At 67.6% G+C, this 109980-nt stretch carries 112 protein-coding genes and 1 other RNA gene (2 of these 113 running past the window's edge); 41 read left to right on the forward strand and 72 right to left on the reverse strand.

Going from position 1 to position 109980, the window contains the following annotated elements:
• The 3 genes from olsB to LMJ29_RS05525 all read left to right on the forward strand — a co-directional run.
• Positions 1 to 253: the final stretch of an L-ornithine N(alpha)-acyltransferase gene (olsB, locus tag LMJ29_RS05515; RefSeq protein WP_229604511.1), read on the forward strand. It extends 506 nt beyond the left edge of the window; 253 of the gene's 759 nt are visible here — the last part of the coding sequence; its start codon lies beyond the left edge, outside the window; it ends in the stop codon at positions 251 to 253.
• Positions 253 to 1032 (forward strand): lysophospholipid acyltransferase family protein, encoded by a 780-nt coding sequence (locus LMJ29_RS05520; RefSeq protein ID WP_229604512.1) that lies wholly within the window; start codon positions 253 to 255, stop codon positions 1030 to 1032. The genes olsB and LMJ29_RS05520 overlap by 1 nt, the downstream gene beginning before the upstream one ends.
• Before the next feature lie 77 nt (positions 1033 to 1109).
• Positions 1110 to 3836: a cation-transporting P-type ATPase gene (locus LMJ29_RS05525; RefSeq protein ID WP_229604513.1), complete on the forward strand. Its 2727-nt coding sequence runs from the start codon at positions 1110 to 1112 to the stop codon at positions 3834 to 3836.
• Positions 3837 to 3839: 3 nt separating this feature from the next.
• Here LMJ29_RS05525 and LMJ29_RS05530 read toward each other — a convergent pair whose 3' ends face one another.
• Entirely contained in the window at positions 3840 to 4415 is a 576-nt protein-coding gene (locus LMJ29_RS05530; RefSeq protein WP_229604514.1) for an acyl carrier protein phosphodiesterase, read from the reverse strand.
• Between the two features lie 146 nt (positions 4416 to 4561).
• Here LMJ29_RS05530 and LMJ29_RS05535 point away from each other — a divergent pair, with 146 nt between their 5' ends.
• The gene (locus tag LMJ29_RS05535) at positions 4562 to 4864 is read left to right on the forward strand and encodes an ArsR/SmtB family transcription factor (protein ID WP_229604515.1); all 303 of its coding nucleotides are present in this window, start codon (positions 4562 to 4564) and stop codon (positions 4862 to 4864) included.
• Positions 4865 to 4888: 24 nt separating this feature from the next.
• On the forward strand, positions 4889 to 5953 hold the full coding sequence (locus tag LMJ29_RS05540; protein WP_229604516.1) for an alkene reductase: 1065 nt from the start codon (positions 4889 to 4891) through the stop codon (positions 5951 to 5953).
• 66 nt (positions 5954 to 6019) lie between these two features.
• On the opposite strand, the gene LMJ29_RS05545 is transcribed toward LMJ29_RS05540, so the two are convergent.
• Positions 6020 to 6877 (reverse strand): ATPase, encoded by an 858-nt coding sequence (locus tag LMJ29_RS05545; RefSeq protein ID WP_229604517.1) that lies wholly within the window; start codon positions 6875 to 6877, stop codon positions 6020 to 6022.
• Positions 6878 to 7098: 221 nt separating this feature from the next.
• On the opposite strand from LMJ29_RS05545, the gene LMJ29_RS05550 reads away from it, so the two are divergent.
• Entirely contained in the window at positions 7099 to 7422 is a 324-nt protein-coding gene (locus LMJ29_RS05550) for a hypothetical protein (RefSeq protein ID WP_229604518.1), read from the forward strand.
• Between the two features lie 9 nt (positions 7423 to 7431).
• Here the strand turns inward: LMJ29_RS05550 and LMJ29_RS05555 are convergent, their stop codons facing one another.
• Complete coding sequence (locus LMJ29_RS05555; RefSeq protein WP_229604519.1) at positions 7432 to 8334, reverse strand: LysR family transcriptional regulator ArgP; 903 nt, start codon at positions 8332 to 8334, stop codon at positions 7432 to 7434.
• A 101-nt stretch (positions 8335 to 8435) separates the two neighbouring features.
• On the opposite strand from LMJ29_RS05555, the gene LMJ29_RS05560 reads away from it, so the two are divergent.
• The 3 genes from LMJ29_RS05560 (at position 8436) to LMJ29_RS05570 (ending at position 12017) form a co-directional block, all read left to right on the forward strand.
• Complete coding sequence (locus LMJ29_RS05560) at positions 8436 to 9038, forward strand: LysE/ArgO family amino acid transporter (RefSeq protein ID WP_229604520.1); 603 nt, start codon at positions 8436 to 8438, stop codon at positions 9036 to 9038.
• Positions 9039 to 9217: 179 nt separating this feature from the next.
• Entirely contained in the window at positions 9218 to 9799 is a 582-nt protein-coding gene (locus LMJ29_RS05565) for a superoxide dismutase (protein ID WP_229604521.1), read from the forward strand.
• Positions 9800 to 9971: 172 nt separating this feature from the next.
• Positions 9972 to 12017, forward strand: a complete 2046-nt coding sequence (locus tag LMJ29_RS05570; RefSeq protein ID WP_229604522.1) for a putative bifunctional diguanylate cyclase/phosphodiesterase — start codon at positions 9972 to 9974, stop codon at positions 12015 to 12017.
• Positions 12018 to 12028: 11 nt separating this feature from the next.
• Here the strand turns inward: LMJ29_RS05570 and LMJ29_RS05575 are convergent, their stop codons facing one another.
• Positions 12029 to 12934, reverse strand: coding sequence for an E3 ubiquitin ligase family protein (locus LMJ29_RS05575; protein ID WP_229604523.1), 906 nt, complete (start codon positions 12932 to 12934; stop codon positions 12029 to 12031).
• Positions 12934 to 13506 (reverse strand): LemA family protein, encoded by a 573-nt coding sequence (locus LMJ29_RS05580; protein WP_229604524.1) that lies wholly within the window; start codon positions 13504 to 13506, stop codon positions 12934 to 12936. Before LMJ29_RS05580 ends, LMJ29_RS05575 begins: the two co-directional genes overlap by 1 nt.
• Before the next feature lie 159 nt (positions 13507 to 13665).
• Here LMJ29_RS05580 and LMJ29_RS05585 point away from each other — a divergent pair, with 159 nt between their 5' ends.
• The 4 genes from LMJ29_RS05585 (at position 13666) to LMJ29_RS05600 (ending at position 18859) form a co-directional block, all read left to right on the forward strand.
• The gene (locus LMJ29_RS05585; protein WP_229604525.1) at positions 13666 to 15009 is read left to right on the forward strand and encodes an imelysin family protein; all 1344 of its coding nucleotides are present in this window, start codon (positions 13666 to 13668) and stop codon (positions 15007 to 15009) included.
• A 171-nt stretch (positions 15010 to 15180) separates the two neighbouring features.
• Positions 15181 to 16602 carry a di-heme oxidoreductase family protein gene (locus LMJ29_RS05590; RefSeq protein WP_229604526.1) on the forward strand — a complete coding sequence of 474 codons (1422 nt, stop codon included), beginning with the start codon at positions 15181 to 15183 and terminating at the stop codon, positions 16600 to 16602.
• A gap of 10 nt (positions 16603 to 16612) precedes the next feature.
• Positions 16613 to 17707 carry an imelysin family protein gene (locus LMJ29_RS05595; RefSeq protein WP_229604527.1) on the forward strand — a complete coding sequence of 365 codons (1095 nt, stop codon included), beginning with the start codon at positions 16613 to 16615 and terminating at the stop codon, positions 17705 to 17707.
• A gap of 54 nt (positions 17708 to 17761) precedes the next feature.
• Positions 17762 to 18859 carry a DUF1513 domain-containing protein gene (locus LMJ29_RS05600; RefSeq protein WP_229604528.1) on the forward strand — a complete coding sequence of 366 codons (1098 nt, stop codon included), beginning with the start codon at positions 17762 to 17764 and terminating at the stop codon, positions 18857 to 18859.
• A gap of 143 nt (positions 18860 to 19002) precedes the next feature.
• Here the strand turns inward: LMJ29_RS05600 and LMJ29_RS05605 are convergent, their stop codons facing one another.
• From LMJ29_RS05605 to LMJ29_RS05640, 8 genes are all read right to left on the reverse strand, one after another.
• A complete protein-coding gene (locus LMJ29_RS05605) occupies positions 19003 to 19233 on the reverse strand; it encodes a hypothetical protein (protein WP_229604529.1) in 231 nt (76 codons plus the stop codon).
• 121 nt (positions 19234 to 19354) lie between these two features.
• Complete coding sequence (locus tag LMJ29_RS05610; RefSeq protein ID WP_229604774.1) at positions 19355 to 20818, reverse strand: ArnT family glycosyltransferase; 1464 nt, start codon at positions 20816 to 20818, stop codon at positions 19355 to 19357.
• Positions 20819 to 20882: 64 nt separating this feature from the next.
• A complete protein-coding gene (locus LMJ29_RS05615) occupies positions 20883 to 21155 on the reverse strand; it encodes a lipid-A-disaccharide synthase N-terminal domain-containing protein (protein ID WP_229604530.1) in 273 nt (90 codons plus the stop codon).
• A gap of 1 nt (position 21156) precedes the next feature.
• Positions 21157 to 21939, reverse strand: a complete 783-nt coding sequence (locus tag LMJ29_RS05620; RefSeq protein ID WP_229604531.1) for a glycosyltransferase family 2 protein — start codon at positions 21937 to 21939, stop codon at positions 21157 to 21159.
• Positions 21940 to 21941: 2 nt separating this feature from the next.
• Positions 21942 to 22907, reverse strand: a complete 966-nt coding sequence (locus LMJ29_RS05625; RefSeq protein ID WP_229604532.1) for an NAD-dependent epimerase — start codon at positions 22905 to 22907, stop codon at positions 21942 to 21944.
• Positions 22904 to 24247, reverse strand: a complete 1344-nt coding sequence (locus LMJ29_RS05630; protein ID WP_229604533.1) for a UDP-glucose dehydrogenase family protein — start codon at positions 24245 to 24247, stop codon at positions 22904 to 22906. Before LMJ29_RS05630 ends, LMJ29_RS05625 begins: the two co-directional genes overlap by 4 nt.
• A 253-nt stretch (positions 24248 to 24500) precedes the next feature.
• Positions 24501 to 25778 carry a sensor histidine kinase gene (locus tag LMJ29_RS05635; RefSeq protein ID WP_229604534.1) on the reverse strand — a complete coding sequence of 426 codons (1278 nt, stop codon included), beginning with the start codon at positions 25776 to 25778 and terminating at the stop codon, positions 24501 to 24503.
• Positions 25768 to 26451 carry a response regulator transcription factor gene (locus tag LMJ29_RS05640; RefSeq protein WP_229604535.1) on the reverse strand — a complete coding sequence of 228 codons (684 nt, stop codon included), beginning with the start codon at positions 26449 to 26451 and terminating at the stop codon, positions 25768 to 25770. The genes LMJ29_RS05635 and LMJ29_RS05640 overlap by 11 nt, the downstream gene beginning before the upstream one ends.
• A gap of 169 nt (positions 26452 to 26620) precedes the next feature.
• Here LMJ29_RS05640 and LMJ29_RS05645 point away from each other — a divergent pair, with 169 nt between their 5' ends.
• Both LMJ29_RS05645 and LMJ29_RS05650 read left to right on the forward strand, forming a co-directional pair.
• The gene (locus LMJ29_RS05645) at positions 26621 to 28603 is read left to right on the forward strand and encodes an LTA synthase family protein (protein WP_229604536.1); all 1983 of its coding nucleotides are present in this window, start codon (positions 26621 to 26623) and stop codon (positions 28601 to 28603) included.
• The gene (locus LMJ29_RS05650; protein ID WP_229604537.1) at positions 28600 to 29337 is read left to right on the forward strand and encodes a phosphatase PAP2 family protein; all 738 of its coding nucleotides are present in this window, start codon (positions 28600 to 28602) and stop codon (positions 29335 to 29337) included. The genes LMJ29_RS05645 and LMJ29_RS05650 overlap by 4 nt, the downstream gene beginning before the upstream one ends.
• Before the next feature lie 65 nt (positions 29338 to 29402).
• Here LMJ29_RS05650 and groL read toward each other — a convergent pair whose 3' ends face one another.
• From groL to LMJ29_RS05665, 3 genes are all read right to left on the reverse strand, one after another.
• Positions 29403 to 31043 (reverse strand): chaperonin GroEL, encoded by a 1641-nt coding sequence (groL, locus tag LMJ29_RS05655; protein WP_229604538.1) that lies wholly within the window; start codon positions 31041 to 31043, stop codon positions 29403 to 29405.
• Positions 31044 to 31095: 52 nt separating this feature from the next.
• The gene (locus LMJ29_RS05660; protein WP_229604539.1) at positions 31096 to 31389 is read right to left on the reverse strand and encodes a co-chaperone GroES; all 294 of its coding nucleotides are present in this window, start codon (positions 31387 to 31389) and stop codon (positions 31096 to 31098) included.
• Between the two features lie 193 nt (positions 31390 to 31582).
• Positions 31583 to 32023, reverse strand: coding sequence for an FxsA family protein (locus LMJ29_RS05665; RefSeq protein WP_229604540.1), 441 nt, complete (start codon positions 32021 to 32023; stop codon positions 31583 to 31585).
• 279 nt (positions 32024 to 32302) lie between these two features.
• Here LMJ29_RS05665 and LMJ29_RS05670 point away from each other — a divergent pair, with 279 nt between their 5' ends.
• From LMJ29_RS05670 to LMJ29_RS05680, 3 genes are all read left to right on the forward strand, one after another.
• Complete coding sequence (locus tag LMJ29_RS05670) at positions 32303 to 33061, forward strand: SDR family oxidoreductase (protein ID WP_229604541.1); 759 nt, start codon at positions 32303 to 32305, stop codon at positions 33059 to 33061.
• A gap of 92 nt (positions 33062 to 33153) precedes the next feature.
• Positions 33154 to 33501, forward strand: coding sequence for an MGMT family protein (locus LMJ29_RS05675; protein WP_229604542.1), 348 nt, complete (start codon positions 33154 to 33156; stop codon positions 33499 to 33501).
• Between the two features lie 41 nt (positions 33502 to 33542).
• Positions 33543 to 35096, forward strand: coding sequence for an AmpG family muropeptide MFS transporter (locus LMJ29_RS05680; protein ID WP_229604543.1), 1554 nt, complete (start codon positions 33543 to 33545; stop codon positions 35094 to 35096).
• A gap of 74 nt (positions 35097 to 35170) precedes the next feature.
• On the opposite strand, the gene LMJ29_RS05685 is transcribed toward LMJ29_RS05680, so the two are convergent.
• The gene (locus tag LMJ29_RS05685; RefSeq protein WP_229604544.1) at positions 35171 to 35650 is read right to left on the reverse strand and encodes a YajQ family cyclic di-GMP-binding protein; all 480 of its coding nucleotides are present in this window, start codon (positions 35648 to 35650) and stop codon (positions 35171 to 35173) included.
• Positions 35651 to 35787: 137 nt separating this feature from the next.
• On the opposite strand from LMJ29_RS05685, the gene LMJ29_RS05690 reads away from it, so the two are divergent.
• The 4 genes from LMJ29_RS05690 to LMJ29_RS05705 are packed head-to-tail and all read left to right on the forward strand — an operon-like array spanning position 35788 to position 38507.
• Positions 35788 to 36750 carry a GGDEF domain-containing response regulator gene (locus LMJ29_RS05690; RefSeq protein ID WP_229604545.1) on the forward strand — a complete coding sequence of 321 codons (963 nt, stop codon included), beginning with the start codon at positions 35788 to 35790 and terminating at the stop codon, positions 36748 to 36750.
• Positions 36747 to 37658, forward strand: a complete 912-nt coding sequence (locus LMJ29_RS05695; protein ID WP_229604546.1) for a putative 2-dehydropantoate 2-reductase — start codon at positions 36747 to 36749, stop codon at positions 37656 to 37658. Before LMJ29_RS05690 ends, LMJ29_RS05695 begins: the two co-directional genes overlap by 4 nt.
• A 49-nt stretch (positions 37659 to 37707) precedes the next feature.
• Positions 37708 to 38286, forward strand: coding sequence for a cob(I)yrinic acid a,c-diamide adenosyltransferase (locus LMJ29_RS05700; RefSeq protein WP_229604547.1), 579 nt, complete (start codon positions 37708 to 37710; stop codon positions 38284 to 38286).
• The gene (locus LMJ29_RS05705) at positions 38283 to 38507 is read left to right on the forward strand and encodes a DUF3820 family protein (RefSeq protein WP_229604548.1); all 225 of its coding nucleotides are present in this window, start codon (positions 38283 to 38285) and stop codon (positions 38505 to 38507) included. The genes LMJ29_RS05700 and LMJ29_RS05705 overlap by 4 nt, the downstream gene beginning before the upstream one ends.
• 119 nt (positions 38508 to 38626) lie before the next feature.
• Here the strand turns inward: LMJ29_RS05705 and LMJ29_RS05710 are convergent, their stop codons facing one another.
• From LMJ29_RS05710 to LMJ29_RS05725, 4 genes are all read right to left on the reverse strand, one after another.
• Positions 38627 to 39568, reverse strand: coding sequence for a Nudix family hydrolase (locus LMJ29_RS05710; protein ID WP_229604549.1), 942 nt, complete (start codon positions 39566 to 39568; stop codon positions 38627 to 38629).
• A 50-nt stretch (positions 39569 to 39618) separates the two neighbouring features.
• Positions 39619 to 40836 (reverse strand): bifunctional glutamate N-acetyltransferase/amino-acid acetyltransferase ArgJ, encoded by a 1218-nt coding sequence (gene argJ / locus LMJ29_RS05715; protein WP_229604550.1) that lies wholly within the window; start codon positions 40834 to 40836, stop codon positions 39619 to 39621.
• Between the two features lie 101 nt (positions 40837 to 40937).
• Complete coding sequence (secA, locus tag LMJ29_RS05720; protein ID WP_229604551.1) at positions 40938 to 43685, reverse strand: preprotein translocase subunit SecA; 2748 nt, start codon at positions 43683 to 43685, stop codon at positions 40938 to 40940.
• A gap of 115 nt (positions 43686 to 43800) precedes the next feature.
• A complete protein-coding gene (locus LMJ29_RS05725; protein ID WP_229604552.1) occupies positions 43801 to 44727 on the reverse strand; it encodes a M23 family metallopeptidase in 927 nt (308 codons plus the stop codon).
• 73 nt (positions 44728 to 44800) lie between these two features.
• Between LMJ29_RS05725 and LMJ29_RS05730 the strand changes: the two genes are divergently transcribed.
• Positions 44801 to 45268 (forward strand): DUF721 domain-containing protein, encoded by a 468-nt coding sequence (locus LMJ29_RS05730; RefSeq protein WP_229604553.1) that lies wholly within the window; start codon positions 44801 to 44803, stop codon positions 45266 to 45268.
• A gap of 62 nt (positions 45269 to 45330) precedes the next feature.
• Here LMJ29_RS05730 and lpxC read toward each other — a convergent pair whose 3' ends face one another.
• The 18 genes from lpxC to rsmI form a co-directional block, all read right to left on the reverse strand.
• The gene (gene lpxC / locus LMJ29_RS05735) at positions 45331 to 46242 is read right to left on the reverse strand and encodes a UDP-3-O-acyl-N-acetylglucosamine deacetylase (RefSeq protein ID WP_229604554.1); all 912 of its coding nucleotides are present in this window, start codon (positions 46240 to 46242) and stop codon (positions 45331 to 45333) included.
• Between the two features lie 111 nt (positions 46243 to 46353).
• Positions 46354 to 47520, reverse strand: a complete 1167-nt coding sequence (gene ftsZ / locus LMJ29_RS05740) for a cell division protein FtsZ (RefSeq protein WP_229604555.1) — start codon at positions 47518 to 47520, stop codon at positions 46354 to 46356.
• Between the two features lie 55 nt (positions 47521 to 47575).
• On the reverse strand, positions 47576 to 48823 hold the full coding sequence (ftsA, locus tag LMJ29_RS05745; RefSeq protein WP_229604556.1) for a cell division protein FtsA: 1248 nt from the start codon (positions 48821 to 48823) through the stop codon (positions 47576 to 47578).
• A gap of 21 nt (positions 48824 to 48844) precedes the next feature.
• The gene (locus LMJ29_RS05750; RefSeq protein ID WP_229604557.1) at positions 48845 to 49705 is read right to left on the reverse strand and encodes a cell division protein FtsQ/DivIB; all 861 of its coding nucleotides are present in this window, start codon (positions 49703 to 49705) and stop codon (positions 48845 to 48847) included.
• A 3-nt stretch (positions 49706 to 49708) separates the two neighbouring features.
• Positions 49709 to 50650, reverse strand: coding sequence for a D-alanine--D-alanine ligase (locus tag LMJ29_RS05755; protein ID WP_229604558.1), 942 nt, complete (start codon positions 50648 to 50650; stop codon positions 49709 to 49711).
• The gene (gene murC, locus LMJ29_RS05760; RefSeq protein ID WP_377656476.1) at positions 50647 to 52062 is read right to left on the reverse strand and encodes a UDP-N-acetylmuramate--L-alanine ligase; all 1416 of its coding nucleotides are present in this window, start codon (positions 52060 to 52062) and stop codon (positions 50647 to 50649) included. The genes LMJ29_RS05755 and murC overlap by 4 nt, the downstream gene beginning before the upstream one ends.
• A 25-nt stretch (positions 52063 to 52087) precedes the next feature.
• Positions 52088 to 53158: an undecaprenyldiphospho-muramoylpentapeptide beta-N-acetylglucosaminyltransferase gene (gene murG / locus LMJ29_RS05765; protein WP_229604560.1), complete on the reverse strand. Its 1071-nt coding sequence runs from the start codon at positions 53156 to 53158 to the stop codon at positions 52088 to 52090.
• Positions 53148 to 54362 (reverse strand): putative lipid II flippase FtsW, encoded by a 1215-nt coding sequence (gene ftsW / locus LMJ29_RS05770; RefSeq protein WP_229604561.1) that lies wholly within the window; start codon positions 54360 to 54362, stop codon positions 53148 to 53150. Before ftsW ends, murG begins: the two co-directional genes overlap by 11 nt.
• On the reverse strand, positions 54362 to 55723 hold the full coding sequence (murD, locus tag LMJ29_RS05775) for a UDP-N-acetylmuramoyl-L-alanine--D-glutamate ligase (protein ID WP_229604562.1): 1362 nt from the start codon (positions 55721 to 55723) through the stop codon (positions 54362 to 54364). The genes ftsW and murD overlap by 1 nt, the downstream gene beginning before the upstream one ends.
• 5 nt (positions 55724 to 55728) lie before the next feature.
• A complete protein-coding gene (gene mraY / locus LMJ29_RS05780; RefSeq protein WP_229604563.1) occupies positions 55729 to 56811 on the reverse strand; it encodes a phospho-N-acetylmuramoyl-pentapeptide-transferase in 1083 nt (360 codons plus the stop codon).
• Positions 56812 to 58188 (reverse strand): UDP-N-acetylmuramoyl-tripeptide--D-alanyl-D-alanine ligase, encoded by a 1377-nt coding sequence (locus LMJ29_RS05785; RefSeq protein ID WP_229604564.1) that lies wholly within the window; start codon positions 58186 to 58188, stop codon positions 56812 to 56814.
• Positions 58181 to 59647, reverse strand: a complete 1467-nt coding sequence (locus tag LMJ29_RS05790; RefSeq protein ID WP_229604565.1) for a UDP-N-acetylmuramoyl-L-alanyl-D-glutamate--2,6-diaminopimelate ligase — start codon at positions 59645 to 59647, stop codon at positions 58181 to 58183. The genes LMJ29_RS05785 and LMJ29_RS05790 overlap by 8 nt, the downstream gene beginning before the upstream one ends.
• The gene (locus LMJ29_RS05795; protein WP_229604566.1) at positions 59647 to 61389 is read right to left on the reverse strand and encodes a peptidoglycan D,D-transpeptidase FtsI family protein; all 1743 of its coding nucleotides are present in this window, start codon (positions 61387 to 61389) and stop codon (positions 59647 to 59649) included. Before LMJ29_RS05795 ends, LMJ29_RS05790 begins: the two co-directional genes overlap by 1 nt.
• Entirely contained in the window at positions 61386 to 61655 is a 270-nt protein-coding gene (ftsL, locus tag LMJ29_RS05800; RefSeq protein WP_229604775.1) for a cell division protein FtsL, read from the reverse strand. Before ftsL ends, LMJ29_RS05795 begins: the two co-directional genes overlap by 4 nt.
• Before the next feature lie 23 nt (positions 61656 to 61678).
• On the reverse strand, positions 61679 to 62623 hold the full coding sequence (gene rsmH, locus LMJ29_RS05805; protein WP_229604567.1) for a 16S rRNA (cytosine(1402)-N(4))-methyltransferase RsmH: 945 nt from the start codon (positions 62621 to 62623) through the stop codon (positions 61679 to 61681).
• Position 62624: 1 nt separating this feature from the next.
• Complete coding sequence (mraZ, locus tag LMJ29_RS05810; protein WP_229604568.1) at positions 62625 to 63080, reverse strand: division/cell wall cluster transcriptional repressor MraZ; 456 nt, start codon at positions 63078 to 63080, stop codon at positions 62625 to 62627.
• A 313-nt stretch (positions 63081 to 63393) separates the two neighbouring features.
• Positions 63394 to 63741, reverse strand: an RNA gene (gene rnpB, locus LMJ29_RS05815) — RNase P RNA component class A.
• Positions 63742 to 63781: 40 nt separating this feature from the next.
• Positions 63782 to 64669 (reverse strand): 16S rRNA (cytidine(1402)-2'-O)-methyltransferase, encoded by an 888-nt coding sequence (gene rsmI, locus LMJ29_RS05820; RefSeq protein ID WP_229604569.1) that lies wholly within the window; start codon positions 64667 to 64669, stop codon positions 63782 to 63784.
• Positions 64670 to 64758: 89 nt separating this feature from the next.
• Between rsmI and LMJ29_RS05825 the strand changes: the two genes are divergently transcribed.
• From LMJ29_RS05825 to LMJ29_RS05840, 4 genes are read left to right on the forward strand one after another with little or no spacing between them, the layout of a single operon-like run.
• Positions 64759 to 66567 carry a penicillin-binding protein activator gene (locus LMJ29_RS05825; protein WP_229604570.1) on the forward strand — a complete coding sequence of 603 codons (1809 nt, stop codon included), beginning with the start codon at positions 64759 to 64761 and terminating at the stop codon, positions 66565 to 66567.
• Positions 66564 to 66938, forward strand: a complete 375-nt coding sequence (locus tag LMJ29_RS05830; RefSeq protein ID WP_229604571.1) for a YraN family protein — start codon at positions 66564 to 66566, stop codon at positions 66936 to 66938. Before LMJ29_RS05825 ends, LMJ29_RS05830 begins: the two co-directional genes overlap by 4 nt.
• A gap of 25 nt (positions 66939 to 66963) precedes the next feature.
• The gene (locus LMJ29_RS05835; RefSeq protein WP_229604572.1) at positions 66964 to 67557 is read left to right on the forward strand and encodes a phosphoheptose isomerase; all 594 of its coding nucleotides are present in this window, start codon (positions 66964 to 66966) and stop codon (positions 67555 to 67557) included.
• The gene (locus tag LMJ29_RS05840; protein ID WP_229604573.1) at positions 67554 to 68087 is read left to right on the forward strand and encodes a BON domain-containing protein; all 534 of its coding nucleotides are present in this window, start codon (positions 67554 to 67556) and stop codon (positions 68085 to 68087) included. The genes LMJ29_RS05835 and LMJ29_RS05840 overlap by 4 nt, the downstream gene beginning before the upstream one ends.
• Before the next feature lie 64 nt (positions 68088 to 68151).
• Here LMJ29_RS05840 and LMJ29_RS05845 read toward each other — a convergent pair whose 3' ends face one another.
• The 11 genes from LMJ29_RS05845 to LMJ29_RS05895 form a co-directional block, all read right to left on the reverse strand.
• Positions 68152 to 68544, reverse strand: coding sequence for a ClpXP protease specificity-enhancing factor (locus LMJ29_RS05845; protein WP_229604574.1), 393 nt, complete (start codon positions 68542 to 68544; stop codon positions 68152 to 68154).
• A gap of 12 nt (positions 68545 to 68556) precedes the next feature.
• Entirely contained in the window at positions 68557 to 69174 is a 618-nt protein-coding gene (locus LMJ29_RS05850; protein ID WP_229604575.1) for a glutathione S-transferase N-terminal domain-containing protein, read from the reverse strand.
• Positions 69175 to 69261: 87 nt separating this feature from the next.
• Positions 69262 to 70044: a cytochrome c1 gene (locus LMJ29_RS05855; protein WP_229604576.1), complete on the reverse strand. Its 783-nt coding sequence runs from the start codon at positions 70042 to 70044 to the stop codon at positions 69262 to 69264.
• Complete coding sequence (locus LMJ29_RS05860; protein WP_229604577.1) at positions 70044 to 71255, reverse strand: cytochrome b; 1212 nt, start codon at positions 71253 to 71255, stop codon at positions 70044 to 70046. Before LMJ29_RS05860 ends, LMJ29_RS05855 begins: the two co-directional genes overlap by 1 nt.
• Entirely contained in the window at positions 71255 to 71848 is a 594-nt protein-coding gene (gene petA, locus LMJ29_RS05865) for a ubiquinol-cytochrome c reductase iron-sulfur subunit (protein ID WP_229604578.1), read from the reverse strand. Before petA ends, LMJ29_RS05860 begins: the two co-directional genes overlap by 1 nt.
• A 252-nt stretch (positions 71849 to 72100) precedes the next feature.
• Positions 72101 to 72493 carry a 30S ribosomal protein S9 gene (rpsI, locus tag LMJ29_RS05870; RefSeq protein ID WP_229604579.1) on the reverse strand — a complete coding sequence of 131 codons (393 nt, stop codon included), beginning with the start codon at positions 72491 to 72493 and terminating at the stop codon, positions 72101 to 72103.
• 15 nt (positions 72494 to 72508) lie between these two features.
• Positions 72509 to 72937, reverse strand: coding sequence for a 50S ribosomal protein L13 (gene rplM / locus LMJ29_RS05875; RefSeq protein WP_229604580.1), 429 nt, complete (start codon positions 72935 to 72937; stop codon positions 72509 to 72511).
• Between the two features lie 254 nt (positions 72938 to 73191).
• Positions 73192 to 74013 carry a M48 family metallopeptidase gene (locus LMJ29_RS05880; protein ID WP_229604581.1) on the reverse strand — a complete coding sequence of 274 codons (822 nt, stop codon included), beginning with the start codon at positions 74011 to 74013 and terminating at the stop codon, positions 73192 to 73194.
• A 77-nt stretch (positions 74014 to 74090) separates the two neighbouring features.
• Complete coding sequence (locus LMJ29_RS05885; protein WP_229604582.1) at positions 74091 to 74708, reverse strand: SOS response-associated peptidase family protein; 618 nt, start codon at positions 74706 to 74708, stop codon at positions 74091 to 74093.
• 27 nt (positions 74709 to 74735) lie between these two features.
• Complete coding sequence (locus LMJ29_RS05890; protein ID WP_229604583.1) at positions 74736 to 75008, reverse strand: putative signal transducing protein; 273 nt, start codon at positions 75006 to 75008, stop codon at positions 74736 to 74738.
• Complete coding sequence (locus tag LMJ29_RS05895; RefSeq protein ID WP_229604584.1) at positions 75008 to 75190, reverse strand: CPXCG motif-containing cysteine-rich protein; 183 nt, start codon at positions 75188 to 75190, stop codon at positions 75008 to 75010. The genes LMJ29_RS05890 and LMJ29_RS05895 overlap by 1 nt, the downstream gene beginning before the upstream one ends.
• Before the next feature lie 96 nt (positions 75191 to 75286).
• On the opposite strand from LMJ29_RS05895, the gene LMJ29_RS05900 reads away from it, so the two are divergent.
• The gene (locus LMJ29_RS05900) at positions 75287 to 76447 is read left to right on the forward strand and encodes a 1-acyl-sn-glycerol-3-phosphate acyltransferase (protein ID WP_229604585.1); all 1161 of its coding nucleotides are present in this window, start codon (positions 75287 to 75289) and stop codon (positions 76445 to 76447) included.
• Between the two features lie 51 nt (positions 76448 to 76498).
• Here the strand turns inward: LMJ29_RS05900 and LMJ29_RS05905 are convergent, their stop codons facing one another.
• From LMJ29_RS05905 to LMJ29_RS05925, 5 genes are all read right to left on the reverse strand, one after another.
• Entirely contained in the window at positions 76499 to 76801 is a 303-nt protein-coding gene (locus LMJ29_RS05905; protein ID WP_229604586.1) for a hypothetical protein, read from the reverse strand.
• 239 nt (positions 76802 to 77040) lie between these two features.
• Positions 77041 to 77628 carry a YajG family lipoprotein gene (locus tag LMJ29_RS05910; RefSeq protein ID WP_229604587.1) on the reverse strand — a complete coding sequence of 196 codons (588 nt, stop codon included), beginning with the start codon at positions 77626 to 77628 and terminating at the stop codon, positions 77041 to 77043.
• A gap of 153 nt (positions 77629 to 77781) precedes the next feature.
• On the reverse strand, positions 77782 to 78879 hold the full coding sequence (gene zapE / locus LMJ29_RS05915; RefSeq protein ID WP_229604776.1) for a cell division protein ZapE: 1098 nt from the start codon (positions 78877 to 78879) through the stop codon (positions 77782 to 77784).
• A gap of 180 nt (positions 78880 to 79059) precedes the next feature.
• On the reverse strand, positions 79060 to 80406 hold the full coding sequence (locus LMJ29_RS05920; RefSeq protein ID WP_229604588.1) for a tryptophan--tRNA ligase: 1347 nt from the start codon (positions 80404 to 80406) through the stop codon (positions 79060 to 79062).
• Positions 80407 to 80429: 23 nt separating this feature from the next.
• Positions 80430 to 81065 carry an alpha/beta hydrolase gene (locus LMJ29_RS05925; RefSeq protein ID WP_229604589.1) on the reverse strand — a complete coding sequence of 212 codons (636 nt, stop codon included), beginning with the start codon at positions 81063 to 81065 and terminating at the stop codon, positions 80430 to 80432.
• Between the two features lie 112 nt (positions 81066 to 81177).
• Between LMJ29_RS05925 and LMJ29_RS05930 the strand changes: the two genes are divergently transcribed.
• Positions 81178 to 81603: a YhcB family protein gene (locus LMJ29_RS05930; protein ID WP_229604590.1), complete on the forward strand. Its 426-nt coding sequence runs from the start codon at positions 81178 to 81180 to the stop codon at positions 81601 to 81603.
• 129 nt (positions 81604 to 81732) lie between these two features.
• Here LMJ29_RS05930 and cysN read toward each other — a convergent pair whose 3' ends face one another.
• The 3 genes from cysN to LMJ29_RS05945 all read right to left on the reverse strand — a co-directional run bounded on the left by cysN (position 81733) and on the right by LMJ29_RS05945 (position 85452).
• The gene (cysN, locus tag LMJ29_RS05935; RefSeq protein WP_229604591.1) at positions 81733 to 83634 is read right to left on the reverse strand and encodes a sulfate adenylyltransferase subunit CysN; all 1902 of its coding nucleotides are present in this window, start codon (positions 83632 to 83634) and stop codon (positions 81733 to 81735) included.
• A 12-nt stretch (positions 83635 to 83646) separates the two neighbouring features.
• Positions 83647 to 84564, reverse strand: a complete 918-nt coding sequence (cysD, locus tag LMJ29_RS05940) for a sulfate adenylyltransferase subunit CysD (RefSeq protein ID WP_229604592.1) — start codon at positions 84562 to 84564, stop codon at positions 83647 to 83649.
• A gap of 129 nt (positions 84565 to 84693) precedes the next feature.
• A complete protein-coding gene (locus tag LMJ29_RS05945; RefSeq protein ID WP_229604593.1) occupies positions 84694 to 85452 on the reverse strand; it encodes a Nif3-like dinuclear metal center hexameric protein in 759 nt (252 codons plus the stop codon).
• Positions 85453 to 85557: 105 nt separating this feature from the next.
• Between LMJ29_RS05945 and algW the strand changes: the two genes are divergently transcribed.
• The gene (gene algW, locus LMJ29_RS05950) at positions 85558 to 86703 is read left to right on the forward strand and encodes a Do family serine endopeptidase AlgW (protein ID WP_229604594.1); all 1146 of its coding nucleotides are present in this window, start codon (positions 85558 to 85560) and stop codon (positions 86701 to 86703) included.
• A 60-nt stretch (positions 86704 to 86763) separates the two neighbouring features.
• Here algW and hisC read toward each other — a convergent pair whose 3' ends face one another.
• From hisC to LMJ29_RS06000, 10 genes are all read right to left on the reverse strand, one after another.
• Positions 86764 to 87822, reverse strand: a complete 1059-nt coding sequence (gene hisC / locus LMJ29_RS05955; RefSeq protein WP_229604595.1) for a histidinol-phosphate transaminase — start codon at positions 87820 to 87822, stop codon at positions 86764 to 86766.
• A gap of 117 nt (positions 87823 to 87939) precedes the next feature.
• Positions 87940 to 89247, reverse strand: a complete 1308-nt coding sequence (gene hisD / locus LMJ29_RS05960; protein ID WP_229604596.1) for a histidinol dehydrogenase — start codon at positions 89245 to 89247, stop codon at positions 87940 to 87942.
• 186 nt (positions 89248 to 89433) lie between these two features.
• The gene (gene hisG, locus LMJ29_RS05965) at positions 89434 to 90060 is read right to left on the reverse strand and encodes an ATP phosphoribosyltransferase (RefSeq protein ID WP_229604597.1); all 627 of its coding nucleotides are present in this window, start codon (positions 90058 to 90060) and stop codon (positions 89434 to 89436) included.
• Between the two features lie 9 nt (positions 90061 to 90069).
• Positions 90070 to 91335 carry a UDP-N-acetylglucosamine 1-carboxyvinyltransferase gene (murA, locus tag LMJ29_RS05970; protein WP_229604598.1) on the reverse strand — a complete coding sequence of 422 codons (1266 nt, stop codon included), beginning with the start codon at positions 91333 to 91335 and terminating at the stop codon, positions 90070 to 90072.
• Positions 91336 to 91358: 23 nt separating this feature from the next.
• Complete coding sequence (locus LMJ29_RS05975) at positions 91359 to 91598, reverse strand: BolA family protein (protein ID WP_229604599.1); 240 nt, start codon at positions 91596 to 91598, stop codon at positions 91359 to 91361.
• 102 nt (positions 91599 to 91700) lie between these two features.
• Positions 91701 to 92009 (reverse strand): STAS domain-containing protein, encoded by a 309-nt coding sequence (locus tag LMJ29_RS05980; RefSeq protein WP_229604600.1) that lies wholly within the window; start codon positions 92007 to 92009, stop codon positions 91701 to 91703.
• Positions 92006 to 92650 (reverse strand): MlaC/ttg2D family ABC transporter substrate-binding protein, encoded by a 645-nt coding sequence (locus LMJ29_RS05985; RefSeq protein WP_229604601.1) that lies wholly within the window; start codon positions 92648 to 92650, stop codon positions 92006 to 92008. Before LMJ29_RS05985 ends, LMJ29_RS05980 begins: the two co-directional genes overlap by 4 nt.
• Positions 92651 to 92662: 12 nt before the next feature.
• Entirely contained in the window at positions 92663 to 93136 is a 474-nt protein-coding gene (mlaD, locus tag LMJ29_RS05990) for an outer membrane lipid asymmetry maintenance protein MlaD (protein ID WP_229604602.1), read from the reverse strand.
• Positions 93136 to 93933, reverse strand: coding sequence for a lipid asymmetry maintenance ABC transporter permease subunit MlaE (gene mlaE / locus LMJ29_RS05995; RefSeq protein WP_229604603.1), 798 nt, complete (start codon positions 93931 to 93933; stop codon positions 93136 to 93138). The genes mlaD and mlaE overlap by 1 nt, the downstream gene beginning before the upstream one ends.
• The gene (locus LMJ29_RS06000; protein ID WP_229604604.1) at positions 93933 to 94742 is read right to left on the reverse strand and encodes an ATP-binding cassette domain-containing protein; all 810 of its coding nucleotides are present in this window, start codon (positions 94740 to 94742) and stop codon (positions 93933 to 93935) included. Before LMJ29_RS06000 ends, mlaE begins: the two co-directional genes overlap by 1 nt.
• Positions 94743 to 94944: 202 nt before the next feature.
• Between LMJ29_RS06000 and LMJ29_RS06005 the strand changes: the two genes are divergently transcribed.
• The 10 genes from LMJ29_RS06005 to LMJ29_RS06050 all read left to right on the forward strand — a co-directional run bounded on the left by LMJ29_RS06005 (position 94945) and on the right by LMJ29_RS06050 (position 101973).
• Positions 94945 to 95919 (forward strand): KpsF/GutQ family sugar-phosphate isomerase, encoded by a 975-nt coding sequence (locus tag LMJ29_RS06005; protein ID WP_229604605.1) that lies wholly within the window; start codon positions 94945 to 94947, stop codon positions 95917 to 95919.
• The gene (locus tag LMJ29_RS06010) at positions 95919 to 96443 is read left to right on the forward strand and encodes a KdsC family phosphatase (RefSeq protein WP_229604606.1); all 525 of its coding nucleotides are present in this window, start codon (positions 95919 to 95921) and stop codon (positions 96441 to 96443) included. The genes LMJ29_RS06005 and LMJ29_RS06010 overlap by 1 nt, the downstream gene beginning before the upstream one ends.
• 10 nt (positions 96444 to 96453) lie before the next feature.
• On the forward strand, positions 96454 to 97017 hold the full coding sequence (gene lptC, locus LMJ29_RS06015) for an LPS export ABC transporter periplasmic protein LptC (protein WP_229604607.1): 564 nt from the start codon (positions 96454 to 96456) through the stop codon (positions 97015 to 97017).
• Positions 97004 to 97549, forward strand: a complete 546-nt coding sequence (lptA, locus tag LMJ29_RS06020; RefSeq protein ID WP_229604608.1) for a lipopolysaccharide transport periplasmic protein LptA — start codon at positions 97004 to 97006, stop codon at positions 97547 to 97549. The genes lptC and lptA overlap by 14 nt, the downstream gene beginning before the upstream one ends.
• Positions 97546 to 98271: an LPS export ABC transporter ATP-binding protein gene (gene lptB / locus LMJ29_RS06025; RefSeq protein WP_229604609.1), complete on the forward strand. Its 726-nt coding sequence runs from the start codon at positions 97546 to 97548 to the stop codon at positions 98269 to 98271. The genes lptA and lptB overlap by 4 nt, the downstream gene beginning before the upstream one ends.
• Positions 98272 to 98472: 201 nt before the next feature.
• Positions 98473 to 99960 carry an RNA polymerase factor sigma-54 gene (locus LMJ29_RS06030; protein ID WP_229604610.1) on the forward strand — a complete coding sequence of 496 codons (1488 nt, stop codon included), beginning with the start codon at positions 98473 to 98475 and terminating at the stop codon, positions 99958 to 99960.
• A gap of 72 nt (positions 99961 to 100032) precedes the next feature.
• A complete protein-coding gene (gene hpf / locus LMJ29_RS06035) occupies positions 100033 to 100341 on the forward strand; it encodes a ribosome hibernation-promoting factor, HPF/YfiA family (RefSeq protein ID WP_229604611.1) in 309 nt (102 codons plus the stop codon).
• A gap of 10 nt (positions 100342 to 100351) precedes the next feature.
• Positions 100352 to 100816 carry a PTS IIA-like nitrogen regulatory protein PtsN gene (gene ptsN / locus LMJ29_RS06040; RefSeq protein ID WP_229604612.1) on the forward strand — a complete coding sequence of 155 codons (465 nt, stop codon included), beginning with the start codon at positions 100352 to 100354 and terminating at the stop codon, positions 100814 to 100816.
• 3 nt (positions 100817 to 100819) lie between these two features.
• Positions 100820 to 101677, forward strand: a complete 858-nt coding sequence (rapZ, locus tag LMJ29_RS06045) for an RNase adapter RapZ (protein ID WP_229604613.1) — start codon at positions 100820 to 100822, stop codon at positions 101675 to 101677.
• Between the two features lie 23 nt (positions 101678 to 101700).
• Complete coding sequence (locus LMJ29_RS06050) at positions 101701 to 101973, forward strand: HPr family phosphocarrier protein (RefSeq protein WP_229604614.1); 273 nt, start codon at positions 101701 to 101703, stop codon at positions 101971 to 101973.
• A 183-nt stretch (positions 101974 to 102156) separates the two neighbouring features.
• Here the strand turns inward: LMJ29_RS06050 and pmbA are convergent, their stop codons facing one another.
• Positions 102157 to 103506, reverse strand: a complete 1350-nt coding sequence (gene pmbA / locus LMJ29_RS06055; protein ID WP_229604615.1) for a metalloprotease PmbA — start codon at positions 103504 to 103506, stop codon at positions 102157 to 102159.
• A gap of 93 nt (positions 103507 to 103599) precedes the next feature.
• On the opposite strand from pmbA, the gene yjgA reads away from it, so the two are divergent.
• A complete protein-coding gene (yjgA, locus tag LMJ29_RS06060) occupies positions 103600 to 104121 on the forward strand; it encodes a ribosome biogenesis factor YjgA (protein WP_319942212.1) in 522 nt (173 codons plus the stop codon).
• A 287-nt stretch (positions 104122 to 104408) separates the two neighbouring features.
• Here the strand turns inward: yjgA and tldD are convergent, their stop codons facing one another.
• The 3 genes in view from tldD to LMJ29_RS06075 are tightly spaced (at most 43 nt apart) and all read right to left on the reverse strand, a layout consistent with a single transcriptional unit that may run on beyond the window.
• Positions 104409 to 105848, reverse strand: a complete 1440-nt coding sequence (gene tldD, locus LMJ29_RS06065; RefSeq protein ID WP_229604616.1) for a metalloprotease TldD — start codon at positions 105846 to 105848, stop codon at positions 104409 to 104411.
• Positions 105845 to 106699 carry a carbon-nitrogen hydrolase family protein gene (locus tag LMJ29_RS06070; protein WP_229604617.1) on the reverse strand — a complete coding sequence of 285 codons (855 nt, stop codon included), beginning with the start codon at positions 106697 to 106699 and terminating at the stop codon, positions 105845 to 105847. Before LMJ29_RS06070 ends, tldD begins: the two co-directional genes overlap by 4 nt.
• Positions 106700 to 106742: 43 nt before the next feature.
• Positions 106743 to 109980, reverse strand: the 3' portion of a protein-coding gene (locus tag LMJ29_RS06075; protein WP_229604618.1) for a YhdP family protein. The gene runs 614 nt beyond the window's last position; 3238 of the gene's 3852 nt are visible here — the last part of the coding sequence; its start codon lies beyond the right edge, outside the window; it ends in the stop codon at positions 106743 to 106745.

Here is a 109980-nt window from a genome sequence, read left to right on the forward strand (position 1 = left end):
CCTGCGCGAGCGTCACCTGAGCACCGAGCTGCTGCATGCCGAGCCGCTGCTGCCGCTGCCGACGCTGGCGGTGCCGGACGACAACCTCACCGCCGAGCTGCCGCCGCTGCTCAAGGCCTACATGCGCCTGGGCGCCAAAGTCTGCGGCGAGCCGTGCTGGGACCCGGACTTCCAGGTCGCCGACGTGTTCATCCTGCTCAAGCGCGACGAGCTGTGCCCGCGCTATGCCCGGCACTTCAAGGCGGCCGGCTGATGGCCCGCCTGCGCCTGTACGGACGCCTGTTGCGCCTGTTCGCCGTGCTCGGCGAGGGCGCGCTGTACGCCGCCTGGGTCGGCCTGCGCGAGCGCACGGGCGGCGCGCCGCTGGCCCTGCGCCAGCGCCTGACCTGCCGCTTCATGCGCCGCCTGCAGGGCGCCCTGCCCTTCACCGTGCAGATCCATGGCCGCCTGCCGGAGAGCCCGGTGCTGTGGCTGGCCAACCATGTCTCCTGGGTCGACATCGCCATGCTCGGCGCGCTGCGCCCGCTGTCCTTCCTGGCCAAGGCCGAGGTGCGCGGCTGGCCGCTGGCCGGCTGGCTGGCGCAGCAGGCCGGCACCCTGTTCATCCGCCGCGGCGCCGGCGAGGCCGGCGATCTCGGCGGTCAGCTGGCCGAGCGCCTGCGCCTGGGCAGTCACCTGGTGATCTTCCCCGAAGGCACCAGCTCCGACGGCGGCGACGTGCTGCGCTTCCATCCGCGCCTGCTGGCGGCGGCGGTGGCCAGCGGCGCGGCGCTGCAGCCGGTGGCGATCCGCTACCGGCGCGACGGCGCGCGCGACGAACTGGCGCCCTTCGTCGGCGACGACGAGCTGCCGGCGCACCTGCTGCGCCTGCTGGCCGCCGAACGCGCCGGCGTGGAGATCACCTTGCTGGAACCGATCGCCAGCGATGGCCTGTCGCGCAGCGAACTGGCCAGTCGCGCCCACGCCGCGATTCGCCAGGTGGTGCACGGCCAGCCGACGGTCCGCGCGGCCGGCGAAGCGCTCGCCGCCTGAGAGCCGCCTTCCCCGGCCCCGTGTGCGCCGGCGCCTGCAATAATCAGCAGGTAGACCGGCGCGGGCGGGACCTTCCCATGCAGCCTTCAACACGCACGGACGCCTGGCACAGCCTGGATGCCGACGTCGCCCTGGCGGCGCTCGACAGCCGGCACAGCGGCCTGAGCGGCCATGAGGCGCAGCAGCGCCTCGCCCATCACGGCGCCAACCGCCTGCCGGTCGCGCCGAAGGAAGGTGCGCTGCGCCGTTTCCTGCGCCAGTTCCACAACCTGCTGCTGTACCTGATGCTCGCCGCCGCGCTGGTCACCGCCCTGCTCCAGCACTGGATCGACAGCGGGGTGATCCTGGTCGCGGTGCTGGTCAACGCCGCCCTCGGCTTCGTCCAGGAAGGCAAGGCCGAGCGCGCGCTGGACGCCATCCGCGACCTGCTGTCGCCGCGCGCCCTGGTGCTGCGCGACGGCCGCCGGCAGACCATCGACGCCGGGCGGCTGGTGCCCGGCGACCTGGTGCTGCTCGGCCCCGGCGACAAGGTGCCGGCCGACCTGCGCCTGCTCGCCCACAAGAACCTGCACGCCGACGAGGCGGCGCTGACCGGCGAGTCGGTACCGGTGGCCAAGCACGTCGAGGCGGTGGCGGCCGAAGCGGCGCTCGGCGACCGCCGCTGCATGCTCTACTCCGGCACGCTGATCACCAGCGGCCAGGGCACCGGCCTGGTGGTGGCCACCGGCGCCGCCACCGAGCTGGGCCGCATCGGCGCGCTGCTCGGCCGGGTGCCCCGCCACTCCACGCCGCTGCTGCGGCAGATCGAGCGCTTCAGCCGCTGGCTGGCCGCCGCGATCCTCATTGGCGCCGTGCTGACTTTCGCCCTCGGCACCCTGTGGCGTGCCCAGGACCCCGCCGAGATGTTCCTGCTGGTGGTGGCGCTGACCGCCTCGGCGATCCCCGAGGGACTGCCGGCGATCATGACGGTGATCCTCGCCCTCGGCGTGCAGCGCATGGCCGGCCGCCACGCCATCGTCCGCCACCTGCCGGCGGTGGAGACCCTCGGCGCGGTGACGGTGATCTGCTCCGACAAGACCGGCACCCTGACCCGCGACGAGATGACCGTGCAGCGCATCGCCTGCGCCGGCCGGATCATCGAGGTCAGCGGCGCCGGCTACGCGCCGCTGGGCGGGCTGCAGCGCGGCGGCCATCCGCTGCAGGCGGACGCCGACCTGCGCGAGCTGGGCCGCCTCGCGCTGCTGTGCAACGACGCCGAGCTGCACGAGCACGAACAGCTCTGGCAGCTGCATGGCGACCCCACCGAGGGCGCGCTGGTGACCCTGGCGCTCAAGCTCGGTCTCGATCCCGCTGGCCTGCGCGCCGAACTGCCGCGCAGCGACGCCATCCCCTTCGAGTCCGAGCAGCGCTTCATGGCCACCCTGCACCACGACCACCGCGGCCACGGTCTGATCTGCGTCAAGGGCGCCCCCGAGCGGGTGCTGGAGATGTGCAGCCAGCAGCGCTGGCAGGGCGATGACCGGCCGCTGGAGGCCGACTGGTGGCGGCGCCAGGTCGGCGACATGGCCGCGCGCGGCCTGCGCCTGCTCGCGCTGGCCTGCCGGCCGACCGACGCCGAACAGCGCAGCCTGTGCTTCGCCGACCTCGAACGCGGCCTCACCCTGGTCGGCCTGGTCGGCCTTATCGATCCGCCGCGCGCCGAGGCCATCGCCGCGATAAAGCGCTGCCGCAGCGCCGGCGTGCAGGTGAAGATGATCACCGGCGACCACGCCGACACCGCGTGCACCATCGGTGCCCAGCTCGGCCTGGGCAACGGCCGCGCGGTACTGACCGGCGCGCAGATCGAGCTGCTCGACGATGCCCGCCTGCGCCAGGCGCTGGCCGAGGTGGAGGTGTTCGCGCGCACCAGCCCCGAGCACAAGCTGCGCCTCGTGCAGGCCCTCCAGGCCGGCGGCGAGGTGGTGGCGATGACCGGCGACGGGGTCAACGACGCCCCGGCGCTCAAGCGCGCCGACGTCGGCGTGGCGATGGGCGGCAAGGGCACCGAGGCGGCCAAGGAAGCGGCCGAGATGGTGCTCAGCGACGACAACTTCGCCACCATCGCCAACGCCGTGCACGAGGGCCGCGCGGTCTACGACAACCTGAAGAAGTTCATCCTGTTCATGCTGCCGACCAACGGCGGCGAGGCGCTGGTGGTAATCGCCGCCATCCTGTTCCTGCTGCCGCTGCCGCTCACCCCGGCGCAGGTTCTGTGGATCAACATGGTCACCTCGAGCACCCTCGGCCTTGCGCTGGCCTTCGAGCCGGCCGAGCACGGCCTGATGCGCCGGCCGCCGCGCCCGCCCAGCGAGGCGCTGCTGTCGGGCTTCTTCGTCTGGCGCGTGCTGATGGTTTCGCTGCTGATGATGGCCGGCGCCCTCGGCCTGTTCCTCTGGGAGCTGGAGCGCGGCAACAGCCTGGATGGCGCGCGGACCATGGCGGTCAACGCGGTGGTGATGGGCGAGATGTTCTACCTGGTCAACAGCCGCTCGATCTTCGCCTCGTCGCTGAGCCGCGCCGGCCTGTTCGGCAATCCCGCGGTGCCGCTGGCGATCGCCGCCTGCGCCGGCCTGCAGCTGCTGTTCACCTACGCCCCGCCGCTGCAGGCATTGTTCGGCTCGACCGCTCTGGCGCCCGGCGAATGGGCGCGCGTGCTGCTGGCCGGACTGCTGCTGTTCGCCGTCGCCGAACTGGAGAAGTGGCTGATCCGCCGCCTGCGCCTGCATCCGCACGCCTACGCCGCCCACGCCGCCCACGGCGAGTGAGACTCACGTGCGCGCGGCAGCGGCGAAGGCGATCAGCTCGGGGTAGAAGGCGCGGAAATCCTCCCGCAGCGGCCGGTACAGGCGCTCCAGCTCGGCCAGCCCGCCGTCCAGGACCGAGGGGCGCGACAGGCGCCGCTGCAGGTTGCCGAGCACCCGCTCGAGCACGGCGAACTCGCGGTAGCTGCCCAGCCAGTCGTCCGCCGCCATGCGCGGGGCGATCAACGCCAGGCGGCCGGGCAGCTCGGCCTGCGCCGCCAGCACGCCGTACACCCGTGCGCTGAACAATTCCAGCGGCTCGTCGGCGTAGGCGTCCCAGTCGCAGGCCAGGCAGTGGTCGAAGAACAGGTCGAGAAGGATGCCGGCGTAGCGCCGCCGCTCGGCGGGAAAGCGCGCCACGGCCGCGCGGACCAGCGGATGGCTGTCGGTGAAGGCGTCGATGCGCCGGTGCAGGCGGATGGCCGCCTCGACCTCCGCGGCGAAGCGCCCGTCCAGCGGCCCCTTGACGAAGTCGCCGTACAGGCTGCCGAGCAATTGCGCCGGCCGCGGACCGCCGAGGTGCAGGTGGGCGAGGTAGTTCATCGTTCCAGCTTAACGCTGCGCCGGCCCGCCCGCGACAACGGCGCTTGGCATGAGAGTTCATAAGCTCAGCACGAACGAATATTTGTATTTCGCGAAATACCGATATAAATTTCGCTCCATCGCGATAAACCGTTAAAGCCACTCCCATGTCATTCGATACCGACGAAATCATCAAGGCCCTGGCCCACCCCGTGCGTCGCCAGATTCTCCACTGGCTCAAGGAGCCCGAGCGCTACTTCGCCGACCAGGAACACTCGCTGGAGGTCGGCGTGTGCGCCGGGATGATCGACCGCCGTACCGGCCTGTCGCAGTCCACCGTGTCGGCGCACCTGGCCACCCTGCAGCGCGCCGGTCTGGTGAGCAGCCGCAAGGTCGGCCAGTGGAACTTCTTCAAGCGCAACGAGGAGACCATCCAGGCCTTCCTGCGCCGGCTCGATGACGAACTCTGACTTCATCCCAGCAAGGAAACGATCATGCCGACCCCGTCCGTTCCGAACCTGTTCGACCCCATCCAGGTAGGCGATCTCGAGCTGCCCAACCGCATCGTCATGGCCCCGCTGACCCGTTGCCGCGCCGAACCCGGCCGCGTGCCCGGCGCGCTGATGGCCGAGTACTACGTGCAGCGCGCCAGCGCCGGCCTGATCATCAGCGAGGCCACCTCGGTGACGCCGATGGGCGTCGGCTACCCGGACACCCCCGGCATCTGGTCCGCCGAGCAGGTGCAGGGCTGGAAGAACGTCACCAGCGCGGTGCACGCCGCCGGTGGGCGCATCTTCCTGCAGCTGTGGCACGTCGGGCGCATCTCCGATCCCAGCTACCTGGACGGCGAGCTGCCGGTGGCGCCCAGCGCCGTGCGACCGCAGGGCCATGTCAGCCTGATCCGTCCCAAGCGCGAGTTCGTCACCCCGCGCGCGCTGGAAACCGCGGAAATCGCCGGTGTCGTCGAGGCCTACCGGCAGGGCGCGGCGAACGCCAAGGCCGCCGGCTTCGACGGCGTGGAGATCCACGGCGCCAACGGCTACCTGCTCGACCAGTTCCTGCAGGACAGCACCAACCAGCGCAGCGACCGGTACGGCGGCTCGCTGGAGAACCGCGCACGGCTGCTGCTGGAAGTCACCGACGCGGTGGTTTCGGTGTGGGGCGCCGGTCGCGTCGGCATGCACCTGGCGCCGCGCGCCGATGCCCACGACATGGGCGACTCCAACCGCGCCGAGACCTTCGCCTACGTGGCCCGCGAGCTGGGCAAGCGCGGCATCGCCTTCATCTGCGCCCGCGAGCACGAAGCCGACGACAGCCTCGGCCCGCAGCTCAAGCAGATCTTCGGCGGCGTCTATATCGCCAACGAACGCTTCACCGGCGAGCAGGCCAACCGCTGGCTGGCCGAGGGCAAGGCCGACGCGGTGGCCTTCGGCATCCCCTTCATCGCCAACCCCGACCTGCCGGCGCGCCTGGCCGCCGGCGCGCCGCTGAACCAGGCCGACAGCAATACCTTCTACGCCCCCGGGCCGGTCGGCTACATCGACTACCCGACCCTGTAAGGCCTGCGCCAAGCAAAAGCCCCCGCTGCTCGCGCAGCCGGGGGCTTTTTTGCAGGCGGGGCGAACTCAGCGCGCGTTGAGCTGCTGCTGCAGGTTCTGCACCTGCGCCTGCAGGGTGGTGATGTTGCGGGTCATCTGCGCGCGGAAGGCGTCCATCTCGGCATTGCCGGCATTCGCCGGACGATTGTCCAGCTCGCTGCGCAGCACCAGCAGATCCGATTCGAGGCGGCTGATCGCCTGGTTGGGGTTGCCCTGCTTCTTCAGCGCGGCCACCTCGCCGCCGAGGCTGTCGACGCGACCTTCCAGCTTGCCCGCTTCGCCCTGCGCCGCCTTCAGCGCGGCCTGCTCGCCGGCCAGGCCCTGCACGCGACTTTCCAGACTGGCGACGCCGGTCTGCTGCTCCTTGAGCGCGACCTGCAGCTGCGCGCTGCCGGCCTGCTGGCTCTTCAGCTCGCCGCGCAGCGCCTCGATCTGGCGAGCCTGCTCCTGGTTGCGGTCGTCGGCGGCCTGCTGCTGCTTGCCGAGCTGGGCCAGCTTGCTCTCCAGCTGCTTGATGCGCAGCTTGAGCCCCTCGTTCTCGCTGGTGACGCTGGACTCGGTGGCTACCACCTTGCCGGAGATGTCCTTGAGCCTGCCGGCGGCGTCCTCGCTGATCCGCGCGAAGCTTTCCTGGGTGGCGACCAGTTGCTGCTCCAGACGCACCAGCTGCTGCTGGCTCCACCAGCCCAGGCCGCCCAGGGCCACCAGCAACACGCCGACCAGCAGCCAGGCCAGGCGGCCGCCGCGCGGCGCCGCGGCCTGCGCGGGGGCGGTCCGAGAGCGCGCAGCGGCAACCGGCGGGGTGGGGGCGGCAGCGGCCGGCTTGCGACCGTCGATGGTCAGACTGGGCACATCGTCCAGTTCGTCGAGAGAGTCGTTACGCATACCAACACAACCTGTCTATGAATCCGTCGGGGCGACAATGGCCACAGTATAACGAACCGGCCGCATGAGCTGGCGCGATGCCTCCTCGCGGTGCAGCCCGCACCGCGAGGAGGCCGCCAGGACACCAATCGGCGTCGTATCCGGCACAGCTCAGCCACCCCAAAGCTGGTATGGCCTTTGCTAGTCCTTAGACATTGCCAGACTGCGCCAAGGAGAGACCCATGGAACTGACCAAGCCCGTGCTCGATTGCATGCAGACCCTGCGCCGCCGCCTGCGCGAGGAGCTGGGAGAAAATATCCACTTGAGCCAGACCGATGTGATCAGCGCCCTGCTGGCAGCCTGCGAGCGCAGCGACTCTGTCCAGACCCACCGCCTCGGCGAGCAGCTGGCCCAGCTGTGCGGCGTGCTGCCGAGCGCCGAGCCGGCCCGCAGCCAGCCGGTTTACCGCGGCCAGGTGCCCAATCCGCAGCACACCGAGGTCTCCTCCCCCGTCGCCGACCAGCGCCAGGTGCGCATCTATCGCGGCCAGCGCATCTACGTCTGACCTGCCGTTTCAGGCCGAGCCCGGCGCCACCAGCCAGCGCCGGGCGGTCCGTTCGACGTGGCGGGTGAGGCTGTTCAGCCGCTCGCCACCCAGGCGCCAGCTGTGCCAGTACAGCGGCACGTCGATGCAGCGCCCCGGCAGTACGTCCAGCAGGCGCCCGTCGGCCAGTTGCTGCTCCACCTGCAGCTCGGGAATGAGTCCCCAGCCGACGCCGGCCTCGACCATGCGCGTGAAACCCTCCGACGAGGGACACAGGTGGTGGAGAAAGGCGCCCTCGACGCCCAGCGCCGCCAGGTAGCGGTGCTGCAGGCGGTCGTCCGGGCCGAAGACGATCGCCGGTACCCGCGCCAGACGCTCGCCACTGACCCCGTCGCCCAGATGCCGGGCGAGGAACGCCGGGCTGGCCAGCGCCCGGTAGCGCATGGCGCCCAGCGCCAGGGCGCGCGCGCCGGCCACCGGCCGCGCGCTGGCGCACAGGCAGGCGGCCACCTCGCCGGCGCGCATGCGCTTGAGCCCCACCGCCTGGTCCTCGACCAGCAGATCGAAGAGTACCCCCGACTCGTTGCAGAAGGCGCTGACCGCGCCCGCCCACCAGGTCGCCAGGCTGTCGGCGTTCAGCGCCACGCGCAGGCGCTCCTCCGGGCGCCCCTCCTCGTCCAGCGCCGGCACCAGTTGCTGCAGGTCGCCTTCGAGCAGGCGCACCTGCTGCACGTGGTTGAGCAGGCGCTGGCCCAGCGCCGTGGGCTGCGGCGGCGTACTGCGCACCAGCACCGGCTGGCCGAGGCGCATCTCCAGCAGCTTGATGCGCTGCGATACCGCCGACTGCGACAGGCCCAGACGCTGGGCGGCGCGCTCGAAACCGCCCTGCTCGATCACGGTGGTCAGCGCGGCGAGCAGCTTGTAGTCGAACATATCGATTTACCTAATGCCTGATCAGCAACATTCGTTTCTCTTATACAACTGCGCTGCCTAGAGTCGCCACATCTTCAACCCCCTCCGGCGGAGTCTTCGAGATGTGGCAGAGTTTCAGCAACGGCATGCTGGTATCGGCGGGCCTGATCATCGCCATCGGCGCGCAGAACGCCTTCGTCCTCGCCCAGAGCCTGCGCCGCGAGCACCACCTGACGGTGGCCGCGCTCTGCGTGCTGTGCGATGCCCTGCTGGTGTGCGCCGGGGTGTTCGGTCTGGCCGGCGTGCTGGCGCAGAGCCCGCTGCTGCTCGCCATCGCCCGTTGGGGCGGCGTCGCCTTCCTGCTCTGGTACGCCATCAAGGCGCTGCGCCGGGCCTGCGCGCGGCAGAGCCTCGCCGAACAGGCCGCCGCCCTGCCGCGCTCGCGCCGCGCCGTACTGCTCAGCGCCCTCGCGGTCACCCTGCTCAACCCGCACGTCTACCTGGACACCGTGCTGCTGATCGGCTCGCTCGGCGCCCAGCAGGCCGTGCCCGGCGCCTATGCCCTGGGCGCGGCGAGCGCTTCGCTGCTGTGGTTCGCGACCCTTGCCCTCGGCGCCGCCTGGCTCGCCCCCTGGCTGGCCCGCCCGCTCACCTGGCGGCTGATCGACCTCGGCGTGGCGGCGATGATGCTCGGCGTCGCAGCGCAGCTGCTGCGCCCGCTCTAGGCCGCTTTATCCCCACGGCTGCTGCGTGGATAAGGCCTGGGGCCGGTGCTATGATGCGGCGCTGACCGCGCGCATCAGCGCGGCGCGAAGCCGCCCGTGATGGCTTTGCCAACCGGCACCGTGCGCCGACTTTCCGCACCTTGCGCCTGCATACACCTGATGATGAAAGGGAGATAACCATGGCTTTCGAATTGCCGCCGCTGCCATACGAGAAGAACGCTCTCGAGCCGTACATTTCCGCCGAGACCCTGGAATACCACTACGGCAAGCACCACAACACCTACGTGGTGAACCTGAACAACCTGATCCCGGGTACCGAGTTCGAAGGCAAGACCCTGGAAGAGATCGTCAAGACCTCTTCGGGCGGTATCTTCAACAACGCCGCCCAGGTGTGGAACCACACCTTCTACTGGAACGGCCTGAAGCCCAACGGCGGTGGCCAGCCCACCGGCGCCCTGGCTGACGCCATCAACGCCGCCTTCGGTTCCTTCGACAACTTCAAGGCCGAGTTCACCAAGGTCGCCATCGGCACCTTCGGTTCCGGCTGGGCCTGGCTGGTGAAGAAGGCCGACGGCTCCCTGGCCCTGGCCAGCACCATCGGCGCCGGCTGCCCGATGACCAGCGGCGACACCGCGCTGCTGACCTGCGACGTCTGGGAACACGCCTACTACATCGACTACCGCAACCTGCGTCCGAAGTACGTCGAGGCGTTCTGGAACCTGGTCAACTGGGACTTCGTGGCTGCCAACTTCGCCGCCTGAGTCGCCCGTCCGACCTGAAGAGGCCCGGCTCCGCCGGGCCTCTGTCTTTCTGCCGATCGCTGCCGCGACCGGCATCCCATGGCGACCACGCGCCCTTTGACGCCGGCGCAGCGATTCCCAATACTCTGTCGCGCTCCGCGAGCCGGGAAGTGCCAGACAAGGAATCGTGCACGTGCCGCCAGACCTCAAGAAGAGCCTCTCCTATCGGCTGTCGGGCCAGCTCCTGCTGGCCGCCCTGGCGCTCGGCCTGCTGCTGGCCGCCGGGCAGATCGCGGTCGAGCGGCAGCAGATCCGCCAGGCCATCCACGACGACGGCGAGCGCCTGCTCGCGCTGTTCGAGGCTGCCGTCACCCACGCCGTCAGCCGGCACCGCCGCGACCTGGCCGACGATGTGGCAATGCACCTGCTCAACCATCCCGGCGTTCTGCTCGCCCGCGTGCGCGACGGCCACGCCATCGTCCTCGCCGAGCGTACCCGCGCCGAGACGCCGGGCCACCCGCTGCTCGGCGCGAACCAACGGTTCACCCTGCGCCTGAGCGATCCGGCGCTGCCGCACGAGCCGACCGGCGATCTCGAGCTGATCCTGGGCAGCGCCTACCGCAGCGGCGAGTTCCTCGCCAGCGCCAGCCTGAGCCTCGCCAGCCACCTCGCCGGCGCCCTGCTGCTGGGCCTGACGCTGCTCCTGCTCGGCCAGCGGCTGCTGACCCGGCCGCTGACCCAACTGCTCGAGCACCTCGCGCGGATCGAACCGGAGCGTGCCGGCGAACAGCAACTACCGCGCCTCAAGGGGCACGAGCAGGACGAAATCGGCCGCTGGGTCGAGCGCACCAACCAGTTGCTCGCCGCCATCGCCCGCCAGCAGAGCCAGCGCCGCGAAGCGGAGAACACCCTGCAACGCATGAGCCAGTTCGATCAGCTCACCGGCCTGCCCAATCGTCAGCTGCTGCAGCGCCAGCTGGAGCGCCTGCTGCACGAGGCCAGCCGTCGCCAGGAACGGCTGGCCGTGGTCTGCCTCGGCCTCGACGGCTTCACCGCGCTCAACGAGCGCTACGGCTACCAGATCGGCGACCGCCTGCTGGTCAGCGTCGCCGACCGCCTGCGCCACCTCGACAGCCAGCTGGGCAGCCTGGCGCGCCTGGGCGGCGACCAGTTCGCCCTGGTGCAGATCGCCTTCGAACACAGCTACCAGGCCGCCGACCTGGCTCAGCAGGTGCTCGACGCCCTGGCCCAGCCGCTGCAGATCGAACAACACGCGATCGGCCTGCCCGCCACCGCCGGCATCGCCCTGTTCCCCGACGACGGCGACAGCGGCGAACGCCTGCTGCAACGCGCCGAGCAGACCATGAGCCTGGCCAAGCAGGGCGCCCGCCAGCGCTACCAGTTCTTCATCGCCAGCCTCGACCGCGAGATCCGCCGCCGCCGCCAGCTCGAACAGGACCTGCGCCAGGCCGTGCACAACGAGCAGCTGGAGCTGTACTACCAGCCGCAGGTGGAGAGTCCGGGTCACGTGTGCGTCGGCGTCGAGGCTCTGCTGCGCTGGCGCCACCCGCAGCTGGGCTTCGTGCCGCCCGACCAGTTCATCCCGCTGGCCGAGCAGAACGAGCTGATCCTCGAAATCGGCGACTGGGTGCTGGAGCGCGCCTGTCGACAGCTGCGCGACTGGCACCAGCAGGGCCTCGCCGGACTGCGCATGGCAGTCAATCTGTCCACTTCCCAGCTGCGCAGCGACCGGCTGCCGCGCCAGGTCGCCGGCCTGCTGCAACGCTACGGCCTTCCGGCCTACAGCCTCGAGCTGGAGGTGACCGAGACCGGGCTGATGACCGACGTCGCCGGCGCCGCCCAGCAGCTGCACAGCCTGCGCCGCAGCAAGGTGCTGCTGGCGATCGACGACTTCGGCACCGGCTATTCCTCGCTGAACTACCTGAAGACCCTGCCGCTGCACAAGATCAAGATCGACCGCAGCTTCATCCGCGAGCTGCCGCACAACGAGGACGACGCCACCATCGTGCGCACCATCATCCAGCTGGCCCACAACCTGAACATGCAGGTGCTGGCCGAAGGGGTGGAAAGCGTCGAACAGGAGGCCTACCTGCTCGCCCACGGCTGCCGCGAAAGCCAGGGTTACCTGCATTGCCGGCCGCTGCCGGCGTTCGAGGTCACCCAGTACCTGCTCACCGCCACGCGCCGCCAGCCGACCTCGCTCACGCAGCCGATCTGAAGAAGGGCGGCCTAGCCGAGACCGGCCTGGCGCAACAGCCAGGTCGTCGCCAGCGTGCCCCCCATGCACAGCAGGGCTGCGGCCAGCGCCTGCCAGCGGAACACCCGCACCAGTTCGTCCTCGCCCTTGCACGACAGCAGGAACGGCAGGCTCTCCGCCGGCCGCTGCAGGCGGTGCTGCTCGGGTGCCCGGCTGGCTGCGGTGTGGCGGTCCTCGGCTTCCAGCTGCGCGGCCAGGCGCACCAGGCGCCACTCCTGCTCGTTCAGCTCGCCGCTACCGTCCCGGTCGAAACGCGCCAGCAGGCCCTGGAAGTCCTGCTTCCACTCGCGCACCACCGCCCCCTGCGCCGCGGCCAGGTCAAGCCCCTGGCGACCGCCGCCGCTGCTGCGGAACTCGCCCAGCACGTACAGGGGATCGCCGGCGTGCAGGCGCTCCTCGACGTAGCGGTAGCGCTTGCCCATGCTCAGCAGCCCGGCCAGCAGACCGTCGGGCTGCGCGCGCCGCGGATGGCGCTGATCGCCGTGCCAGACCTGACGGCGCGCCGGACGCACCTCGGCGCCGAGCGGGTTGATCAGGCACTGTCCGGAGCCATCCTCGAAGCCCAGCCAGGCTTCGCTGCTGGCCGACTCGACCACCCGCCAGGACTTCTGCTTGCCGTTCTCGCGGTACTCCTCGATACGGTAGCGCCACCACAGACACGGCGTGCCGGTCAGCGGCGCGCACAGCGGCTCGCCGGGGCCGCCCAGCAGCACGCCGTACAGCTCGACGTAGCCCTGCGCCGCCGAGCGGATCTTCGAGGTCGGCATGTCCTGCAGCAGCCGCGCCTGGCCCAGCCGCCTGAGGCACCACCAGCCGCCACCGACACTCGCCGTCCCGGCCATGCCGAGGGCGACCAGCCAGCCCGGATCGACCGCCATCAGCCGAACAGCTGCTTGAGGTCGACGTCGCTCTTCTCCGCCTCGCTGAACTGCAGCAGCTCCGCGCTCCTGAAGGCGAACAGACGGGCGAGCAGCACGTCGGGGAATTGCTCGATACGCACGTTGTTGAGATTGACCGCCTCGTTGTACAGCTCGCGGCGGTCGGCGATGCCGTTCTCCAGACCGGTGATGCGCGCCTGCAGGTGCTGGAAGCTCTCGTTGGCGCGAAGTTGCGGATAATTCTCGGCGACCGCGAACAGCTGGCCGAGACCGGCACGCAGCCCGCTCTCGGCACGACCGAGGGCGGCAACGTCGCCCTGCTCGCGGGCGCGGGCCACCGCACTGCGCGCGGCGACCACCGCTTCCAGGGTGTTGCGCTCGTGCTGCATGTACTGGCGGCAGGTTTCCACCAGCTTGGGCAGCTCGTCGTGGCGCTGACGCAGCAGCACGTCGATGTTCGACCAGGCCTTGGTGACCCCGTGCTTGAGGCGCACCAGCGCGTTGTAGAGCTGCACGGCGTACCCCGCCAGCAGGACGATGACCACCAGTACAGCGACGCTACCCAGACTCATGCGCGGACTCCCTGTCAAATGGCGGCATTGTAGCGGCAAAACGAGCGGCATGACCGCGCGCGAAGGCACAACAACCACTTGCATAATGCGAATATTTCGCATTATGTTCCGACATCATTTACCGTCAAGCCATCCCTCAGCGTTCCCAAGGATCAATCCATGTCCCGTTTGCCTCTGGCCGCCAGCCTGCTCGCCCTCTCCATCGCGCTCGCCGGATGCGGCGAGGACAAGAAGCCCGAAGCGCCCGCCCAGGCCGCGGCTCCGGCCGCTGCCCCCGCGGCCGCTCCGGCGCCCGCCCAAACCGCCGCCATCGATCCGGCCGCGGCCAAGGCGGTGGTCGGCCACTACGCCGACCTGGCCGCTGCCGTATTCGGTGACGCGCTGAGCGCCGCGCAGAACCTGCAGAAGGCCGTCGACGCCCTGCTCGCCAATCCCAGCGACGCCACCCTGAAGGCCGCCCGCGAAGCCTGGATCGCCGCCCGCGCGCCCTACATGCAGAGCGAGGTGTTCCGCTTCGGCAACCCGGTGGTCGACGACTGGGAAGGCCAGCTCAACGCCTGGCCGCTGGACGAGGGCCTGATCGACTACGTCGCCGCCGACTACCAGCACGCGCTGGGCAACCCGGGCGCCACCGCCAACATCATCGCCAACCCGTCGATCCAGGTCGGCGAGGACAAGCTCGACGCCAGCACCATCAACGGCGAGCTGCTGGCCAGCCTCAACGAGCTGGGCGGTTCGGAAGCCAACGTCGCCACCGGCTACCACGCCATCGAATTCCTGCTCTGGGGCCAGGACCTCAACGGCAGCAACCCGGGCGCCGGCAACCGCCCGGCCAGCGACTACCTGGTCGGCGAAGGCGCCACCGGCGGCCATAACGAGCGCCGCCGCGAATACCTCAAGGCCGCCACCGCGCTGCTGGTCAGCGACCTGCAGTACATGGCCGGCCAGTGGCAGGCCGGGGTGGCCGACAACTATCGCGCCAAGCTGGAGGCCGAGCCGGCCGAGAACGGCCTGCGCAAGATGCTGTTCGGCATGGGCAGCCTGTCGCTGGGTGAACTGGCCGGCGAGCGCATGAAGGTCGCCCTGGAGGCCAACTCCACCGAGGACGAGCAGGACTGCTTCAGCGACAACACCCACCACGCCCACTTCTACGACGCCCTCGGCGTGCGCAACGTCTATCTCGGCGAGTACAAGCGCATCGACGGCAGCCTGCTGAGCGGCCCGAGCCTGTCCAGCCTGGTGGCCAAGGCCGACGCCCAGGCCGACGCCGCGCTCAAGGCCGACCTCGACGCCAGCCAGGCCGCGCTGCAGAAGATGGTCGACAGCGCCGAGAAGGATGGCGTGCACTTCGACCAGCTGATCGCCGCCGACAACACCGCCGGCCAGCAAATCGTCCGCGACGCCATCGCCGGTCTGGTCAAGCAGACCGCCGGCATCGAGCTGGCCGCCACCAAGCTGGGCATCAGCGATCTCAATCCGGATACCGCCGACCACCAGTTCTGAGCCGCCAACGGCGGGTCGCCGCGTGCGCCCCGCCGTCCCTCCTGCGGCCGAGTGCCGCAGCACCGGAAACGCCCGCGCCGCGCGGGCGTCAGCCGGGCAGCAGATGCAAACCACTCTTATTTCCACGGAAACAGACTGTTACACTGCCCCATCCATTCCGGAAGCCCGTCCATGCCCCTATCGCCCGCCCTGCGCCTGCTCGCCCCGCTCGTCCTGGGCCTTGCGCTGAGTGCCTGCGACCAGGGCCCGCGCTTCACCGCCGCCGAACCCGGCGAACAGCTCTCCGCCGGCGCCGCCACGGTCAACCGCAGCGACCGCGCCGCCTTCTCCCAGCCCTCGGCCAACCTGTCGCCGACACGCCGGCTGGACTTCAGCGTCGGCAACAGCTTCTTCCGCAATCCCTGGGTGATCGCCCCGTCGACCACCATCGCCCGTGACGGCCTCGGCCCGCTGTTCAACACCAACGCCTGCCAGAACTGCCACGTCAAGGACGGCCGCGGCCATCCGCCGGACCTCGGCAACGACACCGCGGTATCCGCCCTGGTGCGCCTGTCGATTCCCGCGCAACCCGGCCAGGAGGCGCTGCTCGAGCGCCAGGGGGTGATCGCCGAGCCGGTCTACGGCGGCCAGCTGCAGGACGTCGCCGTGCCGGGCGTGGCGCCCGAGGGCAAGCTGCGGGTCGGCTACAGCAGCGAAGTGGTCACCCTCGAGGACGGCAGCCGCGTCGAGCTGCAGAAGCCCGCGCTGCAGATCAGCCAGCTCGGCTATGGCGAGCTGCATCCGGATACCCGGTTCTCCCTGCGCGTGGCGCCACCGATGATCGGTCTCGGCCTGCTCGAGGCGATTCCCGAAGCGGCGCTGCTCGCCAACGCCGATCCCGACGATCGCGATGGCGACGGCATTTCCGGGCGCGCCAACCAGGTCTGGGACCGCGCCAGCCAGAGCAGCCGTCCCGGTCGCTTCGGCTGGAAGGCCGGCCAACCGTCGCTCAACCAGCAGAACGCCGACGCCTTCTTCAACGACATGGGCCTGACCAGTTCGTTGATCGCCGGCACCAGCTGCACCGGCGGCCAGGCCGACTGCCTGGCCCAGCCCCACGGCGGCGCGCCGGAGGTCAGCGACCACCTGCTCGCCCAGGTGCTGTTCTACACCCGCAACCTCGGTGTGCCGGCGCGGCGCGGCGTCGACACCGCGCAGGTGCTCGCCGGCAAGGGCCTGTTCCATCAGGCCGGCTGCCAGGCCTGCCATACGCCGAAGTTCACCACCGCCAGCGACGCCGCCGAGCCGGAACTGGCCAATCAAGTCATTCGTCCCTACAGCGACCTGCTGCTGCATGACATGGGCGACGGACTGGCGGACAATCGCCGCGAATTCCAGGCCAGCGGCCGCGAATGGCGCACCCCGCCGCTGTGGGGCATCGGCCTCACCCAGACGGTCAACGGTCACACCCGTTTCCTCCACGACGGCCGTGCACGCAACCTGCTGGAGGCCATCGTCTGGCACGGCGGCGAAGCCGAAGGCGCCCGTCGGAAGGTGATGGCCTTCGATGCCGGGCAGCGCACCGCCCTGCTGGCCTTCCTCGAATCCCTCTAAGGAGCTGTTCATGCTGCGCCCCGCCCTGCTGTCCCTGGCCGTGCTGGCCTCCCTCGCCGGCTGCTCGAAGAGCGAACCGCCGAAGCCGAAGGTCGAACCCTTCGCCGCCGCCAGCGCCGCGGCCACCGACGGCGTGCTGCTGCCAGCCTACACCCGCTGGACCGACAGCGACCGCCAGCTGGCCGACAGCGCCCGCGCCTTCTGCGCCGGCGAGCAGGATCTGGCCGCCGCCCGCCAGGCCTATCTCGCCGCCCACACCGCCTGGGCCGCCCTGCAGCCGCTCGCCGTCGGCCCGCTGAGCGAGGGCAACCTGGCCTGGCAGGTGCAGTTCTGGCCGGACAAGAAGAATCTGGTGGCGCGTCAGGTCGGCGCTCTGCTCGACAAGACCCCGCAGCTCAAGCAGGCCGACCTCGAGAAGGCCAGCGTGGTGGTGCAGGGCCTGACCGCCTACGAATACCTGCTGTTCGACGAAGGCATCGACCTCGCCGACCTCGAGCAGAAGCGCCGCTATTGCCCGCTGCTGCTGACCATCGGCAGCCACCAGCAGGCGCTGGCGGCCAAGGTGCTGGCCGCCTGGCTGGGCGACCAGGGCCTGGCCAAGCAGTTGAAGAACTTCCCCAACGGCCGCTACACCGAAGGCCGCGAAGCGGTGGCCGAGCTGCTGCGCGTGCAGGTCGGCGCCATCGACGGCCTGAAGAAGAAGCTCGGCACCCCGCTGTCGCGCGGCAGCAAGGCCCAGCCGCAGCCCTACCAGGCCGAGGCCTGGCGCAGCGGCGCCTCGCTGGCGCTGATCGATGCCAGCCTGGCCAGCGCCGAGGCGCTGTGGCGCGGCGGTGCCGGCCAGAACCAGGGCCAGGGCATGCGCAGCCTGCTCGGCAAGGAGCAGGCCGACCTGGTCACCCGCATCGACGCCGCCTACGCGGAAACCCGCCAGCGCATCGCCGCCTTGGGCCAGCCGCTCACCGCGCTGCTCGCCGACGAGGCCGGGCGCGCTAGCCTCGACGAGCTGTACGACAGCCTCGACCGGCTGCATCGCCTGCACGAGGGCGAGCTGGCCAAGGCGCTGGGCATCCAGCTCGGCTTCAACGCCCACGACGGCGACTAACCCCCTGCTGCTGCCACCGCCGCCCGGCGGTGGTGCCCTTTTCCGGAGAGGCTCATGCTACGACGCACCTTCCTCGGCCTGGGCGGCGCGCTGCTCGCCGCCTCCGCCCTGGGCGGCTGGACCCTCGGCCGCGGCGCAGGTCAGGCGCCGCTGCTGCTCTCGGCGCGCAACGACGCCGACGGCCGCCACTACGCGGTCGGCTACCGCCTCGACGGCAGCCGGCAGTTCGCCGTGGCGGTCGCCGAACGCTGCCACGACGTGGTGCCGCACCCGACGCTGCCGCTGGCGCTGTTCGTCGGCCGCCGGCCGAGCCGCGAGAGCTACCTGATCGATACCCGCGACGGCCGCCTGCTGCAGACCCTCGCCAGCCCGGCGGACCGCCACTTCTACGGCCACGCGGTGTTCCACCGCGGCGGCGAGTGGCTGTACAGCACGGAGAACGACACCCGCGACCCCGGCCGCGGGGTGATCGGCGTCTGGCGCCTGGACGGCGAGCGGCTGCTGCGCAGCGAAGAGCTGTCCAGCCACGGCATCGGCCCGCACCAGCTGCTGTGGATGCCCGACGGCGAGACCCTGGTGGTGGCCAACGGCGGCATCCGCACCGAGGCCGACAGCCGCGAGGCGATGAATCTCGACGCCATGGAACCGAGCCTGGTGCTGCTGCGCCGCGACGGCACGCTGCTCAGCAAGGAGCAGTTGCCGGCCCGGATGAACAGCGTGCGTCACCTCGCCGTGGCCAGCGACGGCACGGTGGTCAGCGGCCAGCAGTACGAGGGCGATCCGCAGGACGCCGTGCCGCTGGTGGCGATCAAGCGTCCCGGCCAGCCGTTCCAGGCCTTCCCGCTCGACGAGGCGCAGCGCCTGGCCATGCACCAGTACACCGCCAGCGTGGCGATCCACAGCGAGTTGCGCCTCCTGGCGATCACCGCGCCGCGCGGCAACCGCCTGTTCATCTGGGATCTGGACAGCGGCGCCGTGCGTCTGGACGAGCCGTTGGCCGACTGCGCCGGCGTCGCCGCCTGCGCCGAAGGCTTCGTGGTCAGCTCCGGACAGAGCCGCTGCCGCCTGTACGACTGCCGCGAGGCAAAGATCCGCATGCAGGCGCTGGAGCTGCCGGCGGCGCTGTGGGACAACCACCTGCGCCTGGTCTGAGGGCCTGCCTCAGGCTTGCTCCCTGCCACAACGACAACGGCCGCCCGGCAGATCTGCCGGGCGGCCGTTTTTCGTTTATCTAGACCTGTTCGCTTGCCCGCCTCTCCAGGCGTGCTCGCTATCCTCGGGCGGCGCGCGAGGCTTCAGCTGCGCATGCCCTGGACCAGTCCGAACAGCACCAGCAGGCTATCCGGCTCGATCTGGTCATGGCCGCGCGTTCCGACCAGCGCGGTGCTCGGCGCCAACGCCTGATGGACCGGCCCGCTGCCACTGCTCACCAGCGTCAGCCCCGGTTGCCACCAGTTGGCCGCCGCCAGTCCGAGGACCCCGACAGCCGCGGCCAGGAACAGGCCGCGCAGGATGGACAATCTCATTTCGGCACTCCTCTCTGACGGCCCGACGACCGTCCAACCACCGTACTCGACTCGACGCCGGGCGACCGACCGATGCGACGAGTGACCGGCCCTGCGCGCCGCCAATCTGCCGAACGGTCCATCAGCGCACCATCGCCAGCCAGGCGAAGCGATACACCTTGGCGGGCAATTCGCCGTGGCAGTTGCCGTTATCCGCCTCGACACCGACCAGATACCAGTCCGCCCACGTGCGCCCGCCCTGCTGGCGCGCCTTTTCCGGCAGGAAACAGCGCGCCAGCTCCCTGGCGGGCACCAGGGCGAACGCCTGCGGATGCAGACGCAACCACTCGACCACCTGCTCCGGCGATTCCTTCGAGTGGAAGCCGAAATGCACGATCGGTTGACGCGCGAACAGCCAGAAACCCTCGCGCCACTGGGGCAGCAGCAGGTCGGCGCCGCCGGTCACCCCGGCCACCTCGCGCATCAACGTTTCATTGGGATTGGCGCCTTCCTTGAGCGGCTCCACCCAGCCGCGGGCGAACAGGACGGCGAACCAGGCCACTGCCAGACCAAGGAACACCTTGCGACCCCGCGGCCGCCGGGCGAACCAGCGGCGCAACAGCCAGGGCACCAGCGGCGCGACCAGCAGCACCATGGCGGGCAGCGCCGGATAGATGTACAGCTTGCGCTTGCCGCTGCTCAGGCTGAAGAACAGCAGGACCAGCACCACCCAGCCCAGCAGCACCAGGACCCGCCCGTCGCGCCTGGCCAGCTGCCGGCGCCAGGCCGGCACCAGCCAGGGCAGGGCCAGGAACATCGGCAGCCAGTACTTGGGGATGACCTGGACGAAGAAGTACCAGAACGGTTCGCGGTGGTGCCAGGCGCTGGCGTAGCGTTCGGCGGTCTGGCGCAGGAGGATGTCCTTCACGTAGGCCAGGCTCTCGGCATCGCCCTGCCCCGCCACCAGCAGCGCCAGCGGCAGCAGCCAGACGGCGATCGCCGCCAGCATCGCCGGCAGCCCCAGCCACCAGGCGCGCGCCTGCCCGGGCATGGCGACCACTCCCGACCAGCCACGGCGCACCGCATGAAAATAGGGGATCAGCAGCAGGATCGGCAGGAAGCCGACCCCCTTGCTGATGACGCCGAAGCCCATGGCGGCACAGGCCAGATAGAACCAGCGCCAGTCCGGACCGAGCAGCAGGTGGCGGAGCATGCCGTAGAAGGCGAGGACGATCCACAGGCAGAGAAAGCCGTCGATCTGCCCGGCGCGCAGCACGCTGTAGGTCTGGTAGCTGGCCAGGAACAGCAGAGCGGCGATCACCCCGATACGGCGATTCCACAGGCGGCTGCCCAGGTCGTACAGGCACACCGTCGCCGTCACGCCGGCCAGCATGGCCGGCAGGAACAGCGCCAGTTTCGGCGAACCGGTGAGCTGTACGCACAGGGCCACCGCCCACATGAACAGCGGCGGCTTGTCCGGATAGATCTCCGCGGCCCGGTGCGGGATGAACCAGGAGCCGTTCTGCAGCATCTCCAGGGCCACGCCGAGGAATCGTTCCTCGTCGACGTTGAACGGCTGGCGCAGCCCCAGGCCTGCGCCGAGCATGGCCAGCGCGAGCAGCACCAGCCAGAGCAGCTCCCTGCGCTGCGGATTCGACGGCGGCACGGGGCTACTCCTCTTGCTCTTTCTGGCGGGCGATCAGTTGCAGATTGCGCAGGTAGACGACGAAGCCGAACGACTGGCCGAGGATGAACACCGGATCCTGGCGGTAGATGGCGTAGGCCAGCAGCAGGGCGCTGCCGATGAGACTCAGGTACCAGAAGCCGACCGGAATGACGCTGCGCTTCTTGTACTCGCTGTACAGCCATTGCAGGGCGAAGCGCCCGGTGAAGGCCAGCTGGCCGGCGAAGCCGACCACCAGCCAAAGCGATTCCCGTCCCATATCAGCCCTCGACCTCGTGCGCCACAAGGTCCAGGCGGGTGCGCTTGATCAGCCACCACACGCCGAACAGGTCGAGGATGCCGACCAGCGCGCGGTCCAGGTTGCCGTAGTTGGACACCCCGGCGCCGCGCGGCCGATGGTTGACCGGCTGGACGATCATCCGTCCGTTGTGGCGCTGGATCAGCGCCGGGATGAAACGGTGCATGTGGTCGAAATAGGGCAGACGCAGGAAAGCCTCGCGCTCGATCAGCTTGATGCCGCAGCCGGTGTCCGGGGTGGCGTCCCTGAGCAGGCGACTGCGCAGGCGGTTGGCGAAGCGCGAGGCCCAGCGCTTGCTGGCGGTGTCGCGGCGGCTGACGCGGTGGCCGGCGACCAGCTTGACCGCGTCGGCACGCCCTTCGCTGCCGCGCACCAGCGCGAGCATGCCGGGGATATCGGCCGGGTCGTTCTGCCCATCGCCGTCGAGCGTGGCCAGCCAGTAGCCGCGCGCGGCCTGGGCCGCGTGGTAGATCGAGGTGCTCTGTCCCAGCGAGCGGGCATGACTGAGGATGCGCAACTGGGTATAGCCGCCGTTCTTCAGGGCGCGCAGGGCGGCGGCGGTGCCGTCGGTGCTGCCATCGTCGACCACGATGACTTCGAAAGCCTCGCCAGCCAGGGCGCTGCGCACTTCTTCGAGCAGCGCCGGCAGGTTGCCGGCTTCGTTCTTGGCGGGGATCAGGACGGAAACGTAGATGCCCTGGGACGCGACGGCGCCGGGCGGATTGGAAGTGCTTTGCTGGGTCATTGTTATACCGCGTAGTAGGACCGATACCAGTCGACGAAGTGATTCACGCCGCTGGCGAGGGAAGTGCTGGGACGAAAGTCGATCAATTCGGCCAACTCGTCGACGTCCGCCCAGGTGCGCAGCACGTCGCCCGGTTGCAGGGGCAGGAAGTGCTTCTGCGCCCGGATGCCGAGGGCGGCCTCGAGACACTCGACGAAATCGAGCAGGCGCACCGGCGCGCCGCGGCCGATGTTGTACACCTGGCTCGGCACCGACGCGGTCGGCGGCAGCGCCTGCAGGCGCTGGATGCCTTCGACGATGTCGTCGATGTAGGTGAAGTCGCGCGACATCTGCCCGTCGTTGTAGACGTCGATCGGCCGGCCCTGGAGGATCGCGGCGGTGAACTTGAACAGCGCCATGTCCGGGCGGCCCCAGGGGCCGTAGACGGTGAAGAAACGCAGGCCGGTGGCACGGATGCCGTACAGGTGCGCGTAGGTGAAGGCCATCAGTTCGTTGGCGCGCTTGCTGGCGGCGTACAGCGAAGCCGGCTGCTCCACCGGGTCGGTGGTGGCGAACGGCAGCTTGTCGTTGAGGCCGTATACCGAGCTGCTCGAGGCGTACAGCAGGTGCTCCACCGGATAGTGCCGGCAGGCCTCGAGGATGTTGAGGAAGCCGCCGAGGTTGGACTCGACGTAGACCTCCGGATGGTCCACCGAATAACGCACCCCGGCCTGCGCGGCCAGATGGATGACGCGCTGGAAGCGCTGCGCCTCGAACAGGCGCAGCAGGCCGTCCTTGTCGACGATATCCAGCCGCTGGAAACGGAAGTTGGCCAGCCCGGCCAGCTGGGCGAGGCGCGCCTCCTTGAGCTCGACGCTGTAGTAGTCGTTGAGGTTGTCGATGCCGACCACCTCATGTCCCTCGGCACACAGGCGGCGGGCGGTATGGAAGCCGATGAAGCCGGCGGCACCGGTAACCAGCAACTTCATGCCCCGCCCTCGAGGCGACGGCCGCGGCCGATGCCGTAGTAGGCGATGCCGGCGGCGGCCAGGGTAGCCGGCTCGAATAGGTTGCGGCCGTCGAACACCACGTGGTCGGCGACCCTGGCCTTGACAAGGGCGATATCCAGGACGCGGAAATCCTGCCACTCGGTGACGATCAGCAGCGCGTCGGCCCCCTCCAGCGCCTCCTCCTTGCTGGCTGTCAGCGTGAGGTCGTCACGCACGCCGAAAATGCGCCGCGCCTCGCCCATCGCCTCGGGATCGAATGCCCGGACTCGCGCACCGGCCTGCCAGAGCGCGGCGAGCAGCTCGCGGCTGGGCGCATCGCGCATGTCGTCGGTGTTGGGCTTGAACGCCAGCCCCCACAGGGCGAAAGTCTTGCCGCGCAGCTCGCCGCCGTAGTGGGCGCTGATCTTCTCGAACAGACGGCGCTTCTGTGCGGTGTTGACCGCGTCGACGGCCTGCAGCAGCTGCGGCTGGTAGTCCACGCCATGGGCGATCTGCTGCAGCGCGTGGAGATCCTTGGGGAAGCACGAGCCGCCGAAGCCACAGCCGGCGTAGATGAAGTCGTAGCCGATGCGCGAATCCGAGCCGATGCCGCGACGCACCATCTCGATGTCGGCGCCCAGGCGATCGGCCAGGTTGGCGATCTCGTTGATGAAGGAAATCTTGGTCGCCAGCATGCAGTTGGCAGCGTACTTGGTCAGCTCGGCGCTGTGGGTGTCCATGACCATGATCTTCTCGCGGTTGCGGCTGAACGGCTGGTACAGCTCGCGCAACACGGCGATCAGCTCGGGACTGTCGCTGCCGACGATGATGCGCTCGGGGCGCATGCAGTCGTCCACCGCGCAGCCTTCCTTGAGGAACTCGGGGTTGGCGGCGACCTGGAAGTCGTCGACCCACGGCTTGCCGGCGGCCGCCTGGCGCAGGTGCGCGGCGATGCGCTCGACGGTGCCCACCGGCGCGGTGGACTTGTTGACGATCAGCTTGGCCTGCTCGCTGTGCGCGGCGATGCTGTCGACCACGGAGAACACCTGGCGCAGGTCGGCGCTGCCGTCTTCCAGAGGCGGCGTCCCGACGGCGATGAAGATCAGCCGGGCGAAGCGCACCGCGCGCTCCGCATCGATGGTGAATTGCAAGCGGCCGGCGGCGAGATTCTTGCCGATCAGCTCGGCCAGTCCGGGTTCGTAGATCGGCGACTGCCCCTGGTTGAGCTGGGCGACGCGCGCCGCGTCGATGTCGACGCAACAGACCGCATGGCCTACCTCCGCAAGACACACCGCCTGGGTCAGACCGACGTAGCCTGTACCGAAAACCGTTACCTGCATGCTCGTCCTACTCCGTTGATAGGCAGCGTTCTGGAAAGCAGCGGTCTGCGGAGGCTTGCGCCGTGCCCGCGGGTCCTTCTGCAGCGTGCGGAAGCGCACGCGGACGGCGTGGCCGACCGCGGCGGAGCGGGAACGGGTGGCAAGCGGGTGTGCTACTGATACACGGCCTTGCCACTAAGGCCCGCTGAGATATCAGTCAAGCACACTACGTATGAAATGATTAACCGGCGGTGAAACAGACGTGAAAAAACCGTCAAGAGGCAGCCGCGAGCGTCACCTCGAAACGGCAACCATGCGGCGCGGCCGGCGACAGACGGATCCGCCAGCCTTCCTGTGCGCAGATCCGTTGCACCAGCGACAAGCCCAGGCCCAGGCCGTCGCCGCGCTCGCGCTCGCCGCGTACGAAGGGCTCGAACACCGAGTCGCGCAGCGCCTCGGGAATGCCCGCGCCGCTATCCTCCACGCTGAAACCGGTAGCGGTCAGGTCGAGACGGATGTAGCCGCTGTCGGTGTAGTGCCAGGCGTTGCGCAGCAGATTGCCCAGCACCGCGCGCAGCAGGGGCGCGTTGTAGGTGAGCGCGGCGTCGGCGGTCTGCCGGTAGTCGAGCTGCAGCCCCTTGAGTTCGATCTGCTCGCGCCACTGCGTCACCAAATCGTCGGCGACCTGGCGCAGGCTGGCCCGCGGCGTACCGCTGCCCTGCCCGCTCTGCGCGCGCGCCAGCTGCAGGAAGGTCTGCACCAGTTCGCGCATCTCGGCGCTGGCGCGGGCGATGCGTTGCACCTGGCGCTGCGCCCGCTCGTCCAGGGCCGGGTTTTCCAGCAGCAGCTCGCAGGAGCTGGCCAGCACCATCAGCGGCGTACGCAGCTCGTGGCTGACGTCGCTGGTGAACAGCTGCTCGCGGTTGAGGGCCTCGCGCAACAGGCTGAGGGTTTCGTCGAAGGCCGCGGCCAACTGGCCGACCTCGTCGGGCACGTAGTCCTGCGCCAGCGGCGGCGCCAGCGCCAGCAGCTGGTCGCGCTGGCGCACCTGACGGGCCAGCCGAATCACCGGCGACATCACCCGCCGCGCCAGCAGCCAGCCGAGCGTGCCGGCCAGCAGGAGACTGCACAGAAAGCCCACCACCACCACCACATACATCACCTGCTCGCGCCGCTCGAAGTCGCTCTGGTCCTGCAGCAGCACGTAGCGGCGACCGTCGACCACGCGCACCATGGCATGGTAGGCGCTGGCGCCACGGAACAGCTCGTGGAAGCCTTCGCCCATCTCGGTCAGATCGGCCGGCAGGGCGAACTCCTCGGGACCGTCGGTGAAGTGGAACAGCTGGTCCGGACGCGGCTGGGCACGCCACTCGTCCATGGTTTCCATCTGCAGCAGGCGGTCGAGGTCGCGCGTGAGCTGCGCCGACAACAGGCGTTCCTCGACCAGATGCACGGTGATCACGGTGCCGACGGCGAAGGTGCCGGCCACCAGCAGGGTGACCAGCACGAAGCCGATGACGATGCGCTGGGCGAGGCTGGGCTTAAACGTCATCGGCGCTCTCGGCCAGGCGATAGCCGACACCATGCACGGTGTGCAGCAGGGCGCGCGGGAACGGCTTGTCGATCACCTGGCGCAGTTGGTGGATGTGGCTGCGCAGGCTGTCGCTGTCCGGGCAGTCGTCGCCCCACAGGGCCTCCTCCAGCACCTCGCGGCGCAGCACGTGCGGACTCTTCTGCATCAGCAGGGCGAGCAGCTTGAGGCCCAGCGGGTTGAGCTTGAGGCGCCGGCCGCCGCGGCTCACTTCCAGGGTATCGAGGTCGTAGTGCAGGTCGGCCACCTGCAATTCGCGCCGCCCGCCCCCGTGGCTGCGGCGCAGCACCGCCTCGACCCGCGCGGCCAGCTCGGACAGCGCGAAGGGCTTGATCAGGTAGTCGTCGGCCCCGGACTGGAAGCCGTTGAGACGGTCGTCGAGCTGATCGCGCGCGGTCAGCATGATCACCGGCACGCTGCTGCGCGCCTCCTGGCGCAGGCGCCGGCACAGGCTGTAGCCGTCCAGGCCCGGCAGCATCACGTCGAGCACCAGCAGGTCGTAGTGACCGGTGGTGGCCAGGTGCAGGCCGGACAGGCCGTCCATGGCGCAGTCGACACTGTAGCCCTTGAGCGTCAGGTAGTCGGCCAGATTGGCCAGGATGTCGCGATTGTCTTCGACCAGCAGGATACGCATGCAAACTCCTCTTTTTTCCATGATGTCATGGTGGGCGTGAGGGAATCGTCAAGAAGGGCAAAGGTACCCAAGCCGGCGGGCATCCGACACTTTTTTCACCGCGCGTTGACGGCTCCGCCACGCCACCGGGCGCAGGCTGCGCGCATCGAACCGCTATGGAACCGCCCCCATGTCATCGTTGCGCTCTGCGCCCCTGCGTTATCTGTCGCTCCTGCTCGGCTGCTGGCTCGGCCTGTTCACGCTGACGCGCAGCGTGCTGCTGATCGGCCACTGGGCGGAGGCCGCGCTGAGCCTGACAGACCTGCCGGGGCTGTACCTGACCGGGCTGGCCTACGATCTGGGCTTTCTCGCCTACGCTGCCGTGCCGCTGGCCGTCTACCTGCTGCTGTGCCCGAGCGGCCTGTGGCGGCGCCCCGGCCACCGGCTGTGGCTGCACGCGCTGCTGGGACTCAGCCTGTTCGCCATGCTGTTCGCCGCCCTGGCCGAATGGCTGTTCTGGGACGAGTTCGGGGTGCGCTTCAACTTCATCGCCGTCGACTATCTGGTCTACTCGGAGGAGGTGCTGCACAACATTCTCGAGTCCTACCCGGTATTTCGCCTGCTGGGCGGGATCGCCGTGCTGGCCATCGGCCTGACCGTCGCCCTGCGTCCGCTGCTGCGCCACGCGCTGGACGCCGAGATGCCGCCGTTGCGCCAGCGTCTGGCGACCCTCGCCCTGCTCGTCGCCTGCAGCGGCCTCGGCTTCGCCCTGCTCGACCAGCAGCATCCCCGCGGCCTCGGCGGCAATGCCTACCGGCAGGAATTGGCCAGCAACGGGCCGTACCAGTTCTTCGCCGCGTTCCGCAACAACGAGCTGGATTACGCGCAGTTCTATCCGACCCTGGACGAGTCGGAAGTGGCCGGCGTACTGCGCGAGGAACTGCAGGCGCCCGGGGTGCGCTTCGAGAACGGCGAGCCGCTGGACATCCGCCGGCGCATCGACAATCCCGGCCCACCCAGCAAGCTGAACGTGGTGCTGGTGACCATCGAGAGCCTGTCGGCCAGATACCTGGGCAGCTTCGGCGACTCCCGCGGCCTGACCCCCAACCTCGACGAGCTGCGCCGGCACAGCCTGTTCTTCAGCAACTTCTACGCCACCGGCACCCGCACCGACCGCGGCCTGGAAGCCATCACCCTGTCGGTGCCGCCGACGCCGGGGCGCTCCATCGTCAAGCGCCTGGGCCGCGAGAGCGGCTTCGCCAGCCTCGGCCGCCAGCTCAACGCCCAGGGCTACGACAGCGTGTTCGTCTACGGCGGCCGCGGCTATTTCGACAACATGAACGCCTTCTTCGGCGGCAACGGCTACCGCATCGTCGACCAGAGCAGCGTGCCGGCGCAGGACATCCACTTCGAGAACGCCTGGGGCATGGCCGACGAGGACCTGTATGCCCAGGCGATGAAGCTGGCCGACGCCGACCACGCCGCCGGCAAGCCCTTCCTGCTGCAGCTGATGACCACCTCCAACCACCGCCCCTACACCTACCCGGATGGGCGCATCGACATCGCCTCCGGCAGCGGCCGCGAAGGCGCGGTGAAGTACACCGACTGGGCGATCGGCGACTTCCTCGCCAAGGCGCGCCAGAAGCCCTGGTTCGACAACACCCTGTTCGTCTTCGTCGCCGACCACTGCGCCGGCAGCGCCGGCATGGAGGATCTGCCGGTGGCCAACTACCACATCCCGCTGTTCGTCTATGCACCGAAGTGGCTGGAGGCACGCGAGGACGGCCAGCTGGCCAGCCAGATCGACCTGGCGCCGACCCTGCTCGGCCTGCTCGACATGGATTACGAGTCGACCTTCTTCGGCCGCGACCTGCTCAAGCCGGCCAGCCAGCCGCCGCGCGTGCTGATCGGCAACTACCAGCATCTGGGGCTGTTCGACGGCAAGGATCTGGCCATCCTCAGCCCGCAACAGCTGATGCGCCGCCACGACGACGCCCTCGGCGCCAGCCGCGAGCACGGCACCGACCGCCAGGATGCCCTGCTGCGCCGCGACATCGCCTACTACCAGGGCGCCAGCTACGCCTACCAGCACGGCCTGCTGACCTGGCATGGCGGCCTGCGCGAGACGCTGGCCGAGCGCTCGCAACGCCGGCGCCAGGAACACAACCTGTGAGTCGGCGTCCGTCGCGGCCGTTGCGCAGCGGCTGGGCCATCGGCCTGCCGCTGGCGCTGATCGCCCTGCTCCTGCTGGTCGAGCCGACCCGCCTGGACTTCGCGCTCTCCGACCTGTTCTACCAGCCGGGCGTGGGCTTCGGCGGCCGGCACAGCTATTGGCTGGAGAAGATCCTGCATGACCGCGCCAAGCAGGGGGTGATCCTGCTCGGCGTGCTGGCCATCGCTGGCCTGGCGGCGAGTTGGCTACAGCCGCGATGGGCGAGCTGGCGCCGGCCCCTGGGCTACCTGGTACTGGCCATGGGGCTGTCCACTGCCGTGGTCAATCCGCTCAAGACGCTCACCGGGGTGCACTGTCCGTGGGACCTGAGCCGCTACGGCGGCGTGGAAACCTACACACCGCTACTTGCCGAGCGCGCCGCGGTGGTGGACAAGCCCGGCCGCTGCTGGCCGGGCGGCCATGCGTCCAGCGGTTTCACCCTGTTCGCCCTGTACTTCGTACTGCGCGATCGCCGGCCGCGCCTGGCGCGCGCCGCGCTGTGCCTCGCCTTGCTGCTGGGCGGCCTGTTCTCGCTGGGACGGGTGATGCAGGGCGCCCACTTCCTGTCGCACAACCTGTGGACGGCGCTGTTCGACTGGCTGATCTGCCTGGGCTGCTACCGGTTGATCCTGTACCGGCCGCCGCAACCGGCGCTCGCCCTCGTCGCGCTGCCGGACCACGAACTCGGCGGCTGAACGCCAGGCATAAAAAAACCCGCGCAGAGCGCGGGTTTTTTGTGTGGTGCAGGAGGCCGGTCGGCTTACATCATGCCGCCCATGCCACCCATGCCGCCCATGTCCGGCATGGCCGGAGCGGCCTTGTCTTCCGGAATGTCGGCGACCATGGCTTCGGTGGTGATCATCAGACCGCCGATGGAGGCAGCTGCCTGCAGAGCGGTACGGGTCACCTTGGCCGGGTCGAGGATACCCATCTCGATCATGTCGCCGTACACGCCGGTGGCGGCGTTGAAGCCGAAGTTGCCGGCACCTTGCTTGACCTTGTCGACCACCACGCTCGGCTCGTCGCCGGCGTTGGCGACGATCTGGCGCAGCGGAGCCTCGACGGCGCGACGCAGCAGGGCGATACCGACGTTCTGGTCTTCGTTGTCGCCCTTCAGCGACTCGATGGCCAGCAGGGCGCGCACCAAGGCCACACCGCCGCCGGGCACCACGCCTTCTTCCACGGCAGCGCGGGTGGCGTGCAGGGCGTCTTCGACGCGGGCCTTCTTCTCTTTCATCTCGACTTCGGTAGCGGCGCCGACCTTGATCACCGCAACACCGCCGGCCAGCTTGGCCAGGCGCTCTTGCAGTTTTTCCTTGTCGTAGTCGGAAGTGGTCTCTTCGACCTGCTTGCGGATCTGCGCCACGCGAGCTTCGATGTCGGCCTGAGCGCCGGCACCGTCGATGATGGTGGTGTTTTCCTTGTTCAGCACCACGCGCTTGGCGTTACCCAGGTGCTCCAGGCCGGCGCCTTCCAGCGACAGGCCGACTTCCTCGGAAATCACGGTACCGCCGGTCAGGATGGCGATGTCCTGCAGCATGGCCTTGCGGCGGTCGCCGAAGCCCGGCGCCTTGACGGCGGCGACCTTGACGATGCCGCGCATGTTGTTGACCACCAGGGTGGCCAGGGCTTCGCCTTCCACGTCTTCGGCGACGATCAGCAGCGGACGGCCGGCCTTGGCGACGGCTTCCAGCACCGGCAGCATTTCGCGGATGTTGGAGATCTTCTTGTCGACCAGCAGCAGCAGCGGGTTTTCCAGCTCGGCCGCCATGGTGTCCGGCTTGTTGATGAAGTACGGGGACAGGTAGCCGCGGTCGAACTGCATGCCTTCGACGACCGACAGTTCGTTCTCCAGGCCCGAACCTTCCTCGACGGTGATCACGCCTTCCTTGCCGACCTTGTCCATGGCTTCGGCAATGATGTTGCCAATGGACTCGTCGGAGTTGGCGGAGATGGTGCCGACCTGGGCGATGGCCTTGGAGTCGGTGCACGGCTTGGCCAGGTCCTTCAGCTGGGCGACGATGGCGATGGTGGCCTTGTCGATGCCGCGCTTGAGGTCCATCGGGTTCATGCCGGCGGCGACGGCCTTCAGGCCTTCGTTGACGATGGCCTGGGCCAGCACGGTGGCGGTGGTGGTGCCGTCACCGGCCTGGTCGTTGGCCTTGGAAGCCACGTCCTTGACCAGCTGGGCGCCCATGTTCTCGAACTTGTCCTTCAGCTCGATTTCCTTGGCCACGGACACGCCGTCCTTGGTGATCAGCGGCGCGCCGAAGCTCTTGTCCAGTACCACGTTGCGGCCTTTCGGGCCCAGGGTGGCTTTGACGGCGTCGGCCAGGATGTTCACACCGACCAGCATCTTCTTGCGAGCGGAGTCACCGAATTTGACTTCTTTAGCAGCCATGTCTTCTTAACCTCGAATGGAATTCAGGAAATGCGCGAAAAGCAGCGGGGAATCAGTCTTCCAGGACGGCGAGGATTTCGCTCTCGCCCATCACCAGCAGGTCTTCGCCGTCGACCTTGATGGTGTTGCTGCCCGAGTAGGGGCCGAACACCACTTTGTCGCCGACCTTGACGGCCAGCGGGCGCACTTCGCCGTTGTCCAGAACGCGACCGGCGCCGACAGCGACTACTTCACCGCGATTCGGCTTCTCGGCAGCGGAACCCGGCAGAACGATGCCGCCTGCGGTCTTGGTTTCTTCTTCGCTGCGACGAATCACGACGCGGTCATGCAGAGGACGAAGCTTCATTGTCGATCTCTCCTAACAGGTTGTTTCCAGCTACCGGCGAGCTTCGCCGGCGGGTTGGTAGATTCCGGCAGTGCCGGGAGCGCTGCGCGAGGCGCACCGCGAAAGTTCGGGCATCGATTGCTTCAAGCAATGCTGCGCTGACCGCTAGATGAGGGCCGGGCAGGCCATTTCAAGGGTCGCTGCAAAAAAATTTTCAGTCGTCGTGGCGCCGCCACTCGCCCTCGATGACGCGCGGACGCGAAGCCTCCGGCTGGTCCGCCTGCGCACCGGCGGAGCGTGCCCGCATCTGGACGCGGCGACGCAGTTGGCGGAGCAGGGCATGGCGGGTGAACGGCAGCAGGCAGAGCAGGCCGATGACGTCGCTGATGAAGCCCGGCAGCAACAGCAGGAAGCCACCGAAGGCGAGCAGCAGGCCCTCGAGCATTTCCTCCTCGGGCATCTCGCCGCGGAGCAGGCGCTCCCGTGCGCGCCAGGCGGTGGCCGGGCCGGCGATGCGCAGCAGGAAGCCGCCGGCCAGCACGCCGGCGACGATCAGCAGGAGGGTGGCCAGCACGCCGATGCTGCTGCCGACCTTGATCAGCACGGCGAGCTCGAGCAGCGGAAAGAGGATGAAGACGAACGGCAAAAAGCGCATCGGCACGGGATTCCTGGGCGGGCACCTGGCCCTGTACGTAGCAGTAGATGGCGGCGCCACGGACGGAATTCAAGTACCAGACGCGCCACCTGTCGTGCGCCGCACTCCGCCACCCCGATCCGACCAAGGTACCGGTTGACCACTCACGCCAGTCATGTTGCACTGCAAAAGCCACTCAAGAGCGATGCCGCGCCGTGGTCCGCCCAGGCGGACAGGTCTCCCGGAATTACCCGGAGGATCTGCGTGGCCATACCAATCATGTCTTGTCGGAATTTGCTCATGCAGCTCACAGAAAAAGTCATCATCGTCACCGGCGGCGGCCAGGGCCTCGGTCGCGCCATCGCCGAAGCCCTCTCTTGCCGCGGCGCAAAATTGGCCCTGGTCGATCTCAACAAGGAAAAGCTGGACGCGGCGGTGAGCGCCTGCCAGGCCAACGGGGTCGAGGCACGCGCCTATCTCTGCAACGTCGCCGACGAAAGCCAGGTCGAGCAGATGGTGCAACAGGTGGCGGCCGACTTCGGCGCCATCCACGGTCTGGTCAACAACGCCGGCATCCTGCGCGACGGCCTGCTGCTCAAGGTCAAGGACGGCGCGATCGAGAAACTCTCCCTGGCCCAGTGGCAGGCGGTGATCGACGTCAACCTGACGGGGGTGTTCCTCTGCACCCGCGAGGTGGCGGCCAAGATGATCGAACTCCAGTGCCAAGGCACCATCGTCAACATTTCCTCGGTATCGCGCGCCGGCAACATGGGGCAGAGCAACTACTCCGCCGCCAAGGCCGGCGTGGCGTCGCTGACCGTGGTGTGGGCCAAGGAGCTGGCGCGCTACGGTATCCGCGTCGGCGCCATCGCTCCCGGCTTCATCGCCACCGAGATGGTCGCCAGCATGAAGCCCGAAGCGCTGGAGAAGATGTCCTCGGCCATCCCGCTCAAGCGCCTCGGCCAGCCGGAGGAGATCGCCCACGCCGCCGCGTGGATCTTCGAGAACGACTACTTCACCGGCCGGGTGATCGAACTGGACGGCGGCATCCGCCTGTAAGTCCGGCGCGGGCCGGTCCGCCGGGGCCGGCCCCCTCCTCGACACGGGCGCGACGGGCTAAGCTCGCCATGTCGCCCTGCCGAAGTCTCGTCATGCCTGCCCTACCCTCCTCAGCCCTTATCGACGAACGCCGTCACGCTCTGTACAGCACGCTGGCCCAGGTGCCGCCCGGAAGGGTGGTCAGCTACGGGCAACTCGGCGAACTGGCCGGTCTCGGCCGCGCGGCACGCTGGGTCGGCCGCTGCCTGAGCCAATTGCCGGAAGGCAGCACGCTGCCATGGCACCGCGTGGTGGCGGCGGGTGGACGCCTGTCCCTGCCGGCCGGCTCGGTCGCCGGCGACGAGCAACGTCGCCGCCTGCAGGAAGAAGGAGTAGTTCTCCTGGCCAATCGCCTGGACATCCGTCGGTACGGCTGGCATCCCGCACCGCAGAGCGGTTAGAGTGGGCCCTTTGCATCAGCAGCGGACCCAGCAGCACCCCCATGCCACGTCGAACCTGGCGCGAAGCCTTCGCCACCTATGCCAGCCCCTCTGCCCTGGCCCTCCTGCTCCTCGGCTTCGCCGCCGGGCTGCCGATGGTGCTGGTGTTCTCCACCCTCTCGGTATGGCTGCGCGAAGCCGGGGTGGCACGTGAAACCATCGGCTATGCCAGCCTGATCGGCCTGGCCTACGCCTTCAAGTGGGTGTGGTCGCCGCTGCTCGACCAGTGGCGCCTGCCGCTGCTCGGCCGCCTGGGCCGGCGCCGCTCATGGCTGGCGCTGTCGCAGCTGCTGGTGGCCCTCGGCCTGGTCGGCATGGCGCTGTTCGACCCGCAGACCCACCTGGCCTGGCTGATCGCCGTGGCCGTGCTGGTGGCCTTCGCCTCGGCCACCCAGGACATCGCCCTCGACGCCTATCGCCTGGAGATCGCCGAGGACACCCACCAGGCCGCCCTGGCCGCCTGCTACACGACCGGCTACCGGGTGGCCATGCTGCTCGCCACCGCCGGTGCGTTGTTCGTCGCCGAGGGCTTCGGCTCGGTCGCCGGTGCCTACCTGTATCCGGCCTGGGCCAGCACCTACCTGTTGTTCGCCCTGCTGATGCTGCCGGGGCTGTTCACCACCCTGTGGATGAAGGAACCGCCGGTGCCGGTGCAGACCCAGCAGGCCGCCGCGCGCTACGGCCTGACCCACCAGCTGGTCTCGGTGCTGGTGCTGATCGTCCTGCTGATCTCGGTGCCGGCGATGTTCACCCAGTTCTATCGCAGCGACGTGCACGGCATGCTGCTGAGCAAGGTGACCCTGCTCGACCTGTTCCGCGAGGACCGCGCCTTCCTGCGCGCCGCCCTGTACACCGTGCTCACCCTGCTGTGCCTGTCGTCGCTCGGCCGCCGCGGCCTGGCGCCGGTGCTGACGCCGATCAGCGACTTCATCCATCGCTACCGCTGGCAGGCGCTGATCCTCCTCGGCCTGATCGCCACCTACCGCATGTCGGACACGGTGATGGGGGTGATGGCCAACGTGTTCTACATCGACCTCGGCTTCACCAAGGACCAGATCGCCAGCGTCAGCAAGCTGTTCGGCCTGGTGATGACGCTGTTCGGCGCCGGCGTCGGCGGCCTGTTGATCGTACGCTTCGGCATCCTGCCGATCCTGTTCCTCGGCGGCCTGGCCTCGGCGGCGACCAACCTGCTGTTCGCCATGCTTTCGGGCATGGGACCGAACCTTCAGATGCTGGTGGTCACCATCTCGGTGGACAACTTCAGCGGCGGCCTGGCTACCGCAGCCTTCGTCGCCTACCTGTCGAGCCTGACCAACCTGCAGTTCTCCGCCACCCAGTACGCGCTGCTCAGCTCGATCATGCTGCTGCTGCCACGGCTGATCGGCGGTTATTCGGGGGTGATGGTCGAGCGGCTCGGCTACGCCGACTTCTTCCTGGTCACCGCCCTGATTGGTATCCCTACCCTGCTGCTGATCGGTCTGCAGTGGGGGCGCGATCGCCAGCAGCCCAACGGCAGCCATGACACGGTCACCAGCGAGCCGCCACCGGGCTCCTGATTCCCGGGCGCCGAAATGCCAAGGGCCAGCCGTTGCGGCTGGCCCTTCTCATATCCAGACAGGAAAACGGCGGATCAATCGCGGAAGTTGTTGAACTGCAGCGGCATGCCCAGCTCCTGACCGCGCAGCATGGCGATGGCCTCCTGCAGGTCGTCGCGCTTCTTGCCGGTGACGCGCACCTGCTCGCCCTGGATCGCCGCCTGGACCTTGAGCTTGCCGTCCTTGATCAGGGCGACGATCTTCTTCGCCAGCTCCTTGTCGATGCCCTCGCGCAGGGTGACCTCCTGCTTGACCACCTTGCCCGACGCGTAGGGGTCCTTGTACTCCAGGCACTGGATGTCGATCTTGCGCTTGACCAGGGCCAGCTTGAGGATTTCGATCATCTGCTCGAGCATGAAGTCGGCTTCGGCGGTCAGGGTGACGGTCTTCTCCTTGAACTCGAAACTGCCCTTGCCGCGCAGGTCGTAGCGGCGGTCCAGCTCCTTGATGGCATTATCGACGGCGTTGGTGACTTCGTGCTTGTCCAGTTCGGACACGATGTCGAACGAGGGCATGGGTACTCTCCGATGAACGGCGCGACGGGATTCACGGATGCCGCGCGCCTGGCTTGCGGTAATGAAGAGCGGTCATTATAACTGAGGCCCGCCTGGTGCCACGTCCGCGCACCACCAATCCCATACGACACCTATCCATGACCGACCCCAACCTCAGCATCCTTGTGGTGGACGATGCCCGGTTTTCCAGCATGCTGATCGGGCGTCTTCTCCAGCAGGCCGGCTACCAGGACATCCGCTACGCCAGCAGCGCCAGCGAAGCCCTCGCCGCCATCGACCAGCGTTCCGCCAACGTGTTGCTGGCCGACTGGATGATGCCGGAAATGGATGGCCTGGAGCTGACCCTGCAGGTGCGCCAGCTCGACGAGGCCGACGAGCACTACACCTACATCATCCTGCTCACCGGCAACGACGGCGACAAGCTGCTGGCCGAGGCCTTCGACCGCGGCGTCGACGACTTCGTCAACAAATCCACCGTCAACGAGCAGCTGGTTCCCCGGGTGCTGGCCGCCGACCGCCTGTGCAGCACCCTGCAGCGCCTGCTGCGCGAGAAGCGCCAGCTGGCGCACAACATCGTCAACCTCGAACAGCGCAACGTCATCGATGCGCTGACCGGCCTGGGCAACCAACGCTACCTGCGCCAGTACCTGGCCACCGCGCTGCGTCAGCTCGAATCGCGCGGCGGGGCGCTGTGCTACCTGCTGATCAGCCTGGACAACATCGCCGGCCTCGACGAGGGCAAGCAGCGCGAGGTGCAGTACAACGTCGCCCGTCGCCTGCAGCAGATGCTGCGCCCGCTGGATGCGGTGGCGCGCCTCGACGATCGACATTTCGCCGTCGTGGCCATGGTCGAGGACCTGCGCGAATGCAGCGCCAGCAGCTTCCGCCGCGTGCATGACGGCCTCAATCTCAAGGCCCTGAAACTCAGCGAGGGCTTCTTCAGCCTGCAGGCGGCGATCGGCATGGTCAGCATCGATGCCAGCGACTGCCCGCTGAAACCCGACGACGTCATCCGGACCGCCGCCCAGCAGCTGGAGGAAGCCCGCCGCAGTGGGCGGATCGCCAGCCAGCGCTTGCAGCGCATGCAGAGCGCCACTTGACCTGGCATGTGCTCGGCGCCGGCAGCCTGGGCGGCCTCTGGGCCGCCCGCCTGGCCCGCGCCGGCCTGCCCGTGTGCCTGCTGCTGCGCGATCAGCGGCGCCTCGCCCAGTACCTGGCCAGCGGCGGCCTGACCCTCGAACAGGACGGTCACACCGAAACCTTCGCCCTGCCTGCGCAAACCCTGGACGATGCCGCCCCGATCCATCGCTTGTTGCTGGCCACCAAGGCCTACGACGCCGTACCCGCCGCGGCGGCCCTGAGTTCGCGTCTGTCGGCGGGCGCCGAGGTGATCCTGCTGCAGAACGGACTGGGCAGCCAGGACGAGGTGGCCGCCTGCCTGCCGCAGGCGCGCTGCATCTTCGCCTCCAGCACCGAGGGCGCCTTCCGCCGCGAGGACTTCCGCGTGGTGTTCGCCGGTGAAGGGCACACCTGGCTCGGCACTGCGCCGCCTTCCCCCGCCCCCGCCTGGCTCGACGAACTGGCGCTGGCCGGGATTCCGGCCAGTTGGACCGGGGATATCCTCGGCCGCCTGTGGCGCAAGCTGGCGCTCAACTGCGCGATCAACCCACTGACCGTGCTGCACTCCTGCCGCAACGGCGGCCTGCAGACGCATGCCGAGGAAGTCGCGGCGCTGTGCGCCGAGCTGGTCGAACTGCTGATCGCCTGCGATCAGGGCGACGCCGCAGTGGACCTTCAGGCAGAGGTGGAGCGGGTGATCGCCGCCACCGCCGCCAACTACTCGTCGATGTACCAGGACGTCGCCGCCGGCCGGCGCACCGAGATCGCCTACCTGCTCGGCCACGCCTGCCGCGAGGCGGCGCGTCACCGTCTGGAACTGCCGCGGCTGCAGGCGCTCGCCCTGCGCTTGCGCGCCCACCTGGCCGCGCGCGGATTGCCCCAGGACTGACGGCCCGCTACCCTGCCCGCTCGGGTTTGCCGCCAACAGGACATCGAACATGGGCTACCGTCTGTCGAAGATCTATACCCGCACCGGCGACGCCGGGGAAACCGGCCTCGCCGACGGCCGCCGGGTGACCAAGGATCATCCGCGCATCGAAGCCATGGGCGAGGTCGACACGCTGAACAGCCAGCTCGGCCTGCTGCTTGCCGAGCTCATCGAGCAGCAGGCGCAGTGGCCCGGCCTGAGCGAGCTCATCGCGGTGCTCGCGCCCTGCCAGCACCGCCTGTTCGACCTGGGCGGCGAGCTGGCGATGCCCGAATACCAGGCTCTGCACCAGCCGGAGGTGGCTCGCCTGGAGCAGGCCATCGACGCCTGGAACGAGGAAGTCGGGCCGCTGAAGAACTTCATCCTGCCCGGCGGTTCGCGCCTGGTGGCCCAGGCCCATGTCTGCCGCAGCTTCGCCCGCAGCGCCGAGCGCCGCTGCCAGCACCTCAACGCCGTCGAGCCGCTGCGCGGCGAATGCCTGGCCTATCTCAACCGCCTGTCCGACCTGCTGTTCGTCGGCGCGCGCCTGATCGCCCGGCGCCAGCAGATCGACGAAATACTCTGGCAGGCGGCGGAGCGCGGCGCGTGAAGGCCGACGATCTGCTGTTGCTGGTCAGCCGGCAGATGCCGTTCGGCAAGTATCAGGGCCGGCTGCTCGCCGACCTGCCCGGCGCCTACCTGGCCTGGTTCGCCCGCGAAGGCTTCCCGCCCGGCGAGCTGGGCCGCCTGCTGGCACTGATGCACGAGATCGACCACAACGGCCTGCGCGGACTGCTCGAGCCGCTGCGCCGACCGGGGCGGCGTCCGTAAGATAGAAAACCCGCGCAGCGGTTTTCTACCGACTCACCTCATCCTCGCGCCGCACGGTGGGCAATCGCTGCGCGAGTTGCCCTATCCCAACCGGCCGACACGGCAACCGGCTCCGCCACTCAAGCCGGCCAGAACGCGCGGATCCCCGCCACGCCCTGGGCACCGGCCTGCCAGCCCCGCGCCTGGTCCTGCGGACCGACGCCACCGAGCAGGAACACGGGCTGGTTGCAGCCGCGGATCAGCTCGGCGGCCGCCGCCCAACCCAGCGGAGCAGCGTCGGGATGGGTCTGGGTCGCCTGCACGGGCGACAGAGTGACGAAGTCCACGCCCATCTGCGCAGCCAGCGCCAGCTCCTCGGCATCGTGGCAGGAGGCCGCCAGCCAGCGCTCGCGCGGGAAGGGACGCCCGTTGGGCGCGTACTTGCGCAGCTGGGCTGCGGTGAGGTGCCAGCCAGCAGCGGGGAAATCGCCCAGCCATTCCAGCGGCCCCTTGAGCATCAGCTGCGCCTTGCCGGCGCACAGTCCCTGGATATCGGTGGCGAGGTCGCGATACTCGGGGCTGTACATGTTCGGCGCCCGCAGCTGCAGCAGGCGGATACCGCCGGCCAGCGCCTGGCGCACCCCGCGCAGCAGTTCGCCGGGCTCCAGATTGTCCGGAGTGATCAGATACTGCGCCGGTAGGCGCGCAGCCGCGACGATCGCCCGGTTGGCTTCGGGAAACTCGTAATGCGGCAGCTCACGGGGCTCTACCCAGGCCAGCGGCTGACCCTCGCGGCCATGCGGCTTGCCGGTGAAGGCGCTGACCTCGTGGACGTCGAGCAGTACGGCGAGATCGGGATAGTCGTGGCGCACCTGGATCAGCGGCCGGGAGGCGGCGATGTCGATGCCCAGCTCCTCGTGGAGCTCGCGCGCCAGCGCGGCTTCCACCGCCTCGCCGGCTTCGACCTTGCCGCCAGGGAACTCCCAGAGGCCGCCCTGGTGCTTGTGTTCGGGACGCCGGGCGATCAACACCCGGCCATCGGCGCCGCGGATCACCGCCGCGGCCACGTGCAGTCGTTTCATCGCAGACAACTCCGAGGGGCGCGCCGCGCATGGCGGCGCGCCCCTCCAGGTCAGGAACGGTACTCGGCGTTGATCCGCACGTATTCGTGGGACAGGTCGGTGGTCCAGATGGTCTCGCTGAACTGGCCGCGGCCCAGCTCGATGCGGATGCCGATCTCTTCCTGCTTCATCACCGCCGCGCCCTGCTCTTCGGTGTAGCTCGCTGCGCGGCCGCCCTTGCTGGCGATGCACACGTCGCCGAGGAATACGTCGATCAGGCTGACGTCGAGGTTGGCCACGCCGGCGTAGCCGACGGCGGCGAGGATGCGCCCCCAGTTGGGGTCGGAAGCGAACAGCGCGGTCTTGATCAGCGGCGAGTGGGCCACGGCGTAGGCGACGTCCAGGCACTCCTGGGCGTTGCCGCCGCCGTTGACCTGCACGGTGACGAACTTGGTGGCGCCTTCGCCGTCGCGGACGATGGCCTGGGCCACTTCCATGAACACCTCGAACACGGCCTGCTTGAGCTGGGCGTACAACTCGCCGCTTTTCTCGGTGATCTCCGGCAGGCTGGCCTGGCCGGTGGCGATCAGCATGCAGCAGTCGTTGGTCGAGGTATCGCCGTCGATGGTGATGCGGTTGAAGGACTTGTTGGCCGCATCGCGTACCAGGTCCTGCAGCACGTCGCGGGCGACTTTAGCGTCGGTGGCGATGTAGCCGAGCATGGTGGCCATGTTCGGGCGGATCATGCCGGCGCCCTTGCTGATGCCGGTGACGGTGACGGTCACGCCATCATGCTGGAACTGCCGGCTGGCACCCTTGGGCAGGGTGTCGGTGGTCATGATGCCTTCGGCGGCCTGCGCCCAATTGTCGACCTTGAGGTCGTCCAGCGCGGCCTGCAGGGCGGTCTCGATCTTCTCCACCGGCAACGGTTCGCCGATCACCCCGGTGGAGAACGGCAGCACGGCGCTCTCGGCCACCCCGGCCAGCTCGGCGAGTCTGGCGCAGGCACGGCGGGCACGCACCAGGCCGTCCGGGCCGGTGCCGGCGTTGGCGTTGCCGGTATTGGTCAGCAGATAACGGACCTCGCCCGCCAGGCGCTCGCGGGTAATCAGCACCGGCGCGGCGCAGAAGGCGTTGGTGGTGGTCACGCCGGCGATGGTCGAGCCTTCGGCGCAGCGCATCACCACCACATCCTTGCGCCCGACACGCTTGATGCCGGCCGAGGCGATGCCGAGTTCGAAACCGGGAACCGGGTGCAGGGTGGGCAGAGGGCCAAGACCGACAGCCATGGGAAACTCCTTGAGCGGCGCACGCGCGCGAATGATGGGATCACTATGGAAAACGCCGCGAGCGGCTGGGCCGGTCGCGGCGTGGGTAAATCAGTTGGCGGTCAGCTTACCTGACCGTGGCAGTGCTTGTATTTCTTGCCGGAACCGCACGGGCAGGGTTCGTTGCGGCCGATCTTCGGCTCCTGGCGCACGGCCACGGCGACCGCAGCCTGGGCGGTCTCGCCCGCCCCGGCTTCATCCTCTTCCAGCGGCTGGTCCAGCGCCGGCGCGGCGGCATGCTGGAACTGCATCTGCGCGGCCAGGGCCTCGGCCTCGCGGCGCAGACGCTCCTCTTCCTCGGCCGGATCCTCGCGACGGACCTGGACGTGGCTCAGCACGCGAATGGCATCGCGCTTGATGCTTTCCAGCAGTTCCTGGAACAGGGCGAAGGACTCGCGCTTGTACTCCTGCTTGGGGTTCTTCTGCGCGTAACCGCGCAGGTGAATGCCGTGGCGCAGGTGATCCATGGTCGACAGATGCTCCTTCCACAGATCGTCGAGCACGCGCAGGAGGATCTGTTTCTCGAAGGTGCGCAGGGCCTCGGCACCGGCCAGCTCTTCCTTCTCCTGGTAGGCCTTGAGCAGCTCGGCGAGGATGCGCGCGCGCAGGGTTTCCTCGTAGAGCTTCTCGTCCTCGTCGAGCCACTGCTGGATGGGCAGCTGGATGCTGAAGTCGGCCTGCAGGGCGGCCTCCAGACCGGCAACGTCCCACTGCTCGGGCAGCGACTGCGGCGGGATGTGCGCATCGACGGCACGCGCCAGCACCTCGGCGCGGAACTCGGCGATGGTCTCGCCGACGTCGTCGGCCGCCAGCAGGCTGTTGCGCATGTGGTAGATCACCTTGCGCTGTTCGTTGGCCACATCGTCGAACTCGAGCAGCTGCTTGCGGATATCGAAGTTGCGGCCCTCGACCTTGCGCTGCGCCTTCTCGATCGCGTTGGTCACCATGCGATGCTCGATGGCCTCGCCGGCCTGCATGCCGAGGGCCTTCATGAAATTCTTCACCCGGTCGGAGGCGAAGATGCGCATCAGGTTGTCTTCCAGCGACAGGTAGAAGCGGCTGGAGCCGGGATCGCCCTGGCGACCGGCCCGGCCACGCAGCTGGTTGTCGATACGGCGGGACTCGTGGCGCTCGGAGGCGACCACGTGCAGACCGCCGGCCTCGATCACCTGCTGGTGGCGCTTCTGCCACTCGGCCTTGATCTGCGCGATCTGCTCGTCGCTGGGGTTCTCCAGCGCGGCGACCTCCACCTCCCAGTTGCCACCGAGCAGAATGTCGGTACCGCGACCGGCCATGTTGGTGGCGATGGTCACCGCGCCGGGACGACCGGCCTGGGCGATGATTTCGGCTTCCTTGTCGTGGTACTTGGCGTTGAGCACCTTGTGCTCCATGCCAGCCTTCTGCAGCAGTTGGGAGAGATACTCGGAGCTTTCGATCGACGCGGTACCGACCAGCACCGGGCGACCTTCGGCCCGGCAGGCCTTGACGTCCTCGATGACCGCCGCGTACTTCTCTTCCTGGGTCAGGTAGACCAGGTCGTTGAAGTCCTTGCGCGCGATCGGCTTGTTGGTCGGGATGACCACCACGTCGAGACCGTAGATCTGGCGGAACTCGAAAGCCTCGGTGTCGGCGGTGCCGGTCATGCCGGCCAGCTTGTTGTACAGACGGAAGTAGTTCTGGAAGGTGGTCGAGGCCAGGGTCTGGCTCTCGGCCTGGATCTGCACGCCCTCCTTGGCCTCGATGGCCTGGTGCAGGCCCTCGGACAGGCGGCGCCCTTGCATGGTGCGGCCGGTGTGCTCGTCGATCAGCACCACCTGGCCGTTCTGCACGATGTACTCGATGTTGCGGTGGAACAGGGTATGCGCACGTAGCGCCGCATAGACATGGGTCAGCAGGCTGAGGTTGTGCGCCGAGTACAGGCTCTCGCCCTCGGCCAGCAGGCCGACCTGGGTGAGCATGTCCTCGATGAACTGGTGGCCCTGCTCGGTGAGTTCGACCTGGCGGGCCTTCTCGTCGATGCTGTAGTGGCCCTCCTGCTCGACCTCGCCCTCTTCCGTCTGCATCTGACGCTTGAGCTGCGGGATCAGCTGGTTCATCTGCAGGTACAGGCGCGAGCTGTCCTCGGCCGGGCCGGAGATGATCAGCGGGGTGCGCGCCTCGTCGATGAGGATGGAGTCCACCTCGTCGACCACGGCGAAGTTCAGCTCGCGCTGGAACTTGTCTTCCACGCTGAAGGCCATGTTGTCGCGCAGGTAGTCGAAACCGAATTCGTTGTTGGTGCCGTAGGTGATGTCGGAGGCGTAGGCGGCGCGCTTCTCCACCGGGTCCTGGAACGGGCTGACCACCCCGACCGACAGGCCGAGGGATTCGTACAGCGGACGCATCCAGTTGGCGTCGCGGCGGGCCAGATAGTCGTTGACCGTGACCACATGGACGCCCTTGCCGGCCAGCGCGTTGAGGTATACCGCCAGGGTGCCCACCAGGGTCTTGCCCTCGCCGGTACGCATCTCGGCGATCTTGCCCTCGTGCAGGGTCATGCCGCCGATCAGCTGCACGTCGAAGTGACGCATGCCCATCACCCGCTTGCCGGCCTCGCGAGCCACCGCGAAGGCTTCCGGCAGCAGCTTGTCGAGACTCTCGCCCTGCGCCAGGCGCGCCTTGAACTCTTCGGTCTTGCCCCGGAGCTGCTCGTCGGTGAGCGCGACCATCTGCTCTTCCAGGGCGTTGATCGCCTGGACAGCCTTGGTCATGCGCTTGACTTCACGCTCGTTCTTGCTTCCAAAGAGTTTCTTCAACAAAGGCGCAAACATATCGGGAGGGTCTTCCATCTGTGGAAATGGAGGGCACCCCCGCGGAGTGCCCAGTGCCGTCGGCACGACAGCGAAGGAGGCATTCTACTCGGAAATGCCTGCGAGGAAAGTCGCCTTAATCACTACTGGGAGTGCGGGCTATGTAGCTGGCCGGATCGATGGGGAGACCGTTCTTCTTGACTTCGAAATGCAGGTGCGGACCGGTGGAGCGGCCGGTGCTGCCGACCAGTGCGATGATTTGACCGCGCTGGACGAGATCGCCGACCTTCACCAGGTTGCGCTGGTTGTGCCCATAGAGCGTGGTGTAACCGTCGGCATGGCCGATCTCGACCGCCCAACCATAGCCGGACTTGCGCCCGGACCAGGTGACCACGCCGGCGGCCACCGCGACTATCTCGGTGCCGGGACGGGCGGCGAAATCGACGCCCTTGTGCATCCGGCCGCCGCCATGGAAAGGATCGCGACGCGGACCGAACGGTGAGGACTGGTAACCGCCGAGCAGCGGGCGACCAGCGATCAGCTGCGCCTCTTCCAGACGCCGCTCGGCGAATGCCTGCTCAAAGGTCTCCAGCTGCTGCTCGCGATTGTCGAGACGCGCCATCAGCGCGTCCAGGCTGCCGAGCACCTCGCCGTCATTGAACGACTCGCCTTCCAGTTGCTCATCGGGGCCACCCTGCCCCACCGGCAGGCTGAAGTCGAACTCGTCCTCGGCGATATTGGCGAGTTCGGCCAGGCGTTCGCCCAGCGCATCCAGGCGCGTCATGCGCGCCTGCAGCTCGGCCAGGTGCACGCCCAGAGCGTCGAGCTGGCGCTGGGCGGCCGCCCGGGCCTCGGTGAGTTCTTCCGGTTGGATACCGGTCGTCTGATCGAGCGCGGACTCGGGAACCAGCGTCAGGCCTTCGGGTCTGATCCATGAACCGAGCACTGCGCCAGCGGCCAGGGTTCCGCCGAGCAACAGGGTGCCCAGCAGCAGCCCCAGACGGGGCGTGAGTGTCAGTGCGCGCGCCGCGCCGTGGCGGCGACTCATGAAGATGATGTGCATGGCCATACCGTAAGAACAAGCGGTGCGGCCAGTTTGCTAAGATGGCCGCTGGTGTTTTTCCAGGCGTCCTGCCATGTCGTTGCGTCCCCTACCCGCCCGCCCCCCCGCAGCATTGCTACGCGAAACCAAGGCGCTCAAGAGCCTGCTGGGCGAAGCGCAACGCCTCGCCCACCTGCAGCAACTGCTGGAAAGCCAGCTTCAACCGGCAGCCCGCCCGCATTGCCGGGTGGCCGCCTGGCGCGATGGCACCTTGCTGCTGATAGTCACCGATGGGCAGTGGGCCACCCACCTTCGCTACCAGCAAAAGCGCTTGCTGCGTCAGCTGCGGAACATCAGGGAGTTCGAGAACTTAGCGAAGATTCTGTTCAAAGTTCAACCAACAGCTGCCGAAAGGCATGTCACCGGTCGAAATCCCACCCTGTCCGGCGTCGCCGCACACACCTTGCGCAGCGCCGCCAGCGGCATCCAGGACCCCCGCCTGCGCGCCGCCCTCGAGCGTCTGGCCAGCCACACGGCCAAGGAAGACGAGCGAGAGCGCTAAAATCGCGGACGAAAAAAAAGGCCACCCGTAGGTGGCCTCGAAAGATAAGGGAGAGATTTGTTTCAGACGGCAGCAGCCGGGCGCATGTAGGAAATCGGCGCAGTGCTGGCGTCTTCGAAGGTCACCACTTCCCAGGCATCCGTCTCGGCGATCAGGGTGCGCAGGAGGCGATTGTTGAGGGCGTGTCCGGACTTGTGGCCGCGAAACTCGCCGATCAGGCTGTTGCCGAGCAGATACAGGTCGCCGATGGCGTCGAGAATCTTGTGCTTGACGAACTCGTCCTCGTAGCGCAGGCCGTCCTCGTTGAGCACGCGGTACTCGTCGACCACGATGGCGTTGTCGACGCTGCCGCCCAGGGCGAGGTTCTGCGAGCGCAGGAACTCGATGTCGCGCATGAAGCCGAAGGTGCGCGCGCGACTGACTTCCTTGACGAACGAAGTGCTGGAGAAGTCGACGCAGGCACGCTGGGTACGACCGCGGAACACCGGGTGGTCGAAGTCGATCTCGAAGCCCACCTTGAAACCGTCGAACGGCAGGAAGGTGGCGCTCTTGCCGCCCTCCTCGACGGTGACCTTGCGCTTGATGCGAATGAACTTCTTCGCCGCATCCTGTTCCTGCAGCCCGGCGGACTGGATCAGGAACACGAAGGGACCGGCGCTGCCATCCATGATCGGCACTTCCGATGCCGACAGCTCGATGTAGGCGTTGTCGATGCCCAGGCCTGCCATGGCCGAAAGCAGGTGCTCAACCGTATCCACCTTGACATCACCCTTGACCAGCGTGGTCGACAGGGTGGTCTCGCCGACGTTCTCGGCCCGGGCCGGGATTTCCACCACCGGATCGAGATCGGTGCGGCAGAACACGATGCCGGTATCCACCGGAGCCGGCTTCAGGGTGAGGTAGACCTTCTCCCCCGAATGCAAGCCGACGCCCGTGGCACGGATCGTGTTCTTCAAAGTGCGTTGTTTGATCATGGCTTTGGCCGTATCTGCGCAAGTTGTGAACTGTTCTCAGCAATGGCGGGCATGATAGCAGAGCCCGCCTTTACTGAACACCAATCACGTCAACACCTCTGATATAGGAAATCAATCAGCCTGGCGACGCAGGAAGGCCGGAATGTCCAGGTACTCGAGGTCTTCCTGGGTGTTGATTTTCACCGCCTGAGCGGCGCCGCCGGCGGATGGCTTGCTGCGCATCACGGTCGGCTGATCGAAGTCGCGGTAGTTGAGCGACGCACTCTGCGGGGCCGGAGCGGCTGCCGGAGCGGTCTCCACCACCTTGACCGGCTTTTCCATGCGCGCACCGAGGCCGGTGGCGACCACAGTGACGTGCAGCTCGTCGCGCATCTCCGGATCGATGACCGCACCGATCTTGACGGTGGCCAGCTCGGAGGTGAACTGCTCGATGATGCTGCCGACTTCGGTGTATTCGCCCAGCGACAGGTCGAGACCGGCGGTGATGTTGACCAGGATGCCGCGCGCGCCCTGCAGGTTGATGTCTTCCAGCAGCGGGTTGCGGATCGCCGCCTCAGCTGCCTCGCGGGCGCGGTTCGGACCACTGGCGTGGCCGGTGCCCATCATCGCCATGCCCATCTCGCTCATCACGGTGCGCACGTCGGCGAAGTCGACGTTCATCAGGCCCGGACGCTGCATGATGTCGGAGATGCCACGCACCGCGCCGGCCAGCACGTCGTCGGCCTTGGCAAAGGCGGACAGCAGGCTGGCGTCCTTGCCGAGGATGGTCAGGAGCTTTTCGTTAGGAATGGTGATCAGCGAGTCGACATGCTCGGACAGGGCACGGATGCCCTCGTCGGCGATCTGCATGCGCTTGCGACCCTCGAAGGGGAACGGGCGGGTGACCACGGCCACGGTGAGGATGCCCATTTCCTTGGCCACTTCGGCGATCACCGGGGCTGCGCCGGTGCCGGTGCCGCCGCCCATGCCGGTGGTGATGAACACCATGTTGGCACCCTGCAGGACCTCGGCGATGCGCTCGCGATCCTCCAGCGCGGCCTGGCGGCCGACGTCCGGATTGGTGCCGGCGCCCAGGCCCTTGGTGACGTTCATGCCCAGCTGCAGGATGCTCTTGGCCTCGACCTTCTTCAGGGCCTGAGCGTCGGTGTTGGCGCAGATGAAGTCGATATCCTCGACTCCGCAGCGCAGCATGTGGTTGACCGCATTGCCACCGCCGCCGCCGACGCCGATGACCTTGATGACTGCATTCGATTGAACGCTATCGACCATTTCGAACATTTTTCCCTCTCCTCTCCCTTATATATTTTCCTCCGACCGCCTGGCATGCCGGCGGTCAGAAGTTGCCCTGCACCCAGCGCTTGAGGCGCTCGAATACGGGCGGCTTGCTCTCTTCGCCACCATTACCACCGGAGCCGGTGAAACCCGGCGTGCCCTGCTTGTTCAGGCCATACAGCAGAAGCCCGACACCTGTCGCATAGGCAGGATTGCGCACGACGTCCTCGAGGCCCTTGACACCTTGCGGCAGGCCCAGACGTACCGGCATATGGAAGATTTCCTCGGCCAGCTCGACGGCACCCTCCATCTTCGCGGTACCGCCAGTGATGACGATCCCGGCCGGAAGCATGTCCTCGTAGCCGCTGCGGCGCAGTTCTCCCTGCACCAGACAGAACAACTCCTCGTAACGCGGCTCGACCACCTCGGCCAGTGCCTGGCGCGACAGCTCGCGCGGCGGGCGGTCGCCGACACTCGGCACCTTGATGGTCTGCCCGGCGCCGGTCAGCTTGGCCAGGGCGCAGGCATAGCGAATCTTGATCTCCTCAGCATACTGAGTCGGGGTACGCAGGGCCATGGCGATGTCGTTGGTAACCTGGTCGCCGGCGATCGGAATGACAGCCGTGTGACGGATCGCACCTTCGGTGAAGATGGCGATGTCGGTGGTGCCGCCGCCGATGTCCACCAGACACACGCCCAACTCCTTCTCGTCGTCGGTCAGCACCGACGCCGACGAGGCCAACTGCTCGAGGATGATGTCGTCCATCTCGAGGTCGCAGCGGCGCACGCACTTCTCGATGTTCTGCGCGGCATTCACCGCGCAGGTGACCACGTGCACCTTGGCCTCCAGGCGCACCCCGGACATGCCCAGCGGCTCGCGCACGCCTTCCTGGTTATCGATCACGTAATCCTGGGCCAGGGTGTGCAGCACCCGCTGGTCCGCCGGAATCGCCACCGCTTGGGCCGCATCCAGTACGCGGTCGATGTCCGCGCGGCTGACCTCGCGGTCGCGGATCGCGACGATGCCGTGGGAGTTCAGGCTACGGATGTGGCTGCCGGCCACGCCGACGAAGGCCGAATGGATCCGGCAGCCGGCCATCTGCTGCGCCTCGTCGATGGCGTGCTGGATGGACTGCACGGTGGATTCGATGTTGACCACCACGCCCTTCTTCATCCCTCGCGAGGGATGGGTACCGATACCGACGATTTCCAGCTGGCCATCGGCCGCCACCTCGCCGACCAGCGCCACCACCTTGGAGGTGCCGATGTCCAGGCCGACGATCATCTTGCCGCTCTGCGCGCTTGCCATGATCCCTTCTATCTCCTCAATTCACTGCCGCTCGCCGGCCTTGTCGCCGGTAGCTGGCGCCGCCGGTGGCTGACGCCACGCCACGGCCATGCCGTTGGGGTAGCGCAGGTCGACGCGCGCGATATTCTCACTGTCCTGCTTCAGGATCTTGTCGTAGACACTGATAAAGCGCCGTAGTTTTTCCACCACATGATCCCGTCCGAGCAGCAGCTCGATGCCCCGCCCCGTGGTGACGAACCAGCTACCGCGCTCGCGCAGTTCCAGGCTGGCCACGGTCAGATCGAGCGGGCGCAGCAGCTGGCTGAGCATCTGGTACTGCTGCATCACCTGCTGCTGGGCGCGCTGCGGCCCCCACAGCCGGGGCAGGTGCTCGTAACCGGCCAGCTTGCCCGGGGCGAAGGCCACGCCCTGGTTGTTGAGCAGCGCCTCGTCACCCCAGCGGGCCACCGGCAGCTGTTCTTCGAGCTGGATCAGCACCTGGTCCGGCCAGACCCGGCGCACCTGGGCCTCGGCGATCCACGGGATGCGCTCCAGCTCGCCGTGCATCGACTCCAGGTCGACGCGGAAGAAACTGGTCTGCACGAAGGGCGCCACCTGCCGGGCCACCTCCTCGCGACTGACGTAGTGCAGATCGCCCTGCACGCTGACCCGCGCGATCGGCTGATCGGCGTAGGGCAGCAGACGCTGGCCCAGCTCGTAGGCGCCATAGCCGAGACCGAGCAGCAGCAGGGGCCAGACGAGCCGCTGCAGCCCCGCCAGCGAAGGACGCGGCAGACGCTTGCTCAGCGGTTCGCGCACCACCATCCGGCTGGCCCCACGGGGAACCGGCTTGCGCAGCGGCCCGATGGGGGCCGGACGCTGGTGACGCAGCAGGGCGATCATGGATCAGCTCCTTGCCTCCAGACTGTCGGCGAGGATCGCCAGCACCAACTGCTGGAAATCCAGGCCGGCAGCCCGGGCGGCCATGGGGACCAGGCTGTGGTCGGTCATCCCCGGGACGGTGTTGACCTCCAGCAGCCAGAATTGCCCGTCGGCGTCCTGCATCACGTCGGCGCGGGCCCAGCCGCTGGTCCCGACCGCTTCGCAGGCGCGGGCGACGAGCGCCTTGAGCTCCGCTTCCTTGTCCGCGTCCAGGCCGCAGGGGATCTGGTAGCGGGTGTCGTCGGCCAGATACTTGGCCTCGTAGTCGTAGAAGGTGTGCGTGGTGCCGAGACGGATCGGCGGCAGCACCTCGCCGCGCAGCATGGCGACGGTGAACTCCGGACCACTGATCCACTGCTCGACCAGCACCTGCGAGTCGTACTCGCGGGCGGCCTGCCAGGCAGCGAGCAACTGCTCGCCGTTCTCCACCCGCGCCATGCCGATGCTCGAACCCTCGTGGGCCGGCTTGACGATCAGCGGGAAACCCAGCTCGGCGGCGGCGCGCTCGCAATCGGCAGCCGAGGCCAGCACCGCGTGGCGGGGAGTCGACAGACCGAGGCTCTGCCACACCTGCTTGGTGCGCAGCTTGTCCATCGCCAGCGCCGAGGCCAGCACGCCGCTACCGGTGTAGGGAATGTCCAGGCATTCCAGCAAGCCCTGCATGCTGCCATCCTCGCCACCGCGGCCGTGGAGGACGATGAAGGCGCGGTCGATTCGCTCGCCGGCCAGGCGCTGCAGCAGGTCGGCGCCGACGTCGATGCCGAAGGCGTCCACCCCGGCGCCCTGCAGCGCTTCGAGCACCGCCCGACCCGACTTCAGCGACACCTCGCGCTCGGCACTCCTGCCGCCGAACAGTACGGCGACGCGGCCGAAGGCCCGGGGATCGAGGTTGGATTGCAGACTCATTTCGACTCACCTTGCACAGCGAACAGCGGATGGTTGATCAGTTGCGGGGCGACGCCGCCGATGTCGCCGGCACCCTGGCAGAGCAGGATGTCGCCGGCACGCAGCAGCGGCTTGAGCAACGGCGCCAGGTCGGCACCGCGCTCGACGTAGATGGGGTCGAGCACGCCGCGCTGGCGGATGCTGTGGCACATCTGCCGGCTGTCGGCACCGGGGATCGGCTCCTCGCCGGCCGGGTAGACCTCCATCAGCAGCAGCACGTTGGCGTCGCCGAGCACCTGGACGAAGTCGTCGTAGAGGTCGCGGGTACGGCTGTAGCGATGCGGCTGATAGAGGATCACCAAGCGGCGCTCCGGCCAGCCACCGCGTACGGCCTTGATCACCGCGGCGACTTCGCGCGGGTGGTGGCCATAGTCGTCGACCAGCATTACGCTGCCGCCCTCGACCGGCAGGTCGCCGTAGACCTGGAAGCGCCGGCCGACGCCCTGGAAGCCGGACAGGCCGGCGATGATGGCGTCGTCGCCGATGCCCTCGTCGGTGGCGATGGCGATGGTGGCCAGGGCGTTGAGTACGTTGTGGTTGCCCGGCATGTTCACCGACACATCCAGCGGCTCGCGCTCCTTGCGCAGCACGGTGAAGTAGGTGCGCATGCCTTCCTGGCGCACGTTGATGGCGCGCAGGTCGGCGTCCTCGGCGAAGCCGTAGGTGACGATCGGCCGGCTGACCTGCGGAAGGATCTCGCGCACCACCGGATCGTCGACGCAGAGCACCGCCAGGCCGTAGAACGGCAGGTTGTGGAGGAACTCGACGAAGGTCTTCTTCAGCTTGTTGAAATCGCCGCCGTAGGTGCTCATGTGGTCGGCGTCGATATTGGTGACCACCGAGACCATCGGCTGCAGGTGCAGGAAACTGGCGTCGCTCTCGTCCGCCTCGGCCACCAGGTAGCGGCTGGCGCCGAGCTGGGCGTTGGTGCCGGCGGCGTTCAGGCGGCCGCCGATGACGAAGGTCGGATCGAGGCCGGCGGCGGCGAACACCGAGGCGATCAGGCTGGTCGTGGTGGTCTTGCCGTGCGTGCCGGCCACCGCGATGCCGTGGCGATAGCGCATCAGCTCGGCGAGCATCTCGGCGCGCGGCACCACCGGGATGCGCCGCTCGAGCGCGCGGGCGACTTCCGGGTTGGCCGGATTGATGGCGCTGGACACCACCAGCACGTCGGCCTGCTCGGCGTTCTCGGCGCGGTGGCCGATGAAGATCTGCGCGCCGAAGCTGGCCAGCCGCTCGGTCACCGGCGAAGCCTTGAGGTCGGAGCCGGACACCTGGTAGCCGAGGTTGAGCAGCACTTCGGCGATACCGCACATGCCCACGCCGCCGATGCCGACGAAGTGGATCCGGCGGATGCGGCGCATGCGGCGCATTTCCGCCGCGTTGACGACGGGCGCCTCAGCCATGGGCCACCTCCAGGCAGATATCCACCACCGAGCGGGTGGCGTCGGGCTTGGCCAGGCGGCGCGCGGTGGCGCCCATGGCCGCGAGTTTTTCGCTGTGCATCAGAACCTCGGTCAGCTGAGCGGCCAGCGCGGCCGCGTCAGTGGCATGTTGCGGCAAAAGCACGGCGGCGCCGGCCTTGGCCAGATATTCGGCATTGCGGGTCTGGTGATCGTCGATCGCGTGCGGCAGCGGCACCAGCATTGACGGCAGGCCGGCGGCAGCCAGCTCGCTGACCGTCAGCGCGCCGGCGCGGCAGATCACCAGATCGGCCCAGGCGTAGGCGCGGGCCATGTCCTTGATGAACGGCTGCACCTCGGCCTCGACGCCGGCCTCGCGATAGCGCTCGCGGGTCACTTCGGCGTGCTGCTTGCCGGCCTGGTGGTAGACCTGCGGGCGCAGCGTGTCTGCGACCTTGGCCAGCGCCGCCGGCAGCAGCTTGTTCAGCGGCTCGGCGCCCAGGCTGCCGCCCAGCACCAGCAGGCGGACCGGCCGATTGCCCAGGGTTTGCCGCGGCGTTTCGAGGAACAGCTCCTCGCGCACCGGGTTGCCGGTGGTGCGGCGCTTGGCACTGGCCGTGAAGGTGTCCGGGAAGGCCTCGCAGACCCGGCGGGCGAACGGCACCAGACCACGGTTGGCGGTGCCGGCCACGGCATTCTGCTCGTGGATGATCAGCGGCGCGCCGGCCAGGCGGGCGGCGACACCGCCGGGACCGGTGACGAAGCCGCCCATGCCCAGCACGCACACCGGTTGCAGCTCGCGCATCACCTTGCGCGCCTGCAGCAGGGCGCGGAACACCTGCAACGGCGCCTTGAGCAGCGACAGCACGCCCTTGCCGCGCACCCCGCTGACCTCGATGCGGTGCAGCGGCAGGCCGGCCTGCGGCACCAGCTCGTTCTCGATCCCGCGCGGGGTGCCCAGCCAGTGCACGCTGTAGCCGCGCGCCTGGAACTCGCGGGCGCAGGCCAGCGCCGGGAACACGTGGCCACCGGTACCGCCTGCCATGATCAGCACGTTACCGGGCATGTCGCAGCTCCTCATCGGCAAAATCTTCTTCGCTAAATTCGATCTCGGCGTTGCCCAGCTGGTTGCGCCGCTCCCAGTCGAGCCGCAGCAGCAGGGCCAGGCTGACGCAGCAGATCACCAGCGAGCTGCCGCCGTAGCTGAGGAACGGCAGGGTCAGCCCCTTGGTCGGCAGCAGGCCGACGTTCACGCCGATGTTGATCAGGAACTGGCCGACCCAGAGGATCGCCAGGCCGTAGGCCACGTAGGCCGAGAAATACTGCTGGGCCTTCTCCGCCTGCAGGCCGAGGTACAGGGCGCGCAGGGTGACCAGCACGAACAGCGCCACGGTGAGCAGCGCGCCGACCATGCCCAGCTCCTCGGCGAGCACGGCGAACACGAAGTCGGTGTGCGCCTCGGGCAGGTAGAACTGCTTCTGCACACTGTTGCCCAGCCCCACGCCCAGCCATTCGCCACGACCGAAAGCGATCAGCGCCTGGCTGAGCTGGTAGCCGGCGCCGAACTGGTCGGCCCAGGGATCGATGAAGTTGGTCAGGCGCTTGAGGCGGTAGGCCTGGCTAGTCATCACCACCACGCCGATCACCAGCACGCCGGCGACCATCGGCAGAAAGCGCCACAGACTGACGCCGCCGAGGAACAGCATGGTGATACCGGCCCCCACCAGCACCACGGTGGCCCCGAAGTCCGGCTCGGAGAGCAGCAGGCCGGCCATCAGGCCGAGCACGATCAGCGGCATGAACAGCCCCTTCCAGCTGCGCTGCACGTCGGCCTGGCGGCGCACCAGGTAGCCGGCGAGATAGATCACGCTGAACAGCTTGGCCAGCTCGGAGGGTTGGACGTTGGCGATGCCAACGCCGATCCAGCGCCGCGCGCCGTTGACTTCGCGACCGATGCCCGGCACCAGCACCGCCACCAGCAGGACGAAAGCGGCGATCAGCAGCTTGCCGCCATGCTTCTGCCAGGTGGCCACCGGCACCAGCAGGGTCAGGCAGCCGGCGCCCAGGCCGAGGACCAAATAAACGAGGTGGCGAATCATGTAGTACAGCGGACTGCCCGACTGCGCCGCCGCCACCTCGGAGGAGGCGGAGGAGACCATCACGAAGCCGAGGCCCAGCAGCGCCAGACAACCCGCCAGCAGCGGGAAGTCCAGATCGACGCCGCGGCGGCTCAGCAACGGTGAGGGCGACAGGCGCAGCAGGGCGAGCATCAGGGCAGCTCCTCCACGGCCTGGACGAACAGGCGGCCGCGCTCTTCGAAGTTCTTGAACATGTCCAGGCTGGCGCAGGCCGGCGACAGCAGCACGGCGTCGCCGGCCTGCGCCAGCTCCGCGCAGCGCTGCACCGCCTCGGCGAGGGTCGCCACGCGCACCAGCGGCACCACCGATTGACCGTCCGCGCCGGTGAGCGCGGCGGCGAGCAGCTCGGCGTCACGGCCAAGCAGCGCCACCGCGCGGCAGTAACGCGCCACGCTGGCACGCAGCGGAGCGAAGTCGGCGCCCTTGCCGTCGCCGCCGGCGATCAGCAGCAGCTTGCCGTCGATCTCCGCGCCCAGACCGTCGATGGCCGCCAGCGCGGCGCCCACGTTGGTCGCCTTGGAGTCGTCGTAATAGGTCACGCCGGCTCGCTCGCGCAGCCACTGGCAGCGGTGCGCCAGACCGGCGAAGTGGCGCAGGGTGTCCAGCATCGGCGCCAGCGGCAGGCCGACGGCATGGCCGAGGGCCAGCGCCGCCAGAGCGTTGGCCTGGTTGTGCGCGCCGCGGATCTTCAGTTCGCGCACCGGCATCAGCTTGCTGAACTGGAAGGCGAGGAACTTCTCGCCGCCCTCCTCGATGATGCCGAAGGTCTTGAAGTCCGGCTTGTCGAGGCCGAAGCTCCAGCACGGTACCTGATCGGCGATCAGCGGCCGCGACAGGGCGTCCTGGCGGTTGATCACCACCTGGCGGGCGCCGCGGAAGATGCGGTGCTTGGCCAGGTGGTAGCTCTGCATGCCACTGTAGCGATCCATGTGGTCGTCGCTGACGTTGAGGCAGGTGGCCACCTCGGCACTGAGCCGCTCGGTACTTTCCAGTTGGAAGCTGGACAGCTCGAGCACGTACAGCTCGACGTCGTCGGCCAGCAGATCGAGCGCCGGCGTGCCGAGGTTGCCGCCCACCGCCACCTTCTTGCCGGCTGCCGCGGCCATCTCGCCGACCAGCGTAGTCACCGTGCTCTTGGCGTTGGAGCCGGTGATGGCGACGAGCGGCGCACGGGCGTGGCGGACGAACAGGTCGATATCGCCGGACAGTTTCACGCCACGCGCCCTGGCTTCCTGCAGCGCCTCGGTAGCCAGCGGCAGACCCGGGCTGACGTACAGCTCGCTGGCACGGCAGAGATAATCGACGTCCAGCGCGCCGCAGCGCACCTCCACCTGCGGGTATTGGGCCTTGAGGGTCGCCAGTTCCGGCGGATTGATGCGCGTGTCGACCACCGCGAACGGCACACCCTCACGGGCCAGAAAGCGCACCAGCGACATACCGCTCTTGCCGAGGCCGACAACGATGCGGAACTGGTCGGAAGCGATCAGTGTCATGTCGATTACCTCAGTTTCAGGGTGGCCAGGCCAACCAGCACCAGCACCACGGTGATGATCCAGAAACGCACGATCACCCGCGGCTCAGGCCAGCCCTTGAGTTCGAAGTGGTGGTGGATCGGCGCCATGCGGAACACCCGGCGGCCGGTGAGCTTGAAGGAGGCGACCTGAATCACCACCGACAGGGTTTCCATGACGAACACGCCGCCCATGATGAACAGCACCAGCTCCTGACGGACGATCACCGCGATGGTGCCCAGCGCCGCACCGAGGGCCAGAGCGCCGACGTCGCCCATGAATACCTGGGCCGGGTAGGTGTTGAACCACAGGAAGCCGAGACCGGCACCGATCAGCGCACCGCAGAACACGATCAGCTCGCCGGAGCCCGGCACATAGGGAATCAGCAGGTATTCGGCGAAGCGCACGTTGCCCGACAGGTAGCAGAAGATGCCGAGGGCACCGCCGACCAGCACGGTGGGCAGGATCGCCAGGCCGTCGAGACCGTCGGTCAGGTTGACCGCGTTGCTCGAGCCGACAATGACGAAATAGGTCAGCACCACGAAGAAGATCCCCAGCGGAATCTCGATGTTCTTCAATAGAGGCAGGAACAGGGTGGTCTCCACCGCGGTGCCGGCAGTCATGTAGAGAAACACCGCTGCGCCGAGGCCGAACACCGACTGCCAGAAGTACTTCCAGCGGCTCGGCAGGCCGCGCGAGTTCTTCTCGATCACCTTGCGGTAGTCGTCCACCCAACCGATGGCACCGAACAGCAGGGTCACCGCCAGTACCACCCAGACGTAGCGGTTGGACAGGTCGGCCCACAGCAGGGTGCTGATGGCGATAGCGGAAAGAATCAGCGCGCCGCCCATCGTCGGCGTGCCTTTTTTCGACAGATGCGACTGCGGACCGTCGTCACGCACCGCTTGGCCGATCTGGCGGGTGCGCAGGGTACGGATCATCCAGGGACCCAGCCACAGCGCCAGGGCCAGGGCGGTGAGCACGCCGAGAATTCCGCGCAGGGTCAGGTACTGAAAGACCGCGAAGCCCTTGTGGAACTGTTGCAGATACTCGGCCAACAGCAGCAGCATTTAGTGTTCTCCAGCACAGGCACAGAACGCAGCCACGACGTTATCCATCGCCGCGCTGCGCGAGCCTTTGATCAACAGGGTGGTTTCCGGAGCCTGTTCGGCAGTCAGAGCGGCGATGAGTTCAGCCTGACTGGCAAAATGCCGCCCGCCGACACCGAAGGCCGCCACGGCATGGGTCATCAGCGGACCGACCGCGTACAGGGCGGTCACCTTGCCGCGGGCGTGTTCGCCCACCTCGCGGTGCCCCTGCTCGGCCCAATCCCCCAACTCGCCCATGTCGCCGAGCACCAGCACGGTGCGTCCGGAAAAGCCCGCCAGTATATCAACCGCAGCCTTCATTGAGACCGGATTGGCGTTGTAGCTGTCGTCGATGACCCGCATTCCAGACGGGGCGAGCAGCGCCTGGACGCGGCCCTTGACCGGTTGCACGGCCTCCAGGCCGCTACGGATCGCCGCCAGCGATACCCCCAGAGCATGCGCGGCGGCGGCGGCGGCCAGCGCGTTGCTGACATTGTGCTCGCCAAGCAGGTTGAGCTGGATGCGCACCTCGCCGGCCGGGCTGCGCAGGGTGAAGGCCGGGCAGCCGCGGGCATCGCGGGCCAGGTCACGAGCGGTGAAGTCGGCATCGGTACGCAGGGCAAAGCTCAGCACCCGCCGCCCGGCGGCGCGCTGCAGCCAGATGGCGAAGGCCGGATCGTCACGGTTGAGGACGGCGGTGCCATCGGCATCCAGCCCCTCGAGAATCTCGCCCTTGGCCTCGACGATCTTTTCCGGACCGCCGAATTCGCCGACATGGGCGGTGCCGGCATTGGTGATGACGGCCACCTGCGGGCGGGTCAAGCCCACGGTATAGGCGATCTCGCCGACATGATTGGCGCCCAGCTCGATCACTGCGCTCAGGTGCTGCGGCACCAGCTCGAGCAGGGTCAACGGTGCGCCCAGATCGTTGTTGAGGTTGCCGCGGGTCGCCAGGACCGCGGCGGCATCGCCGTGATGGTCGGCGCGCAGGATGCTGGCGAGCATCTCCTTGACCGTGGTCTTGCCGCTGGAGCCGGTGACGGCGGCCAGCCGGCCATGGAAAGCGGCGCGGTTGAGCGCCCCGAGCTGGCCAAGGGCCAGCCGGCTGTCGGCCACCACCAGCTGCGGCAGCTCGACTTCCTCGGCCTCGCGCTCGACCAGCGCGGCGGCGGCGCTCTTGGCGGCGACCTGCTCGAGGAAATCGTGACCGTCGAAGCGCTCGCCGGACAGGGCGACGAACAGCTGCCCCGGCTGGATGTTGCGACTATCGATACTCACGCCGTCGAAGAAGGCGTCGGCACCCGCCAGCCGCCCTTTCAAGGGCCCCAGAATAGTGCTCAGCATCCATGCTTCAAGCATGCTGCACCTCGCGCTCGGCCAGCGCAGCGGCGGCCTGGTCGATATCGGAGAAAGGATGGCGGACGCCGGCGATCTCCTGGTAGTCCTCGTGCCCCTTGCCGGCCAGCAGGATGACGTCGTCGGCCGCCGCGCTGGCGATCAGCCGGCGAATCGCCTCGCCGCGCCCGGAAACGAAGGTCACCCGCTCGGGCTCGCGGAATCCGGCGCGGATGTCGGCGATGATCTGCTCGGTGGGCTCGCTGCGCGGATTGTCGTCGGTCACCCAGACGCCATCGGCCAGACCTTCGACCGCCGCCGCCATCAGCGGGCGCTTGCCGCGATCGCGATCGCCGCCGCAGCCGAACAGGCACAGCAGACGGCCGCGCGCATGTGGGCGCAGGGCCTCGAGCACCTTTTCCAGAGCGTCCGGGGTGTGCGCGTAGTCGACCACCACCAGCGGCTGGGCGCCGCCGCCCAGGCGCTGCATGCGACCGACCGGTCCCTGCAGCTGCGGCAGGACTCGGAGGATCTCGTCCAACGGGTGGTTGAGCCCCATCAACGCGCCGACTACCGCCAGCAAGTTGCTCAGGTTGAAACGACCGAGCAGGGGGCTGACCAGCAGGCCATCGCCCTGCGCGGTGACCAGGCGGGCACGCACGCCCTCCTCGCTGAATTGCGCCTCGGCACAGTACAAAGTGGCGGCCGGGTCGATCTGGCTGTAGCTGATCAACCGCGACGGCGCCTCGCGCCCGGCCAATTCGCGACCGAACAGATCGTCGAGATTGATCACCCGGGTGCACAATCCCGGCCAGGCGAACAGACGCGCCTTGGCCTCGCCATAGGTGTGCATGTCGCCGTGGTAGTCGAGATGGTCGCGCGACAGGTTGGTGAACACCGCCACGTCGAAGTCCAGCGCTTCGACCCGCCCCTGATCGAGGCCGTGGGAGGACACCTCCATGGCCACCGCCTTGGCGCCGGCCTGCTTGAGGCGCGCCAGTTCGGCCTGTACGGCGAGCGGATCGGGGGTGGTATGGCGACCGCACTGCAGATCGTCGTGAAAACCGACGCCGAGGGTACCGATCAGGCCGCAGCGCTGGCCGAGCAGGTCGAGCGCCTGCGCCAGCAACTGGCTGACGCTGGTCTTGCCGTTGGTGCCGGTGACGCCGACCAGCTCGAGGCTGCGGCTGGGGTCGCCGTAGAAGCGCCCGGCGATGGCCGACAATTGGGCGCTCAGGCCGCGGACCGGCACCAGCACGGTATTCTCCGCCGCCGGCAGCTCGCCGGCGCCTTCGGCCTCATAGGCCACGGCCGCGGCGCCACGGGCGATGGCATCGGCCATGTAGGCCCGGCCGTCACTGACGTGACCGGGAATGGCCAGAAACAGGTCGCCCGGGCGCAGCGCCCGGCTGTCCAGGCTCAGCTCGCGAATAAGCGCGTCGCGCGAGGCCTGGGGAAATATCTTCAGCAGACTCATCGGCATCAGCCGCGTCCTCCATTGCCGGACAATCCGCTCAGCTGCGGCTGCTCAGGCAGCGGCGGCGGAGGGAGGTTGTCCGGAGCTACGTTCATCAAGCGCAGGGTGCCGGACATCACCTTGCTGAAAACCGGGGCGGACACCAGGCCGCCGAAATACCCTTCCCCGCCCGGCTCGTCGATCACCACGACCGCGGCGTAGCGGGGGCTGCTGGTCGGCGCGAAGCCGGCGAACAGCGAGCGGTAGGCGTTCTGCTGGTAGCCCTTGCTGCCCACGCTGTTCTTGCGCGCGGTGCCGCTCTTGCCGGCGACGTGGTAGCCGGGCACCTGCGCGCGATGGGCGCCACCGGGCGCCTCGACCACCTGCTGGAGCATGCCCTGCATGGTCTTGGCCACTTCCTCGGGAATGACCTGGTTGACGGTCGCCGGACGATCGACCCGGGCCAGACTCAGCGGCACCATGCGGCCATTGTTGGCAATCGCCGCGTAGGCATGCACCAGCTGCAGCGCGGTAACCGACAGGCCGTAGCCATAGGACAGGGTGGCGGTTTCCGCCTGGGGCCACTTGCGATGGTTGGGCAGATTGCCGACCTGCTCACCGGGGAAACCGAGGCCGGTATCCTGGCCCAGACCGACCCGCTGCATCATGTGGTAGATCGACTCGCCACCGATGTCGAAGGCGACCTTGCTGATGCCCACGTTGCTGGAACGGATCAGGATGCCGGCCAGATCGAGCACCGGACCGCCGCCGCGCGACACATCGCGAATGGTGAAGCGGCCGATGCGCAGGCTGTGGGGCCAGACCTCCACGGTATCGCTGGGCTTCCAGCGTCCGCTCTCCAGCGCCGCCATCATCGAAATCGGCTTCATCGTCGAGCCCGGCTCGAAGACGTCGATCATCGCGCGATTGCGCATCGCCGCCGGCTCCAGGTTGCGCCGGTTGTTCGGGTTGTAGGTCGGCTGGTTGGCCATGGCCAGCACCTCGCCGGTCTGCACGTCGAGGATCACCAGGCTGCCGGCCTTGGCCTTGTTCTCCACCAGCGCATTGCGCAGTTCGCGGTGCGCAAGGTATTGCAGGCGCAGGTCGATGGATAACGCCAGTTCCTTGCCCGGCTTGGCGTTGCGGGCCACACCGACGTCCTTGATCAGCCGGCCGCGGCGATCCTTGAGTACCTGGCGGCTACCCGGCACACCGGCCAGCCACTGGTCGAAGGCCAGCTCGATCCCCTCGCGACCGCGATCGTCGATATCGGTGAAGCCGAGCAGGTGAGCGGTGACCTCGCCGGCGGGATAGAAGCGGCGAAATTCCTCGAGGCTGTAGATCCCGGGAATCTTGTGCGCCAGCACGGCATCGCCCTGCTCCGGGGTCAGGCCGCGCTTGAGGTAGAGGAATTCGCGGTCGGCGTTCTGCAGCAGGCGCTTGCCCAGCGCCTCGGGATTCTCGCCGAGCGCCTCGGCGAGCGTCGGCCATTGCTCGCGCGCGGTCATCAGCTCCTTGGGGTTGCCCCACAAGGTGATGACCGGCGTACTGACCGCCAGCGGTTCGCCGTTGCGGTCGGTGATCAGCCCGCGGTGCGCCGGAATTGGCATGTGGCGCACGCTGCGCGCGTCGCCGTGGGCCTTGAGGAAGTCGTGGTCGAACACGTGCAGGTCGACGATGCGCCAGCTGATCACTGCGACCATGGCCAGCAGGACGGCCATCACCAGGCGGAAACGCCAGGGGTAGAGGGCACCGTCGAGGCTGATCATGGCGCCACCATCCGCACTTCGCCGGGCTCTGGCACGCGCATACGCAGTTGCTCGCTGGCCAGCATCTCGATGCGGCTGTGCGCCGTCCAGGTGCTCTGCTCGAGGATCAGCCGGCCCCATTCGGCCTGGACCTTGTCGCGCACGCTCAGCTCGCCGTACAGCTGATTGAGCAGCTGGCGGTTCCAGTGCGCGCTCCAGGCCACGGCCACCGCCGAACACAGCGCGAGGCCGAACAGCACCAGCATCAGCAGGCTGCCGCTGGGCATGCCGGAAACGCGGCCCTGGCGGATCACCGCAGCTTCTCCGCCACACGCATCACCGCGCTGCGCGAGCGCGGGTTGGCCTTGACCTCGGCGGCCGAGGCGTACTGCGGCTTGCCCAGCAGCTTGAGGCGCGGTTCGAACTTCGCCACCTGGATCGGCAGATCGCGCGGCAGGTGATCGGCTTCGCCCTTCACCTGGCGGCGCATGAACTGCTTGACGATGCGGTCCTCCAGCGAATGGAAGCTGATCACCGCCAGGCGGCCGCCGACGGCGAGGGCCTCGAGGGCGGCGTCGAGGCCCCGCTCGAGGTCGCCCAGTTCGTTATTGATGTGGATACGCAGTCCCTGGAAGGCGCGGGTGGCCGGATGCTTGCCCTTCTCCCAGGCCGGATTGGCGGCGGCGATCACCTCGGCCAGGTCGGCCGTGCGGGTGAACGGCCGCTCGCTGCGGCGCTGCACGATGGCACGCGCCATGCGCCGGGAGAAACGTTCCTCGCCGTACTCGAAGAACACCCGGGCGATCTCCTCCTCGTCGGCCGAGGCGATCCACTCGGCAGCGCTGAGGCCTGCTCCGGGATTCATGCGCATATCCAGCGGACCGTCGTTCATGAAGCTGAAACCGCGCTCCGGGTCGTCCAACTGCGGCGAGGAGACCCCCAGATCGAGGAGGATGCCGTCGATCCGGCCCTGTAGGCCGCGTGCGACGACTTCATCGCCAAGTTCGGCGAAACTGCGCTGGACGATCTGGAAACGGGAGTCGGCGGCGGCCAGCTCGAGGCCGCTGGCGATCGCCAGCGGATCCTTGTCGAAGCCGAGCAGGCGGCCTTGCTCGGCCAGCGCCGCCAACACTTCGCGGCTGTGCCCGCCGCGACCGAAGGTACCGTCCAGGTAGCAGCCATCCGCGCGCACCGCGAGTGCCGCGACGGCCTCGTGGAGCATGACGGTTACGTGGCTGAAGGTGGCTGCATTCATATCAGAGCGTCAGGTTGCGTAATTCTTCCGGCAGGCTGCCGGGTTCCTTGATCGCCAGGAGGTCTTCGGCGCTGCGTGCCTCCCAAGCGTCCTCGTCCCACAACTGGAACTTGTTGAGCTGCCCGACCAGCACCGCGCGCTTGTCCAGGCGGGCGTAATCGCGCAAGCGTGGCGGCACCAGGAAACGGCCGGCACTGTCCAGCTCCAGATCCACCGCATTGCCGATCAGCAAGCGTTGCAAGCGGCGGTTTTCCTCACGCAACGAAGGCAGATCGCGCAGCTTGGCTTCGATCACTTCCCATTCGGCGAGGGGATAAACATTCAGGCAGGGATCCACAACATCAATGGTCACAACGAGCTGGCCAGCGCCGCGCGCCAAAAACTCGTCGCGATACCTGCTCGGCATCGTCAGACGACCCTTGGCGTCAAGAGTTATGGCATTGGCTCCGCGAAACACGGCTGCACGTCCTCGTTGTGGTCAGCCTTCCCTGACTGATGGAAAATCCACTTTGTCCCACTTTCCCCCACCCTTACACACTATAGAAACGCCCTCTCCAGGCCGTCAAGGCGACCCCAACGGGAAAAACCCTTGCTAGACCGCAACTTAGCGAAAAAGCTGACCAGTGGATAAAGGTGGGGAGAAAAGACAGTAGCTAAAGGAGGGATAATTCAAGGCGCACTGCCATGAACTTTAAGCTCTTCATGAAGTGCAATAGCTTTTCGATATTATAAATAGGCGGGAAATCGCGATTTAATGCAGAAGAAATAAGGGGGAGAGCCGGCCTGTAAGCCGGGTTTTGTCGAGGACAGTCATTCCTCTAGGACCGCCATCGCTGACGGCCTCAAGCAACCTACCCGGATCCAGCGCGGGCCACGCCAATGGATCCCTATTTGGTCTTGCTCCGAGTGGGGTTTACCTAGCCACGAACTGTTGCCAGTCGTGCGGTGCGCTCTTACCGCACCTTTTCACCCTTACCGGCGCTTGCGCGCTTAGGCGGTTATTTTCTGTGGCACTTTCCGTAGGCTCACGCCTCCCAGGCGTTACCTGGCACTCTGCCCTATGGAGCCCGGACTTTCCTCCCCCTTCTGACGAAGGCAGCGACTGTCCGGCCGGCTCTCCGGCGCGCAGGGTACTCACTGCGCCGGCGGATAACAAGCTCAATCGGCGCCCTTCTGTCGTTGCAGCGCTTCCTGGTAGAGCAGGTTCTTGCGCACGCCGGTGATTTCCGCCGCCAGCGCCGCCGCCCGCTTGAGCGGCAGCTCGGCGAGCAGCAGGTCGAGCACGCGCAGCGCCTCGGCGCTCAGCGCATCCTCGCCTTCCGGCGCCTGCCAGCCCTCGACCAGCAGCACGCACTCGCCGCGCTGCTGATTGGCGTCCGCTGCCACCCAGTCGTGCAGCTCGTCCAGCGGCGCACCCTTGATAGTCTCGAAGGTCTTGCTCAGCTCGCGCGCCAGCACCGCCGATCGGGCGCCGCCGAACAACTCGCGCAGGTCGGCCAGACACTCCAGGAGACGATGCGGCGCCTCGTAGAAGAGCAGCGTGCGCGGCTCCTCGCACAGCACCTGCAGGCGCTGGCGGCGCGCCGTGCTGCGTGCAGGCAGGAAACCTTCGAAGACGAAACGATCGGACGGCAGGCCGGAGGCCGACAGCGCGGCGATCAGCGCGCAGGCGCCGGGCACCGGCACCACCCGTACCCCGGCGGCGCGCGCATTGCGCACCAGGTGATAGCCGGGATCGGAGATCAGCGGTGTGCCGGCATCGGAGATCAACGCCAGATCGTCGCCCGCCAAGAGGCGCTGGACCAGGCGCCCACCCTGCTCGCGCTCGTTGTGCTCGTGACAGGCCACCAGCGGCGTAGCGATGCCGAAGTGCTGCAGCAGGCGGGCGCTGTGCCGGGTATCCTCGGCGGCGATCTGCGCAACCTCGCGCAGCACGCGCAGCGCCCGGGCGCTGATGTCCTCCAGATTACCGATCGGCGTCGCCACTACATAAAGAGTACCCGGAGCCTTCACTTCGCCATCCCGTTGCCAGCCAAAGTAGACCATTGTACCGGTTTCGCCGCGGCAGAATCGCACCCATGGCGGGGCTTGGGTACAATTGCCGTCTTTAAAGCCTGCGAATCGGAATTTCTCACATGATCGCCAGCCTGCGCCCCCTTTCCGTCCTCTGCCTGGCCAGCCTGCTGTGCGCCTGCGCCGGCCAGAAAACCGCCTCCGACCTCGGCGATCTGCCGGGCAAGCCCCAAGCCAGTGTCGAGCAACTGCTGCAGCAGGCCCAGAAGGGCGATGCGGAGGACGCCAACCTCCTGCGTCTGTCCGCCGCCGATCTGGCGCTCGGTCAGGGCAATCTGGCCCAGACCCAGCAGATCCTCGATATGCTCAAGCTGGAAGAGTTGCCGCCCGCGCAGCAGATCTTCGCCAGCACCCTGAGCGCCGAGCTGGCGATCGCCCGCCACAAGCCCAAGGCCGCCCTCGACGCCCTGCAGCACCCGAGCTTCGCACGACTGGGCGAGCTGCCGGTTCAGCAGCAGGTGCGCAGCCAGCTGGCTCGCGCCAACGCCCTGCAGGCCGATGAGCAGCTGCTGGCCGCCACCCGCGAACGGGTGTTCATCGCTCCGCTGCTCAAGGAGCAGGCCGCACAGCAGAACCACGAAGCGATCTGGACCCTGGTCGCCAGCCTGCCGGGCAACCAGCTGGAAACCGCCCCGGGTGCCGGCGACGACCTGTCCGGCTGGCTGGAACTGGGTCGCCTGGCGCGCAGCAATGCCACTCCCGCCCAGCAGGTGGCCGAGATCGCCGACTGGCAGGCCAAGCATCCACAGCATCCGGCCGCCCGCCAGCTGCCGCAACCGCTGGTGCAACTGCAGGAACTCGCCGCCCGCCCGCTCACCCGCGTGGCGCTGCTGCTGCCGCAGCAGGGCCAGCTCGCCAGCGTGGCCCAGGCCCTGCGCGACGGATTCCTCGCCGCCCACTATCAAAGCAACAGCCCGATGCACATCAGCGTGCACGACAGCAGCAACCTGACCGACCTCGACGGCTTCTACCGCCAGGCACAAGCCGACGGCGTGCAGCTGGTGGTCGGGCCACTGGAGAAGCCGCTGGTCAACCAGCTCAACAGCCGCGCCCAGCTGCCGATCGCCACCCTGGCGCTCAACTACAGCGAAAGCGCCGGCGAAGGTCCGGCCCAACTGTTCCAGTTCGGCCTGGCGGCCGAGGACGAGGCCCGCGCCGTCGCCGAGCGCGCCTGGAAGGACGGCATGCGCCGCGCCGTGGCCCTGGTGCCCAGCGGCGCCTGGGGCGACCGCGTGCTGAGCGCCTTCCGCGCCGACTGGCAGGCCCGCGGCGGCAGCCTGATCGCCGCCGAACACGTCGACCAGCCAGTGCGCCTGGCTCAACAAATCGCCGACCTGCTCAAGCTGCGCGACAGCGAGGCACGCGCCAAGCACCTGCGCGACACCCTCGGCAGCGAGGTCGAAGCCCAGCCGGCGCGCCGCCAGGACGTCGACTTCGTGTTCCTCGCCGCCACCCCGGCGCAGGCCCGGCAGATCAAGCCGACCCTCGCCTTCCAGTACGCCGGCGACCTGCCCGTGTACGCCACCTCTCACCTCTACAGCGGCAGCAACGATCCGGCGCAGGACCTCGACCTCGACGGCATCCGCTTCTGCGAAACCCCCTGGTTGCTCGGCACCCCGGACCCACTGCGCGACCAGGTGATCGGCCAGTGGCCGGCGGCCGCCGGCAGCCTGGGCCGCCTGTACGCCATGGGCGCCGACGCCTACCGGCTGGCGCCGCGCCTCGGCCAACTGCAGACCGTACCGAGCAGCCAGCTCGACGGCCTGTCGGGGAGCCTGCAGCTGGCCCCCGGCCAACGCATCAGCCGCAGCCTGCCGTGGGCCGAGTACCGCGGCGGCCAGCTCTACCGCCTGGAAGCCTCCAGCCGGTGAGCGACAGCTCGCGCCGGGACACCGGCCAGGCCGCCGAAGGTTGGGCGCTGACCCATCTGGAGGAGCACGGCCTGCGCCTGCTCACGCGCAACTGGCGCTGCCGGCTCGGCGAGCTGGATCTGGTCATGCTCGACGACGATACCGTAGTATTCGTCGAAGTGCGTTACCGCCGCCACAGCGCCTGGGGCGGCGCCGAAGCCAGTGTCGATGCGCGCAAGCGCGCCCGGCTCAGCGCCGCCGCCCAGGTCTTTCTGCAACAGCAGCAGCGCTGGGCACGCCACCCCTGCCGGTTCGACGTGGTGGCGATCGGCCCTGCCGAACGCCGTTCGTCCCCGCAACTGAACTGGATCCGCGGCGCGTTCGATGCCTGAACCGCCGCCCAACCAAAGGTCACCGATGGACATGCAATCCCGAATCCGCCAGCTCTTCCAGGACAGCATCGAAACCAAGCGCCAGGCCATGGAAGTGCTCATCCCGCACATCGAGCAGGCCAGCCAGGTGATGGTCCACGCCCTGCTCAGCGAGGGCAAGATTCTCTCCTGCGGCAACGGCGGCTCGGCTGGCGACGCCCAGCACTTCTCCTCCGAGCTGCTCAACCGCTTCGAGCGCGAACGCCCGAGCCTGCCGGCCGTGGCGCTGACCACCGACAGCTCGACCATCACCTCGATCGCCAACGATTACAGCTACAACGAGGTGTTCTCCAAGCAGATCCGCGCCCTCGGCCAGCCCGGCGACGTGCTGCTGGCGATCTCCACCAGCGGCAACTCCGGCAACGTGATCCAGGCCATCCAGGCTGCCCACGATCGCGAAATGACCGTGGTCGCCCTGACCGGCCGCGACGGCGGCGGCATGGCCTCGCTGCTGCTCCCGGAGGACGTCGAGATCCGCGTGCCCTCGCGGGTCACCGCGCGCATCCAGGAAGTCCACCTGCTCGCCATCCATTGCCTGTGCGATCTGATCGACCGCCAACTGTTCGGAAGTGAAGAATGAAACATACCCCCCTGTTCCTCGCCGCCCTCGGTCTTAGCCTGCTGCTGGCCGGCTGCGGCGCACGCAGCCTCGGCAACAAGATCGACGACCAGTTCATCCCCGGCGACGTCGCCAGCGAAATCCGCCGCAGCCACGCCGACCTCAACGACACCACCTCGCATATCGTGGTGACCAGCTACAACGGCGTGGTGCTGCTCGCCGGGCAGACCCCGCGCGCGGAGCTGAAAACCCTCGCCGAGCAGGCCGCCCGCCGCGTGCAGAACGTCAAGCAGGTACACAACCACCTGCAGGTGCTGCCGCCCTCCTCGGGGTTGGCCCGCAGCAGCGACGCCACGCTGACCACCCAGATCAAGGCCGCCATGCTCGCCGACAACACGGTGCCCGGTTCGAAGATCAAGGTGGTCACCGAGAACGGCATGGTTTACCTGCTGGGTCTGGTCACCCATGCCGAAGCCAACCGCGCCACCGCCGTGGTCCAAGGCATCGGCGGCGTACAGGGGATCGTGCGCCTGTTCGAATATACCGACTGAGGCGCCTACCGCCCCGCATAAAAAAAGGCGATCCGAGGATCGCCTTTTTTGTGCCCGCAACGAGCTACTTGACCACCTTGAGGCTCGGCCGCCCACTGGGACGCGGCGGTTCGTCATCCGACGGTCCCTCGCTCGCCTCACCGCTGGGCTCTTCCCGGTCGAAGGCCATGCCCTGGCCGTTCTCACGGGCATAGATCGCCAGCACCGCGCCCACCGGCACGTACAGGCTCTGGGCCACGCCGCCGAAACGGCCCTCGAAGGTCAGCACCTCGTTGCCCATCTGCAGGTAGCGGACCGCGCTGGGCGAGATGTTCAGAACGATCTGGCCGTCCTTGGCATAGCCGGCCGGCACACGGGCCCCGGGATACTCGGCCGCCACCAGAATGTGCGGGGTGCAGTTATTGTCGACGATCCACTCGTAGAGGGCCCGCAACAGATAGGGACGATTCGAATTCATCTGATGACTCCTTCAGCGCATGGCGCGCTCGGTGGCGCTCAGGCTGGCCTGGAAACTGTCGCGCGCGAACAGCCGCTGCATATAGTCCAGCAAGGGTTTGGCCTGGCGCGGCAATTCGATATCGAGCTGCGGCAGACGCCAGAGAATCGGCAGCAGGCAACAATCGACCATGCTGAACTCCTCGCTGAGGAAGAACGGCTTGCCGGCGAACAACGCCGCCACGCCACTCAGGCTTTCGCGCAGCTCCTTGCGCGCCTGCTGCCGCACCGATTCGGCAGCGCGCGGATCGAGGATGCGATCGACTCGCGCACACCAGTCGCGCTGGATGCGGTGCATCAACAGGCGGCTGTTGGCCCGCGCCAGCGGATAGACCGGCAGCAACGGCGGGTGCGGGTAACGCTCGTCCAGATATTCCATCACCACGGACGACTCGTACAGAGCCAGATCGCGGTCGACCAGGGTGGGCAGGCTGGCATAGGGATTGGCCTCGGCCAACGGCGCGGGACACTGGCCGGCGGCAACCTCGATGATCTCGACCCCCACGGCCTTCTCGGCGAGGACAATGCGCACGCGGTGCGAATAGTGATCGGCGGGATCGGAATAGCAGGTCAGGCGATTGACCGCAGCCATAGGCCCCTCCAGACAAGACACTTTACGGACGGCAGAAACACATGCGCGCCCCGGAGGGCGCGCATGCTGGAGAACGGAAAGGACGAATCAGTGCACGTCTTTCCAGTACTCACGCTTCAGCAGATAGGCGAACACGAAGAAGAACGCCAGGAACAGCAGCACGTAGGTACCGACGCGCTGGCTCTCCAGCTTGACCGGGTTGGCCGAGTAGGTCAGGAAGCTGACCAGGTTCTTGACCTTCTCGTCGAACTCCGCCTCGCTCAGCTTGCCAGTCTTCGGCACGATGGTCAGCTGGTCGCAGCCTTCCTCGGTCACCGGAGCACCGGTCAGCGGATCGAACACCTTCTTGCCATGCTCGACCACCTGCACCTGCTTGCAACCGATGACCTGACGGCCCTGCAGGCTGGCCAGCACGTTGGGCATACCAACGTTCGGGAACACCTTGTTGTTCACGCCCCACGGACGCGTCGGATCTTCGTAGAAGGTACGCAGATAGGTATACAGCCAGTCGCTGCCACGCACGCGGGCGACCAGGGTCAGGTCCGGCGGCGCGGCACCGAACCACACCTTGGCATCCTGCGGCTGCATGCCGATCTTCATATGATCGCCGATCTTGGCGCCGGTGAAGACCAGATTCTCCATCATCACTTCGGCAGGGATACCCAGGTCGGTAGCCACGCGCTCGTAACGCTGGAACTGGGCGCTATGGCAACCCATGCAGTAGTTGGCGAAAGTACGCGCGCCATCCTGCAGGGCGGCCTTGTCGGTCAGGTCGACGTCGACCTTGTCCAGGTGCACATTCTCACCACCGCTCGCGAAGGCAAAGGCTGGCAGTACAGCAAAAATCAGTGCGGCTATTTGCTTTTTCATCAGCCAGTCACCCTTTCCGGAACCGGTTTGGTCTTCTCCATCCGGGTATAGAACGGCATCAGGATGAAGAAGGCGAAGTACAGAATGGTGCATACGCGGGACAGCGTGGTACCCAGCGGGCTCGGAGCCTGGGCGCCGTAGTAGCCGAGGATCACGAAGGACACCGCGAAGATCACCAGCCACAGTTTGCTCATCCAGCCCTTGTAGCGGATCGAGCGTACCGGGCTACGATCCAGCCACGGCAGGACGAACAGGATGGCGATGGCCGCACCCATGGCGATCACACCGAGCAGCTTGTCCGGAACCGCGCGCAGGATGGCGTAGAACGGAGTGAAGTACCACACCGGGGCGATGTGCGCCGGGGTCTTGAACGGGTTCGCCATCTCGAAGTTGGGCTTCTCGAGGAAGTAACCGCCCATCTCCGGGAAGAAGAAGATCACGGTGCAGAACACGAACAGGAACACCACCACGCCGACGATGTCCTTGACGGTGTAGTAGGGGTGGAAGGGGATGCCGTCCAGCGGAATGCCGTTCTCGTCCTTCTTCTTCTTGATGTCCACGCCGTCCGGGTTGTTCGAACCGACTTCGTGCAGCGCGATGATGTGCAGCACGACCAGACCGAGCAGGACGATCGGCAGGGCGATCACGTGCAGGGCGAAGAAGCGGTTCAGGGTGATGCCGGAGATCAGGAAGTCACCACGAATCCACTGGGTCAGGTCGGCACCGATCACCGGGATGGCACCGAACAGGGAGATGATCACCTGGGCACCCCAGTATGACATCTGACCCCACGGCAGCAGGTAGCCCATGAAGGCCTCGGCCATCAGCGCCAGGTAGATCAGCATGCCGAAGATCCACACCAGCTCGCGCGGCTTCTGGTAGGAGCCGTACATCAGACCGCGGAACATGTGCAGATAGACCACCACGAAGAACGCCGAGGCGCCGGTGGAGTGCATGTAGCGAAGGATCCAGCCGTATTCCACATCACGCATGATGTATTCGACGGAGGCGAAGGCGCCTTCGGCGGACGGCTCGAAGCTCATGGTCAGCCAGATACCGGTGAGGATCTGGTTGACCAGTACCAGCAGTGCCAGGGAGCCGAAGAAATACCAGAAGTTGAAGTTCTTCGGAGCGTAGTACTTGCTCAGATGCTCTTCCCACATCTGGGTGGCGGGGAAGCGGGCATCAACCCATTCCATGAATTTGCTCATCAGGCTTTCTCCTGGTCCACACCGATGATGATGACGTCATCGGACTCGTAGGAGTGCGGCGGCACCGGCAGGTTCAGCGGCGCCGGCTGCGCCTTGTACACGCGACCGGCCAGGTCGTAGCGGGAACCGTGGCAGGGGCAGAAGTAGCCACCCACCCAGTCGGCGCCCAGGTCGGCCGGCGCGAGTTCGGGACGGAAGGACGGCGAGCAGCCCAGGTGGGTGCACAGGCCTTCGAGGATCAGCAGGCCGGGCTTGATCGACCGGACCTTGGGATCCACGTAGCTCGGCTGCTCGGAAGCCTTCGAGTCCGGATCGGCCACGGAACCGTCGAGCTTGGCCAGGTTGGCCAGGATCTCGTCAGTGCGGCGCACGATGAACACCGGCTTGCCGCGCCATTCGGCAACGATTTGCTGCCCCGGCTCGATCTTGCTCACGTTCACCTTCACCGGAGCACCGGCCGCCTTGGCCTTGGCACTGGGGAACCATGACCCCACGAACGGGACCGCAGCACCGACAGCTCCAGCCGCCCCCACCACCGAGGTGGCAGCGACGAGGAACCGACGCCGGCCCACATTCACGCCGTCATTACTCATTCAGTCGTCTCCCATCAGCTTTCTGTGACCTGCTGGGGCAGGCACACTCTAGTTAAAACCAGCTGCGCAAAAAATCCGCCAGATGGTAAAGAAAAGCCCCTGTGCTGACAAGGTAATAACTGGCAACAAATACCGGCAAACCCTTGCGGCACAAGACTTTTCGGACTGCGACAGACTGTCGCAGACATTTTCACGGCATAAAAAAACGCCCAGATCCCGAAGGAATCTGGGCGTTTCGCGTAAGCGTCGAAATTAACGCTTGGAGTACTGCGGACGCTTGCGCGCCTTGCGCAGACCGATCTTCTTACGCTCGACTTCACGGGCGTCACGAGTGACGTAGCCGGCCTTGCGCAGCGGGCTGCGCAGGGTCTCGTCGTACTCGATCAGGGCGCGGGTGATGCCGTGACGGATCGCACCGGCCTGGCCGCTGACACCACCACCGGCAACGGTGACGTAGATGTCGAACTTCTCGACGTTCTCGGTCAGTTCGAGCGGCTGGCGGACCACCATGCGCGCGGTTTCGCGGCCGAAGAACTGCTCCAGGCTGCGATTGTTGATGGAGATCTTGCCAGTACCCGGACGCAGGAATACACGCGCGGTAGCGGTCTTGCGACGGCCGGTGCCGTAGTTTTGAGTCGCCGACATATTGAGCCTATTCCGTTAAATCTTCAGTTCTTGGGGCTGCTGAGCGGTGTGCGGGTGGTTGGCACCGGCATACACTTTCAGCTTGCGATACATGTCGCGACCCAGCGGGTTCTTCGGCAGCATGCCTTTGACTGCGGTCTCGATCACGCGCTCGGGCGCCTTGGCGATCAGCTTCTCGAAGTTGATCGACTTGATGCCACCCGGGAAACCGGAGTGATGGTAGTACATCTTGTCGGAGCTCTTGGCACCGGTGACACGCACCTGCTCGGCGTTGATCACGACGATGTAGTCGCCGGTATCGACGTGCGGGGTGTACTCGGGCTTGTGCTTGCCACGCAGGCGGCTGGCGATTTCAGTGGCCAGACGACCCAGGGTCTGGCCAGCAGCGTCGACGACGTACCAGTCGCGCTTAACGGTTTCCGGTTTCGCAGAGAAAGTTTTCATTCGTTATAGCCTCAGAGGCCACCCAAAAAAATTGAGCGGCGAATCTTACTGGACAGTTCTTGCCTCTTTCAAGGCAACGGCAGCCTCTGCAGACACTTAATCGGGGGGGCTCGGGTCAGTGCGTCTGCTTCGGCAAAACCGGCGGGTTAGGCATTCCCACCGAGCGGACGGGCTAGGCATCCCCCGTCACGAAAGCTGGCGAATTTTACCGACTTGCGCAAAAAACACAAGCCGCAATCGCAGCCTTTCCGCCCTCAGCGCTGCCCCCGCGCCTGTTCGTAGAGCGGCATGACCCGCGGGATGGCCGCCTTGAGGTTGCCGAGACGGGTGGAAGACGAGGGGTGGGTGCTCATGAACTCCGGCGGTGCCCCATTGCCGGCCTTATCCATCTTGTTCCACAGGGTGATCGCCGCGTTGGGGTCGTAGCCGGCGCGAGCCGCCAGCTCGAGGCCGATCAGATCGGCTTCGTTCTCGTTGCCGCGACTGTTGGGCAGGGTCATGCCGTACTGCACGGCGGTGTCCGCCAATTGGCCGCCGACCTGACCGAGACCGAGCAACGCCACCGCGCCCTGCTTGGCCAGCTCGGCACCGTAGGCCTTGGACATGGCTTCGCGACTGTGTTCGCGCAAGGCGTGGGCGATCTCGTGGCCCAGCACCGCCGCCAGCTCGTCGTCGCTCAGATCGAGATTTTTGACCAGGCCGCTGTAGACGATGATCTTGCCACCCGGCCCGACGTTGGCGTTCAACTCGTCGCTGGCGATCACGTTGGTTTCCCAGTTCCAGTTCGCTGCGTCGGCGCGGAACACCGGCGTCTGCGCGATCAGCCGGCGGGCGACGTTGTTCACCCGCTGCGCCAGAGCGCTGTTGCGGTCCAGCTTGCCGGCATCCGCCGCCTTGCTCAGGGTCTGCTGGTAGGACTGGGCGTACATCTGGTTCAGCTCTTGACTGGAGAGCATGGTGAACATGTACTGCTGGCGGTTGACCCCGACCGCCCCGCCACTGGTGGTATTCACCGCCTGACAACCGGCGAGCAGCAGGACAGCGGCCACGCCGGCCAGGCGAAATACGGACATCATGGATGGTCGCTCCCGAAAGCATTAGGCCATCATCGTAGGCCCCGACCTCGAATCAGACAACCCGCCGCCAGCCGAGTTCAGGCCGGGGTCAGGCACTGCGGCCCCTCCTCCCCGGGCCGATTGCCCAGCCCGGCGAGCAGGCGCTCGCGCAGCGGCAGGGCGGGCGCCGCCAACAACGCCTGCAACTGCTCGACGGGGGCCTGCGGATCCAGCCACAGCGCCTCGGCCGCGGCGTCGAGCAACAGCGGCCGGCGCTGCGCACCCGCCGCCACCGTAACCACGGCAGCGCTCAGATAGGTCCGCTCGCCCACCGGATAGCTTTCCCACAGCGCAGCGAGCCCCAACTGGGGCTGCTCGGCAACACTCATCCAGTAGGGACGCCGGCGCGGACCGCGCCACTCGTAGAAGCCGTTGGCCGGCAGCACACCGCGGCGCCGGGCGAACGCCTCGCGAAACAGCGGCTGCACGGCCAGGGTTTCCGCCCGTGCTTGCGCCGGGGCACGCGACAGATCGGCGAGCCAGGCCGGGGTCAGCCCCCAGTGCACCAGACCGGCCTCCCGCCCCTGCCCGCTCGCACGCACCAGCAGCACCTGCTGCCCCGGCGCGATATTCCAGCGCGGCTCGTGCCTCGGCGGAAATCCGGGCAGCGCAGCGAGCGCGGGCGACCAGCGAAACAAGGCGAAACGTCCACACATGGGCAGGGCTACCAGGAAGGAAAATATTCAGCAGAGCAGCACGTCCGGCTGGCTGCCGGGGTCGCCGGCCCGGGGATCCGCCGGCAGCGGCCGGGCGGCATTGTACGCGGCAATCAGCTGCCTGGCCCGCACGGCGTCCTCGTCGGCCACCAGGATGGCGAGCAGCCCCGCCAGCGGCAGCTCGCCCTGCGCGCCGAGCAGATGCTGACCGAGCAGGTGCGCACGAATGCCCTCGCTGGCCAGCATGCTCACCAGCAACTCGCCCTCGCCCAGCAGCAGCGGTTCATGGACACGTTGCATCAGTCGTCCTCGCGGCGCACTTCCAGCGCCCAGTCGACGCCATCGGTGCGCAGATCGAAGAGGATCGGCCGGCAACACACCGGACAGTCCTCGATGTACTGCTGATCGCCGGCGGACAGATCGAGCGTCGCCTCGGCCGGCTCGCCGCACCAGGGACAAATGTAGGACTCGAATTCCAGCACCTCGCCTCCGGTTACTTCTTGTTTATAATTGCCGCCCCTACCGGGCGGGGCACTGCCAGCCCCCGCGCCACCCGATTCCCAGCCCAAGAGACCTCCATGGCCGAGTTCGAAGCCATCCGCCCCTATGCCGACGCGGAAGTCCAGCCCGTCCTTCAGCGCCTGCTCGCCGACGACGCCTTCCTCGCCACGCTCACCCGCTATCGCTTCCCGCGCCTGACCGGCCCGCTCGGCTGGCTGCTCAAGCCGGTCATCGCGCACTACCTGCGCCGGGAGATCACGGGTGTCGACAGTGTGGCCAAGCTGCAGGACAAGATCGAACCCTACGTCGACCGCAGCATCGAGCGCGCCAGCGACGGCATCAGCTACTCGGGTCTCGAGCATCTACACAAAGGACGTGCCTACCTGTTCCTCGCCAATCATCGCGACATCGTGATGGACCCGGCCTTCACCAACTATGCGCTATACCACGCCGGCATGCCCACGCCGCGCATCGCCATCGGCGACAACCTGCTGCAGAAACCCTTCGTCAGCGACCTCATGCGCCTGAACAAGAGCTTCATCGTGCATCGGTCGCTGACCGGCCGGCGCGAGAAGCTGGCGGCCTACCAGACGCTGTCCGCCTACATCAATCACTCGATCCGTCAGGACGGCGAATCGATCTGGATCGCCCAGGCCGAGGGCCGCGCCAAGGACGGCGACGACCGCACCGACTCGGCCATCCTCAAGATGTTCCACATGAGCCGCAAGGACGAAGAATTCGCCACGGTGCTGCGCGAGCTGCATCTGGTGCCGGTGTCGATCAGCTACGAATACGATCCCTGCGACCTGGCCAAGGCTCGCGAACTGTACATCCGCGCCACCACCGGCAGTTACACCAAGGCGCCAGGCGAGGACGACGCCAGCATCGCGCTGGGCATCACCGGCTACAAGGGACGCGTGCACATCGGCTTCACCCCGGAAGTGGCCACCCCGGACGCCGATCCCAAGCAGCTGGCCCTGAGCATCGACCACGCGATCCTCGGCAGCTACCGGCTGTTCCCGGTGCACTACCTGGCCTACGCGATGTGGGAGGAGCGCGATGCGCAGCTGGCGGTGCCGAAGGCCGGCGAGCTGTTCGGCGCAGAGGAGCTGGCGCGCGCCGAAGCCGAGTGGCAACGCCGCCTGGCCGCCTGCCCGGCGGAGCAACGCCCCTACCTGGTCATGCAGTACGCCACCCCGGTGCGCAACCAGTACCGCAGCCGCGCGGGCCTGCTGTAAGGGTGAAAGGAGACGTCCGGCGACAGCGGAAAGTCCGCGTCTGCCGGGCGATCAGAGCGGCGCGACCGCCTGCAGGGTGGTACTCAACCAGGACAGCAGCAGCGCCGCCAGCAGGCTGAGGCTGCCGAAGAGGTAGAAGAAGCGGTTGAGGCGCTCGACTTGGGGGTCGCTGCCCAGTTCCTCGTCCAGCGTGCTCAGCTCGCCGTCCAGCAGCAGACGCGCAGCCGCCCGCCGCTCACGGCGCCGGGTCGCCAGCAGCAGCCAACCGCCGGCCAATGCCAGGAACAACGCCAGGCCGTTGACCACCTGCGACGGATAGCTCTGATACCACGACCACAACAGCTGCAACGACATCAATGACCTCCCGGCAGGATAGGGAAAGCGGCAGGCCTGCTGCCGGGCACAGCCGACGCTGACACGGGCGCACGACGAAAATCGCCGCACCCCAGGCACTTTCCATAAGAAGAATAGGCCGCAGTCTACAGGCGCGCCCCGCCCGCCTTCATCGCCTTTCCGACCAACGCGGCGCCTGCAGGCAGAAAAAAGGCGGTGGTCATGCCACCGCCTTTTCCCCATGCCGACAACGCTCGACCTTACTGGTTGTTGAGCACCTGGCCGATGGTCGGATCCTTGAACACGCGGGTCAGCGCATCGCTGAGCACGTCGCTGACCAGCTTGGTATTGGTCTGCTGGTTGGGCGCCATGCCGAAGCGCTGATTGAGGGTCGCCGCGTAGCGGCCGCTGTAGCGGCGCGCGCTGTTCTGCACGTCGGCGCGGATGGCGGCGCTGATGTTGGCCTCGGTGACATAGCTGCCGTCCTTGGGCGACTGGTACTTCATGTCGGTCACGGTCAGGGTCAGCTGCGGCGCGTTGTAGGCGTTGGGCGTCGGGGTGAAGCCGAGCAGGCGCACCGCCGCCTCGGCCTGGCCCTGCAGCTTGGGTAGCAGATCCTGGCTGCTCACGCTGATCGCACTGGTCTCCGGATACAGGCCGCCGCGGGTGCCGAGCACAGGCGAGGGACGGCCGTCGACCACGCGCACCATCACCGGCTGGCCCTGGCCGACCGGATTGAGCTGGGCGGTGACGATGGGTTGCAGGCTCAGGTTTTGCGGGCTGTGGGCACAACCGGCGAGGGTCAGGCTGGCGGCGGCGAACAGGCCAAACAGCAGACGGGGCAGCATGTGGGGGTTTCTCCGGGGAGTGGACGGGCAATGCGCGGCAGTATACCCAGCCGCTCAATCCGCCGCGACAGGCGGTCTATCATTGCGACAAGTCCCGGCTCCTCCGGGTTCCCCGCAAACGACAAGGGCGCCCGCGGCGCCCTTGTCTGCAAATCACGGCTTGTGTGGCCGAGTGAGAAACTCGTGGGACTGCATCTCCAGCAGCCGGCTCAGGGTGCGCTGGAATTCGAACTCCAGGCGGCCGCCGGTGTACAGATCCTTCAGCTCGACCTCCGCGGAGATGATCAGCTTGACATTGCGATCGTAGAACTCGTCGACCAGGTTGATGAAGCGGCGGGCGATATCGTCCTTGGTGACGTTCATCTGCTCGACATTGGCCAGCAGCACCGCCCCGTAGATCTTGCCCAGTTCGATATAGTCGTTCTGGCTGCGCGGCCCGTCGCACAGCTCGCGGAACTCGAACCAGGCCACGTCGTTGGCGGTCTTGCGCGCGCGGATCTCGCGGTTCTCGATCAGCAGCACCTCGTTCTCCACCACGTGGCAGTTCTCGGTGAGCAGGCTCTTGAAGCTGCGATCGAGGCTCTGCTCGGCCTCGGCATCCAGCGGGAAGTGGTAGAGCTCGGCCTGTTCGAGGGCACGCAGGCGATAGTCGATGCCGCTGTCGACGTTGACGATCTCGGTGTGCTCCTTGAGCAGGGCGATCGCCGGCAGGAAGCGCGCGCGCTGCAGGCCGTCCCGGTACAGGCCGTCCGGCACGATGTTGGAGGTGGCCACCAGGCTGACGCCGTTCTTGAACAGCTCGTCGAGCAGGGTGGCGAGGATCATGGCGTCGGTGATGTCGGAGACGAAGAATTCGTCGAAGCAGATCACCCGCGCTTCGTCGGCGAAACGCTTGCCGATGATGGTCAGCGGGTTCTTCTCGCCCTTGAGGGTCTTCATTTCCTCGTGCACGCGCTTCATGAAGCGGTGGAAGTGGGTGCGCATCTTCTGCTTGAACGGCAGCGCGTCGAAGAAGGTGTCGACCAGATAGGTCTTGCCACGGCCGACGCCGCCCCAGAAGTAGATGCCCTTCACCGGCCCCTGCGGCTTCTTGCGGCCGAACAGCTTGCCCAGCAATCCCGCATCCTGCTGACCGCCGTTGACCAGGTCGTCGTACAGGCGCTGCAGATGGCGCACGGCGTTTTCCTGCGCGGCATCATGGAAGAAGTCGGGGCGTTTCAGATCGGCCTGGTAGCGTTCGAGCGGGGTCATGGCGGCGTCGGGGTAGACAAACGGGGTCGACACTTTAGCGGCGCCCTCGGCTAATGGCAATTTACTCGGTTCGTTCAAGACATACTCCCTCATGCAAGGCTCGCGGATACCGAAGCGCCCCTCCCCGGGCGAAGCGGTGGAGCCGGCGGCGAACGGCCGCCGGCTGGATCGGGTGGTCGGTCAGGACTCCTGCGGCGCCAGCGCCTCGGCCAGGTGCGCCATGGCCGCCTCGCGGGCGCCACCGTCGGCATAGACCGGGCTGTGCGCGACCGGCGCGTCGTCCAGCCACAGGGTGAAGCCCTCGCCTTCGGCACGCAGATCCAGCTCGCCGCCCTGCAGGCGCTTGCTGGCCGCCCCGGCGCTCTTGCCGTCGGCGAAGCTCACCGAGAGCAGCAGCTGGCTGCCGTCGGCGTCCAGCAGGCGGAAGCGGAAGCTGCCGTCGTCGTCGCGGAAGCTGACGAAGCGCGCGCCCTTGGCGGCCTTCTTCTTGCCGCTCGCCGCCACCTGCACCTCGTTACGGAACGAGCGCAGGCCCACCGCCTCGCGCAGTTCGCCGAGGAACGGCGTGGCAGTCCGGCGCGCCTTGGCGGCGCCGGCGAGAAGGATGTCCTCGAGATCGGACGGGCGGGCGATCAGCGCGTTGTAGCGCTCGCGGGCCTCGCCCAACTCGCCCTCCAGCAGCGCGGTGAGCTGCTGCTTGGCTTCGCCCCAGGCCAGGCCTCCCTCGAGGGCGGCGCGGAATTCGGCGCTCTGCTGCGCCGTGGCGAAGGCCTGATACAGCGTGAACAGGTGCGAACCCTTGGCATCCTTGGGCTCGCCCGGCAGTTTCGAGTCGGTGACGATGCGCGCCACGGCTTCCTTGAGCTGCTTGCTGGTGCCGAACAGCGGGATGGTGTTGTCGTAGCTCTTGCTCATCTTGCGGCCGTCGAGGCCGGGCAGGGTCGCCACGCTCTCCTCGATCACCGCCTCGGGCAGGGTGAACAGCTCGCGACCCTGGCCGAACAGGTGGTTGAAGCGCTGGCCGATGTCGCGCGCCATCTCCACGTGCTGGATCTGGTCGCGACCGACCGGCACCTTGTGGGCGTTGAACATCAGGATGTCCGCGGCCATCAGCACCGGGTAGCTGAACAGGCCCATGGTCACTCCGGCATCGGGGTCCTCGCCGGCCTCGACGTTCTTGTCCACCGAGGCCTTGTAGGCGTGCGCGCGGTTGAGCAGGCCCTTGGCGCTGACGCAGGTGAGCAGCCAGGTCAGCTCGGTGATCTCGGGGATGTCCGACTGGCGATAGAAGGTCACCCGCTCCGGGTCCAGGCCACAGGCCAGCCAGGTGGCGGCGATCTCCAGGCGCGAGCGCTGGATGCGCTGCGGATCGTCGCACTTGATCAGGGCGTGGTAGTCGGCGAGGAAATAAAACGAGTCGGCATCGCTGGCGCGGCTGGCGACGATGGCCGGACGAATGGCGCCGGCGTAGTTGCCCAGGTGCGGAGTGCCGGTGGTGGTGATGCCGGTGAGGATACGGGTGGTCATGGTCGATCGCTTGTCGGACTGCATCAGGATTGGAGGCGCGGCAGCACCAGCTCTTTCAGCTCGGGCAGCTTGCCGTGGAAAAAGTGGCCGCATTCTGCCACTTTGAGCAGCTCATGGGGGCGCGAAAGCTGTGTCGACCAGGCGTACACGGCGGCCGGGGTGACCACCTCGTCATCCTCCGGCTGGATTACGGTGAGCGGGCAATCCTGCGGCAGACGACCGTCGACGGCGAAACGCTCCACCGGCGGCGCCAGCATCAGCAGACGGGCGACGGCCAGGCCCTGCCCCTCCAGGCGCCCGGCCAGGCAGGCCGCCACGCAGGAGCCGAAGGAAAAGCCCAGCAGGGTCAACGGCAGGCCAGGATGCCGCTCCCGCAGCCAGCGCGCGGCGGCCTCGGCATCGTCGATCTCGCCTTCGCCGTGGGCATGCTCGCCGGCACTCTGGCCGACGCCGCGGAAGTTGAAGCGCAGCGTGGCGTAGCCGGCGTCGCGCGCGGCACGCTGCAGGGTGGAGACCACCTTGTTGTGCATGGTGCCGGCGAACAGCGGATGGGGGTGGCAGATCAGCGCCAGGCCGCGGGCATCGGCGCGATCCAGATACAGCGCCTCGAGGGGCCCACAGGGTCCGTCGAGCAGCAGAGAGGTTTCAGTCAGTGACACAGGGGGAGGCTCCGTGACCCCGGGCAGGGGGAACTCGTCTCTAATGCCGTGCTATACAGCGCCGGCCTGAGCCGTTAACGTAATGCAAATCCCGTGTATAGAGGAAGGATTCGTGGAACAGTCATTCGCCTCCTGGCTGCTGCCAGCCCTGGCCCTGGTGGTCGGTATCGCCATCGGCTTTTTGCTGGCCCGTCTGCTACCCGGCGCCGCGCCCGGCCGCGTCCAGCATCAACTGGACGAGCTGCAGGAACGCTTCGAAAGCTACCAGAATGAAGTGGTCAGCCACTTCAACACCAGCGCCAGCCTGATGCAGAAGCTGAGCCAGAACTACCAGGAAATCCAGGAGCATCTCTCCGAGGGCGCCAGCCGTCTGGCCCTCGACGAGGTGTCCCGCCAGCGCCTGCTCGCCGCCCTCAGCGACAGCGCCCAGCCGGCTCGCGAGCGCATCACCAGCCAGATCGGCACCGAACCGCCGAAGGACTACGCTCCCGGCCACTCCGGCGTGCTCAGCGACGAGCAGGTACTGAAGAACGCCTGATCGCCCGCGGTTCCTACGAAGCCCCGCTCTTGTGCGGGGCTTCTTTTTGCCTGCACGACTGCCGGGCCGCTGCCCTATAAACGCCAAGGCCCCGGCAGTTGCCGGGGCCTTGGCACTTTCACTCGGCGATCAGATCGCGCCGCGCGAACGCAGCAGCGCCAGCACCTGGGCGACGCCCTCCTCCACCGTGGTCGACTGGGTGTCGATCACCAGATCGGCATCCAGCGGCACGTCGTAGGCGAACGACTCGCCAGGGATGTGATCGCCGCCGGCGGCGTACAGACCCTGCGGATCGCGCTCGCGGCAGGCCTGCGGCGAGGCCTGCACGTAGACGGTGATCAGCCGCTCGGCACCGATGCTCGCCCGGGCCTGCTCGCGGCCCTCGGCATCCGGGGCGACGAAGGCGGCCAGGGTCAGCAGGCCGGCCTCGTTGAACTGCTTGGCCACCTGGGCGGCGCGGCGCCAGTTCTCGGCACGTCCGGCGCGATCCAGCGGCAGGCCCTTGTTGAGGTCGTGGCGCAGGTTCTGGCCGTCGAGCACGTAGACCGCGCGGCCGCTGTCGAACAGCTTGCGCTCCACGGCATAGGCCAGGGTGCTCTTGCCGGCGCCGGACAGGCCTGAGAACAGCACGGTGGCCGGCAGCTGGCCGAAGCGCGCGGCGCGCTCCTCGGCGCTGACGTGGGCCTGGCGGCCGTGATGGCCGATGGAGTTCTGTCCGGCCTGCGGGTCGGCGACGATCATGCCGGCGCCGACGGTGCCGTTGGTCAGGCGGTCGATGACGATGAACGCGCCGGTGGTGCGGTTGTATGCGTAGCCGTCGAGGGCGATCGGCGCATCCAGGCTGACGCGCACCTTGCCGATCTCGTTGAGCTTGAGTTCGCTGGCGGCCAGTTGCTCGAGGCTGTTGACGTCGACGCGGTGCTCGATGGCGACGATGTTGCCCGGCACGTAGCTGGTGGCGCGCTTGATGTCGTACTTCTTGCCCGGCAGCATCGGCTCCTCGGCCATCCACACCAGCATGGCGTCGAAGCTGTCGGTGACCTGCGGACGGTTGTCGGCGTGCACCAGCATATCGCCGCGCGACACGTCGATCTCGTCTTCCAGGGTCAGGGTCACGGCCTGGCCGGGAATCGCCTGCTCCAGCTCGCCGTCGAAGGTGACGATGGAGCGCACCTTGCTGGTCTTGCCCGACGGCAGCACGGCGACCTCGTCGCCCTTGTGCACGATGCCGCTGGCCAGGGTGCCGGCGAAGCCGCGGAAGTTCAGGTTCGGGCGGTTGACGTACTGCACCGGGAAGCGCATGTCGGTGACGTTGCGGTCGGCGGCGATCTCGACGGTCTCGAGGATCTCCATCAGCGACGGTCCCTGATACCAGGGCGCACGCTCGCTCTTGTTGACCACGTTGTCGCCCTTGAGCGCCGACATCGGCACGAAGTGCAGCGAACTGGGCTTCATGCCGATGCGTTCGGCGAACTGCAGGTAGTCGGCCTTGATGCTGTCGAACACGCCCTGATCGAAGCCCATCAGGTCCATCTTGTTGACGGCGACCACGATGTGCTTGATGCCCAGCAAGGAGGCGATGAAGCTGTGCCGGCGGGTCTGCGTCTGCACGCCGTAGCGGGCGTCGATCAGGATGATCGCCAGGTCGCAGGTGGACGCGCCGGTCGCCATGTTGCGGGTGTACTGCTCATGGCCGGGGGTGTCGGCGATGATGAACTTGCGCTTGGCGGTCGAGAAGTAGCGGTAGGCCACGTCGATGGTGATGCCCTGCTCGCGCTCGGCCTGCAGGCCGTCGACCAGCAGCGCAAGGTCGACCTCGTCGCCGGTGGTGCCGACCTTCTTGGAGTCGCGGGTGATGGCCTCGAGGTGGTCCTCGTAGATCATCTTGGAGTCGTGCAGCAGGCGGCCGATCAGGGTGCTCTTGCCGTCGTCGACGTTGCCGCAGGTCAGGAAGCGCAGCAGTTCCTTGCGCTCGTGCTGGGCCAGGTAGGCGAGGATGTCCTCGCTGATCAGATCAGATTGATGCGACATGATGCGGAAACCTTAGAAGTAGCCCTGACGTTTCTTTTCTTCCATGGAGCCGGCGCCATCGTGGTCGATGACGCGGCCCTGGCGCTCGGAAGTGCGGGTCAGGAGCATTTCCTGGATGATCTCGGGCAGGGTGGCGGCGGAGGATTCCACGGCGCCGGTCAGCGGGTAGCAGCCGAGGGTGCGGAAGCGCACCATCTTCTTCTGGATGCGCGCTTTCTCTTCATCGGACAGATGTTCGAGGATGCGCTGGTCGTCGATCATGATCAGGGTGCCGTTCTTCTCGATCACTTCGCGCTCGGCGGCGAAGTACAGCGGCACGATCGGGATGCCTTCCAGGTAGATGTATTGCCAGATGTCCAGCTCGGTCCAGTTGGACAGCGGGAACACGCGGATCGACTCGCCCTTCTTGACCTTGCCGTTGTAGACGTTCCACAGCTCGGGGCGCTGGTTCTTCGGATCCCAGCGATGCTTGCTGTCGCGGAACGAGTAGACGCGCTCCTTGGCGCGCGACTTCTCCTCGTCGCGGCGGGCACCGCCGAAGGCGGCGTCGAAGCCGTACTTGTCCAGGGCCTGTTTGAGACCCTCGGTCTTCATGATGTCGGTGTGCTTGGCGCTGCCGTGGGTGAAGGGATTGATACCCTGCGCCACGCCTTCGGGATTGACATGGGTGATCAGCTCCAGGCCCATCTCGGCGACCATCTTGTCGCGGAAGCGGTACATCTCCTGGAACTTCCACTGGGTGTCGACGTGCATCACCGGGAACGGCAGCTTGCCGGGGAAGAACGCCTTGCGCGCCAGATGCAGCATCACGGCGGAGTCCTTGCCGATCGAGTACAGCATTACCGGGTTGTCGAACTCGGCGGCTACCTCGCGGATGATGTGGATGCTTTCCGCCTCCAGCTGTTTCAGATGCGTCAGTTTGTCGACCATGGCTACTCACAAATGACAAAAGCGGCCTAACGGGCCGCGGACGTTGGCGCACGATACCATGCCAACCCTCTTCTAATAAGGCGAGAGCATAGACCCAATCATTCTATAAATATGCCCAAGCGCTTCCGCTCACACCGGATTGGCGCAGTCGACGAAGCGATGCTCCACGCCGAAGCGGCGGGCGATCCACTCGCCCAGGGCCTGCACGCCGTAGCGTTCGGTGGCATGGTGGCCGGCGGCCAGGAAGCTGATGCCGTTCTCGCGCGCGCTGTGCACGGTGGATTCGGACACCTCGCCGGTGAGGTAGGCGTCCGCCCCGGCGGCGACCGCCTGCTCGATATAGCCCTGGGCCGCCCCGGTGCACCAGGCGAGGCGGCGGATCGGCCGCTCGCCGGCGATCAGCAGTGGCTCGCGACCCAGTACTTTCCCCACCTGGGCGGCGAAGTCGACCGGGCTCAGGGCCTGCGGCAGGCTGCCGAGCAGCCCCACCGAGCGCGGATTGCCCGGCTCCAGCGGCCCCTCCACCTGCAGGCCGAGGCGCTGCGCCAGTTGCACGTTGTTGCCCACTTCGGGGTGCAGGTCGAGCGGCAGGTGGTAGGCGAGCAGACTGATGTCGTTGGCCAGCAGGGTCTTCAGGCGGCGCTGCTTCATGCCGGTGATGCAGGGATTCTCGCTCTTCCAGAAATAGCCGTGGTGCACCAGCACCAGGTCGGCCTGCTGCTCGAGCGCGGCATCCAGCAGCGCCTGGCTGGCGGTCACTCCGCTGACGATACGGCGCACCTCGCCCCTCCCCTCGACCTGCAGGCCATTCGGACAGTAGTCGGCGATGCGCGCGGCATCCAGATAACGGTCGAGTTCGCCGACCAGGGTGGTGAGGGTGACACTCATGATGCTGCTCCGTAGCAGTCGGCGACTGCGTCTCAGGCGCCGGCCTCGTATAATGCGGCCACCTTAATGGCCACTCCCGGCCCCCGCAACCCCAAGGATTTTCCGATGCACAAGGCGCTGCGCTTTCTCGGCTGGCCGATCACCGCCGGCCTCCTGCTGGCCCTGCTGTTGATCCAGCTGTTCCCGCAGTGGGTCGGCCGCGAGCAGCCCGATCTCGAGCTGCGCCAGGCGCCGGCCATCGGCCTGCCGAGCCAGGGCCCGGCGTCCTACAGCGACGCCGTCGAGCTGGCCTCCCCGGCGGTGGCCAACCTGTACACCACCAAGCTGGTCGACAAGCCCAACCATCCGCTGTTCGACGACCCGCAGTTCCGCCGCTTCTTCGGCGACAACCTGCCGCGTCAGCGCCGCATGGAGTCGAGCCTCGGTTCGGCGGTGATCATGAGCCCGCAGGGCTACCTGCTGACCAACAACCACGTCACCAGCGGCGCCGACCAGATCGTGGTGGCGCTCAAGGACGGCCGCGAGACCCTGGCGCGGGTGGTCGGCAGCGACCCGGAGACCGATCTGGCGGTATTGAAGATCGACCTGCCCGAGCTGCCGGCGATCACCCTCGGTCGCTCCGACGACATCCGCATCGGCGACGTCGCGCTGGCCATCGGCAATCCGTTCGGCGTCGGCCAGACGGTGACCATGGGCATCATCAGCGCCACCGGGCGCAACCAGCTCGGCCTCAACACCTACGAGGACTTCATCCAGACCGACGCGGCGATCAACCCGGGCAACTCCGGCGGCGCACTGATCGACGCCGACGGCAACCTGATCGGCATCAATACGGCGATCTTCTCCCGCTCCGGAGGCTCGCAGGGGATAGGCTTCGCCATCCCGACCAAGCTGGCCCAGGAGGTGATGGAGGCGATTATCGCCCACGGTCAGGTCATCCGCGGCTGGCTCGGCCTCGAGGTGCAGCCGCTGACCGCCGAACTGGCCGAGTCCGTCGGCCTGCAGGGACAGGGCGGCATCATCGTCGCCGGCATCTATCGCGACAGCCCGGCGCTGCGCGCCGGCCTGCAGCCGGGCGACGTGATCCTCGCCATCGACGGCGAACCGGCCAGCGACGGCCGCAAGGCGATGAACCAGGTGGCGCGCAAGCGTCCGGGCGAGGCCGTGCTCATCAACGTGGTGCGCGGTGGCGAACGTCTGGAACTGAAAGCCGAGGTCGGCATGCGTCCGCCGCCCACCGCCAGCGAATGATCTTTCCTTCCCACACGAAAACGGCGCCCCAAGGCGCCGTTTTCTTTTCCCGCGACGGCCTCACTGCACCAGCGGCGTCAGCGCCTCCTGCAGCGCCATGTTCTGCTCGGCGGTACCGATGGTGATGCGCAGGAACTGATTGATGCGCGCCTGCTTGAAGTGACGGACGATCACCCCCTGCTCGCGCAACGCCGCGGCCAGCTCGCCGGCGTCGTGGCGCGGGTGGCGGGCGAACACGAAGTTGGCCGCCGAGGGCAGCACCTCGAAGCCGAGATCCGCCAACTCGCTGACCAGTTGCTCGCGACTGGCGATCACCGCCTGACAGGTCTGCTCGAAGTAGTCCTGGTCCTCGAAGGCGGCCACCGCGCCGGCCAGCGCCAGGCGATCCAGCGGATAGGAGTTGAAGCTGTTCTTGATCCGCTCCAGCGCTTCGATCAGCTCGGCGTTGCCAACCGCCAGGCCGACGCGCAGGCCGGCCAGCGAGCGCGACTTGGACAGGGTCTGGGTGACCAGCAGGTTGGGGTACTGGTCGACCAGGCTGATTGCGCTCTCGCCACCGAAGTCGACGTATGCCTCGTCGACCACCACCACCGACTCGGTGTTCTGCTCGAGCAACTGGCGGATCGCCGACAACGGCAGCAGGCAACCGGTCGGCGCGTTGGGATTGGGGAAGATGACGCCGCCATTGGGACGCGCATAGTCATCGACATTGATATTGAAGCGCCCGTCCAGGGGCACCGCCTCGAACGGGATGTCGTACAGGCCGCAGTAGACCGGATAGAAGCTGTAGCTCACGTCGGGGAACAGCAGCGGCTTGCCGTGCTGGAACAGGCCGTGGAACACGTGCGCCAGCACCTCGTCGGAGCCGTTGCCGACGAACACCTGGTTGGGCTGCACGCCGTAGTAGTCGGCGATGGTCTGCTTCAGGCGCTCGCCGTTGGGATCCGGGTACAGGCGCAGGTTGTCGTCCAGCTCGGCGCGGATCGCCTCCAGCACTCGGGGCGACGGGCCGTAGGGGTTCTCGTTGGTGTTCAGCTTGACCAGGCGCGCCAGCTTGGGCTGCTCGCCCGGCACGTAGGGCACCAGGTTCTTGACGAAGGGGCTCCAGAATTTGCTCACGCCCTTCTCTCCTCGCATGTCTTTTATAGGATGGGTTGGCGTGCAACGGCACGCCCCACCGAAATGGCTAGTCCCGCCAGGGTGGGTCATGGCCTGCGCCCCAACCCACCCTGCGGCTTACTTGATGCGGTACTCGGCGCTGCGCGCGTGGGCGGTCAGCGACTCGCCGCGGGCCAGCAGCGATGCGGTCTTGCCCAGCTCCGAAGCGCCGTCGGCCGAGCAGAAGATGATCGACGAGCGTTTCTGGAAGTCGTAGACCCCCAGCGGCGAGGAAAAGCGCGCGGTGCCCGAGGTCGGCAGCACGTGGTTGGGACCGGCGCAGTAGTCGCCCAGCGCCTCCGCGGTATAGCGGCCCATGAAGATCGCGCCGGCGTGGCGGATCTTCGGCAGCCAGGCCTGCGGGTCGGCGACCGACAGCTCGAGGTGCTCGGGAGCGATGCGGTTGGCGACCGCCACGGCCTGCTCCATGTCGGCGACCTGGATCAGCGCGCCGCGGCCTTCCAGCGAAGTGCGGATGATCTCGGCGCGCTCCATGGTCGGCAGCAGACGGGCGATGCTTTCGGCCACCTTGTCGAGGAAGGCCGCATCCGGGCTGACCAGGATCGACTGGGCGTCCTCGTCGTGCTCGGCCTGGGAGAACAGGTCCATGGCGATCCAGTCCGGATCGGTCTGGCCATCGCAGACCACGAGGATCTCCGAGGGGCCGGCGATCATGTCGATGCCGACCTGGCCGAACACGTGGCGCTTGGCGGTGGCGACGTAGATGTTGCCGGGGCCGACGATCTTGTCGACCTGCGGCACGCTCTCGGTGCCATAGGCCAGCGCGGCCACGGCCTGGGCGCCGCCGATGGTGAACACGCGGTCGACGCCGGCCACGCAGGCGGCGGCCAGCACCAGCTCGTTGATCTCGCCGCGCGGGGTCGGCACCACCATCACCACCTCGGCGACGCCGGCGACCTTGGCGGGGATGGCGTTCATCAGTACCGAGGACGGATAGGCGGCCTTGCCACCCGGCACGTACAGGCCGGCGCGGTCCAGCGGGGTGACCTGCTGGCCGAGCACGGTGCCGTCGGCTTCGGTGTAGGTCCAGGAATCCTGCTTCTGCCGCTCGTGGTACAGGCGCACGCGCTCGGCGGCCGTCTCCAGCGCCTGGCGCTGCTCGACACTGATACGGGTGAGAGCCAGCTCCAGACGCTCGCGAGGCAGGATCAGCTCGGCCATCGAGGTGGCCTCGACCCCGTCGAAGCGCTGGGTGAATTCGACCACCGCGGCATCGCCACGCTCGCGCACGCCCTTGATGATGTCCAGCACGCGCTGGTTGACCGCATCGTCGGAAACGCTCTCCCAGCTCAACAGATGATCCAGATGGCGGGCGAACTGCGGATCGGCGGCGTCGAGTCGGCGGATGGCGAGCGGTGCGGTCATAACGGGCCTCATGATTGGCAGTATTCGGGCGCCGCTAGACTAGCAAGCCTTCCGCGCGGGCACCCGAATATTTCGCTATGACACGGATAGGCGTGGGCGGCACGGAGCCGCCGCTCAGGCATCAGGGATGCTGGTGGTGGCCGAAAAATGCTTCTGCATTTTCGGCACTTCCGCCATCCCTGGCGGTCATCGCGATTCGACGGCCGCGCGCAGGGTGTCGATCAGCGCCTGGATGCGCGCGTGCTGCATCTTCATCGACGCCTTGTTGACGATCAGCCGCGAGCTGACCTGGCAGATCAGCTCCTGCGGCTCCAGACCGTTGGCGCGCAGGGTGTTGCCGGTGTCGACCACGTCGATGATCTTGTCGGCCAGTCCCACCAGCGGCGCCAGCTCCATGGAGCCGTACAGCTTGATGATGTCGACCTGGCGGCCCTGCTCGGCGTAGTAGCGCTTGGCCACGTTGACGAACTTGGTGGCCACGCGCAGACGCCCCTTGGGCTCCGGCGCGCCGACCTTGCCGGCGGTCATCAGCTTGCAGCGGGCGATCTGCAGGTCCAGCGGCTCGTACAGGCCCTGGCCGCCATACTCGAGCAGCACATCCTTGCCGGCCACGCCGAGATCGGCGGCGCCGTGCTCGACGTAGGTCGGCACGTCGGTGGCGCGCACGATCAGCAGGCGTACGTCTTCCTGGCTGGTCGGAATGATCAGCTTGCGGCTCTTGTCCGGATTCTCGGTCGGCACGATGCCGGCCTCGGCGAGCAACGGCAGGGTGTCGTCGAGGATGCGGCCCTTGGACAGCGCGATGGTCAGCATGACTTGTCCCTAGCCCGGCACGCGGCGGATCTTGGCGCCGAGGAGCTGCAGCTTCTCCTCGATGCACTCGTAGCCACGGTCGATGTGGTAGATGCGGTCGATCAGCGTGTCGCCGTCGGCGACCAGCGCGGCGATCACCAGACTGGCCGAGGCGCGCAGATCGGTGGCCATCACGGGAGCGGCCTTCAGACGCGGCACGCCGGTGACGATGGCGGTATTGCCCTCGATCTGCACATGCGCGCCCATGCGCTGCATTTCCAGCACGTGCATGAAGCGGTTCTCGAAGATGGTCTCGATCACCGTGCCGGTGCCTTCGGCCACCGCGTTCATGGCGATGAACTGCGCCTGCATGTCGGTGGGGAACGCCGGGTACGGTGCGGTACGCACGTTGACCGCCTTCGGCCGCTTGCCATGCATGTCCAGCTCGATCCAGTCGTTGCCGGTGGTGATGGTGGCACCGGCTTCCTGCAGCTTGAGCAGCACGGCCTCGAGGATGGTCGGATCGGTATCCTTGAGCTTGACCCGGCCACGGCTGGCGGCAGCCGCCACCAGGAAGGTGCCGGTCTCGATACGGTCGGGCATCACCGCGTAGCTGGTGCCGCCCAGGCGCTTGACACCCTCGACGACGATGGTCGAGGTGCCGGCGCCCTGGATGCGCGCACCCATGGCGATCAGCATGTTGGCCAGGTCGACCACTTCCGGCTCGCGCGCGGCGTTCTCGATCACGCTGCGGCCGTTGGCCAGGGTGGCGGCCATCAGGATGTTCTCGGTACCGGTGACGCTGACGGTATCGAAGCAGAAGTGCGCACCGCGCAGGCCGCCCTCGGGGGCGCGTGCCTTGATGTAGCCGCCTTCCACCTCGATGATCGCGCCCATGGCCTCGAGGCCGCGGATGTGCAGGTCGACCGGACGGGTGCCGATGGCGCAGCCACCGGGCAGGGCGACCTCGGCCTGACCGAAGCGGGCGACCATCGGGCCGAGCACCAGGATCGAGGCGCGCATGGTCTTGACCAGCTCGTAGGGCGCCACCAGGGTCTTGATGGTGGTGGAATCCACCTCGACGTCGAGCTTCTCGTTGATCACCGGCTGTACGCCCATGCGGCCGAACAGTTCGATCATGGTGGTGATGTCGTGCAGGTGCGGCAGGTTGCGCACGGTGACCGGCTCGTCGGCCAGCAGGGTGGCGGCGAGGATCGGCAGCGCCGAGTTCTTCGCGCCGGAAATGCGGATTTCCCCGTCGAGCGGGGCACCACCGGAAATGATCAGTTTATCCATTGGGAATCTCGGGTCTCGAACGCTCAGGCGCGCTCGGCCCAGGCAGCCTGGGTGAAGAATTTCATGGTTACGGCGTGGATACTGCCGGTGGCGATCCAGTCGTTGAGATGGGCATAGATCTGTTGCTGGCGCTTGACCGGGCTGAGTGCGGCGAGCTCGTCGCTGATCAGGTTCAGCTGGAAGTCGCAACCCTGACCTTCGACTTCCACGCGGGTGCCGGGCAGATTTGCTTCGAGATGGCGTTTGACGTCTTCAGCCTGCATAACTCAACCTCACAGTGGGGAACCGGCACGGGGCCGGCCATCATACAAAAAAGCCCCTGCCCTGCGAACCCTGCCCGCCGTACCGGCGGACAGGGCGATGGCTCAGCCGGCCAGCGGCAACAGCTCGAGCAGGCCGTAGACCTCGGCGACCTGGCGCAGGTCGTCGGGCAGGTTGCGGATCTGCAGGTTCTTGCCGGTGGCGCGGGCATCGCGCAGCAGGCACAGCAGCAGCGACAGACCGACGCTGCTGCTCTGGGTCACGGCGGCGCAGTCGAGCCAGACGTCGCGGCCGCTGCTGGCGGCGAGCAGGCGGCGGCCGGTGGCGCGCAGCTCGGCGCCCACATGCATGTCTATCACCCCCTCGAGCACCAGAGTGCCGGACTGCCCCTCGCGCAGCGCGCCTTGGCTCATTGCTGGCCAGCCTTCACATCGGTGGACTGCTGGGCACGGGCCACGGCGTCACCCCAGGTGGCGATGACCTTGTCCAGATCGTTGCCGTTGTTGCGCATCGATTCGGCGAACTGATCGCGGAACAGCTTGCCGACGTTGATGCCGTTGATGATCACGTTGCGCACTTTCCAGGTGCCATCCTTCTGCTCCATGGTGTAGGTCACCGGGTAGATGGCGCCGGTGCGACCGACCACTTCGACGTTCACCGCGGCGCGCCCCGGCTCGCTGGACGGCACCGCCGGCAGCATGCGGATCTCCTGGTTGTCGTATTCGAGCAGGGCGCCGCCATAGAACTTCACCAGGCTGCGCTTGAAGCTGTCCTGGAAGGCCTGCATCTGCGCCGGCGAAGCTTCGCGGCTGTAGCGCACGGTCATCACTCCGCGGGCGAAGCCCTCGAAGTCGATCACCGGATCGAGAATGCCGTTGAGCGTCTGATAGAAGGCCTCCGGGTCCTTCCTGAACTGCTCGCGCTTGCTGTTCAGCTCCCCGATCACCTTGTCGGTGGTGGCCTGCACCACCTGCTGGGGAGTGGCCGCGGCATGGCCGGCGAAGGGCAGACAGGCCAGCAGCACCAGCAGACTGCGACGCAAAATCTTGAGCATGACGAATGTCCTTTATTGCTTAGCGGGTTCTTTGTTGACGGAGTTGAGCAGGAACTTGCCGATCAGATCTTCCAGCACCAACGCCGACTGGGTGTCGCGGATCACTCCACCATCGGCCAGCATCTTCTCTTCGCCACCGACGCTGATGCCGATGTATTTCTCGCCGAGCAGACCGGCGGTGAGGATCGATGCGGTGGAGTCCACAGGTAGATTGTCGACGCGCTTGTCGAGTTCCATCGTCACACGCCCCATGTAGGTATCGCGATCCAGATCGACCGCCACCACCTTGCCGATGGTCACGCCAGCCATGGTCACCTTGGCGCGCGAGCTCACCCCGGCGGTGTTGTCGAAATAGGCGTAGATGCGATAGGTGTCCTGGGCCGAGCCGATGGTCAAGCCGCTGACCCGCAGGGCCAGCAGCAGCAGGGCCAGCAGGCCGATCAACAGGAACAGGCCGACGCCGATTTCCAGAGAACGCGATTGCATCAGAAGTCTCCAAACATCAGAGCAGTAAGGATGAAGTCGAGGCCGAGCACGGCCAGCGAGGCATAGACCACGGTGCGGGTGGTGGCGCGACTGATGCCTTCGGAGGTCGGCTCGCAGTCGTAGCCCTGGAACACCGCGATCCAGGTCACCACCACGGCGAACACCAGGCTCTTGATGACACCGTTGAGCACGTCGCCACGAAACTCGACGCTACGCTGCATGTTGCCCCAGTAGGAGCCGTCGTAGACGCCCAGCCAGTCCACCGCGACCCAGGCACCGCCCCAGATGCCGACCACGGTGAAGATCGCCGACAGCAGCGGCATGGAAATGAAGCCCGCCCACAGCCGCGGGGCGATGATGTACTTGAGCGGATCGACGCCGATCATCTCCAGACTGGACAGCTGCTCGGTGGACTTCATGTTGCCGATCTCGGCGGTCAGCGCCGAGCCGGCGCGCCCGGCGAACAAGAGGGCGGTGACCACCGGCCCCAGCTCGCGCAGCAGGGTCAGCGCCACCATCTGGCCGACCGCCTCCTCGGAGGCGAAGTCGACCAGGATGTTGTAGCCCTGCAGCGCCAGCACCATGCCGATGAAGATGCCGGAAACGACGATGATCGCCAGCGACAGCACGCCGACCGCATACAGCTGCTTGACCAGCAGCTGCATGAAGCTGCCGGCGCCATTGCGACCGAACAGCGCGTGCCCGAGGAACAGCGCGGAACGGCCGAGCGACTCGAGCACGTCCAGGCCGGAGCGACCGATCAGGCGCACGCGCTCGATGGGTGAGGTCTTGCGCATCAGGCTCCCCCCAGCAGATCGCGGCGGTAATCCGGCGCAGGAAAATGGAAGGGTACCGGTCCGTCGGCGATCCCCTTCATGAACTGGCGAATGCGCGGATTGTCCGACTCCAGCAGCTCGGCCGGGGTCCCCTGCCCCAGTACCTGGGCGTCGCCGACCACGTACAGGTAGTCGGCGATGCTGGCGGTCTCGGCCAGATCGTGCGAGACCACGATGCTGGTCAGGCCAAGGGCCTCGTTGAGCAGACGGATCAAGCGCACCAGCACGCCCATGGCAATCGGGTCCTGGCCGACGAACGGCTCGTCGTACATGAGGATCTGCGGGTCGAGGGCGATCGCACGGGCCAGCGCCACCCGGCGCTTCATGCCGCCCGACAGCTCGTCGGGCATCAGCTCGACCGCGCCGCGCAACCCGACCGCCTGCAGCTTCATCAGCACGATGTCGCGGATCATCTCCTCCGGCAGGCTGGTGTGTACGCGCAGCGGGAAGGCGACGTTCTCGAACACGTTGAGATCGGTGAACAGTGCGCCGCTCTGGAACAGCACGCCCATCTGCTTGCGCATGTCGAACAGTTCGCTGCGCGAGAGGTCCGGCAGGTTCTGGCCATTGACGATCACCGCGCCACTGGCCGGGCGCAATTGGGCGCCGATCAGGCGCAACAGGGTGGTCTTGCCGCACCCCGAGGGCCCCATGATGCCGGTAACCTTGCCGCGCGGGATGGCCAGATCGACCTTGTCGAAGATGGTGCGCGTACCGCGCCTGAAAGTGACCCCTTTCAGTTCGACGGCAAACGCGTTGTCGCTAGTCATCGGAACTCCTTGCTGGTCGGCCTTCCATGCAGTGCACGCGCGCAATGCCGACGCGCCTGCAACCGATGGCCGAATAGCCGCGTACTATAGCACCGGCCTCCCAACGCGCCCAAGCGACGCGCCGGCCGTTCGAGCGCAGATGATGAGCCGTCGGCACTTTGTCGGTATACTCTTTCGCTTCTCCAAGCCAGCCTGTCAGCCCATGCCCCAGACGCCGACCTTCCTCCAGTCCGCCCAGCGCACCATCCGCCTCGAGCTGGACGCGGTGAACGACCTCCTGGCGCGCATCAACGGCGACTTCGTCCATGCCTGCGAACTGCTGCTGGCCTGCAAGGGCCGCGTGGTGGTGGTCGGCATGGGCAAGTCCGGCCACGTCGGCCGCAAGATCGCCGCCACCCTGGCCAGCACCGGCACCACCGCCTTCTTCGTTCACCCGGCCGAAGCCAGCCATGGCGACATGGGCATGATCACCCGCGACGACGTGGTGCTGGCGTTGTCCAACTCCGGTTCCACCGCCGAGATCGTCACCCTGCTGCCGCTGATCAAGCGCCTGGGCATCACCCTGATCAGCATGACCGGCAACCCCGATTCGCCGCTGGCCCGCGCCGCCGTCGTCAATCTGGACGCCAGCGTCGCCCAGGAAGCCTGCCCGCTGAATCTGGCGCCGACCTCCTCGACCACCGTCTCGCTGGTGCTCGGCGACGCCCTGGCCATCGCCCTGCTGGAAGCGCGCGGCTTCACCGCCGAGGACTTCGCCTTCTCCCACCCGGGCGGCGCGCTGGGACGGCGCCTGCTGCTCAAGGTCGAGAACATCATGCACAGCGGCGACGGCCTGCCGCAGGTGCAGCGTGGCACGCCGCTGCGCGAAGCGCTGCTGGAGATGACCCGCAAGGGCCTGGGCATGACCGTGGTGCGCGACGACGACGGCCGTCTGGCCGGCATCTTCACCGACGGCGACCTGCGCCGCGCCTTGGATCGTGGCGTCGACGTGCGCAGCGCGACCATCGACGCGCTGATGACCGCCGGCGGCAAGACCGCCCGCCCCGACATGCTCGCCGCCGAGGCGCTGAAGATCATGGAAGACAACCGCATCAGCGCCCTGGTGGTGATCGATGCCGAGCAGCGCGCCATTGGCGCGCTGAACATGCACGACCTGCTGCGCGCCGGAGTAATGTGATGAATGGAGACCTGCTGCAACGCGCCGGCGCAATCCGCCTGGCAATATTCGACGTCGACGGCGTACTGACCGACGGAAAACTGTATTTCCTGCCCGAGGGCGGCGAGTTCAAGACCTTCAACACCCTGGACGGCCACGGCATCAAGATGCTGATTGCCTCCGGGGTGCGCACCGCCATCATCAGCGGACGCACCTCCGCGGTGGTCGAGCGTCGCGCGAACAACCTCGGCATCGAGCATCTGGTGCAGGGGCGCGAGGACAAACTGGCGGTGCTCGATGAACTGCTGGCCGAACTGGGACTCTCATACGCGCAGGTCGCCTACCTGGGCGACGACCTGCCCGACCTGCCGGTGATCCGCCGGGTCGGTCTCGGCATGGCGGTGGCCAGCGCCGACGCCTTCGTCCGCCAGCATGCCGCCGGCGTGACCCAGGCTCGCGGCGGCGAAGGCGCCGCCCGCGAGTTCTGCGAACTGATCATGCGTGCCCAGGGCACCCTGGAGGCGGCCCAGGCCGCCTACCTGTAACGGAACATCGATGAATCGCACACTGCGCATCTTCCTGCCGCTCGCCGCCGCCCTGCTGGCGGCCATCGGCTACTGGAACATCCGCCCGGAAAGCTTCATGGAGCAGTCGACCGCCCCCGCGGCCGAAGGCGCCATCGATTTCTACGTGGAAAACGCCCGCACCGTGCAGTTCCAACCGGACGGCAAGCTGCACTACAAGCTAACCGCGGAGCGCGTCGAGCACCTGCGCAGCAGCGACATCACCCTGCTGAGCCGGCCCGACCTGCTGCTGTACCGGGGCAGTACCTATCCTTGGCATGTGCAAAGCAGTCGCGGCGAGGTGTCGCCCGGCGGCGCCCAGGTCGACCTGATCGACGCCGTGCGCGTGGCACGTACCGACGCCAAGGGCCGCCCGACTATTCTCACCACCAGCCGCCTCAGCGTGTTCCCCGAACGGGAATACGCCGAGACGGCCCAGCCCGTGCGCATCGAAGCGGCCAACGGCATCACCACGGCCACCGGCATGCAGGCCTATCTCAACGAAAGCCGGATGCTCCTGAAATCCAACGTGCGAGGACAGCATGAGGTTCGCTAATTCCCTTCCCCTCCTCTTCGGCCTCGGCATCCTGCTGGCAGGCGCCCCCGCCTGGGCCCTGCCCACCGACCGCGACCAGCCGATCCGCGTGCAGGCCGACAGCGCCGAGCTCGACGACGCCAAGGGCGTGGCCGTGTACCGCGGCGGCGTGGTGATCACCCAGGGCACCCTGAAGATCACCGGCGACACTGTGACCATCACCCAGGACGCCAAGGGCGATATTGAGGTGTTCACCGCCGTCGGCACCCCGGCCTACTACGAGCAGCAGCCGGCAGCCGACAAGCAGGTGGTCAAGGCCTATGGCCTGACCATCCAGTACTTCGCGGTCAACGAGCGCATCGTGCTGATCGACCAGGCCAAGGTGGTCCAGGAAGGCAATACCTTCGAGGGCGAGAAGATCGTCTATGACACCCAGCGGCAGATCGTCAACGCCGGCCGAGCCACCGGCAGCAACGTGACCAAGCCGCGCCCGCGCATCGACATGGTGATCCAGCCGCGCAAGAAGGCCGAGCCGGAGCAGCCCCCCCAATGAGCACCCTGATCGCCCAGCACCTGGCCAAGAGCTACAAGGGCCGCGCCGTGGTGCGCGACGTCAGCCTGTCGATCGACAGCGGGCAGATCGTCGGCCTGCTCGGCCCCAACGGTGCCGGCAAGACCACCTGCTTCTACATGATCGTCGGCCTGGTGCACGCCGACCAGGGGCGCGTGCTGATCGACGACCAGGACGTCACCCACCTGCCCATGCACGGCCGCGCCCGCGCGGGCATCGGCTACCTGCCGCAGGAGGCCTCGATCTTCCGCAAGCTGACGGTGGCCCACAACATCATGGCCATCCTCGAGACGCGCAAGGATCTCGATCGCGCCGGCCGCCGCGAAGCGCTGGAGAGCCTGCTGCAGGAGTTCCACATCAGCCACATCCGCGACAACCTCGGTATGAGCCTGTCGGGCGGCGAGCGCCGCCGCGTGGAGATCGCCCGCGCCCTGGCCAGCGATCCCAAGTTCATCCTCCTCGACGAGCCCTTCGCCGGCGTCGACCCGATCTCGGTGGGCGACATCAAGCACATCATCCACCACCTCAAGAGCCGCGGTATCGGCGTGCTGATCACCGACCACAACGTGCGCGAGACCCTGGACATCTGCGAGACGGCCTACATCGTCAACGCCGGCCAACTGATCGCCGAAGGCGACGCCGAGAGCATTCTCGCCAACGAGCTGGTCAAGGACGTCTACCTCGGCCACGAGTTCCGCCTCTAAATCGCCGCCTGCCCCGTACCACCGGCGGCCCCTCCTCGGCCGGGCCCTCTCCGGCCCGCCTACGGCGCCTTTTCCACCCGCTGTCAAGCCTAGGCAAACCCACAAAAATCGGGCATATAACTTGCTAAATGCGACGCCCCGGCGTCCAGCAGCGGACAGCGCACAGGCGCTGGCAGATCCCAAGGTGCCAACTCCCCAGCCATGAAACACTCGCTAGTCCTCAAGATGGGCCAGCAGCTGACGATGACCCCGCAGCTGCAACAGGCCATTCGGCTGCTCCAGTTGTCGACCCTCGACCTGCAGCAGGAAATCCAGGAAGCCCTCGATTCCAACCCGATGCTCGAACGCCAGGAAGACGGCGAAGATTTCGACAGTGGCGATCCGCTGGCCGAAGGCGACGCCTCCCACGGCGCGGGCGGGCTGGAAACCAGCGTCAGCGTCGAACGCGACCCCGACAGTCTCGACGAGGGCCAGTGGGAAGAACGCATCCCCAGCGAGTTGCCGGTGGACACCGCCTGGGAGGACATCTACCAGACCAGCGCCAGCAGCCTGCCGAGCAGCGAGGACGACGAGTGGGACTTCACCGCGCGTACCTCCTCCGGCGAGAGCCTGCAGAGCCACCTGCTCTGGCAGCTCAACCTGACCCCGATGAGCGACAACGACCGGCTGATCGCCATGTCGATCATCGACGCCATCAACAGCGACGGCTATCTCGAGGAAAGCCTCGAAGACATCCTCGCCTCCCTCGATCCCGAGCTCGACATCGAGCTGGACGAAGTGGAGATGGTCCTGCATCGCGTGCAGCAGTTCGAGCCGCTGGGCATCGGCGCCCGCGATCTCAGCGAATGCCTGCTGCTGCAGCTCAACCAGCTGCCCGCCGACACGCCCTGGCTGGAGGAAGCACGCCGCGTGGTGCGCGAGCACCTCGACCTGCTCGGCAATCGCGACTACAGCCAGCTGATGCGTCGCCTGCGGGTCAAGGAAGACGAGCTGCGCCAGATCGCCGAGCTGATCCAGCGCCTCAATCCGCGCCCCGGCGCGCAGATCGAGGCCAGCGAAGCCGAATACGTGGTTCCCGACGTGATCGTGCGCAAGGACAACGAGCGCTGGCTGGTCGAGCTCAACCCCGACGCCATGCCGCGCCTGCGCGTCAACCCGCACTACGCCGGCTTGGTGCGCCGCGCCGACTCCAGCGCCGACAACACCTACATGCGCAATCAGCTACAGGAGGCGCGCTGGTTCATCAAGAGCCTGCTCAGCCGCAACGAGACGCTGATGAAGGTCGCCACCCAGATCGTCGAGCTGCAGCGTGGCTTCCTCGAGTACGGCGAGGAGGCGATGAAGCCGCTGGTGCTGCACGACATCGCCGAGGCGGTGGGCATGCACGAGTCGACCATCTCGCGGGTCACCACGCAGAAGTACATGCACACCCCGCGCGGCATCTACGAACTCAAGTACTTCTTCTCCAGCCATGTCAGCACTGCCGAAGGCGGTGAATGTTCGTCGACGGCGATCCGCGCCATCATCAAGAAACTGGTGGCGGCGGAAAATCCGAAAAAGCCGTTGAGTGACAGCAAGATCGCTGGTTTACTGGAAGAGCAGGGGATTCAGGTGGCCCGCCGGACAATTGCCAAGTACCGGGAATCCCTCGGCATTGCGCCCTCGAGCGAGCGCAAGCGACTGGTGTAACGACTGATCGCGAACACAGTTTTTCGATGACGGGGCAACCCGTCAGCAACGCGGGTAATAAGGAGAAGCGGTATGCAAGTCAATATCAGTGGCCAACACCTGGAAGTTACCGACACTCTGCGCAACTACGTGAATGAGAAGTTCGAGCGTCTGGCTCGCCATTTCGACCGCATCACCAACGTTCAGGTGATCATGCAGGTGGAAAAACTGAAGCAGAAAATCGAAGCGACGCTGCACGTTGCCGGCGGCGAAGTGGTCGCCAACGCCGAGCACGAAGACATGTACGCCGCCATCGACCTGCTGGCTGACAAACTGGACCGTCAGCTGATCAAGCACAAGGAAAAGCAGATCGAACGCGAACAGGGCGCCACCGCCCGCTGATCATTTTCCGATGATTCGACTAGAGCATATCCTGACCCCCGGCCGTTCCCAGGTGAACGTGCCGGGAGGCAGCAAGAAACGCGTTCTCGAACAGATCGCCAACCTCGTAGCCCGGGACATTCCCGGGCTCGACGCACATGACATCTTCGAAAGCCTGGTGGCCCGCGAAAAACTCGGCTCCACCGGCTTCGGCAATGGCATCGCCATCCCCCACTGCCGCCTGGCCGGCTGCTCGGTACCGGTGAGCGCCCTGCTGCGCCTGGAGGCGCCGGTGGACTTCGACGCCCTCGACGGCGCACCGGTGGACCTGCTGTTCGTCCTGCTGGTGCCGGAAGCCGCCACCGAAGAACACCTCGAACTGCTGCGCCAGATCGCCGGCCTGCTCGACCGCGCCGACGTACGCGAGCGCCTGCGCCGCGCCAAGGACGGTTTCGACCTGTACCAGGTAGTGCTCGATACCGTGGACGGGCGCTGAGCCATGCGCCTGGTCATCGTCAGCGGTCGCTCCGGATCGGGTAAAAGCACGGCCCTGGCCGTGCTCGAGGACAACGGTTTCTACTGCATCGACAACCTGCCGGCCAGCCTGCTGCCGGACCTCGCCGAGCGCGCCCTGCTGCACACCGAACTGAGCCAGCCGCAGGTGGCCGTCTCGATCGATGCGCGCAACCTGCCCAGCCAGCTCAAACGCTTCCCCGAGCTGCTCGAGCAGCTGCGCCAGCACAATATCCAGTGCAATGTGCTGTATCTCGACGCCGACAATTCCACCCTGCTCAAGCGCTTTTCGGAAACTCGCCGGCGTCACCCCCTGACCTCACCGACCCGCTCGCTGGTCGAGGCAATCGACGACGAGAATCAGCTGCTCGGCCCCATCGCCGACCTCGCCGACCTGAAGATCGACACTGCCAATCTCAACCTGTACCAGCTGGCCGACACCATCAAGCTGCGCCTGCTGGATCAGCCCGACGCCGGCACCGCTTTCCTGATCGAATCCTTCGGCTTCAAGCGCGGTATGCCGGTGGACGCCGACCTGGTGTTCGACGTGCGCTGCCTGCCCAATCCCTACTGGAAGCCGGACCTGCGCGAGCACAGCGGCCTCGAGGCCGAAGTGCGCGACTACCTTGCCAGCCAGCCGGTGGTTGAGGAGATGTATCAGGACATCTTCACCTACCTGAACAAGTGGCTGCCGCGCTTTGCCGCCAGCAACCGCGCCTACGTCACCGTGGCCATCGGCTGCACCGGGGGCCAGCACCGCTCGGTGTACCTCGCCGAGCGCCTGGGCGCCAGCCTGCGCGAAACCCTCGGCAACGTGCAGATCCGCCACCGCGAGCTCAAATAACGAGAAGGACAGATCCCCCCGCGATGCCAGCCTGCGACGTCACCATCATCAACAAGCTCGGCCTGCACGCCCGCGCCGCCGCCAAGTTCGTCGGCGTGGCCGGCCGTTATCCCTGTCAGGTTCGGGTCGGCCGTTCGGCGAACAGCCTGGTGGACGGCAAGAGCATCATGTCGGTGATGATGCTGGCCGCCGGCAAGGGCACCTCGCTGCACCTGTGCACCGAGGGCGAGCAGGAGCAGGAAGCCCTGGCGGCCCTGCTCGAGCTGATCAACAACTACTTCGACGAAGGCGAATAATCCGCCTGGGGGCCGCCGCAATCCTGATGCGCACGGCGGCTCGCCCTCCCCTCTGTTCAAGATCCACGTAGGTCAGGCAACGGCGTAGCCTTGTATATCGGGCGAGGTCGAGAGGCGCCTCGAAGAGGCCTTCCCGGTGGAAGATCGCTACGCGCGAGTCCTCCACCCTGCGAGGTCCCCCGGTCAGCTGCCGCCGACGGTCATCCGACCGATCAGCAACGAACCGCTACGCACGTTGCCGCGGGTTTCCACGTCGCTGCCCACCGCCACGATATTCTGGAACATATCGCGCAGATTGCCGGCGACGGTCACCTCCTGCACCGGGAACTGGATCACTCCGTTTTCCACCCAGAAGCCGGCGGCGCCGCGCGAATAGTCGCCGGTGACCAGATTGAGCCCCTGCCCCATCAGCTCGGTGACTAGCAGGCCACGGTCCATGCGGCGGATCAGCGCCGCCTGGTCCTCGCTGCCGTGGCTGACGAACAGGTTGTGCACCCCGCCGGCGTTGGCCGTGCTCGGCATGCCGAGCTTGCGCCCGGAATAGGTGCCCAACGCGTAGGACACCAGCTTGCCCGCCTCGACGAACGGCTTGGCGTAGGTGGCCAGACCGTCGCCGTCGAAGCTGGCGCTGCCCATGCCGCGCGGCAGGTGCGGGCGTTCGTCGAGGGTTAGCCACTCCGGGAACAGCTGCTGGCCCAGCGCGCCCTCGAGGAAGGACGCCTTGCGATACAGGTTGCCGCCGGAGATCGCCGCGAGGAAATGGCCGAACACCCCGGTCGCCAGCTCGGCGGCGAATAGCACCGGCACCTCGCAGGTCGGCACCGGTCGCGCGCCCAGGCGCGCCACCGCCCGCTCGGCGGCGCGCCGGCCGATCGCCGCGGGACTGGCCAGCTGGCTGCCGATGCGACTGACGTCGTACCAGTAATCGCGCTGCATCTGTCCTTCGCCTTCGGCGATCATCACGCAGCTCAGGCTGTGTCGACTGGAGGCGTAGCCGCCGGCGAAGCCGCGGCTGTTGGCGTACACCCGGCAACCCACGTGGGTGTTGAGGGTGGTACCGTCGGCCTTGGTCACCCGCGGATCGAAGGCGAAGGCCGCCGCCTCGGCGGCCAGCGCCTGTTCGATGGCCTGCTCCGGACTGATCGCCCAGGGATGGTAGAGGTCGAGATCCGGCAGCTCGCGGGCCATCAGCGCGGCATCGGCCAGCCCCGCGCAGTCGTCCTCGGAGGCATGCCGGGCGATGGCCAGCGCCGCCGCTACCGTCTCGCGAATAGCCTCCTCGCCTTGCGCCGAGGTGCTCGCCGAGCCCTTGCGCTGGCCGAGATAGAGGGTGATGCCGAAGCCGCGGTCGCGGTTGAACTCCACCGTCTCCACCTCGCCCTGACGCACGCTGGTGGACAGCCCCTGCTCCAGCGATACCGCCACCTCGCAGTCGGTGGCGCCCTGGCGGCGTGCTTCGGCGAGGATCGCCTCGACCTGCTCCTGCAAACCCGGCAGGGCCTGCGGCCCCACGCTTTCCACGGCTGAACTCATGTCCTGCTCCTGTTTTCCCGCCGGCGTGCCGGCCGGGCCGGACAAGCGGCCCCTGAGTGGTTATCATGCGGCGTTTCCCAGCGGACCCGCCCCATGTCTGAACAATTCGACGACGACTTCTCCGGAGAGAAGAGCAAATCCCAGGTCAAGCGCGAGCTGCACGCCCTGCAGGATCTGGGCGAGCGCCTGACCACGCTCAAACCCGAGCAGCTCGAGCGCCTGCCGCTCTCCGACGCTCTGCTCAAGGCCCTGATCGAGGCGCCCAAGCACAAGGCGCACGCGGCGCGCAAACGCCATATCCAGTACATCGGCAAGCTGATGCGCACCCAGGACCTCGAGGCCATCACCCAGCTGCTGGACCAGATGGACACCTCCACCCGCCAGTACAACGAGCGCTTCCACGCCCTCGAGCGCTGGCGCGACCGTCTGGTCGGCGGCACCGACAGCGACCTGGAGGCGCTGCTCGGCGAATATCCCGAGGCCGACCTGCAGCACCTGCGTCAGCTGATTCGCCACGCCCAGCACGAGGCCGCGCACAACAAGCCGCCGGCCGCCGCGCGCAAGGTGTTCAAGTACCTGCGCGAACTCGACGAGATCAAGCGCGGCCTGCGCTGAGAGCCTTTCCACGATCAGCTGCGCGTCGGCCAGGCGTCGTTGAAAGCAGTTCGGACAGTGGTTTGCCACTGAACATCCGCAAGGGCGGCCCCGGAGGGGCGAGCGGAGCGAGTCATGCTCATTTACAGCCAGTAAACTCCGCTTCCTCAACCGCTTTCGCCTCGCCTGGCTCTAGCTCGCAAGAGCGTGAACAGGCTCTGCACACATCACTTTCTACCGACTGCCCGGCCTGACTTGGTGGGCAATCGCTGCGCGAGTTGTCCACCCTACCCGGCACATTCCGGCCCTCACCCGCCGGTCCCGCCGACGGTGATCGCCTCGATCTTCAGGGTCGGCTGGCCGACGCCCACCGGCACCGACTGGCCGTCCTTGCCGCAAGTGCCCACGCCGCTGTCCAGCGCCAGGTCGTTGCCGACCATCGACACCCGGCTCATCGCCTCCGGGCCGTTGCCGATCAGGGTGGCGCCTTTCACCGGCGCGGTGATGCGGCCGTCCTCGATGAGGTAGGCCTCGCTGGTGGAGAACACGAACTTGCCGCTGGTGATGTCCACCTGGCCGCCGCCAAGGCTCGCGCAGTACAGGCCGCGCTTCACCGAGCGGATGATCTCCTCCGGATCGCTCTCCCCGGCCAGCATGTAGGTGTTGGTCATCCGCGGCATCGGTAGGTGCGCGTAGGATTCGCGGCGGCCGTTGCCGGTCGGGTTCACGCCCATCAGTCGGGCGTTCAGCTTGTCCTGCATGTAGCCGCGCAGCACGCCCTTCTCGATCAGCGTGGTGCACTGGGTCGGCGTGCCCTCGTCGTCCAGGCTCAGCGAGCCGCGCCGGCCCGGCAGGGTGCCGTCGTCGACGATGGTGCACAGGCTGGAGGCCACCTGCTGGCCGACCCGGCCGCTGTAGGCCGAGCTGCCCTTGCGGTTGAAGTCACCCTCCAGGCCATGGCCGACCGCCTCGTGCAGCAGCACCCCGCTCCAGCCGTTGCCGAGCACCACAGGCAGGCTGCCGGCCGGCGCCGGCACCGCCTCCAGGTTGACCAGCGCCTGGCGCACCGCCTCGCGGGCGTAGTCCATGGCGCGGTCGTGCTCGAGAAAGTAGCGATAGTCGGTGCGTCCGCCGCCGCCGTGGGCGCCGCGCTCGCGGCGGCCGCCCTGCTCGACGATCACGCTGACGTTGAAGCGCACCAGCGGACGCACGTCGGCGCCCAGGCTGCCGTCGACGGCGGCCACCAGCACCTGCTCCCAGGTGCCGGCCAGGCTCACGGTGACTCGGGTGATGCGCGGATCGAGGGCACGGGTGGCCTGGTCGATACGCTTGAGCAGTTCGACCTTCTCCGCCCGGCTGATCACCTCCAGGGGATTGTCGCCCGCGTACAGCCGGGTCGGCACCTGCACCGCCGGGGTCTGCACGCGCCCCTGCTGGCCGGCGCGGGCGATCGAGCGGGCGGCACCCACCGCCTCGCGCAGGGCGTGCTCCTCGATGCTGTTGCTGTAGGCGAAACCGGTCTTCTCGCCGGACTGGGCACGCACGCCGACGCCCTGGTCGAGGTGGAAGCTGCCCTCCTTGACGATGCCGTCCTCGAGCAACCAGGACTCGGACACCTGGCTCTGGAAGTACAGGTCGGCGGCGTCGATGCCGGGGCCGGCCAGCTCGCCGAGCAGCGCCGGCAGGCGCTCCAGGGCGAGGCCGCCGGGAATCAGCAGCTGGTCGCTGACGGAAGACAGGGTTTTCATGAGTGCTCCTTGGTCGAAGATTGCAGCGCCCCCGGGCGCAGACGGCGGTGGGCGCTGACCGGCATGCGCTGACGGATGGCCGCCTGTGCCGGGCGATCGATATGCGCCAGCAGCACGGCCTCGCCGCGCGGCTCGCGGGCCAGCGGCTCACCCCAGGGATCGACGATCAGCGAATGGCCGAAGGTCTCCCGCGGCCCCGGATGCTGACCGCCCTGGTTGGCGGCCAGCAGATAGCATTGGGTCTCGATGGCCCGCGCGCGCACCAGGATTTCCCAGTGCGCGGCGCCGGTCACCGCGGTGAACGCCGAAGGTGCGCTGATCAGTTCGGCGCCGGCCTCGCGCAGCGCGCTGTACAGCTCGGCGAAGCGCAGGTCGTAGCAGACGGTCAGGCCCAGACGGCCGACCGGGGTATCGGCCAGCACCAGATGCTCGCCGTGGGCGAAGTCGTCGGACTCGCGGTAGCTGCCGCGGTGGTCATTCACCTCGACGTCGAACAGGTGCAGCTTGTCGTAGCGCGCGGCGATCTGCCCATCGCTGTCGATCAGCAACGAACAGGCATGCGGCTTGCCATCGCGCTGCCCGGCCGCCAGCAGCGGCAGGGTGCCGGCGACTATCCACAATCCCAATTCGCGCGCGGTGGCCCGCAGCCACGGCAGCAGCGGCCCCTCGCCAGCGGCCTCGGCGCGGCCGAGGGCGGCGAGATCGCGGCGGCCCATGGCGGCGAAGTTCTCCGGCAGCACGGCCAGGCGCGCGCCACTCGCCGCGGCGTGCTCGAGCAGCGCCCTGGCGCGCACGAGATTGCCGGCCACGTCGGCCTGACTGACCATCTGGATGACTGCCACGGTTCCCATCGTCTGCTCCCCTTGCGTCATGCCCCATCCTAACCCGAGGCACTCAGCGTGTGTCACCTGCCGGCTTGCCGAACAGGGTGATCTGCGGATCGCGCCAGGGGCCGGCGACCCGGTATTCGACGCTGGCCACCCTTGAGAGGCGATCGCCGACCAACTGGTCGACGATGAACAGCGCCCCGGCCACCGGCGCGGCGCCGGCCAGCAGGGCGGCCAGCGGCAGGTTGTTGGACAGCGGCAGGGTGACCCGCAACCGGGCGGCAATCCGATCCTGCGCCACGTCGAGCTGCCCATCCAGCTCCAGGCGGGTGGACGGTCCCTCCAGAACCAGCGGCCCGCGGGTCAGCATCACGCCGTCGATGCCGTCCAGGCGACCGCCGATGCGATCGTAGCTGAGCCCCTTGCCGAACAGGTCGGAAAAATCCAGGCGCAGACGCCGGCGGATGGAGTTGAAGTTGAGCAGACCGAACACGCGCAGCGCGCTGGCGCTGCCCTCCACCTCGAGCAGTTGGCCCCGGCGCAACTGTCCATCAAGGCTGCCGCTGAAGCGTTTGAGGCCGGCCTGCGCCGGCGAGCCCGGCCAGGCGCCGTCGACAGCCAACTCGAAGTTCCTGCTGCTGATGTTGGGCGCGTAGCCCCAGGCCAGCAGGACGTCGGCCACATCCTTGCCGGACAGGCGGCCACGATAGCTGGTGCGGCTGCTCGCGCCGCTGCCCTGCCAGTCCATGCGGCCATCGACGTGCAGACCCATGAGGTCGAGATCGAGCTGATCGAACTGGGCGCCGGCGGCGCTCGGCCGGCTGCGGAACCGCCAGCGGCCCAGGCGCTCCTCGCCACGGTAGAGGGCGTCGATATTCACGTCCATTGGCGGCAGGCTGCGCGGGTCGACCTGAGCCAGCGGATCGGCTGCCGGCCCGGCGTCGATCAGGGCAGCGTTCTCGGCCGGCGCGCGCGCCGGTAGGCTCAGGCGCGCCAGGTCGATGCGCAGCGGCGTCGTGCTCTCCGCCGGCAGCACGACGCTGCCGGCGAGCTGCCGGCTGTCCAGCTGCAGGCGCCAGGCCAGCCCCGCACGCCGCAGGCCGACCTGCAACTGCTCGAAACTCAGCCCGCCGGCGCTGGCCCGACCGAGCAGCAGCTCGGCCGACTGCAGCACCCCGCCGAGCGCCTGGCCCTGACCATCGCCGGCGTAGCGCGCCTGCAGGGCTTGCCAGGCCGCCCAGTCGAAGGTGTCCAGGCGGCCGCGAAGGTGCAGACCGAGCTCGCGGGGCAGCTGCGCCGCCTCGCCGCCCAGACGCAACTCGCCGCGGCCGTTGGCCAACTGACCGACCGGTGCGGTGAACGCCAGGCTGGCGAGGCCGGCGTAGTTGAAGCCGTAGCGGCGCTCGGCGCCGCCCAGGTTCATCCGCCAGCTGGCGCTGCGCGCCTCCTCGGCGGTCTTGCCGAACGGGGCCGGCAGGTCGATGCGCGTGCCGACCAGATCGGAACTGACCCGCAGGCGGCTGGCGTCGCCGGATTCGAGATCCAGCCAGAGACGGTAGGGTAGCTCGCCGCCGGCGGGAATCTGCGCCGGCTGCAGGCCCAACCAGCTCACCAGGCGCTCGACGGCGATGCTGCTGCGCACGTCCACGCGACTGTGCGGCTTGCCGGGCTGGCCACGGGCGCTGATCACCGCGCGCAGCTCGCGGTCGAAGGCGCGCGCCCGCACCTCCGGCGCGCTCAAGCCGCGGGCCGTATCGTAGCGGAAGGCGCCCCTGATCGCCTGCAGCTCCAGCGCCGGTTGCGGCAGCTGCAGGCGGGCGCCCTCGGCGGCGAAGTCGACCACCACCCCCACCGGCCCATCCTCGCGGTGCAGCGGGATGTCCAGTTGCAGACGGCCGTTCAGCGCGCCCTCGCCCTGCCAGCCGGCGAAGGTCCGGCTGTGGCCGAGCGGAGTGTCCTGGAGGATCTTCAGGCCGTCGCCGACGCTGCTCTCCACCGCCCCCTCCACCGTCAGGCGCGAGCCGTGCCCCGGCGCGCCGGGCTGCACCTGCGCCCGCACGTCGCGCAGTTGGCTGTCCAGCACTTGGGCACTCGGCGCCTCGACGCGCACCGCACCGTCGGCGACGAACACCTCGCCGGCCACCTGGCGCAGCGGCGGCCACTCGGGCTGGTAGGCCAGCTCGGCGTCGCGCACCTTGAAGTACAGACCGAGGGTCCGCGAGTGCGGCGGCGCGCCCTTGTTCAGCGAGCCCTGGTAGAGGAACAGACCCTGGTCGACCTCCCCGGCGCGGATCGCCGTCTTCAGCCAGCCGGCCAGCTGCGGGCTGAGCCCCGGCGAGCGGGTCGGCAGATAGCGCTCGGTGAAGCGCGCCTGGCTGTGGCGCAGACCGACCTGCAGGTCCATGTAGTCCTCGGCGGCCGGATCGCGACGCAGGCGGATCAGCATGTTGCCGGCCAGCTCGCCCTCCTCGCCGGACAGGCGCATCAGCGGGCTGGAGAGGGTGAAGGCGTCGGCGTCGAGGCGCCAGTCCAGCCGGGCGTGCGCCTCGCGGTAACGCCAGGGCTCGGGGAACAGGGTGGTCAGGTGGAGCATGAAATCGCGGGCATCCAGACGCAGTTGCCCGCCCTCGAGGGTGCCGCTCAGGCTGCCGCTGATGTTGTCTGCCGCCGGCACGTTGTGCCAGGCGCCGAAACCGACGCCATCGAGACGCGCGTTGTACTCCACCTCGGGCAGCCCTTCGCCACGCGGACGGATCTCGGCGTTCAGATCGCGCAGGCGGCCGTGCGGCGCCAGGCTGTCGAGGATCTCCGCGGTCGACGGCGGCAGCGGCGCCAGGGCGCGAACCACCGTGGTCAGCGGCGCGAGGTTGAGGCGCTCGGCCTGCAGACTCCAATAGCGCTGCTCGCCGGCGTGATAGCGCAGCTGCAGCTGGCCGGGATTGAGCCGCTCGCCCGCGAAGCTGCCGGCCAGCTCCTCGACCAGCAGGCGCCAGCCCTCGGTCTCGCGCTCGAACCAGGCGCTGAGCGCCAGGTCACTGAACTCGGAGGTCGCGCCGCCGCGCTGCAGCGCGACCTTCGGCGCATGCAGACGGGCCACGGCGCGCTGCGTCTGGCCGTCGGCCCAGTCCAGCCAGACTTCGCCGCCGGCCTGCAGTTGCTGCACCTGGAGTGGCCAGGCGGCCGGCAGCTGGCGGGCCAGCCAACTGCCCCACTCGCTCTGCGGCAGACTCAGGTAGAGCTGCGCGGCGGCGCGCCGCCACTCGTGGGGACGCAGCCTGCTCTGCAACTGCCAGCTCAGCGGCTGG

The sequence above is a fragment of the Pseudomonas oryzagri genome (assembly GCF_020831405.1).
GTDB lineage: Bacteria > Pseudomonadota > Gammaproteobacteria > Pseudomonadales > Pseudomonadaceae > Geopseudomonas > Geopseudomonas oryzagri.

Coding starts and splice junctions, on each gene's coding strand:
- mlaE (WP_229604603.1), bottom strand. CDS start 93,933: ATGCGCAAGACCTCACCCATCGAGCGCGTGCGCCTGATCGGTCGCTCC.
- LMJ29_RS05675 (WP_229604542.1), top strand. CDS start 33,154: ATGCCTGCCCTACCCTCCTCAGCCCTTATCGACGAACGCCGTCACGCT.
- LMJ29_RS05900 (WP_229604585.1), top strand. CDS start 75,287: ATGGCCGAGTTCGAAGCCATCCGCCCCTATGCCGACGCGGAAGTCCAG.
- LMJ29_RS05975 (WP_229604599.1), bottom strand. CDS start 91,598: ATGCAGGCTGAAGACGTCAAACGCCATCTCGAAGCAAATCTGCCCGGC.
- rpsI (WP_229604579.1), bottom strand. CDS start 72,493: ATGTCGGCGACTCAAAACTACGGCACCGGCCGTCGCAAGACCGCTACC.
- hisD (WP_229604596.1), bottom strand. CDS start 89,247: ATGACCGCACCGCTCGCCATCCGCCGACTCGACGCCGCCGATCCGCAG.
- LMJ29_RS05545 (WP_229604517.1), bottom strand. CDS start 6,877: ATGCGTAACGACTCTCTCGACGAACTGGACGATGTGCCCAGTCTGACC.
- LMJ29_RS05710 (WP_229604549.1), bottom strand. CDS start 39,568: ATGAAACGACTGCACGTGGCCGCGGCGGTGATCCGCGGCGCCGATGGC.
- LMJ29_RS05535 (WP_229604515.1), top strand. CDS start 4,562: ATGTCATTCGATACCGACGAAATCATCAAGGCCCTGGCCCACCCCGTG.
- hisG (WP_229604597.1), bottom strand. CDS start 90,060: ATGCTGACCATCGCGCTGTCCAAGGGCCGCATCCTCGACGACACCCTG.
- rplM (WP_229604580.1), bottom strand. CDS start 72,937: ATGAAAACTTTCTCTGCGAAACCGGAAACCGTTAAGCGCGACTGGTAC.
- LMJ29_RS05645 (WP_229604536.1), top strand. CDS start 26,621: ATGTCATCGTTGCGCTCTGCGCCCCTGCGTTATCTGTCGCTCCTGCTC.
- LMJ29_RS05660 (WP_229604539.1), bottom strand. CDS start 31,389: ATGAAGCTTCGTCCTCTGCATGACCGCGTCGTGATTCGTCGCAGCGAA.
- LMJ29_RS05850 (WP_229604575.1), bottom strand. CDS start 69,174: ATGGCTGCGGTCAATCGCCTGACCTGCTATTCCGATCCCGCCGATCAC.
- ftsA (WP_229604556.1), bottom strand. CDS start 48,823: ATGGCAAGCGCGCAGAGCGGCAAGATGATCGTCGGCCTGGACATCGGC.
- LMJ29_RS05755 (WP_229604558.1), bottom strand. CDS start 50,650: ATGAGTCTGCAATCCAACCTCGATCCCCGGGCCTTCGGCCGCGTCGCC.
- LMJ29_RS05530 (WP_229604514.1), bottom strand. CDS start 4,415: ATGAACTACCTCGCCCACCTGCACCTCGGCGGTCCGCGGCCGGCGCAA.
- ftsZ (WP_229604555.1), bottom strand. CDS start 47,520: ATGTTCGAAATGGTCGATAGCGTTCAATCGAATGCAGTCATCAAGGTC.
- murC (WP_377656476.1), bottom strand. CDS start 52,062: ATGCGCCGCATGCGCCGCATCCGCCGGATCCACTTCGTCGGCATCGGC.
- LMJ29_RS05700 (WP_229604547.1), top strand. CDS start 37,708: ATGGGCTACCGTCTGTCGAAGATCTATACCCGCACCGGCGACGCCGGG.
- tldD (WP_229604616.1), bottom strand. CDS start 105,848: ATGAAAACCCTGTCTTCCGTCAGCGACCAGCTGCTGATTCCCGGCGGC.
- LMJ29_RS05590 (WP_229604526.1), top strand. CDS start 15,181: ATGCCCCTATCGCCCGCCCTGCGCCTGCTCGCCCCGCTCGTCCTGGGC.
- secA (WP_229604551.1), bottom strand. CDS start 43,685: ATGTTTGCGCCTTTGTTGAAGAAACTCTTTGGAAGCAAGAACGAGCGT.
- LMJ29_RS06010 (WP_229604606.1), top strand. CDS start 95,919: ATGAATGGAGACCTGCTGCAACGCGCCGGCGCAATCCGCCTGGCAATA.
- LMJ29_RS05540 (WP_229604516.1), top strand. CDS start 4,889: ATGCCGACCCCGTCCGTTCCGAACCTGTTCGACCCCATCCAGGTAGGC.
- LMJ29_RS06050 (WP_229604614.1), top strand. CDS start 101,701: ATGCCAGCCTGCGACGTCACCATCATCAACAAGCTCGGCCTGCACGCC.
- LMJ29_RS05620 (WP_229604531.1), bottom strand. CDS start 21,939: ATGACCCAGCAAAGCACTTCCAATCCGCCCGGCGCCGTCGCGTCCCAG.
- algW (WP_229604594.1), top strand. CDS start 85,558: ATGCACAAGGCGCTGCGCTTTCTCGGCTGGCCGATCACCGCCGGCCTC.
- zapE (WP_229604776.1), bottom strand. CDS start 78,879: ATGACCCCGCTCGAACGCTACCAGGCCGATCTGAAACGCCCCGACTTC.
- mlaD (WP_229604602.1), bottom strand. CDS start 93,136: ATGCAATCGCGTTCTCTGGAAATCGGCGTCGGCCTGTTCCTGTTGATC.
- LMJ29_RS05685 (WP_229604544.1), bottom strand. CDS start 35,650: ATGCCCTCGTTCGACATCGTGTCCGAACTGGACAAGCACGAAGTCACC.
- ftsL (WP_229604775.1), bottom strand. CDS start 61,655: ATGCCCAGCGGCAGCCTGCTGATGCTGGTGCTGTTCGGCCTCGCGCTG.
- ftsW (WP_229604561.1), bottom strand. CDS start 54,362: ATGCTCGCCCTGCTGCGCCTGTCGCCCTCACCGTTGCTGAGCCGCCGC.
- LMJ29_RS05725 (WP_229604552.1), bottom strand. CDS start 44,727: ATGCACATCATCTTCATGAGTCGCCGCCACGGCGCGGCGCGCGCACTG.
- lptB (WP_229604609.1), top strand. CDS start 97,546: ATGAGCACCCTGATCGCCCAGCACCTGGCCAAGAGCTACAAGGGCCGC.
- LMJ29_RS05985 (WP_229604601.1), bottom strand. CDS start 92,650: ATGCTCAAGATTTTGCGTCGCAGTCTGCTGGTGCTGCTGGCCTGTCTG.
- LMJ29_RS05575 (WP_229604523.1), bottom strand. CDS start 12,934: ATGGCGGTCGATCCGGGCTGGCTGGTCGCCCTCGGCATGGCCGGGACG.
- LMJ29_RS05610 (WP_229604774.1), bottom strand. CDS start 20,818: ATGCTCGGCGCAGGCCTGGGGCTGCGCCAGCCGTTCAACGTCGACGAG.
- LMJ29_RS05945 (WP_229604593.1), bottom strand. CDS start 85,452: ATGAGTGTCACCCTCACCACCCTGGTCGGCGAACTCGACCGTTATCTG.
- LMJ29_RS05585 (WP_229604525.1), top strand. CDS start 13,666: ATGTCCCGTTTGCCTCTGGCCGCCAGCCTGCTCGCCCTCTCCATCGCG.
- hpf (WP_229604611.1), top strand. CDS start 100,033: ATGCAAGTCAATATCAGTGGCCAACACCTGGAAGTTACCGACACTCTG.
- LMJ29_RS05665 (WP_229604540.1), bottom strand. CDS start 32,023: ATGCGCTTTTTGCCGTTCGTCTTCATCCTCTTTCCGCTGCTCGAGCTC.
- LMJ29_RS05635 (WP_229604534.1), bottom strand. CDS start 25,778: ATGACGTTTAAGCCCAGCCTCGCCCAGCGCATCGTCATCGGCTTCGTG.
- ptsN (WP_229604612.1), top strand. CDS start 100,352: ATGATTCGACTAGAGCATATCCTGACCCCCGGCCGTTCCCAGGTGAAC.
- LMJ29_RS05795 (WP_229604566.1), bottom strand. CDS start 61,389: ATGATCAGCCTCGACGGTGCCCTCTACCCCTGGCGTTTCCGCCTGGTG.
- LMJ29_RS05785 (WP_229604564.1), bottom strand. CDS start 58,188: ATGCTTGAAGCATGGATGCTGAGCACTATTCTGGGGCCCTTGAAAGGG.
- LMJ29_RS05690 (WP_229604545.1), top strand. CDS start 35,788: ATGACCGACCCCAACCTCAGCATCCTTGTGGTGGACGATGCCCGGTTT.
- LMJ29_RS05790 (WP_229604565.1), bottom strand. CDS start 59,647: ATGCCGATGAGTCTGCTGAAGATATTTCCCCAGGCCTCGCGCGACGCG.
- LMJ29_RS05520 (WP_229604512.1), top strand. CDS start 253: ATGGCCCGCCTGCGCCTGTACGGACGCCTGTTGCGCCTGTTCGCCGTG.
- LMJ29_RS05595 (WP_229604527.1), top strand. CDS start 16,613: ATGCTGCGCCCCGCCCTGCTGTCCCTGGCCGTGCTGGCCTCCCTCGCC.
- LMJ29_RS06000 (WP_229604604.1), bottom strand. CDS start 94,742: ATGACTAGCGACAACGCGTTTGCCGTCGAACTGAAAGGGGTCACTTTC.
- LMJ29_RS05845 (WP_229604574.1), bottom strand. CDS start 68,544: ATGAATTCGAATCGTCCCTATCTGTTGCGGGCCCTCTACGAGTGGATC.
- cysN (WP_229604591.1), bottom strand. CDS start 83,634: ATGTCGCATCAATCTGATCTGATCAGCGAGGACATCCTCGCCTACCTG.
- LMJ29_RS05600 (WP_229604528.1), top strand. CDS start 17,762: ATGCTACGACGCACCTTCCTCGGCCTGGGCGGCGCGCTGCTCGCCGCC.
- LMJ29_RS05835 (WP_229604572.1), top strand. CDS start 66,964: ATGGACATGCAATCCCGAATCCGCCAGCTCTTCCAGGACAGCATCGAA.
- yjgA (WP_319942212.1), top strand. CDS start 103,600: ATGTCTGAACAATTCGACGACGACTTCTCCGGAGAGAAGAGCAAATCC.
- LMJ29_RS05640 (WP_229604535.1), bottom strand. CDS start 26,451: ATGCGTATCCTGCTGGTCGAAGACAATCGCGACATCCTGGCCAATCTG.
- groL (WP_229604538.1), bottom strand. CDS start 31,043: ATGGCTGCTAAAGAAGTCAAATTCGGTGACTCCGCTCGCAAGAAGATG.
- LMJ29_RS05560 (WP_229604520.1), top strand. CDS start 8,436: ATGTGGCAGAGTTTCAGCAACGGCATGCTGGTATCGGCGGGCCTGATC.
- LMJ29_RS05580 (WP_229604524.1), bottom strand. CDS start 13,506: ATGAGTCTGGGTAGCGTCGCTGTACTGGTGGTCATCGTCCTGCTGGCG.
- mraY (WP_229604563.1), bottom strand. CDS start 56,811: ATGCTGCTGCTGTTGGCCGAGTATCTGCAACAGTTCCACAAGGGCTTC.
- rapZ (WP_229604613.1), top strand. CDS start 100,820: ATGCGCCTGGTCATCGTCAGCGGTCGCTCCGGATCGGGTAAAAGCACG.
- LMJ29_RS06005 (WP_229604605.1), top strand. CDS start 94,945: ATGCCCCAGACGCCGACCTTCCTCCAGTCCGCCCAGCGCACCATCCGC.
- LMJ29_RS05920 (WP_229604588.1), bottom strand. CDS start 80,406: ATGACCACCCGTATCCTCACCGGCATCACCACCACCGGCACTCCGCAC.
- LMJ29_RS05565 (WP_229604521.1), top strand. CDS start 9,218: ATGGCTTTCGAATTGCCGCCGCTGCCATACGAGAAGAACGCTCTCGAG.
- LMJ29_RS06030 (WP_229604610.1), top strand. CDS start 98,473: ATGAAACACTCGCTAGTCCTCAAGATGGGCCAGCAGCTGACGATGACC.
- lptC (WP_229604607.1), top strand. CDS start 96,454: ATGAATCGCACACTGCGCATCTTCCTGCCGCTCGCCGCCGCCCTGCTG.
- LMJ29_RS05525 (WP_229604513.1), top strand. CDS start 1,110: ATGCAGCCTTCAACACGCACGGACGCCTGGCACAGCCTGGATGCCGAC.
- argJ (WP_229604550.1), bottom strand. CDS start 40,836: ATGGCTGTCGGTCTTGGCCCTCTGCCCACCCTGCACCCGGTTCCCGGT.
- rsmH (WP_229604567.1), bottom strand. CDS start 62,623: ATGAATGCAGCCACCTTCAGCCACGTAACCGTCATGCTCCACGAGGCC.
- LMJ29_RS05605 (WP_229604529.1), bottom strand. CDS start 19,233: ATGAGATTGTCCATCCTGCGCGGCCTGTTCCTGGCCGCGGCTGTCGGG.
- LMJ29_RS05825 (WP_229604570.1), top strand. CDS start 64,759: ATGATCGCCAGCCTGCGCCCCCTTTCCGTCCTCTGCCTGGCCAGCCTG.
- LMJ29_RS05680 (WP_229604543.1), top strand. CDS start 33,543: ATGCCACGTCGAACCTGGCGCGAAGCCTTCGCCACCTATGCCAGCCCC.
- LMJ29_RS05670 (WP_229604541.1), top strand. CDS start 32,303: ATGCAGCTCACAGAAAAAGTCATCATCGTCACCGGCGGCGGCCAGGGC.
- LMJ29_RS05550 (WP_229604518.1), top strand. CDS start 7,099: ATGGAACTGACCAAGCCCGTGCTCGATTGCATGCAGACCCTGCGCCGC.
- LMJ29_RS05750 (WP_229604557.1), bottom strand. CDS start 49,705: ATGATCGCCCTGCTGCGTCACCAGCGTCCGGCCCCCATCGGGCCGCTG.
- LMJ29_RS05840 (WP_229604573.1), top strand. CDS start 67,554: ATGAAACATACCCCCCTGTTCCTCGCCGCCCTCGGTCTTAGCCTGCTG.
- LMJ29_RS05555 (WP_229604519.1), bottom strand. CDS start 8,334: ATGTTCGACTACAAGCTGCTCGCCGCGCTGACCACCGTGATCGAGCAG.
- murG (WP_229604560.1), bottom strand. CDS start 53,158: ATGCCCGGTAACGTGCTGATCATGGCAGGCGGTACCGGTGGCCACGTG.
- lptA (WP_229604608.1), top strand. CDS start 97,004: ATGAGGTTCGCTAATTCCCTTCCCCTCCTCTTCGGCCTCGGCATCCTG.
- LMJ29_RS05880 (WP_229604581.1), bottom strand. CDS start 74,013: ATGATGTCCGTATTTCGCCTGGCCGGCGTGGCCGCTGTCCTGCTGCTC.
- murA (WP_229604598.1), bottom strand. CDS start 91,335: ATGGATAAACTGATCATTTCCGGTGGTGCCCCGCTCGACGGGGAAATC.
- pmbA (WP_229604615.1), bottom strand. CDS start 103,506: ATGAGTTCAGCCGTGGAAAGCGTGGGGCCGCAGGCCCTGCCGGGTTTG.
- lpxC (WP_229604554.1), bottom strand. CDS start 46,242: ATGATCAAACAACGCACTTTGAAGAACACGATCCGTGCCACGGGCGTC.
- LMJ29_RS05890 (WP_229604583.1), bottom strand. CDS start 75,008: ATGCAACGTGTCCATGAACCGCTGCTGCTGGGCGAGGGCGAGTTGCTG.
- LMJ29_RS05855 (WP_229604576.1), bottom strand. CDS start 70,044: ATGAAAAAGCAAATAGCCGCACTGATTTTTGCTGTACTGCCAGCCTTT.
- LMJ29_RS05615 (WP_229604530.1), bottom strand. CDS start 21,155: ATGGGACGGGAATCGCTTTGGCTGGTGGTCGGCTTCGCCGGCCAGCTG.
- rsmI (WP_229604569.1), bottom strand. CDS start 64,669: ATGGTCTACTTTGGCTGGCAACGGGATGGCGAAGTGAAGGCTCCGGGT.
- LMJ29_RS05905 (WP_229604586.1), bottom strand. CDS start 76,801: ATGTCGTTGCAGCTGTTGTGGTCGTGGTATCAGAGCTATCCGTCGCAG.
- LMJ29_RS05630 (WP_229604533.1), bottom strand. CDS start 24,247: ATGCAGGTAACGGTTTTCGGTACAGGCTACGTCGGTCTGACCCAGGCG.
- LMJ29_RS05730 (WP_229604553.1), top strand. CDS start 44,801: ATGTCGTTGCGTCCCCTACCCGCCCGCCCCCCCGCAGCATTGCTACGC.
- petA (WP_229604578.1), bottom strand. CDS start 71,848: ATGAGTAATGACGGCGTGAATGTGGGCCGGCGTCGGTTCCTCGTCGCT.
- LMJ29_RS05625 (WP_229604532.1), bottom strand. CDS start 22,907: ATGAAGTTGCTGGTTACCGGTGCCGCCGGCTTCATCGGCTTCCATACC.
- LMJ29_RS05980 (WP_229604600.1), bottom strand. CDS start 92,009: ATGAGCCAAGGCGCGCTGCGCGAGGGGCAGTCCGGCACTCTGGTGCTC.
- cysD (WP_229604592.1), bottom strand. CDS start 84,564: ATGGTCGACAAACTGACGCATCTGAAACAGCTGGAGGCGGAAAGCATC.
- LMJ29_RS05910 (WP_229604587.1), bottom strand. CDS start 77,628: ATGCTGCCCCGTCTGCTGTTTGGCCTGTTCGCCGCCGCCAGCCTGACC.
- LMJ29_RS06070 (WP_229604617.1), bottom strand. CDS start 106,699: ATGGGAACCGTGGCAGTCATCCAGATGGTCAGTCAGGCCGACGTGGCC.
- LMJ29_RS05885 (WP_229604582.1), bottom strand. CDS start 74,708: ATGTGTGGACGTTTCGCCTTGTTTCGCTGGTCGCCCGCGCTCGCTGCG.
- LMJ29_RS05860 (WP_229604577.1), bottom strand. CDS start 71,255: ATGAGCAAATTCATGGAATGGGTTGATGCCCGCTTCCCCGCCACCCAG.
- murD (WP_229604562.1), bottom strand. CDS start 55,723: ATGACACTGATCGCTTCCGACCAGTTCCGCATCGTTGTCGGCCTCGGC.